Below are 115,343 nucleotides of genomic sequence, written 5' to 3'. Positions count from 1 at the left end.
AGCTTCTGCCGTCAACAAAAATTTGATGAATTTCATCCGTTGCGGCATACGCCGAGCCGATTGTAATGCCAAGCGGCAAATTGCGTTTGCATTTTGTAAAACAGACAGCCGAGCATGCAAAAAATCCGAGTGCCGCAAATTCCGTAAAGTGTGCGGCTTTGCGTACCATATGATCGGTAATTGCATCGGTGCCAAACAGCTTTTGCAAAAACAAAGTTACTGCTGAACTTTGACCCGCCGATTGAGTTGCCGGTCGTGATGAAAAATAAAATATCACTCCCATACACAGTGCCGTTAATATCCAAAATATAACAGCAAATACCATGTTGTATTTATTCTCTTGTTGCATTTACAAAGCTCACCCTTCCCGTTCCCGGGTGGAACTGAATGTTTTTCATTCCGTTTGCGGCGGCATAGTAACTGCTTTCGTATATCATCGGACAAACGGTGTAGGTGTTGATGATTGTTTGCTCCGCTTGCTTCAGGTATGCGGCGGCAGAATTCAAATTGCTTTGGTTTTGAGCCTTTTTAACAAGTGCGGCAACTTTGTTTGAATTTATATCCGTTATGTTGTCGCTTGCGATTTGATTCATAAATGATATTGCACTGTTGCCCGTTGCGGTAAACGGTAAAAACGCCACATCATATGTGTTTTTTGCAATTTCCGTTCTTATTTCGCTCTCGTCCATTGCCTGAACTTTCAGCGTGAGTGTGATTGCATCGCTGTCCGAGTTTGTAAGATATGAGCCCAATCCTGCCTGAACACCTTGTAAAAGCTGTTTTACGCAGTTTTCCATATATGACGGTGTAAGCACGGTTATGCTTATGTCTGTTGTGTCGAGTATGTCAAGTGCTTTTTTCCAATCGGCAACGCTTTTATTTTGATTTTGTGCTCCTGCGGTAGAGCCCATAGCTTTTACGGCATTGTTGCCGTTGATGACGCAGGATGACGGTGTGAAGTTTGTGGCAGGGGAAAGATAATCTTTGTCGTATTTCGTCGGCCTGCTGAATCCTTCGCAAAAAGCCTTACGCATGGTTTTGGATTGAAAAACTTCGTCGTTTGTGTTAAATACAAAACCCCAGGTGGTATCTTGGTACGGAGTGTAAGTAACACCGCTGTCTTTGTTTATCTTGTCGCTGTTTTCGGCGGTGATGAACGCCGCATCGTAATATCCGCTTTCAAGTTTTGAAACAAGGTCATCGTCAGTGTTCGAGCTTTTGTCAAGGATTTTCAGAGTGAGTTCCTTTGCTTTTGACGGTGACGGTCCTGTGTATTTATCGTTGTTCTTTAACAAATACGAAGCGTCGAGAATTTGGCTTACATAAAACTGCCCGTTAAACAGTGTGTACTTGCCCTCTAAACCGTATCTGCCTTTTGTTGCAACAAAAAATTGCTCGTTGCACGGCATTGCAACAGCAGATGCAAGTGTTTGCATAAAGGTGTCATCCCTGTGTTCAAGCGTGATGGTAAGATTGTAATCATCGTTTGCGACCACTCCAAGCTCTGTGGGAAGCACAGCACCCGTGTGAATTCTGTTTGCGTTTTTTATGCACGAAATGAGAGAAAATTGCGGACAGTCCGTAACATAATAAGCTGCTCTTCTGAGTGCGAAAACAAAGTCGTTTGCCGTGATGTCAGGATTGAATTCGTATCCGAGCATTTGCAGACGGCTGTCTTTAAATTTGCCTTTGTTTTCGCCCGAAGTGTATTTTTCCGTGTTTATATCCCACTTCATACCCTCACGGATGTGAAATTTGTATGTGAGCCCGTCATCGCTGATTTCCCACTTGTCCGACATACCGGGCACAACCGTACCGTCGTCGTTTATTCTTATCAAGCCTTCAAATGTGTTTTCGATAATCAAAAATTCGTCGGATGTGGAGGCAACCTGCGGGTCATAGCTGTTAACATTTGCACTGAAGGGGTAGATGAAATTTATCGAAGCCTCTTTGCCCCCGCAACCCGAAAACAGTGCGGCAATCAGTATTGCCGATATAACTATAGATAAAATCTTTTTCATTATTTATATATCCTTAAAAAGAGTATATATATTATAGCAGATTAATTACCTATATTCAATACAAAATCGAGCGGTAAAAAGCAAATTTTTTATTTGGGCAAAACTCACGATTTTTGTAGAGCTATTTTGGCTATTGCTACAAAACACACGGCGCAGTTGATAAAAAATATACAAAAATTCTCAAGAACCGCTTTATTGCTGAATCTGCAAAAAAATTATAATATTTTAAAAAATCACTTGACTTTAAAAGAATAATAGTGTAGAATGTCACCACGATTATATACTGGCAGTATGCGTCTTTTTATCTTGCTATTAAATAAGCTATATATTAAAGACAGGCGGCGATTTTTTGTCAAGCAATGCCGGTTTATGTATTGCAAATAAGAAACGAATGGAGTGAATACCTTTATGGTAAATGTGAAGGATGTACGACTCGGTACAACTACACGAAAGAGCTTTGCTAAAATCAACGAAGTTATGCAAATGCCTAACTTGATTGAAGTGCAAAAAAAGTCTTACCAATGGTTCCTTGACGAAGGTCTTAAGGAGGTATTTAGGGACATCGGTTCAATCACCGACAATTCCGAAAAGCTTGTTCTCGACTTTATCGATTACAGCATGGATGACGAACCTAAGTACAGCATTGCCGAATGTAAGGCGAGAGATACCACATATTCAAAGGCTCTCAAGGTGCAGGCTCGCCTCAGAAACACAGAAACAGGCGAAGTTAAGGACAGCACCATCTATTGCGGTGACCTTCCTCTTATGACGGATTCCGGTACTTTTGTTATCAACGGTGCGGAGAGATGTATTGTATCTCAGTTGGTTCGTTCACCGGGTGTATATTACAATATGGACCACGACAAGACAGGTAAGGAACTTTTCACTAATACGGTAATTCCTAACCGTGGTGCTTGGCTTGAATATGAAACCGACGCAAACGATTTGTTTTATGTTCGTATAGACAAAAACAGAAAGATTTATATCACAACTTTCCTTCGCTCGTTGGGTCTTGGTTCGGACGAGCAGCTTCGTGACTATTTCGGCGAAGACGAAATGCTTGAAGCTACCATCGAAAAGGACATTACAAAGAACGAGGAAGAGGCTCTTCTTGAAGTTTACAAGAAGCTTCGTCCGGGCGAACCTCCTACGGTTGATACCGCAAGAGCACACCTCGACGGATTGTTCTTTGACGCAAGAAGATATGACCTTTCAAGAGTCGGCAGATACAAGTACAATAAGAAGCTCGGTTTGGTTGAAAGAATTACAGACCAAGTTTTGGCTGAGCCGGTTATTTCTCCTGCCGGTGAATTCCTTGCAGACGCAGGCGAAAAGATTACCAAGGACAAGGCAGTTGAAATTGAGAATGCAGGTGTTATGTCTGTTTCTCTCGAACTTGAGTCGGGTAAGGTAATCAAGGTTCTTTCAAACGGTATGGTTGATATTGACAAGTATGTAACCGTTGACAAGAAAGAACTTGCCATCAACGAAAAAGTATCTTATCGTGTACTTTCCGAAATTATGGAAAAGGTCGGCGATGACCAAGAGGCACTTGAAGCCGAAATTAAACTTCGCCACGATGACCTTATCCCTAACCACATCATCATTGATGATATTTTTGCAACAGTTTCTTACCTTCTCAACCTTGCAAACGGCGTAGGTAAGACAGACGATATCGACCACCTCGGCAACCGTAGAATTCGTGCCGTAGGCGAGTTGCTCCAAAACCAATTCCGTATCGGCTTTACCCGTATGGAAAGAGTTATCAGAGAGCGTATGAATGTTCAGTCGCAGGATGACAGTGACGCTATCACTCCACAGGCTATTATCAATACCCGTCCTGTAAATGCGGCAATCCGTGAGTTCTTCGGTTCATCACCGTTGTCACAATTTATGGATCAAAATAACCCTCTTGCAGAACTTACTCACAAGAGAAGACTTTCGGCTCTCGGTCCGGGCGGTTTGTCAAGAGACCGTGCAGGCTTTGAGGTTCGTGACGTACACTATACACACTACGGCCGTATGTGCCCTATCGAAACTCCTGAAGGTCCAAACATCGGTTTGATTTCGTATCTTGCTTGTTACAGCCGCCTTAACGAATACGGATTTATTGAAGCTCCGTACCGTAAGGTAAACAAAGAAACCGGCGTTGTAACCGATGAAGTTGAATATATGACAGCCGATGTCGAAGATAATTATGTTGTTGCTCAGGCAAACGAACCGCTTGATGAAAACGGCAGATTTACAAATACAAGAGTTACATGCCGTTGCAGAGATGAGTTTATTACAGTTCCTCCTGAAAAGGTTGACTACATGGATGTATCGCCTAAGATGGTTGTATCTGTTGCTACAGCAATGATTCCGTTCCTTGAAAACGATGACGCAAACCGTGCTCTTATGGGTGCCAACATGCAGCGTCAGGCAGTTCCGCTCCTTAAAACAGAAGCTCCTGTTGTAGGTACCGGTATGGAATACAAGGCAGCTTACGACTCGGGCGTAGTTGTTATTGCAAAGCGTGGCGGTACGGTTGTATCTCTCGACGCACGCACTATTGAAATTAAGACAAAAGACGGCAGCATCGATAAGTACGAGCTTACAAAGTTCGCAGGCTCAAACCAAGGTACCTGCATTAACCAAAGACCTATTGTTTCGCTTCATCAGGAAGTTGAGGACGGTCAGGTAATCGCCGACGGTCCTGCAACCTGCAACGGTGAAATCTCAATCGGTAAAAATGCTCTTATCGGCTTTATGACTTGGGAAGGTTATAACTACGAGGACGCCGTTCTTATCAATGAAAAAATTGTTCGTGACGATGTATATACATCTATTCATATTGTAGAACACGAGGTTGAAGCCCGTGATACAAAACTCGGTCCGGAGGATATTACAAGAGATATTCCTAATGTCGGTGACGACGCTCTTAAAGATTTGGACGAGGACGGTATCATTCGTGTAGGTGCAGAGGTTCACTCGGGCGATATTCTTGTAGGTAAGGTAACACCTAAGGGTGAAACAGAACTTACAAGCGAAGAAAGACTTTTGCGTGCTATCTTCGGCGAAAAGGCAAGAGAAGTTCGTGATACTTCTATGAAAGTGCCTCACGGCGAATACGGTATCGTAGTTGATGTTAAGGTATTTACAAGAGCAAACCACGATGAGCTCAATCCGGGTGTAAACAAGGTTGTTCGTGTTTATATCGCACAAAAGAGAAAGATTCAAGCCGGTGACAAGATGGCAGGTCGTCACGGTAACAAGGGTGTAGTTTCCCGTGTACTTCCGCAGGAAGATATGCCGTTCCTTCCGGACGGTCGTCCGCTTGACATTGTGCTTAACCCTTTGGGCGTACCTTCTCGTATGAACATCGGTCAGGTACTTGAAGTTCACCTTGGCTATGCCGCTATGGCTCTCGGATGGAAGATGATGACACCTGTATTTGACGGTGCCCATGAAGATGACATCAGAGATTGTCTTGAACTTGCCGATATCGGTTATTATGTTGATGAAAACGGCAATAAAGTTTATGACGGTAAGGTTCAACTTACAGACGGCAGAACCGGTGAGAAGTTTGATAACCGTGTAACCGTAGGTTATATGTACTACCTCAAGCTCCACCACCTTGTAGACGATAAGATTCACGCTCGTTCAACAGGTCCTTACAGCCTTGTTACTCAACAGCCTTTGGGCGGTAAAGCTCAATTCGGCGGTCAGAGATTCGGTGAAATGGAAGTTTGGGCACTTGAAGCTTACGGTGCCGCATATACACTTCAGGAAATCATCACCGTTAAGTCGGACGATGTTGTAGGCCGTGTAAAGACTTACGAGGCAATTGTTAAGGGCGAAAACATTCCGCCGGCAGGCACACCTGAAGCATTTAAGGTTCTTTATAAGGAACTTCAGGCTCTTGCTCTTGATACAAGACTTTACGACAAGGACGGCAATGAGGTTATCCTTAAGCAAGACCTTGACGATGACGGAATTCCAACCGTTTCGGACGATCAGGCATTTACAGAGGTTAATGACTTTGACGGTCAGGAAGGCTACGGTATGCTTGATGAAAACGGTGAGGAAATCGAGGAAGCAAATCAGGATGAAGAAGTTGATTTGTTCGCTGCATTCGACAGTTTGGGCGACAGCGATGATTATGATGAAGAATAATCATTATAATAATTAATTTTCGATTTTTGATTAACTTTCCAATATATTATAGAAAAGGAGTGCTTCCATATGGATAATACAGCTAATTCAACAAATGAATTCAGTTCAATTAAAATCGGGCTTGCTTCTCCGGAGTCCATTCGTGAATGGTCTTACGGTGAGGTAACCAAGCCTGAAACTATAAATTACAGAACCTTAAAGCCTGAAACCGGCGGCTTGTTCTGCGAAAGAATTTTTGGCCCTATGAAGGACTGGGAATGTCATTGCGGTAAATACAAAAGAGTTCGCTATAAGGGAAAGGTTTGTGAGCGTTGCGGCGTAGAAATCACACGCGCAAAGGTTCGTAGAGAGCGTATGGGCCACATCGAGCTTGCTGCCCCTGTATCGCACATTTGGTACTTTAAGGGTATTCCGAGCCGTATCGGTCAGGTTCTCGACATTAACCAAAGAAATCTTGAAAAAGTCCTTTACTTCGGACTTTATATCGTAACTGATCCGGGTGATACTCCGCTTCAAAAGAAGCAAACTCTTACAGAAAAAGAGTATCAGGATATGCGTGAGAGATACGAAGATGACTTTAAGGCAGGTATGGGTGCAGAAGCTATTAAAGAGCTTCTTGCAGAAATTGATGCCAAAGAACTTCGTGACGAACTCACTGCAGAACTTGAAGGTGCAACAGGTCAAAAGAGAGCAAAACTCCTTAAAAGACTTGATGTTGTTGACGCTTTCGTAAACAGCGGTAACAAACTTGAATGGATGATTCTTGATGTTATCCCTGTTATTCCTCCGGATATTCGTCCTATGGTACAGCTTGACGGCGGCAGATTTGCAACTTCCGACCTCAACGATTTGTACAGACGAGTAATCAACAGAAACAACCGTCTTAAAAGACTTATGGAGCTTCACGCACCTGATATTATTATCAGAAACGAAAAGAGAATGCTCCAAGAGTCCGTTGACGCCCTTATTGATAACGGCAGAAGAGGCAGACCTGTAACAGGCCCTAACAACAGACCTCTCAAGTCACTTTCGGATATGCTTAAGGGTAAGCAGGGTCGTTTCCGTCAAAACCTCCTCGGTAAGCGTGTTGACTATTCGGGTCGTTCGGTTATCGTAGTAGGTCCTGAACTTAAGATGTACCAGTGCGGTCTTCCAAAGGAAATGGCTATTGAACTTTTCAAGCCTTTTGTTATGAAGCGTTTGGTTCAAACAAATGTTGCTTCAAACATCAAACAAGCCCGTAAGATGGTAGAAAAAGCAAACCGCTCTGAGGTTTGGGATGCTCTTGAAGTTGTAATCAAGGATCACCCTGTTATGCTTAACCGTGCTCCTACACTTCACAGACTCGGTATTCAGGCATTTGAGCCTGTACTTGTTGAAGGCAGAGCAATCAAACTTCATCCGCTTGCATGTACAGCATTCAACGCCGACTTCGACGGTGACCAAATGGCTGTCCATGTACCGCTTTCGGCTGAAGCTCAGGCAGAAGCAAGAATGTTGATGCTTGCATCAAACAACCTCTTGAAGCCGTCAGACGGTAAGCCTGTTGCGGTTCCTTCACAGGATATGGTTATCGGTTCTTACTACCTCACAATGATTAAAGAGGGCGAACCGGGTTGTCCTTACAAGGAAGTTATTGACGGTGAAGAAATAACAAGATACAGAATTTTCCGTGATGTTGATGAAGCTATGATGGCTTATCAGGAAGGCTCACTCGGCCTCCATTCGGAATGTAAAATTAGATTTACAGGCGAAATTAACGGCGAGATGAAATCGGGCGTTGTTACAACAACAATCGGTCGTGTAATCTTCAACAGACCTGTTCCTCAGGATCTCGGCTTTGTTGACAGAAGCATTCCGGGTAACGAATTTGTTCCTGAAGTAAGCTTTGTTGTTAAGAAAGGCGGTCTCGGTAAAATTGCCGACGCTTGTATCAGAACCCACGGTGTTGCAATCGCTTCAAGAGTGCTTGATGATATTAAAAACCAGGGTTACAAATATTCAACAGTTTCAGGTACAACCGTTGCCGTTATCGACGCACTTATTCCTGCAAAGAAAAAGGAATTCCTTGCCGAAGCAGAAGCAAAGGTTGACGAAATTACAACAAACTACAACTACGGTTTGATTACAAATGAAGAGCGTTACTCACAGGTTGTAAAGACTTGGGAAACTTGCACAAACAAGGTATCCGATGAACTTACAAATAACTTTGACGGTACGCATAATCCAATTCACATGATGGTAGACTCGGGTGCTCGTGGTAGTACATCACAGCTTCGTCAGCTTGCCGGTATGAGAGGTCTTATCGCCAACACATCGGGTGCTACAATCGAAATTCCTATCAAGGCTAACTACCGTGAAGGCCTTAACATTTTGGAATACTTCATTTCTTCCCGTGGTGCTCGTAAAGGTCTTACCGATACTGCACTTCGTACAGCCGACTCAGGTTACCTTACAAGGCGTCTTGTTGACGTTTCGCAGGATGTTATCATTCGTGATGATGATTGCGGATGCCATGACGGTATTGAAGTTTATGCTATTATGGATGGCAACCGTGTTCTTGAATCACTTGAAGAAAGACTTGTCGGCAGATTTGCCGCAGAACCTATCGTTCATCCTGAAACAGGTGAGGTTCTTATGGATACCGACAGAATTATGAACGAAGAAGATGCCGCAAGAATTACTGCAGCAGGTATTACAAAAGTTAAGATTCGTTCACTTATCACATGTAAGTCACGCCACGGTGTTTGCCGCAAGTGTTACGGTTCAAACCTTGCATTCAACGAACCTGTTCAGGTCGGTGAAGCAGTTGGTATCATCGCAGCTCAGTCAATCGGTGAGCCGGGTACACAGCTTACAATGAGAACCTTCCACACCGGCGGTGTTGCAGGCGGTGAAGACATCACACAGGGTCTTCCGAGAGTTGAAGAATTGTTTGAGGCTCGTAAGCCGAAACAGCTTGCAATTCTTTCGGAAATCAGCGGTACTGTAAGATTTGAAGAAATCAAAAAGACTCGCCATGTTGTTGTATTTAACAAGGAAACAGGCGAAGAAAAGAAGTATCTCATTCCTTACGGTTACAGACTTTGCGAAAACATCGTTGAAGGTGCATATATCGAAAAGGGTACAGAGCTTACTCTCGGTTCAAAGAATCCGCACGATGTACTTGCTATCCTCGGTGAAGAAGCTGTATATAACTACCTTATCAAGGAAGTTCAGTACGCTTACCGTACACAGGGTGTTGACATCAACGATAAGCACATCGAGGTTATCGTTCGTCAGATGCTCAAGAAGTGCATTGTTGATGATGCAGGTGACACAGATCTTATTTCGGGCACAAATGTTGATGTATCCGCAGTTGCCGAAGCAAACGATAAGATTGATGCAAGAATTGCCGCAGGCGAAGAAAACCTCAAGAAGGCAACATATATTCCTCTTCTTTTGGGTATCACAAAGGCTTCTCTTGCAACAGATTCGTTCTTGTCAGCCGCTTCATTCCAGGAAACAACAAGAGTTCTTACCGATGCTGCTATCCGCGGCAAGTCAGACCCGCTTATCGGTCTTAAAGAAAATGTTCTTATCGGTAAGTTGGTTCCTGCCGGTACAGGTATGAGCGTGTTCAGAGATGTAGATATTGTTCCGAGCTATTTTTCATCCGAAAGCGGAATGGAAATAAAAGATTTGGAACAGTTACAACAACTATTGACAAATAGCAACAACTAAGTTATAATACTTATCTGTGTGCTGATAAACTTGTGCAATCTCAACAAGATTTATCGCTTTAATTTGTTAAATTCGTCTATCGGGGCATAAGTAATTATGCCTCGGTAGATAATGTAATATGTACATCCGATGCCTTATATATAAGGTATATAAGGTATGAAATGTGTATATTGCAAATTTATGCACAAATAATCAGAAAGGAGAATAAACTATTGCCTACCTTTAACCAATTAGTTAAGACCGGTCGTAAGTCACTTGAAAAGAAGTCAAAGACTCCTGCTCTTATCAAGGGTCTTAACACAAAGAAGAATGTTATGACAAACAACGCTTCTCCACAAAAGCGTGGCGTTTGCACAGCAGTTAAGACAGCAACACCTAAGAAGCCTAACTCAGCTCTCCGTAAGATTGCCAGAGTTCGTCTTACAAACGGAATGGAAGTTTCTGCTTACATCCCTGGTGTAGGTCATAACTTGCAAGAGCACTCTGTTGTTATGGTTCGTGGCGGCCGTGTTAAGGATTTACCTGGTGTTCGTTACCACATCATCCGCGGCACACTCGATACACAGGGTGTAACAGGCAGAATGCAGAGCCGTTCAAAGTACGGTGCAAAGAAGCCAAAGGCTAAGAAGTAATCGGATTTTTTAGCTAAAATTTAACGAGGAAACCCGACAATAGTTTATTTATTCATATAAAGGGCTTATTGTTGGCTCCACGGAAAAACCGAGTACCTATGAACTCATATTATAATTTAATGAAGGAGGGAAGCGAAGATGCCAAGAAGAGGCCAGATCGCTAAGCGTGATGTACTTCCAGATCCTATGTACAACTCAAAGGTTGTAACAAGACTTATCAATAACATCATGCTTGATGGAAAGAAGGGTGTCGCACAAAAAATCGTTTACGGTGCGTTCGACATCATCCAAGAAAAGACAGGCAACGATCCGTTGGAAACTTTTGAAGCTGCAATGGAAAATGTTATGCCGGTTCTCGAAGTAAAGGCTCGCCGTGTCGGCGGTGCAACATATCAAGTTCCTTTGGAGGTTCGTCCTGAAAGAAGACAAACATTGGGTCTTAGATGGATTACACTTTATGCTCGTCAGAGAAGTGAAAGAACTATGAAGGAGCGTCTTGCAGCAGAACTTATGGACGCTGCAAACCAAACAGGCGGTGCAGTTAAGAAGTGTGAAGATACACACAAGATGGCAGAAGCAAACAAGGCTTTTGCTCATTTCAGATACTAATCAGCCGGACAGGAGGATATTATGCCAAGAAAAGTTGCTCTTGAAGAAACAAGAAATATTGGTATTATGGCGCATATCGATGCCGGTAAGACTACTACAACAGAGCGTATTCTTTACTACACCGGTATCAACCACAAGATTGGTGAAACCCATGAGGGTGGCGCTACAATGGACTGGATGGAGCAAGAGCAGGAAAGAGGTATCACAATTACTTCTGCTGCTACAACATGCTTCTGGAAAGGCCACAGAATTAATATCATCGATACACCGGGTCACGTTGACTTTACAGTAGAAGTACAGCGTTCACTCCGTGTACTTGACGGTTCGGTTACCGTTCTTTGTGCAAAGGGCGGTGTTGAGCCACAGTCTGAAACCGTATGGCGTCAGGCTGACGAATACAATGTACCTCGTATGATTTTCGTTAACAAGATGGATATCATGGGTGCAGACTTCTACAATGTTCTCAATATGGTATTGGAGCGTTTTAAGTGTAATGCACTTCCTATCCAGCTTCCTATCGGCAGCGAGGATACATTTGAAGGTATCGTTGACCTTGTAAACAACAAGGAAATCGTATATATCGACCCGGGTAAGAACTTGGGTACAGTTTTTGAAGAAAGAGAAATTCGTCCTGAACTTCAGGAAAAGGCTGCTAAGTACAGAACAGAACTCATCGAGTTCATTGCCGAGCAGGACGAAGAACTTATGGAAAAGTACTTTGAAGAAGGCGAAGACGCTATTGATGTTGACACCATGAAGAAGTACATCCGTAAGTGCACAATCTCCGGTGACATGGTTCCTGTATGCTGCGGTACAGCTTACAGAGATATGGGTGTTCAGCCGCTCCTCGACGCTATCGTTGATTATATGCCGGCTCCAACCGATATCGAATCAATCAAGGGTGTTAACCCTGAAACCGAAGAAGAAGAATATCGTCATTCATCTGATGACGAGCCATTTGCTGCTCTTGCATTTAAGATTGCAACAGACCCGTTTGTAGGTAAGATTTGCTACTTCAGAGTATATTCGGGTACTATTGAAGCAGGTACACCTTGCTACAACTCTGTAAAGGGCAACAAAGAAAGAATGGGTAGAATTCTTCAGATGCACGCAAACCACAGAGAAGATATTCCTGTATGTTATGCAGGTGATATTGCTGCGGCTGTAGGTCTTAAGAATACTACAACAGGTGATACACTTTGTGATGAAAATCACCCAATCGTTCTTGAATCAATGAATTTCCCTGACCCTGTAATTCGTGTAGCTATCGAGCCAAAGACTAAGGCAGGTCAGGAAAAGATGGGTATTGCTCTTGCAAAGCTTGCAGAAGAAGACCCAACATTTAAGGCTTATACCGATGAAGAAACAGGACAAACCATCATCGCTGGTATGGGTGAACTTCACCTTGAAATCATCGTTGACCGTTTGCTCCGTGAATTTAAGGTAGAGGCAAATGTAGGTGCACCTCAGGTTGCATACAAAGAAACAATTACTCAGGACTCTATGTCCGATACAAAGTATAAGAAGCAATCCGGTGGTAGCGGTCAGTACGGTCACTGTAAGATTCGTATGTTCCCTAACCTTGACGAAAACGGCGTAGGTAAGGGCTATGAATTCGACAATCAGATTGTCGGCGGTTCTATTCCTAAGGAATATATCCCTGCAGTTGACGCAGGTATCCAGGCTGCTATGAAGAGCGGTATTTTGGCAGGTTATCCTGTAGTTGATGTTCGTGTAGAACTTTATGATGGTTCTTACCATGAAGTCGACTCTTCTGAAATGGCATTTAAGATTGCCGGTTCTATGGCATTCAAGGATGCTGCAAAGAAGGCTCATCCTGTAATTCTCGAACCTATGATGAAGGTTACTGTTATCGTTCCTGAAGAATACATGGGCGATGTAATCGGCGACCTTAACTCACGCCGTGGTCAAATCCAGGGTATGGAAGACAGAACAGGTGCTAAGCAAATCAATGCGAGAGTTCCGCTTTCAGAGATGTTCGGTTATGTAAACGACCTTCGTTCAAAGACACAGGGTCGTGGACAGTACACAATGGAACCTGACGGTTACGACCAAGTTCCAAAGTCAATCTCCGAATCAATCATCAGCGAACGCGCAAAGAAAGACTAATATAAAAAAACACTTGATATTTACCAACCTTTTTGGTAGAATATTAGTAACAAATTTTTTAAGAAATTTTTAGGGAGGAAATTCCAATGGCAAAAGAACATTTTAATCGTACCAAGCCACATGTAAACATTGGTACAATCGGTCACGTTGACCACGGTAAGACAACTCTTACAGCTGCTATCACAAAGTATCTTGCAAACAAGGGCTTCGCTAAGTTTGAAGACTATGCTGATATCGATAAGGCTCCTGAAGAAAGAGAACGTGGTATCACAATCAACACAGCTCACGTTGAGTATGAAACAGAAAAGCGTCACTACGCTCACGTTGACTGCCCGGGACACGCTGACTATATCAAGAACATGATCACAGGTGCTGCACAGATGGACGGTGCTATCCTTGTAATCGCTTCAACAGACGGTCCTATGGCTCAGACTAAGGAGCACTTGCTTCTTGCTCGTCAGGTAGGCGTTCCTGCAATCGTTGTATTCATGAACAAGACTGACCAAGTTGACGACCCTGAACTCCTTGAACTCGTTGAAATGGAAATCAGAGAAACACTTGCTGAGTATGACTTTGATGAGAACTGCCCAATCATTAAGGGTTCAGCTCTTAAGGCTCTTGAAGCTTCATCAAACGATGACCCTGCTTGCGCTTGCATTCAGGAACTCATGGATGCAGTTGATGACTATATCCCAACTCCTGACCGTAAGGCAGACCTTCCTTTCCTTATGCCTGTAGAAGACGTATTCACAATCACAGGTCGTGGTACAGTTGCAACAGGTAGAGTTGAAAGAGGTCAGCTTAAGACAAACGATACAGTAGAAATGGTTGGTCTTGAGGACGAAATCAAGTCAACAGTTTGCACAGGTATCGAAATGTTCCGTAAGATCCTCGACTATGCTGAGGCTGGTGACAACATCGGTTGTCTTCTTCGTGGTGTTCAGAGAACAGATATCAAGAGAGGTCAAGTACTTGCAGCTCCTGGTTCTATTCACCCACACACAAAGTTCACAGGTCAAGTTTATGTTCTTTCAAAGGACGAAGGTGGCCGTCATACTCCATTCTTCAACAACTATCGTCCACAGTTCTATTTCAGAACAACTGACGTAACAGGTGTTATCACACTTCCTGAAGGTGTTGAAATGTGTATGCCTGGCGATAACGTTGATATGAACGTTGAACTCATCACTCCTATCGCTATCGAAGAAGGTCTTCGTTTCGCTATCCGTGAAGGCGGTAGAACAGTAGGTTCAGGCGTTGTTACAAAGATCAACGAGTAATCACCTGATTTACTAAATCTATTAGAGCAAAGCTTCGGCTTTGCTCTTTTTTCTTGTTTTATATTTTCAAATTTGTTTGGTATAGGCTTGCCTATACCGCTTTTTGTTGCTATAATAGAAGCAGATTTTGAGGTACGGATATGGAAAACGAAGTTCAGGACATTTTAATAGGAACGGTTGAGGACATCTCGTTTTACAATGATACCACAGGCTTTTGCGTTGCCGAGGTAAACACCGGTGAAGAAGGCGTTACGGTTGTCGGCACAGTCGGAGAACTCGCCATAGGCGCTGAGATTGAATGCAGAGGCGTGTGGTCTTTTCACCCGTCTTTCGGCAGACAGTTTAAGGCTGAAACGGCTGTTCAAACTCTCCCTGCGGATGCAGGCGGAATATTAAAGTATCTTTCGTCGGGAATTATCAGAGGAATCGGACCCGCAACGGCAACCAAAATTGTTGAAAAATTCGGCACACAAACTTTTGATGTGCTTGAAAATGACCCTGCACGACTTGCAACAATCAAAGGAATTTCAAGTGCAAAAGCAAGAGAAATTTGCAAAAACTTTAAATCTCAATTTGCCGCAAGAGAAACACTTATGGGGCTTACAAACCTCGGACTTTCTCAAAACGAAGCCATCAAAACCTATAATTTGCTTAAAGGCGAGGCAATGGACTTCATCACGGCAAATCCGTATGCACTCATAGGTGCCGAGACGGGAATAACCTTTGATAAGGCAGAGCAAATTGCAGATAATTTGCAGGATAAACCGCCGTTTACCTACCGTGCTCAAGCCGCCGTTTGTTATGTTCTTCACCACAATCTCGGCAACGGTCACACCTGCATACCCCGTGATAAGATTATTGAACCGGCAAAGGAATTGCTTTGCTGTGATGATGACGCTGTTGAAATTTCGATTGATAATGCCATTGAATCTAAAGCCGTTATTCAGCGTAAAGTATATGACAGAGATTTTTTGTTTTTGCCCGAAATTTATCATGCGGAACGAGGCATTGCCGACCGTATAAAAATTATGGTTGAATATCCGCCGAGCGAAAATGAAATTCATCCGAGCGAGATTTATGCTTTTGAAGAAAGCAGTAAGATAAAATTTGACGAAAAGCAGAGGACGGCTATCGAATATGCCGTATCAAAGGGACTTCTTATACTTACGGGCGGTCCCGGTACGGGTAAAACCACTACGGTTAAAGGCATAATTCAGCTTATGAAAAACCGCAATCTCAAGGTTGCACTTGCCGCTCCTACCGGCAGAGCCGCTCAGCGAATGGAAGAACTTACGGGAAGCGAAGCAAAAACAATCCATAGGCTTCTTGAAGTGGAATACAAAGAGGGAGAAAACACCCAAAGCTTTGTTCATGATTTGAAAAATCCGCTTGATTATGATGCGGTGATTATCGATGAACTTTCCATGGTGGATGTTACTCTTTTTGCGGCACTTCTCGATGCTTTGCCGCTTCATTGCCGATTGATTATGGTGGGCGACCAAGATCAGCTTCCGCCTGTCGGTGCCGGCAATGTTCTCCGAGATATGATAGACAGCGGAGTTTTGCCCGTGGTAACGCTTGACAAGGTTTTCCGTCAGGCTATGAAAAGCAAAATTGTTACAAATGCTCACCGAGTTGTTAAGGGTGAGATGCCGGAGTTTGACAATTCCGCAGAAAGCGATTTCTTTTTGCTTAGAGAAAACTCACGATATAATGCACAGAAAAAAATCCTTGACCTTGTAACTCAAAGACTTCCGGCAGGATACGGATTTGACCCCATGGGTGACATTCAGGTGCTTTGCCCGAGCAGAATGGGCGAGGTGGGCACGCAAAATATCAATGCGATTTTGCAGGCGAAAATTAATCCTCCGTCAAAGGATAAGCACGAAATCCGTTACAAAGGTTACACCCTTCGTGAGGGCGACCGTGTTATGCAGATTAAAAACAATTACGATGTTCCGTGGTTTAAAATCGGAGAAACGGGAACCGGTGTTTTTAACGGCGATATAGGAATTTTGACAAGAATTGACAAGGCAAATGACATTATCAATGTTCGGTACGATGACAAAGAGGCTATGTACAGCGTTGAAAATGTTAAGGAACTTGAGCTTGCGTACGCAATGACGGTGCATAAATCGCAGGGCAGTGAGTTTAACGCTGTGGTTATGCCTGTACTGTCCGTTCCGCCAAAACTTGCTTACAGAAATTTGTTTTATACCGCACTTACAAGGGCAAAAAAGCTCCTTGTTCTTGTCGGCAACGAGCAGGGCGTAAAGCAGATGGTGCAAAATGACAAAAAGTCACGCCGATTCAGTGCACTCAAATATTTTATTGAGAGCAATGATAATGATGATTTGTTGACTTTTTAGTTATGCTATTGTAAAATGTTTAATAGTGTTGAAAAAATAAGATATATAAATGGTGTAAATTATGTTTGGTTATGACCTTGGAATAGATATGGGCACAAGCAATGTCGTTATAACCGTGCCGGGTAAAGGCGTTGTTATCAATGAACCGAGTTATGTTGCCTATGATACCGAAACAGAGAAAATTTTATATGCGGGCAGAAGAGCCTATCATCTCGAGGGCAGAGAGCCAAACGGAATTACCGTTTTACAGCCGCTGAAAAACGGCGTTATCGGCTCATACAATATGACTGCACAGATGATAAAATACTTTATCGGCAGAGTTATAAAAAAGAGTATATTCAAACCGAGAGTTGTTGCGTCTATGCCGGCACTTGCAACCGATGTTGAAAAAAGAACGATTATCTCGGTTATTATTTCTGCAGGTGCACGCTCCGTGTGCCTTGTGGAAGAACCGCTTTGTGCCGCTTTCGGTGCAGGTGTTGAGCCTCAACAGCCCAACGGTGCATTTGTTATCAATATCGGCGGCGGTACAACGGATATGGCGGTTGTCAGCCAAGGCTCAATGAGCCAATGCGAAACCGTTAAGGTTGCCGGCAACGCTTTTGATGACGAAATTGTAAGGCACTTAAAGGACAACCACTCCGTGTTAATCGGTGTACGCACGGCGGAAGAAATCAAAAAGCAAATCGGCGGTGCCATTCCGCGTGAAACTCAGGTTACTATGAATGTAAACGGCAGAAGTTCCGTTACCGGATTGCCGAGAACCGTTGAGGTTACAAGCGAGGAAATTTATAATTGCCTAAAGCCTCTTCTTGCGGAAATTACTGCGGCGGCACAAATTATGTTTGAACGCACATCACCTCAGCTTATTGCGGATATTACTGTGTCAAAGGTTATTTTGACAGGCGGTTCGGCACAGCTTTACGGTATGGACGAGCTGTTTAAAAGAGCACTCGGGCTTGATGTTGAGGTTTATCCTATGCCTGATTTGTGCGTTGGCAAGGGTGCAACCGTTGCACTTAACAATATGCACATTCTTGATAATTACGGTTACAGATACAAGACAAAAGAAGAAGTAAGAATAAAATGATTCATTATTATTACGGTTACGGCAAGGGCAAAACCAGTTCTGCCGTCGGTGCGGCAATGCGTGCTTACGGTGCCGGAATGAGTGTGCTGTTTGTTCAGTTTTTTAAAAATGACCAAAGCAGTGAGTTGTCGGCTTTGCCGTTTGAGGTTTATCCGTCACCCCATAATTTGGGATTTAACCCGGGTGATGAATATAAGGCGTGGGTTGACGGTGCACTTGATTATATAAAAAATTCATCTGCCGATGTTGTGGTGCTTGATGAATTTTCGGATTTGATACCGAAGTTTTTGACGGTTGACGGTATGAAAGAACTGCTTTCATCGGACAGAGAATATATTATAACCGGGCATAATAAGGTGAGCGAATTATATGACATTGCCGATTATGCAACTTTTTTTCAAAAAGAAAAACACCCTTATGATAAGGGTGTTGCCGCACGGCACGGTATAGAATATTAGAGAGGATTATATATGGACAGATTCAGCAAATTTCATCCGATATTTCATTTTTTGTATTTTATCGGAATGTTTGCATTGATTGTGTCGGTGTATAATCCTTTTTTTGTTTTGCCCTCCCTTGTCGGTGCTCTGCTTTATGAGGTAAAAATCAGAGGCAAGGAAGCTTTGTCATCGCTCAGGTTTTCCATGGTGATGATATTGGTTATAGGGCTTTTTAATATGTTTTTTGCACATTACGGCATAAGCGTGCTTTTTACAATCGGCGATACCGAATTTACGCTTGAAGCATTGTTTTACGGCATAAATCAAGGCTTTGTCGTGGCGGCTATGATGCTGTGGTTTGGCATTTTCGGCAGAGTTGTTGACAGCGAAAAAGTTATATATGCTTTTCGCTTTGCACCAAAAATCGCATTGCTTTTTTCCATGGTGCTCGGCTTTATCCCGAGATTTACAAAAAAACTCGGTGATATAGAAACTGCCGCTATTGCTCTTAACGGAGGCAAAAAGCCTAAAAACAAGTTGAAAGCGGCACTGAATAATCTGTCTGCACTTGTGACCTACAGCCTTGAAAGCAGTATAATTACTGCCGATTCCATGACGGCGAGGGGATACAATCCCAAGGCGGTCAGATATTCGAGATACAAGTTTAAGCTTGCCGACGGTGTGCTTATTGCTTTGTCGGCAGTCTGCCTTTTTTATGTGATTTTTGCAAAGGCAAGCGACAGGATAACCTTTGTTTTTGACCCGAGGATATATTCAAAAACATTTGATATTTCGGCATTTTTGTTGTTTTTGCTGTTGTCGTTTTTGCCGCTTATAACAGATTTGACGGAGGAGTTTTTATGGAAAATATCATATGCGAAAAATTGAATTTTTCTTACCCCACATCGGCTCATTCCGTGCTTAATGATGTTGATTTTAAAGTTTCGGGCGGCGAATTTTGCCTTGTTATCGGTCGCTCTGGTGCAGGCAAATCCACTCTTTTGAAGTTGATGAAAAAAGAAATTGCACCTCACGGTACACTTAGAGGAAGTATAAAAATCAACGGCAGTGTCGGTTATGTTGCACAAAATGTAGAAGAAAATATTGTCACCGATAAGGTGAGGAGCGAACTTTCGTTTGGGCTTACAAATATGGGCTTGAGCAGGGAAGCTATCGAACTTTCGGTTGCCGAAACGGCGAGCTACTTCAATCTTTCGGATAAACTCGACAATGATATTTCAACCCTTTCGGGCGGTGAAAAACAGCTGCTTAATCTTGCTTCGGTAATGATAACAAAACCCGAGATTTTGGTGCTTGATGAGCCGACTTGTCAGCTTGACCCGGTGTCTGCACAGCGATTTGTTGCCGTGGTTAAAAGGCTCAACCGTGACTTTGGCACAACCGTTGTTATTTCCGAGCACTTAACCGAGGAACTTTTGCCGTATGCCGACAGCGTGATGATAATCGAAAACGGCGAGGTTTTACTTAAAGATACGCCGCAAAATGCGGTCTTGTTTTTGAAGCAAAACCACAATTCTCTTTTGGGTGAAATTCCTCTTTTTATGCGACTTTTTGACGATGCAAACAGCGTGCCGCAATGTCGTGAGATTTTGAAGAACAAAAATTTGCCATCACTTCATACGGAGTCTGAAGATGTTAAAACCGCTTTGCGACTCAAAAATATTTCTTTTGCCTATATCAAAAATCACGATGTGCTTAAAAGTCTTGATTTGCGGGTTTATAAGGGCAAAATCAATGTGCTTTTGGGTGCCAATTCAAGCGGTAAAACCACTGTACTCAAAGTTGCGGCAGGAGTTTTAAAGGCACATCACGGTAAGGTTAAAACCGACGGTAAGGTTTCTATGCTGTGCCAAAATCCGTTTGATTTGTTTACAAAAGAGCGTTGCGAGGATGAAATTAAATTCGGAAGAATAACCGATTTTTTGCAAATTGACGATATAAAAAAGCAACATCCGTATGACATTTCGGGAGGTCAGGCACAAAGGCTTGCACTTGCAAAGGTGCTTGAAAAGAATGCCGATATTGTCCTTTTTGATGAGCCTACAAAGGCACTTGATTACGAACTTAAAGTTAGGCTTGCCGATATTTTGTACCGCCTTTGCGATGAGGGCAAAACCGTTGTTATTGCCACTCACGATATAGATTTTGCCGGTGAATATGGCGATTATATCTCGTTTTTGTCAAACGGCGAAATTGTTACAACTATGCCGAGGAGAGAGTTTTTCACTTCACTCAATTTTTACACAACATGCACGGCAAAAATAACAAACGGCATCGCAACAGGCTATGTGGGCGAAAAAGATTTGAACGACGGAGGCATACTATGAAAAAAGTCGTTTTGCCTCTTGTGATTGTTATAAGTCTTGCATTTATTTTGCTTTGGCAGTTTTTGTTTGCCGACAGCATAAATTATTACATTGTGTCGGTTGTGATATTGATTATCTCAATGCTGCCGTTTTTTGCGTCATACGAAAAGAAAAAAGTCACCGCAAGAGATATAACTCTCACGGCAACCTTGATTGCACTTGCTGTTGTCAGCCGTGCGGCATTTTATCTTATTCCGCAGGTAAAACCGATTGCGGCTGTTGTTATAGTGTCGGCTGTATGCCTCGGAGCACACAGGGGATATATTGTGGGTGCGTTTTCCGCCTTTGTGTCAAATTTTATTTTCGGTCAGGGAATGTGGACCCCGTTCCAAATGGTGGCACTCGGCACGGTCGGTTTGTTAGCGGGTTTGATATTTCAAAAACTTAAAGTTAACAGATACACTTTGTCGGTTGTAGGCTTTGTGCTTGCAACGGTTGTTTACGGCGTAATTGTTGATATGTCAACGATTTTGTCGGCATACGGCAACAGGGTAACTCTTGCCGGTGCGTTGTCAATTTATGCAAGCGGTGCTGTGTTCAGCCTTGTTTTCGGTGCGGCAACGGCGGTGTTTCTTTTCCTTTTCGGTATGCCGTTCATCACCAAAATTGACAGAATTAACAAAAAATACGGATTGATATAAATAATAAAAAGCCTCCCCTGATTGTTAGGGGAGGTGCCGAATGTAATGAGGCGGAAGGGTTAAACTCTTTCGTTTTTTATTTTCTCACTTCATCATATTTCGCATCGGGGTCAAAATCTATTTTCTTGCCCTTGAAGTAAACTTCCTTGTCACGCTCGTCAATTTTACGCATAACCTTGCATGGATTGCCCACTGCAACAACATTTGCGGGTATGTCCTTTACAACAATCGAACCTGCTCCTATAACCGTGTTGTCGCCGATTGTAACGCCCGGGCAGATTACCGAGTCTGCACCTATCCAAACATTTCTGCCGATATGCACATCTGCGTTGTATTGCAGCATTTGCTCACGAAGCGGCGGATAAATCGGATGACCTGCCGTTGCAATTGTAACATTAGGCGCAATCATAACATAGTCGCCGATGTAGATGTTGCCGTCATCAACAAAGGTTGTGCCGAAATTTGCAAAAACAAATTTGCCCAGATGCACATGGTGACCGCCCCAGTTTGCATAAAACGGCGGCTGAATGTATGTGCCCTTGCCGACCTCGGCAAACATAATTTTGAGCAATTCTTCCATTCTCTTTTCGTGACCCAAGCCGAGAGTATTGTATTCCTGCATATGCTGAACATATTGCGTTTGCGTGCCCATAATTTCTTCTTTTGAGCAGTCATAAAGCAGACCTGCATTCATTCTTTCGGTTTCCGTCATTATTCGTTCTCCTTTGCCGTTGTGGTTATAAGTTCCAATTTTGTGTATGAATTTCCGTCTTTTCTCAACACTTCGTCACCGTCAAACGAAATGTAATATTCGCCCTTTGTGTCAAAGGTGTATGTTGCCTGACCGTCATCGCTTTTGTGCTCTTTTTTGATTGCGGCGATAACCTGAATGTAGCTTTTGCCGTTAATTTCCTCGCCGTCGGATGCCACCATAAATGAACATTTTGCTCTGTCATTTTCTGTCAATCCGAGTTGTTTGCTTGAATAACTTTCAATATAGTTGATTGCGTCTGCGTCCTTGATTTTTGCTTTTTCTGTTGCCACGGCTGATGTCGTTTCTGTCTTGCTTTCCTGTTTCGAGCAAGATGCAAATGCAACCGAGCAGATAATTATAAATGCACATAATATGATTGATGTTGCTTTTTTATTCATATAGGTACCTCAGTTTTTCTGTTTGGCTTTCGCCGAAAATCTGTATTTCGTTGTCAAAAAGGAGTTGTGCCGTTATGCCGTTGCCGTCAATCTTGTTGCCCGAAAATGTGCCGTCGTAGATTTTTCCGAAACCGCAAGACGGCGAATTCTCTTTGAGTACGGCACACGGTGCGTTTGCTTCTTTTGCAATGTAAAGTGTTTGCTCGGCACCGGACATAAACGCTTCTGTCAAATCCTCACCGTTTTTTGAATAAACTCTGCCGTCTTTGATTTCGCTCGGTACTCTCGGAATTGGCAGACCGCCAAAGCATTCCGGGCAGACGGGAATAATCTCAAATTTATCCGACAAAGCAATGACTTTTTCGTTTTTGTTGTTGCCGCCGCTGTACTTGCAGTTTTCACCGAGCAAGCAGGCAGACACGAGAATTTTTGTTTTCACAATTTCACCAACTTTTATTTGATGACACAATTATAACATAAATGTTTGACTTTTGCCATATCTCTATGTTATTTTATGTTTATAGGATAGGTTAAAATTTTTGCGGATAAAAGGGGTAAATATTATGGACGCAAAAACTTATGTTCCTAAAAAGGAATGGCTTGCCTACTGTGTGGGCGCACTCGGTCAAGGTATGGTGTACGCTATTATGAGTTCGTACATCTCCGATTTTTATCTTAATGTATTAAAGGTTACGCCGATTTTCGTGCTTCTTTTGATGCTTTTTGCCAGAATTTGGGATGCAATCAACGACCCGATTATGGGTTATATTGTTGACCATACACATCTCAAAAAGGGCAAGATGAGACCGTATCTTCTTTACACGCCTGTTCCGGTGGCAATTCTCACAATGCTTCTTTTTTACGCACCGAATTTGGCAGACAGTCAAAAGATGATTTATGCCGCAATTACTTATGTTGCGTGGGGTATGATTTATACCAGCAGCGATGTTCCGTTTTGGAGTTTGCCTAACGCTCTCACGCCTAATGCGGATGAGCGTGGCTCGATTATTTCAAAGGCAAGAACTTTCAACGGCGTCGGCTCTGCCGTGCCTATGGCTCTGTTTATGATTTTGGGTTTTGTGCTTCCTAAGTTTAATCTTTCGGGCACGGAACTTGAAAAAACAAAGTATGTTGTTATGGCACTTGTTTGCTCAATTATCGGCAATGTTTTGTTTGTAAGAGTGTATTTTAAAACAAAAGAGCGTGTAAACATTCCTATTCCGCCGAAAAAGGATAAGTCACAGCCTAATTCGTTAAAACTTATTTTCACTTGTAAACCGCTTATGCTTACTGCCGCTATGGGTATTTTGTCTGCCGCAAGATATATGTTTCAGGCAGGTGCGGTGCATGTTGCAAGATATTCGTTTTATATCGGCAAAGATTTAACGGGACTTACCGGTGCCGAGCTTGAAAGTGCACTTCAGGCAAATATTTCAAAGGTGTCAACCGTTATGGCGGCGGCTTCGGCAATCGGTATGTTCGGTGCCATGATAGCCGTAACTCCGCTTATCAAAAAATTCAGCTACAAGCAGATTGTTATCGTTTCTGCACTTTTGGGTGCGGCATCCTCGCTTGCTATGTGGTTTATAGGATATGAGCATTTCTGGGCATGCGTTCCGCTGCTTGTTATCAGTGCAATTCCTTGCGGCACAATCAATGTTTGTGCATTTGCAATGGTGGGCGACTGCCTTGATTATATGGAACTCAAAACAGGCGTTCGCCTCACGGGTATGGGCTCCGCAATTCAAAGCTTTGTTACAAAGTTCGGCAACGCCATTGCAACTTCGTTTATTATTCTTATGTATATCATTGCCGACCTTGATGTTTCAAGTATTTCCGCTTCAATCACGGCAAATCCGCTTGAAATGACACACGGCGTACGCAACGGCATTTTCAGTATTATTTCGATTATCCCGGCAATTTCGCTTTTTGTTTGTATTATTCCTATGTTCTTCTACAACCTCACGGGTGAGTATCGTGATAATATGGAAAAAGAACTCGCCGAGCAAAGAAAACGCAGAGGCATTGAAATTGATTAATTTATTTGGACAAAATTAACATTTACTATTGCAATTTTTCAAAAGTTTTTGTAAAATATATTTGACAATATTTTAAGGAGGAAAGAAAATGCTCTGGACTTTAAAGAAAATTTGGTACAGAATTTACCAAAATGTATTTAAGGTTGCTATGTGCTTTATGGATTGGTCCGAGCCGGAGCTTCTTGAGGGTGCGGGTTCTGTTCTCAGATTGCCTGAATTCATCAAGAGCAAGGGACTCAGCAAGGTTCTTGTTGTAACCGATAAGGGACTTATGGGACTTCATCTTCTTGACCCGCTTTTTGCAAAGCTTGAAGAAGTCGGCGTTGATTATGTCGTTTATGACGGCGTTCAGCCAAACCCTACAATCCCTAACATTGAGGACTGCAAGGATATGTATATCCAAAACGGTTGCCAAGGCATTATCGCATTCGGCGGCGGTTCATCAATGGACTGTGCAAAGGCTGCCGGTGCAAGAGTTGTAAAGCCTAATCAATCGGTTAGAGATATGCGCGGCCAGCTTAAAGTACATAAAAAGCTTCCACCATTTTTCGCAGTACCTACTACTGCAGGTACAGGCTCAGAAACAACAGTTGCTGCTGTTGTAACCGATCCCGAAACTCATGAGAAAAATGCCATCAACGATACTTGTCTTCGTCCTAAGTATGCTGTGCTTGACCCGGAACTTACCGTAGGTCTGCCACCACACATCACTTCGACAACAGGTATGGATGCAATGACTCATGCTGTTGAGGCATATATCGGCCACAGCAACACAAAGGACACTATCAGAGAGGCAGAGATTGCTACAAAGCTTATTCATGAAAATCTTGAAAAGGCTTACAACGACGGTAAGAATCTTGAAGCAAGACAAAATATGCTCAAGGGCTCTTATTATGCGGGTCGTGCATTCACTCACGCTTATGTAGGCTATGTTCATGCTATTGCACACAACCTCGGCGGTTTGTACGGCACACCTCACGGTTTGGCAAACGCTGTTATCTTGCCTTATGTTCTTGATTATTATGCAGATTCTGCATATCCTCAGCTTGCAAAGCTTGCCGATATTATCGGAATTACAACTCCGTCTATGTCGGTTGAGGAAAAGGGCAAGGCATTTATTGCCGAAATCCGCAGAATGAATGCTGCCATGAACATCCCTGAAAAGTTCGATATGATTAAGGAGGAGGATATGCCTACTCTCGTTAAGCGTGCGCTTAAAGAAGGTAATCCGCTTTATCCTGTTCCAAAGATTATGGACGCAAAGGATTGCGAGGCTGTTATTCGCAGCTTTATGGCATAATCGCTTTAAATAAAAATCAATAAGCCGTGGTTAATTCCGCGGCTTGTTTTTTTAGGAGATAATGATGACTCAAAAAGATTATTTGCTTCAAATTGATTCTGTTATTGCAAACGGAAAATTTAAGGACAACAACGCTTCTCTCTGCACTCACACACCGCCCAAATGGTATAAAAATGCAAAGTTCGGCATTTTCATTCATTGGGGCGTTTACAGCGTTCCGGGCTATTCAAACGAATGGTACAGCAGGGAAATGTATGACAAAACCAAGCCGTCATACCGCCACCATATCAAAACCTACGGCAAACAAAAGGATTTCGGCTATAAGGATTTTATTCCTATGTTTAAGGGCGAAAACTTTTCTGCCGACAAATGGGTGAATTTGTTTAATGAAAGCGGAGCAAAATATGTTATGCCCGTTGCGGAACATCATGACGGATTTGCTATGTACGGCACTGAGTTCAACAGATGGAATGCTGTTAATATGGGTGTTAAGCGTGATGTTGTCGGTGAAATAAAAGCGTCTTGTGAACAGCAGGGATTGGAGTTTTGTGCTTCAAATCACAGAGCCGAGCATTTCTTTTTTATGAATATGGGCAGAACGATTGACAGCGATGTAAACGATGAAAATTACGCCGATTTTTACGGTCCGGCTTATTATTGTGATGAACTCGGAGCGTTAAAAATGGGTCAAACCACAAACGATGTAAGGGGCACTGCACCTACCGAGGAGTTTTTGCAGGATTGGTTGGTGCGAAATTGCGAGTTTGTGGATAAATATCAACCGTCAGTTGTGTATTTTGATTGGTGGATTCATAACAAGGCGTTTAAGCCGTACCTCAAAAAATTTGCCGCTTATTATTACAATCGTGCTTTGGAGTGGGGCAAAGATGTTTCGATAAATTACAAGTGCAACGCATTTGCACCGGGAATTGCAACTCGAGATGTTGAGCGTGGAGCACTCACCGATATTTCTCCCGAGCATTGGCAAACCTGCACGGCAATAGGCAAAAATTCGTGGGGTTATACAAAAACAAACAACTTCAAAACGCCGTATCATATTGTTACAGATCTTATTGATATTGTCAGCAAAAACGGCAATATGCTTCTTAATGTCGGCCCTAAGCCTGACGGAACGATTACAAAAGAAGAAACTCAAATTCTCCGTTCAATCGGCAAATGGTTGCAGAAAAACGGTGACGGAATTTATGACACAACTGCTTGGAAAACATTTGGCGAGGGCAAGGTTAATGCCAAGGACGGATTTTTCCAAGACAACAAAACAAAGCCGTACAAAAGCAGAGATTTTCGCTTTACATACAAAAACGGCTCTGTATATGCTTTTTGGATGAAACCCAAAGCGTCAAAGCCTGTTAGAATAAAAACATTCAAAAAGATTAATCAAGACTTGATTGTTAAGCGTGTTACACAACTTGACTCGGGCGAAGAACTTTCTTTTGTCAGAGGCAAAAAGTATATGGAATTTATGCCGAACGGCAATGCGGATTATTCAATGCCGCTTTGCTTTAAAATAGAATTGGAGTAAATCAAGGTCAAATACATATTTGACTATGGCTTGCAAATAGAATATAATACACCTATGAAAAGTGTAACAGTTAATTCAAATGATGCGGGACAGAGAGTTGATAAGTTTTTGCAAAAGCACTTTGCAACCCTCCCCAAGTCGATGATGTTTAAGCAAATCAGAAAAAAGAATATCAAGGTTAATCGCAAGCGTTGCACACCCGAACAGGTGCTTCTTAACGGCGATGTGATTGACCTTTATCTGCCCGATGATATGCTTGCGGAAAAGAAAAAGCATTATGATTTTCTTTCTGCTCCAAAAGAACTGTCTATTATCTATGAGGACGAAAATGTTATTCTTATGGATAAAAAACAGGGCGAGCTTTGTCATCCCGACGGCAAGGAATATGTCAACACTCTTGTTGCCTCGATGAAACGCTATCTTTATGACAAGGGCGAGTATAAGCCTGAGGAAGAAAATAGCTTCACTCCGTCACTTGCCAACAGAATTGACCGAAACACGGGCGGCATTGTTATCGGTGCAAAGAACTATCAATCGCTCAAAATTCTCAATCAAAAGATTAAGGACAGGGAAATTGATAAGCTTTATTTAACCGTTACAGAGGGCGTTTTTGACAAAAAAAGCGATGTGCTGACAGGCTGGCTCATTAAGGACACCAAGAAAAATATGGTTAAGGTTACTCAAACCGAAACAGACGGTGCAAAGCTTTGCAGAACAAAATACACCGTGCTTGACAGCTACAATGATTTGTCGCTTGTTGAGGTGGAACTGCTTACCGGCAGAACGCATCAAATCAGGGCACACCTTGCTTCAATCGGTCATCCGCTCCTCAATGACGGCAAGTACGGCTCACATCACGGCAGATTTAAGCAGGAACTTTATTCATATAAGTTGAAGTTTAATTTCACTACCGATGCAGGAATTTTGGATTATCTCAACGGCAGAGAATTTGAATCTTCTAATTGTCCGATTTTGGAAAAATTCAGGAAAAGGGTTTATTGATGAAAGATAGATTTGTTATGTGCCTGTCGCCGATTACGGCGGCGGTGACACTTGCCATGGCTGTTGCCGTGGCGGTTAATGCGTATTTTTGCGGCACAAAGGTTGTTGAGGGCTTCGATTGGAAAGTCGGCGTTTATGTTTTGGTGGAAGTTGTTGCCGCCGTTATCGTTGTGCTTATGGCTAAAGAAGTGCTCAAAACAGGTGTTCGCTTCACCTCCGATAAGGTGGAATTTACAGGCGTTGACGAAAACAATGTGTTTGAATATTCGCATATTAAAAAAGTTCAAACCGGCAGAGATACCAAAGCAAGCCTAAAAAAGAATTTTGTTGACCGCTATTCGCACATTATTATTTTTCTTGATGACGACAGCGTGGTGACGATTGAACTCGGTCTTACCACAAAGCACACGCTCAAAGCCATTGATGACGAATTCAAGGCTCGAATTAAGTAAATAAAGTCCTCCGTGATTTCAGGAGGACTTTTTTATATTTGTTAAAAATTTACAAAAAAATGATTAATTTATTGAAATTTTTATTTTATTATGTTGAATTTGACGACGCAGAGTGTTATAATTACATAGAAAACTTGGGTAAATTATACCCAAATTGCTATTTTGAATTTTTTATATGGAGGGAATTTCCAATGGCAAGAGCTAAAAAAACCATGGATGGTAACAGTGCAGCCGCTCATGTAAGCTATGCGTTTACCGAAGTTGCAGCTATCTATCCTATTACACCTTCTTCACCAATGGCAGAAGAAACCGATGCTATGGCAGCAAAGGGTGTAAAGAATTTATTCGGTCAAACCGTAAAGGTTGCCGAGCTTGAATCCGAGGCAGGTGCAGCAGGTGCTGTTCACGGCTCACTTTCGGCAGGTGCATTGACCACTACTTACACAGCATCACAGGGTCTTCTTTTGATGATTCCTAATATGTACAAGATTGCCGGCGAACTTATTCCGAGCGTAATTCATGTTTCTGCTCGTTGCGTATCAACTCACGCACTTAACATTTTCGGCGATCATTCCGACGTTATGGCATGCCGTCAAACAGGTTATGCTATGCTTTGTTCAGCAAATGTTCAAGAGGTTATGGACCTTGGCGCAGTTGCTCACCTTGCAACTCTCAAGAGCCGTGTTCCTTATCTTCATTTCTTTGACGGTTTCCGTACTTCTCACGAAGTTCAGAAGATTGAAACTTGGGATTATGAAGACCTCAGAGATATGCTTGACCCGCAGGATGTTGCGGATTTCAGAGCAAGAGCATTGAATCCGGAGCACCCTGTTCTTCGCGGCTCGGCAGAAAATTCGGATATTTTCTTCCAGCACAGAGAAGCTTGTAACAAGTATTATGCAGATGCTGTTGCCGCAACAGAAGCATATATGAACAAGGTTAATGAAAAAATCGGTACAAATTATCAACTCTTTAACTATTACGGTGCACCTGACGCAGAGCGTGTTATCATCGCTATGGGTTCTGTTTGCGACACTATTAAGGAAACAGTTGACTTCCTCAACGCAAGAGGTGAAAAGGTTGGTATGGTATGTGTTCACCTTTACAGACCATTTTCCGCAAAGCACCTTATCGGTGTGTTGCCTGAAACCGTAAAGCACATTTCGGTTATCGACAGAACTAAGGAACCGGGCTCACTCGGCGAACCTCTTTATCTTGATGTTGTTGCCGCTCTTAAAGGCTCAAAGTTCGATGCAGTTCCTGTTTACGGCGGTCGTTACGGCTTGGGTTCAAAGGATACACTTCCTGCTCATGTTATTGCAGTATTTGCAAATATGTCTGCACCTGAACCAAAGCAGCAATTTGTTCTTTCTATTGACGATGATGTTACAAATCTTTCGTTGCCTATCACAGAAACTCCTGATACAACTCCTGCCGGAACAACATCTTGTAAGTTCTGGGGTCTTGGCTCAGACGGTACTGTAGGTGCAAACAAAGACTCTATCAAGATTATCGGCGACCATACGGATATGTATGCTCAGGGTTACTTCTTCTATGACTCAAAGAAGTCGGGCGGTATCACCGTATCTCATCTTCGTTTCGGTTCATCACCGATTACATCAACATATTTGATTAACAAGGCAAACTTTGTTGCTTGCCACAACCCTTCATATGTAACAAAATATGATATGGTTCAGGACCTTGTACCGGGCGGTACATTCCTCCTCAACTGCATTTGGACTCCGGAAGAGCTTGACAAAGAACTTCCTGCATCTATGAAGAGATATATTGCAGAAAACAATATCAACTTCTACACAATCAACGGTATCAAGATTGCCGAAGAAGTCGGTCTTCCGGGCAGAGCTTCAACAATTCTTCAGTCGGCATTCTTCACAATCAGCGGTATTCTCCCTGTTGACGAAGCAATCGGATATATGAAGGAAAAGGTTGTTGCAAAGTTCTCAAAGAAGGGCGAAGCTGTTGTAAACTCAAACTGCAACGGTATCGACAGAGGCTCAAAGGAAGTTGTTAAGATTGATGTTCCTGCTTCTTGGAAGGATGCTGTTGACGAAAAGGCAGAAATGCATGTTGACACAGACAGACCTGAAATGAAGAAGTTTGTTAAGGATATTCTTGACCCTGTAGGCAGACTCCACGGTGACGACCTTCCTGTATCTGCATTTGTTGACAGTGCCGACGGTGTATATCCTCAAGGTTCTGCCGCATTTGAAAAGAGAGGTATCGCTATCTCTGTTCCTGAATGGGACCCTACAAAGTGCGCACAATGTAACCTTTGTTCAATGGTTTGCCCTCACGCTGTTATCAGACCTATCGTTATGAACGAAGAAGAGGCAAAGGCAGCTCCTGAAGGCACAACAATGATTAAGCATAAGAGAACAGATTATCAATATGCACTTATTGTTTCTGCTCTTGACTGTACAGGTTGCGGCTCTTGTGCAAATGTTTGCCCTACAAAGTCGCTCACTATGAAGCCTATTGCTTCTCAGCTTCATGTACAAAAGTCTTTCGACGCTCTTGTAGATACTCCTGCAAAGCCGGAAGTTCTTACTCCTAATACAATCGGCGTTCAGTTCAGAAAGCCTTATCTTGAATTCTCGGGTGCTTGCGCAGGCTGCGGTGAAACACCTTATGCAAAGCTTGTTACACAGCTTTACGGTGACAAAATGTACATCGCAAACGCAACGGGTTGTTCATCAATCTGGGGCGGTTCAGCACCTTCAACTCCTTATACGGTTGACAAGAACGGTCACGGTCCTGCTTGGTCAAACTCACTCTTTGAGGATAACGCAGAGTTCGGTTACGGTATGTACCTTGCTCAAAAGCAAATCAGAGAAAGACTTGCCGCAGACGCAGAAGTTCTTTCTAAGGCAGGCGTTAAGGAAGCAGACGCATGGCTTTCAACTTATGATGACGCCGCAAAGAACGATGTTGACGCAGATGCTCTTATTGCAGCTCTCAAGGGTGCAAACCTTTCGGGCGAAGCAGCAGATGCCGCAGCAGACTTCCTTAAGGATTCGGATTATGCCGCTAAGAAGTATCAGTTCATCTTCGGCGGTGACGGTTGGGCTTATGATATCGGTTTCGGCGGTCTTGACCATGTAATCGCTTCTAACGAAGATGTAAACATCGTTGTATTCGATACAGAAGTTTATTCTAACACAGGCGGACAGGCTTCAAAGTCAACACCTACGGGTGCTGTTGCCAAGTTTGCCGCTTCGGGTAAGATTGTCAAGAAAAAGGATTTGGCTCAAATTGCTATGTCTTACGGCTATGTATATGTAGCACAGGTTGCTATGGGTGCAAATGCCAACCAATGCTTAAAGGCATTCCAGGAAGCTGCCGCTTACCATGGTCCTTCACTTGTTATCTGCTATGCACCTTGTATCAATCACGGTATCAAGATGCCGTTTAACCAGATGGAACAAAAGAAGGCTGTTGCAGCAGGTTATTGGAACCTCTTCCGTTACAATCCTGCTCTTATTCCTGAAGGCAAGAATCCGTTCAGCCTTGACTCTAAGGCTCCTACAGCCGACTATGTAGAATTTATCGAAGGTGAAACAAGATATTCTGCTCTTAAGAGATCCTTCCCTGGCAAGGCAGAACAACTCTTCTCAATCGCTGCCGATAATTCTATTGAAAAGTACAACAAACTTGCAAAGCTTGTTGATTTCTACGCTCCTGATGCAGAATAATCGGTAAACAAATAAAAGTGCCCCCCAATCGAGGGCACTTTTTTCTTGTCTTTTTTCGATTAATAATATATAATTGGTTTAGTATTATACAGGTGGAGGCGATATTGTGAATGATTTAAAATCTTCGTATATAAAAAGGGCGGTTATTTACCCGCTTTTGGTTTTGGCGGTTTTAATAATTACGGCAACCGTTGTTGTTCCAAAATTTATAGACTCGCTCCCTGTTGCCACAGATAAGGTGCACGCAGTTACACAATATAATGTTAAAGATTATGATATGTTTCCTACAAAGTACAATAAATTTTCCGAGCTTAATCACAATAGATTTATAGGTTGGCTCAGTTCGGAAAATGTTGCACTCGGATGTGCCGTTACCTTTGATTCGGAAAATGAAAATTCCAATGCCGCTTCTCTTTTAAAAGACTCAAAGGAGCCGTGGAATAACGGTTGTGTTATGATTATCGGCAAAAACTCCGATGCAGAGTTCAGAAATCTTCATAAAGCCGAAATCGGTGATAAAATAGATGTTGAATTTTACAAAAACGGCACTTATCATTATCAAATAAGCAAAATCGAATATGCCGTTGCCCGTGATGAAATATCCGATTTTAAAAAGAAAAACACATTGATAATGTGCGTACCTTTTAAAGATTTTGAGGCAAGCAACGGATTTTTTTATACCGTTTATATAGCGGATGAAATTAAGGAATGAGGTGCACAGTATGAAAAAGAAATCGGCAAAGACTGCACTTAATTTAAAAAATGCCTTGTGCTATTTTCTTGCCCTCATTATGGCGGCAAGTGTTACATTGTTTATAGCGGTCGGAATAACGGCATCTCTTCTTCGCACAAACACCTTTGTTCAGCATAGGTACGAAAAATATAATTCGCAAATGCTCAGAGAAGTGTATGATGAGCTCGGCAAGGTTGCAGATATAACCGGAGTGCCGAAAAAAGCATACACCTCGGCTTTTTCAAGCAAGCATATGGACAGCATTTTGCATATTGCATCAAACAATATCGTAAAGGGCTACAAAACCGATTATTCCGAATCTAAATTTTTGTATGATTATTGCAAAAATGCCCTTGTTAAATACTGTAATAAAAATGATGTTTCTTTAACCGATGACCAAATAAATCGCTATTCGTGCCTTGCCGCGAATGCGTTTAACAATGTTGTCGGTGACGAAAGTACAAGCAACATCATTATTATAGCACTTACATATACAAACCGTCCGATTATAGCAATGCTTGTGTCTGCAATAGCGTTTGCATTGTGTATAATAATCATAGATTTTATATCGCTTCGCCGTCACAAAAAGCATGAATATATCGGTATAAGCTTTATTATTTCGGGAGAGGTTCTGTTTGTTTTGCCTTTCTTTGCAATAATAATGAAGTATGCAAACGATTTGCATTTTACGGATGTTGATGTGTATAATATGGCTCTTGCCGATACGCTGAATGATATATTAAAAATTATTATGGCTGTTGGCGTATTTGTGCTTTCGGTCGGAATATATATGGTTGTAAAGAATTACAGGTATTATCTTCACAAAGCCAAATCAATGAGCACCGAAAAGGAAATTGTTGAAAAAATAAAAAGTGAGCAGTCTTGATAATACATTTTTTTAAGCAAAATAAAATCCGATGATAATTCAAATCATCGGATTTTTTATACAAAAGTTATATTAAATTGTCTGTTACACACGATGCACACAGTGTTTTCTATGATGTTGCAAAGCTGCTATGTCAAACATCAAAAAGATTATATGTGTGATTGTATGTACTTTTTGATTCTTCCGGAAATAAGCAAAATACCTTCAAGTATCAAACTTACCGAGCAAGGAACAAAAAGAAATTGAATATTAAAATAAAAAGACACCGTAATTAATATTAAAATAACCGTTAAGATTATTCGTGTTATAGGTTTGAAGCGGTCAAACTCTTTTTTGCTGAGCGGCTTTTCGGGTGTGTCAAGCGGTGCCGATGTAATTATAACAACAGCACAGATTAATGCCGCACATAACAAAATTGTGAACAGGTTATAGCTTTTTGATATTTTTATAAGCCATATGCAACCCGCTATGGAAAGAGCAGACAAAATCTCGCATCTTGTTTCGGTTTTGGCGTGATAGCCGCCTGCGTATTTTCTTATGAACATAAAGGCTGTAAAGAAAATGAGGCTTTCGCCAAAACAACCGAAGATTATACCAAAAAAACAAGCGAGAGCTAAATACAAGGTTTGAGTCAATAAAATAAAAAAGGAATAAATGTACAGCTCTCGCTCATTTTCGGTAATGCTTCCGTTAGACAGAAGCTTTTCGGCAAGTCGAAATGAAATTTTATTTATCATTTTCGATCTTGCTGAAGTTTTTGAGTGCTTCAGGTGCCTTCGGCTGGTAATAAATCATGCACGAAGTACTGTTGGCACTGTCTGAAAGTGTCTTTTCAGCAACTTTTTTAAGAATGTTTAAGCAAAAATTTCTTTCGCTTTTCATATTAATCGTCCCCCAACTGATTTTTATATTTTTATTCTATTTCAATCCTTTTTTTAAATCAATAAGTTTGGCTAATTTATCAATATTTTGGTCTTTTTGATAGAATTTGCACATTTTGTTAGATTTTTCTAATTATATTGTTGACTTTTGCGGTAAAATTAAGTTATTCTTATATTATATAGTTCCTGTGTGGGGTGGATTTTGTGAGTAATGTGATTTTTATGAGAGAAGTCGGCGACAGACTTAAAAAAAGAAGAAAAGAACTCGGTTTAACGCAGGCAGAATTGACGGAGCTTTTAAACAAATCCGAATATTCCGATGACATTTTGTCATACAAGCAGGTTTCAAGAGTTGAAAGCGGGCATAATTGCACAAGACTCGACAAGTTTGTGCATTGGTGTTTGTCGCTTGGTAAAACGCCGGATTATTTTTTGCTTGGTATAGACAACGGCATAGAAGAAAAGCAAAATAAAATCGACAAAATATGCGAATATCTAAAAATGTGCGATGAGTGTGATGTTGACAATACATTGGTGTTTGTAAAAGCAATGTATGACAAAAAGCATTGACGGAGGACGGATTTATGAATGTTGCTGTATGTGATGACGAGCGTGATTTCAGGCTTATAACACAAAAACATTTAAAAAACTATTTTGACGAAAAAGGAATATCGGTGAATTTTTTTGAATTTTCCTGCGGCGAAGATTTGATAGACAGCCAAGAACGGTTTGATTTGATATTTATTGATGTCGAAATGGGCAGAGTTAACGGAATAGATGCGGGAAAAGAACTTAAAGCAAAAAATCCGCATTGCATTGTTATTGTTATAACCGCTCACGATGGGTATCTTGATGACGCTTTCAAAATCAACGCGTTCAGATATTTGCAAAAGCCGTTGAATGTTGTAAGACTTTATAAGGCTCTTGATGATGCCGAAGAATTGATGAAAAATGATGTTATCGCTTTTTATGATACAAATTCTTTATCAAATGTAAGGATTTATGCAAACGATGTTATTTGCGTGGAAATTGAAAAGAAGAAAACAAAAATCATAACCGTTGACGGTACATATTATTCAAACGAAAAAATTTCCGCTTGGAGGGACAAACTGAATTCGTCGGTTTTTGTTTGCCCTCATTCGAGCTATATAGTAAATCTTGATTACTCAATAAAACACACAAGGACCATGCTTGTCCTTGCAAAAAAGGACAAAAACGGAAATGTTATTGACAGGTATGAAGTCAGTATAGCACCTAAAAAACAGGCAGAAATTCGAAAAAAATTCTTTTATGTGATGGAAAGGAGATAAAATGGCATCTTCATTATTTTTGGCAACCTCTTATTTTATCGGAGGGCTTATTGTATTTTTTTACTGCAAATCCATATACGAAGTTAAAAAAACCGCCGTATTTTCGTTTTTTGTAACGATTGCTTTGTATGAATCGTTGACGGCACTGAAAATTATTTTTGACAATGAGGTTTTAAATATTACGGCAATACTTGTGTTTAATATATTGATAGCATATTTTCTGTTTAAAAGCTCGGTTAAATCTTCGATATTTCACGGAGCTGTTCTTGTAATACTTCAGCTTGTGGCAGAATTTGTAACATCAAGTACGGTAGCGTTGATTTTGAATGTGTCACCGAAAGAAAGCGTAAAAAATCATTTTGAAATCGGTATGGTTTTAAGCCTTATGATGTATTTTTTGCTCAGCCGATTGCTTACTGCTTTTTCGGTAAAAGAAAACAAGTCACGCTCGTGGGGCAAATGGTTTGGCTTGGCACTCCTTCCCGTCAGCAGTATTGTTATTATAATCGCATTCAGAATAATAATTAACGATATGGTGCTTACATCAGTTGAAAATTCATTTATGATTATTTCAATTTCGTTTCTGCTTCTGGTTAACATATTTGTATATTTTATGTATGAGCAGGCTGAAAAGAATAACCAAAAGCTTATTGAACTTGAGCTTGTTAATCAGAAAAATGACATTGATATGCAATATCTTGACTTGCTTGAAAAGAAAAACGAAACTATGAACATTATGGCTCACGATTACAAAAATAATGTGCTTGCCATTGCCGATATGTCGGATTCGCCGGAGATAAAAAAATATGTTGACGATATGGTGGGAGAAATATCAAAATATAATCGAGTGGCAAAAACCAAAAATCGATTGCTCGATGTCATTATAAATAAGTATATTGATATATGTGACGATAAAAATATTAAATTTGAAATAACAAGCGTGTCGGATAATTTCGGATTTATGAGCGGGTATGATTTGTCATCTTTGTTTAATAATGTTTTGGACAATGCTGTTGAAGCGGCATCGGAATCCGAAAATAAATACATACACGCCGATATCTCAAACAGCATAGGCTCGTATCACAAGCTTTGTGTTGTGAATAGCTGTGAAACCGCACCGAATGTAAAAAACGGTACTTTGCTGACTACAAAGAGCAATAGGGAAATGCACGGCTTCGGTACAAAGAGCATACGAAAAACCGTTAACAAATATGACGGCGAAATGCAATGGGATTATGACGATAATCTCAAAGAGTTCAAACTTACCGTTATATTTCCGCAGGAAGCGTAAAATCAAAAATTTATATAAAAGCATTGCACTGTATATATTTGCAGTGCTTTTTTGTTTGTTTTAACCTTTTTTAATCATATTCGTATAATAAAATAGAGTTATTTTGTTGATTTTGCCTATGAATATAATCTTGAATTTATATGGCAAATATGGTATATTTATATTATAAATGTTAAGGTAATGTTATAATATTATTTAAACTGTGTTAATTTGGGGGAATTATACAGTTGCGAAGGGTGTATGTTTTATGAAAAAAGCATTTGCTGTAATTTTATCTTTAACTCTTTTCATCGGCAGTTTTGCACCGATGAGCAGTATTGTTGCGTCTGCATCCGAAAATGTTGTGCTGTCGCAGGTTACACGCGATTTGGCTGAGATGTATAAAAATGACGGCGATTATAAGGAAGAATTGGCGTCTGAAAAAACAACAAGCGTTACTGTTGAAAACAGAATTATTATTAAATGTGATGAAGAAACAAATACTTACGATTCTGTAAGCAGCACATATGCTTACGGTTATCGGTATATTCAGTATTCTGATGAAAAAGATGCCGCCGAGGCATTTAAAAAGTTTGAACAGGCGGGACTTGAACCTGTGTATGACGGTATTTCAACGGTTGATGATGTTAAGTATGAAGAAGTTGTTAAAACGCCCGAGCTTGACGGTATGTATTCGTCTACGGTTGTCAGAAATGAAAAATACGAGTGGGCATACGGTGCCTGTGATATTGATGAAACGCTTAATTACTATAAGTACAGAACAGGCAGAGAAGTTGTTGTCGGCGTTATAGACAGCGGAATACAGTATAATATTAAGACTCTGAAAAATAGGGTAATAAGGACAAACGCCGATTTTTCGGGTATGGCAACCGATGACGAAATGGACCGCTTCGGTCACGGCACTCAGGTTGCAACTACAGTTGCCATGTGTTCTCCGAGCAATGTAAAAATTGAGGGCTTTAAGGTTACAAATAACAATAACATTATGGATTCAAGCGTTTTGCTTGCACTTTCTTATATTAAAGAAATGAATAAAAAGCCCGATATAATCAATATGTCGTTCAGCGGTACAAGTATGGACAGTCATATTGAGGATGTTATTGATGAACTTACGGATATGGGCATTGTTTTTGTCAGCTCGGCAGGTAATGACGGCAGAGAAGTAAAAACCTATCCTGCAGCATATGAAAATGTTATTGCCGTTGCCGCAACGGATAAAAACAATAATCCGTGTACTTTTTCAAACAGCAGCAATTATGTTGATATTTCCGCGCCGGGTTATTTTACTTCCTACAAGGCAACATATCAAAGCAATGCACCGAGTTATGTTTATTCACAGGGTACTTCTTTTTCCGCCCCGATTGTGTCTGCCGCAGCCGCAATTATTGCTTCGGAACACAGTTCTTTTACGCCAAAGCAGATAAAGAACAGTTTGATTGACGGAGCAATTCCGTTTGCGGAAAAGGATTGTAATAAAAAATACGGTAAAGGCGTTGTTAATTTTTCAAATCTTGTTAATATTTCAAGATGCAAGGATGTTAAGGCAAGCATTCCGTCAGGTGTTTATAACGGCAATGTTACGGCAGAACTTAGCTGTGACAATACCTTGGTTAATATAATTTATACAACAGACGGAACCTTGCCGTCACCTAAAAACGGTAATATTTATTCTTCGCCGATTAATTTGACGCAGAGTACAAGAATTATTGCCGCCGCTTATGAAAAAACCGACTCTGTTTTTCATGGCAGATTCTTCTGTGCCGATTATTATATCGATGAGCTTTCCGAATTTGTTGTTGATGACAACGGTATGGTAAAAGCATATTTGGGTGCTTCAAAAACCGTTACCGTTCCGGAAGAAATCGGCGGAATCAAGCTTGTCGGTATCGATGAAAACTGTTTTAGATATACAGATATAAAAGAAATATCGTTGCCTAATTCGGTTTGTAAAATCGGAGATTTTGCTTTTTATCTTTGTAATGATTTAAAATGCAATTTGCTTTCGGAAGGTATAACGGATGTAGGTTCTTATGCTTTCGCTTATTCGGGTATTAATTCGGCGGTTTTTGAAAACTGTAAAAATGCAGATGAGAGTGCTTTTGAAGGCTCTGATGTAAAAACAGTTAAACTCGGATTGATTAAAGAAATTAAAAACGCAATGTTTAAAAATTGCTCAAGCCTTAAAACATTGTGCTGTCCAAATGTTGCCGACTGCAAAAACAATGCTCAAAATGTGTTTGAAAACTGCGGGTCGCTTAAAACTCTGTTTTTGCCTAAGGCAAGGTCACTGTATCTTGATATTCCGAGCAATGTAAATCTTTTTGTAAGCAACAAATTGTCTTTTGACGCTTCAAACAATACAGGTTTTAAATACACCTTTATTGCACAACTTGAAAAAGGTATAAGTGCACTTAAAGAGTTAATTGAGAAAAAAACCACAAGTATGTCAACAAATATGTATGAGTTCAAAGACACCGGCGGATTTGCAAATTCAAAAGGTGCTCAAATCAGAGTGTCGGATTACGGACTTCGTTTTGGCTTCAGCTGGAAAGAAATTGAAGGATTGGAAGACCTTTCGGATTCTGTTGAATATGGATTTTTGCTTAATTACGGCGATACGGATGTGCTTGATGCAGACAATGCGTATAAAAAAATCAAAGCCGCAAATGTTTCTAAAAATGCCGATGTTACCGATTTTAATCTTGTAATCACAAAAATACCTCAAAATCAAAGGGAACTCACATTGTCGGTGCGTGCGTATGTAAATATCGACGGATGGTACTTTTATTCTCCGATTGTAAAACGCTCGTTTTACGGTGTTGCCGGCGAAGTCGTTGATGATGAGGATGTTGAAGTAACCGTTAGGGAATCTGTGTTTGATATGATCAGAAACGGAGGAACACAATAATGAAAAGGGCAGTAACGCTTGTGTTGGCTTTTATGGTGATTGTAAGCGTATGTGCCGCTTGTTCGTCCGTTAAAACCCAAACAGGGGCAACGGTTGACAATAAGATTGAAAACAAAAACACATCGGTGCTGTTTGAATCTGCTTCGGATGTTGAAAAAACATCGTCAAAAAAAGCAACCGTTACCGCAAAAAGTGGTGCTTCAACCGAAGAAAAGCCTAATAACGGTTCAAACAACGAGGTTGAGTTTTCAAAAGGCTCGGCTCCCGTTTTGAACGAAACGACAAGTGCTTTGCAAAACACAACTTTAAATTCTGATTACAGGGGAACAACGCAGGAGTCAACAGAAAAAACCAATGACGGCGGCGTAAAGGAAACATCTACAAAAATATCAACTGACAAAGACGGTTGGATTAACAAGTGGTATTGATGTGTTGTTATATAAACCTTTTTAATAAGTTTTGGTATGGCGAAATCTAAATTTTGCATCGATTAAGAGCCGTGGGTTTAAAACCCACGGCACAGACTGTCGATAAAGCCCCTGAACCACGCCAAAATTATATTAACACACATTAAGTAGGGTATAGGCTTGCCTATACCGGAATACTATTAATTTAATAATACTATTTAAAGAAAAGTGCCGCAAACATTGAGTTTACGGCACTTTTGGCGTTTTTCGTTTTTTGCTCAGTCGAAAGAAGAAGGATTCCAAAAAATCATTTGATTTTTTGGAAAGAGGAAAAACATATGTAGTATAATTACAAAACTTTGTTTTGTCCTATACGGAATATGTTTTGACGAGGTACATCTTCCTTCGCAAGAAAACGAAATTCAGAAACTTTCTCAACAGCCTATAGCGTGTCGAAAACACTTTTTGCCTTGCTTAAATTTTTGGTATATGGTATAGTATAAACATAACATTATAAAGGGGAATTTTAATGAAAGATTCGCTTGAAACTGCCAAAAAGCAAAGAATCGAATACATAGATGTGCTTAAAGGAATAGGCATTTTGTCCGTGGTTTTGCTCCATACTTATTCCGGATATGAAATCAGCGGCAAGCCTATTGAATATGTGCTCAAATATTTTACATCATTTCATATGGCTTTGTTCTTCTTTTTGTCCGGGCTTCTTTTCAATCCAGTTATATCGGATTACAAAGAAAGAATAGTCAGAAAAATCAAAACATTGTTTTTGCCGTTTCTTTTGTGGGACGGCGTTATTGCAATTGCGGTTGAAGCAATGCGATATGCACTCGGCTCCGAGGGCTTTGCCAATTATGATTTAAAAGGGCAGGTAATTGACTTTTTGCTCGGTAAATCGTCATATACGGGCTCTTGGTTTATATTTACGCTGTTTATGGCTTATATGCTTGAATATCTGATTACATTTGTTTGCCAAAAAACAAAGATAAATTACAAAAGCGTTCCTGTTGCCGTGCTCCATATTTTGTTTGTACCTGTCGGCATTTTGCTTTCTTCCGTTCCTTTGGGTGAGTATTACAGATTAAAGTATGTTTTTATGGCGGCTGTATTCTTTTATATAGGCTATTTGTTCGGTCAAATTCAAAAAGAGAGAAAAGAAAATGTTGTCATCGATATAGCTTTGTTTATTGTGGGTATGGTACTTTGTTTCATTAACTCAAGGGTGTCTTTTGCCGAATATAAGTTTGGAAACATTGCTTTTATGTTTGCGTCGGCTATATGCACTGTTTGCTCGCTTTGCGGCTTGACAAAACTTTTGACGAAAAAAATCAAGTTTAGATTTTTACCGTTTATGGGCAAAAATACGATTATTATCTTTTATACACATTTGATTTTTATGTATATCGTTATTCGTATGCTCGAAAAATTGCTTCATATGCAGATACACACATTCCCGGCAATTTTGGCATTTGTGATTATCATTGCAATAGAGTGGGTTATGATAAAAATTATGCCGCCGTTTTTCAAAAGGTTTTTCGGTATATACGAAAGCAAAAAAAGCAAATAAAAAGCGACCGCCGCAGGCTTTTACACCTGCGACGGTCTTTTGATTGTTTATTTGTAAGAGGAGAAAACAATTGCTTAATTAATCGAGTTCGATATATTTTGTTGTATCAATCTCTTTTTTAGGCTGTTCCTTAGGAATTGTCAATTTAAGGATACCGTGCTTAAATTCGCCCTTGATGTCTGCTTCGTTAATATCGCCTACATAAAAGCTTCTTTCGCAAGCACCCGCATAACGCTCCCTGCGGATATATTTTGCGGTCTTTTTGTCTTTTTCTTCTTCGTCAAGACCCTTTTCAGCCCTGATTGTAAGGTATCCGTCTTTAAGAGAAACCTTGACTTCGTCTTTTGAGAATCCCGGCAAATCCATTTCCATAACATAATCATTGTCGGTTTCCTGAACATCGGTCTTCATGAGGTTTTTACCTCTGTGACCGTACAGCTTTTTTTCAAGCTTATCCGTTGCTCCGTCATCGTAAAACGGAAAATCAAAAAAGTCATCGAACAAATCTTTACCAAATACACTAGGCATCAACATAAGTCATCGCTCCTTTCATAAAAAACACCATATTGAAACCTGTTTTTTATGAACTCGGGATGAGGAAACAAAGCGGAGTTTCTTGAGGCTGTTGCCTCATTTTCTTCTCCTTGACTTCCTTTCCTTTCGTTCTGTCTACAATATATCACAACTTTTTAGCACTGTCAAGGGTAGAGTGCTAATATTAATAAAATGTTCACTATCCAACTAAAAATACATTTTTTGTACACACTAATCAACATTTAGCATAGATTTAAACGATTTGATAAATGCTTCGTCATTTTGTGTCGAACGCTTTTTCGGCCCTTTTAGGTGTGCACCCGACATTCTTGCCTTTTTGGATTCGTATCTTGTTGTCAGCAGAAGCCCGAGATTGCTGTCGGATATTATCATTCCGTTTTGCGTAATCGCTCTGCCGCCTTTTGACAGTACCATTGCCGCCAGTCCGTAATCTTGAGTAATTACTATATCTCCGCTCTTCACTTTGTTTACAAGAGCAAAATCAACGCTTTCTGCACCTTTTGAAACCGTGACAACTTCGGCATAGCCGCTGTTTATTATATGACTTGTGTCGCAAAAAATCACAACCTCAATGTTGTTTTCTTTTGCAATTTGCGTTGCCTGCTTAACCACAGGGCAACCGTCCGCGTCAATTAAAATTTTCATATTTCACCTCGCTTGCATTATGCAATTACTATATCAAATTTGTACTTTTCTGTAAATATGTTGTTTGTTTTTAGTTATTGATGTATAATTTGAATTATAAAACACGGCAAAGCAGGTGAATTATGACCTTACATACAATAGCTCCGGTGTGGGATGAAAATTCAAAAGTGCTGATTTTAGGCTCGTTCCCGTCTGTTAAATCAAGGGAAGAAGGCTTCTTTTACGGGCATAAGCAAAACAGATTTTGGAGGGTGCTGGCAAGTGTTTGCGATTGCCCCGTGCCTCAAAATATCGATGAGAAAAAATCAATGCTCCTTGCCAATGGAATAGCCGTATGGGATGTTATTCATTCCTGCGACATTGTCGGTTCAAGCGACAGCAGTATAAAAAATGTTGTGCCGAATGATATTGCCGATATTGTTCAAAAATCTCATATTGAGCGAATATTTACAAACGGCAAAAAGGCGGATGAGCTTTACAAAAAATACATTGAGCAAACCGTTGGCATTTCAGCCGAATGTCTGCCGTCCACAAGCCCGGCAAACGCTGTTTGGACGCTTGAAAAACTGTGCGTAGAATGGAAAAAAAGACTTCTCTGATTGAGAAGCCTTTTTATTTTATTCCGATTTTTTCTTTCTGCCGGTAAGGAATACTATGCCGAATATCACAACCATAAGGATAACGGCGAATGCCATCCAACCGTATCTTTGTGCAGGTTCGTGATTTGCAAAGAAATCGTAATAGCCTTTGAGGTAAACAAACACAACGATAATCGGCAAAATGTATTGCATGTAAACTCTCGCCCATTTAGGGAATTTAAGTCCCTCGCCTGTGTTGGCTTCTTTAAGGAAGTTTTCAAATCCCCATCCGTTCTTTCTGACGCAGAACATAACAAATACCAAGCTGCCGAGCGGAAGCAGATTGTATGAAACAATGAAGTCCTCAACATCCATAATGCCTGTGCCCTCGCCGAGAAGCTGAACTTTTGACCAAAGGTTGAAACCGAGAATGGCAGGTACGCTGATGGCGGTTACAATCACAAAGTTAACCGCAACGGATTTTGAACGCTTCCAGCCTTTCATATCCATAAATGCGGCAATGAGGTTTTCAAATACTGCAATTATTGTTGAAAGAGCCGCAAATGACATAAAGATGAAGAATAATGTTCCCCAAATTCTGCCGCTTGCCATTTGATTGAATACATTAGGCAGAGTGATGAAAAGAAGCGACGGACCGCTGCCGGGTTCAACACCGAATGCAAAGCATGCCGGAATGATGATAAATCCTGCCATAAGGGCAACAAAAGTATCAAGTACCATAACGCTTACGGCTTCACCGCCGAGGCGTTTTTTCCTGTCAAGATAACTGCCGAATATTTCCATTGCACCGATACCGAGGCTAAGCGTAAAGAATGCGTGCGACATTGCGGCAAATACAGCCGTGCCGAAGCCTGTTTCTTTTACCACCTTAAAGTTTGGCACAAGGTAAAATTTGATGCCTTCGCTTGCGTTAGGGAGCGTTGCCGAGTTGATTGCAAGTGCCACCATAAGAACGATAAGAAGTGACATCATAACTTTTGTGATTTTTTCAACACCGTTTTTAACGCCGAGCGCACAAACCGCAAATGATAAAATAATTGCGACAAATGCCCACAGCCCCATCGTTTGCGGTTGTGACAGCATTGCTGAAAATGCGTTGCCGACTCCGTCAACATCAAGACCCGACAGCTTGCCGGTCATTTCAAGATAAGCGTAGTACAGCATCCAGCCGCCTACCATCGTGTAAAATGACATAAGCATATAACATCCGATAATGCTGATCCACTTTAGGCTGTGCCATTTTGTGCCTTTTGGTTCAAGTTTTTCAAATGCTTTGCCCATACCCATCTGACTTCCGCGGCCTACTGCAAATTCGGCAACTAAAATAGGGAAGCCGAGCAAAATCAAAAACAGCAGATACATAACGATAAATGCCGCTCCGCCGTACATTCCGCAGATGTATGGGAATTTCCATACATTGCCTATTCCGACAGCACATCCTGCGGAAACCAAGATGAAACCGAGTCGGGAGGCAAAATGTTCTCTTTTTTCCATTAATAAACCCTCTCTTGCATTTTATATTTTGTTATGAAATGTAAGTACATTAATTTTAACATAGAAACTTTTTATGTCAAGGATAAAAAGTGCTTATCGTGACGAATAATATTAATAGTAACAAATTTGTGTATTTGATTTTTTTATGGACTATGATATAATCAAAATATACACGGAGGTTTCGGTATGAAAATTAATGATATTATGAACGGATTTAAAATCCTTGAAGTAAAAGATGTTGCCGAGCTTAAAGGCAAAATCGTTGAAATGAAGCACGAAAAATCGGGTGCAAGGCTTTTGTGGCTTGACAGACCCGATAATAACAAGACTTTTTCTATCGCATTCAGAACAGTTCCGAGTGACGATACCGGAATTTTCCACATTTTGGAGCACAGCGTTTTGTGCGGCTCAAAAAAGTTCCCGGTTAAGGAGCCGTTTGTCGAGCTTATCAAAAACAGTATGAATACATTTTTAAACGCTATGACCTTCAGCGACAAAACAATGTATCCTATTTCAAGCAAAAATGACAAGGATTTCTTCAATCTTATGGAAGTCTATCTTGATGCGGTATTTTACCCGTCAATTTATACCAAGCCGGAGATTTTTTATCAAGAGGGTTGGCATTACGAATTTGACGAAAACGGTGATATTTCATATAAGGGTGTTGTTTTCAACGAAATGAAGGGCGTGTATGCCGATGCCGATTCCGTAAAGGAAAATGCACTTTGCCGTGCTTTGTTTCCGGATAATTGCTATGGCAAGGAGTCGGGCGGACATCCGAGTAAAATCCCGTCGCTCACTTATGAGCAGTTTATCAACGGACACAAAAAGTACTATCATCCGTCAAACAGCTATATTATTCTTGACGGTGATTTGGATATTGAAAAAGTGACAGAATTCATTGACAGAGAGTACCTTTGCAATTTTGACGCCATTGAGCCGAGCGAACTTCCTAATGTTCAAGAGCCTGTTGATGCCGGTAAGGTTGAAGTGATGTTTGAGCAGTCAAATGATATGCCGCTTGAAAATCAAAGTTCACTCCAAATGGGTTATGTTATCGGTAAGTTTGACGAAAAAGAAAAAATTTACGCAACCCATATTCTTTCCCGTTATCTTTGCGAAAACAATCAGTCTTATCTTACATCCGCACTTCTTGAAAAAGGCTATGCCGAAGATGCCGTTATTCATGTGATTGACGGAATACTTCAGCCGTATATTGCACTTGATTTGAAAAACATCAATGAAAACAAAGCCGATGAAATATACGATTTTGTAAACCAAAAACTTCGTGAACTTCAGTCAAACGGATTTGACAGGAAACAGCTTGAAGCCGCAATATCAAATCTTGAATTTGAACTTAAAGAAAAGGATTTCGGCTATCCTCGCGGACTTATGTATGCTATGCTTTCGCTTGAAACTTGGCTTTATGACGGTGAGCCGACTATGAATGTACTTGTCGGCGATATATTTGAAAATCTGCGTAAAAAAGCCGAAAACGGATATTTTGAAAATCTTATTTCAGAGCTTTTCTTTGATAATGAGCACCGTTGCGTTCTTCTTGCAAAGCCGTCATATACTGTCGGCGACAGTGACAGAGAAGATGAAAAATCAAGACTTGAAGCTGTTAAGGCATCTTGGGGCGATGCCGATGTTGAATATTACAAAAACGAACAGAAAAAGCTTGACGAATGGCAGTCGAGCGTTGATTCTCCCGAGGATTTGGCAAAAATGCCGATGATAACTCTTGAGGATATTGAGGTTAAACCCGAGCCGCTTCCTACCGTTGTTGACGGCAATTTGCTTAAGCATTCAATTCAAACCGACGGAATTGCATATATAAATATGTACTTTGATATTACGGGTGTCGGTGAGGAGAATTTGCCTAAGTTGTCGCTTCTTTCAAATCTTTTGGGCGAGCTTGACACCGCAAAGCATACTGCGGCAGAACTTAAAACCGAGCTTATGACAAAGTGCGGCAGTATTGCATTTGTTGTTTCACCGTTTTCGGATTACAATTCAACAAAAAGCGGAAGCATAAAATTTGTTGTATCATTAAGTGCACTCAACAGATATGTTGATGACGCACTATCTCTTGTGCAGGAAATTTTGACATCTACAAAATTTGATAATACATCTCAAATTGTTGACATCATCAAGCAATCAAGACAAAACAAGTATCAATCAATTGTTATGTCGGGCTCTGTTTTGGCGGCAAAGAGAAGTGCAACGGCATTTTCCTATGATGCTGTAGTTGACGAACTTACAAACGGCTATTCGTTCTATCAATGGCTTAAGGAACAGGAAAATGAGCCTACCGTTATCGGTGAACTTGAGGAACTTGCAGGCAGAATTTTCGGAAGCAATAATGTTCTTATAGGTGTCGGTGCAGATGATGCAAATGCGTTTGACGGCAGTATCAAAGCATTTTCCGCTTCGCTCGGCACTTCGGATATTTTGCACGAATTGCAGATTAAACCGTGGAAGAAGTCAAATGACGCCGTGCTTATCCCGGGCGATATTTCGTTTTCGGGTATGTCTGTTGATTTTGACGGATTGTATGATGGCACAACATTTTTAATGACGCATATTGTGTCGCTTGATTATTTGTGGAACGAGGTTCGTGTAAAAGGCGGTGCCTACGGTACCGGGCTTAAACCTGTTGCCAACGGCTCACTGTTTGCCTATTCATACCGTGACCCTAACGCAAAAGCATCGGTGGAAACTTATCAAAAAATCGGCGATTATGTTCGTGATTTTGCAAATTCCGACCGAAGTCTTGTAGGCTTCATTATCGGTGCAATGTCAAGTGCTTCGCCTCTTTTGACTCCTCGCCTTATTACCTCCGGTGCGGACGGCAATTATATCAGAGGCATATCGGAAGAAAGCAGACTTGCTCTTCGCCGTCAAATCGTAAACACTCAAAAAAGCGATTTTTTAGTGCTTGCCGATAAACTTCAAAATGTATTTTGCAGTGCTTCTTTCTGCGTTATCGGCTCGAAAAAGCAGGTTGATTTGTTCAAAAATCTTGATAACAAACTTTCATTATAACTGTAAATATTCGTCATAATGTATAAAAAAGCATAAAAATACTGTTTATTTTTCCTATTTTGCTGTCTTGTAAAATTCTGTGAGTATTGACAAGGCAGCAAAAAATTATTATAATAAACCTTAATATATCCTAAACGGATTTAATTAATCATTTGAAAGGAAAATGAAAATGAAAAAGACAATGAAGAGAGTATTGGCTCTTGTTCTTGCAGCACTTACAGTAGTATTTGCATTTGCAGGATGCTCAAACAACTCAAATGATGACAAAAATAATGATGCAAAAACAGATGCTTCCGCAAAGAAGTATGTTATTGCAACCGATACAGTATTCAAACCGTTTGAATACACAGACGCTTCGGGTAATTTTGTAGGTATTGATGTGGATATTCTTGCAGCTATTGCAGAAGATCAGGGCTTTGAGTATGAACTTAAATCACTCGGTTTTGACGCATCAATCGCAGCTTGCAAGTCAGGTCAGGCTGACGCTATGATTGCAGGTGCATCAATCACCGACCAAAGACAAAAAGAAGGTTGGATTTTCTCTGACGCATACTACACAGCAACACAAAGCGTTGCAGTAAAGAAGGGTTCAAGCATTAAATCACTTGACGACCTCAAGGGTGCAACAGTAGCTGTTAAGACAGGTACAAAGGGTGCCGATTATGCAGAAGAACTCAAGGATAAGTACAGCCTTAAACTTACATATTTTGAGGACAGCCCAACAATGTATCAATCTGTTACAGGCGGTCAGTGTGTTGCTTGCTTCGAGGATACTCCTATTATGGCTGCTTCTATTAAAGACGGTAATCTTGATATGGAAATCGTAGAAGGCTCCGAAAATGAAGGTGCCGGTTACGGTATGGCTACTTTCTCAGCTGATAAGCAGGAACTTCTTGACAAGTTCAACGCAGGTCTTGCAAACATCAAGGCTAACGGAAAGTATGACGAGATTATCGCAAAGTATCTTGGCTAATATCGGCAAAAATTAAAGTAATTCTGTTTAGGAAAGTTTGCCACCTGCCCGTATTTTTCCGCGGGCAACGGTGGCTTTCTTGCTGAATGATGTCGACATATTTTTACATCATTCTACTATGAGAGGAGTTTTTCACCCAATGCAACAAATTATTGAAACATACGGACAATTGCTTCTTGCGGCTATGGGCAAAACGCTTACCCTGGCATTGTGCGGATTGTTCTTTGCTTGCTTAATCGGTTTGCTTTTCGGCATATTGTCTGTGCTTAAAAACAAGGTTTGCAACGCAATTTACAGAGTATTCGTTGATGTTATTCGTGGCGTTCCGATGATTGTACTTGCGTATTTTGTTTATTTCGGCGTTCCGTATATCATCAACAAATCATCAAGCGCATCGTTTACACTTTCTGCTTTGCAGGCGGGTACTGTCTGCCTTTCGCTTAACTGCGGCGCATATATGGCAGAAATTATTCGTGCCGGTATTCAATCGGTTGATATCGGTCAGATGGAAGCATCCCGTTCACTCGGTATGAGCTATTCACAGGCTATGCGTAAGGTTGTTCTTCCGCAGGCTATCAGAACAATGATTCCGTCAATTATCAATCAGTTCATCATCACACTTAAGGATACATCAATCCTTTCTGTTATCGGTTTTCCGGAACTTGTTAACACCTCAAAAAATGTTGTTGCCAATACAGGCAGCGTATTTGAGGTTTGGGGTGTTGTAGCCGTTATGTATTTGATTATTATTACTTTGCTTTCGTATGCAGCAAAAATGCTTGAGAGGAGATTGAACCGTGGCCGTAAATTATAATAATGTAAAAATTCATGCTTCACATCTCCAAAAGAATTTTGGAAAGCTCGAAGTTTTAAAGGATATTACAACCGATATTTATGAGGGCGAAGTTGTTGTTGTTCTCGGTCCGTCGGGTTGCGGCAAGTCAACATTTCTCCGCTGTATCAACCGCCTTGAAGATATTACAGCAGGCGATATGGTTGTTGACGGCAATCATATGGATGACAAAAAAATCAACATCAACAAGGCAAGAGAAAATGTAGGAATGGTATTCCAGCATTTCAATCTTTTCAATAACCTTAATGTTATAGACAATCTTACTCTTGCACCTATTCAGGTTAAGAAGATGAAAAAGGACGAGGCAAAGCAACTTGCCATGAAAATGCTCGGCAAAGTAGGTCTTGAAGACAAGGCGGAGGCGTATCCGTCTATGCTTTCGGGCGGTCAAAAACAACGTGTTGCCATTGCAAGAGCGCTTTGTATGAATCCTGATATTATGCTTTTTGATGAGCCGACTTCTGCACTCGACCCTGAAATGGTAGGCGAAGTTCTCAATGTTATGCGTGAACTTGCCGAGGAGGGTATGACAATGGTTATCGTTACCCACGAAATCGGCTTTGCCCGTGAGGTTGCCAACAGAGTTTTGTTTATCTATGACGGCAAAATTCTTGAAGAAGGCACACCTCAAGAAGTTATTTATAACCCTCAAACAGAGCGAGCAAAGGAATTCTTCAATAAGGTATTATAAATTAGATTTTTTTGTCAGGCTGTTGAGAAAGTTTCTGAATTTCGTTTTCTTGCGAAGGAAGATGTATATAAATACCTCGACTGAGCAAAAAACGAAAAACGCCAAAAATGCTGTAAGTTCGATACTTACAGCATTTTTAAAACCCCACCGTCAACACTTCGTGTTGCCACCTCCCCTTGCTTCAAGTGGAGGCAATTTGGTTGAATATTTTGGCGTGTTTCAGGTGCTTTATCGACAGTCTGAGCCGAGGTTTTCCCTCGGTTTTTTTGGAGTATATTATGAAATCAAAAAAGATTATTTCATCCTTTTTGCTGATATTGATTTCTGTTGCGTGGGGCGGCTCATTTGTTGCACAAAGCAAGGGCGGAGATCTTGTCGGACCGTTTACATTCGGCTTTTTTCGCTTTCTCGTTGCAGGAGTTGCCATTTTGCCGATAATCGCTTTTCTCGATTCAAGGGATAAAAAGAGAGACAAGCCAAAACCGGATTACAGTACAAAGGAACTTATCCGTGACGGCTTTGTGTGCGGCTTTTTCCTTGCGGGCACATCTGCGTTTCAACAACTCGGACTGTTTGCGGGCACACCGTCGGGCAAGGCGGGATTTTTGACCTCGTGCAATGTGATTTTTGTGCCGATTATCTGCTTGTTTTTTAAGGATAAAATCAAATGGAATGTGTGGCTGTCAATCGTTGTGACTGTTTGCGGACTTTATTTGCTGTGCGTAAATGACGGCTTCAGCGTGCAGATGTCCGATGTGCTTGTGCTCATTTGCTCGGTTATGAATGCGGCGAGAATCATTGCCGTTGACCGCTTCAAACACAAAACGGATATTATCAAACTTGCGTGTGTGCAGTTCTTTTCGGCATCGCTGTTTTTGACTGTGCCGATGGCTATATCCGAAATGAGGGATTTTTCGCAGTGGTGTGCAAGCGTAAATCAATCTGCGTTGTGGATGTCGTTGCTTTATGCAGGCGTGATTGCCGGAACATTTGCCTTTACGGTGCAAAATGTTGCTCAAAAATATGTTGACCCAACGGTTTCGTCATTGCTTATGAGCACCGAATCGGTGTTTGCGGTGCTTGCAGGTTGGCTCATTGTGGGCGACAAATTAACCGTTAAAGAACTTCTTGGTTGTGCAATTATTTTTGTTGCGCTTATTATAGCTCAATTACCGAATAAAAAAAGAACGGAAAGTACAACCTGAGGGGCACTTTCCGTTTTTCTTATACCTTGTTTAGCGGAATGTAGCCGAAACTTTCGCCCAGTTTTCCGCCGTTAATCATATATTCCTTTGCACCTTTTTGAAGAGATGTTGCGTCTGCGTACCGCTTTTTGTTGAACTGTTTTTTGCCGAAAATTCGTTCTATTGCATAACTGTCCGTATGGTCTGTAAAAGCAATTTCAAACAGCGTTTGGAATTGCAAAATGTTGCTTGACGGCTTCATAAATCGGCAATTATCTTTGTATAAAAGCCAGCTTTTGCACACGAAGTAATCAAATCTGTACACGGGGAGATGCTTTGCAAAAAACTCCTTTGCCATTTTCAGCGACTCGATACATTCCGATTTTATAAGAGGAGCACCCTGCGGAATGTGAATAAATACGGTCTGTTCACCCTTTTTGAACGGCAGTTTTGAATAGTCAAAAGTGATATAATTGCAGTCAAAAAGCTGATACTGAAGTCTGCCGATTTTGAACAATTCTGCTTTAAGGTGATTTTTTATCCAAGGGTAATTTTTCAGCCCCTTGTTATCGTTGTTTCTGCACCAAATTCCGATGTCGGACATAGTGTTTTTCAGTATGCTCTCGTCTATTCCGAGCCATTTGTAGTCCTCTTCGGTATATTTGATGTATGCAATGCAAACGGCGAGCCTCATCATATCACTGCGTCTTGCAAGGCACGAAAAGCCGTGTTTTTTGCACTTCTCTGCAAGTGAATTTATCTTTTTTTCGTGACTGCTTATGTATTCAATCAATCGTTTTTCAAGGTCAGAGTCAAGACCTGCAAATTTAATATATCTTTCCATAAATTGAGTGTATCATTAAAAGTATAGGCTTGTCAACGGTATTAATCATTTCTTTTCGTCATAGTATGTATTGTGATTTGATAAGGAGAGGATTTTATGTTTTCTGCACTGCTCACCGCAATCGGTTCAAGCCTGTTGTTTTTGCTGTTACATATCCAAAACGGATCGGGCTTTCCAAAGCCGCTCACCGCAAAGGAGGAGCGGGAACAGCTTGAAAAAATGGCAAACGGCGACCTTAACGCACGGGCGGTTTTGATTGAACGCAATCTCCGCCTTGTAAGCCATATTTGCAAAAAGTATTATTCAAAAACAAACGACAATGACGATTTGATTTCTATCGGAACAATCGGATTGATTAAAGCGGTGGATTCGTTTGATTATTCAAAGGGTACACGGCTTTCAACCTATGCTTCACGCTGTGTTGAAAACGAAATTCTTATGTACTTTCGTTCTCTTAAAAAGCAGAGCGGCGAGGTGTTTATGGGCGATGCAATCGATACCGACAAGGACGGCAATCCGCTTACCATTGAGGATGTCATCAGTGATGACAGGGATATTGTGGAGGAAATCGAAACAAAACGCCGTTGGCTTGAAGTGAAAAATATTATTGAAAATATGGAAGATGAGCGAGAAAAAGAGATTATAATTCTTCGTTACGGACTGAATAACGCAAAGCCGCTGACTCAAAGAGAGGTTGCACAGAGGCTTAACATTTCACGCTCGTATGTGTCGAGAATAGAAAAGAAAATTCTTCAGGATTTAAAGAAAAAAGTTAACTGAAAAAATAACCGCAACATAAGGAATTCCCCATGTTGCGGTTTGGTTTGTTTATTGATATTCGCACACATATTCAAAAATTATATTGTCTTTGTCTTTGACGGTTAAATTTCCGCAGGATGTGTTTGGAAATTGACCGTTAACGCTGTACATCCAGCCGCTTTGGTCACCGCAATCAAACTCGTCAAGATTATTTATGCCCGAAACATAGGTTCCGTATAAAGTGCTCTTTGCCGTGAGCTTGATGTCGCTTTTCTTGCATGCGTCTTTCAGTGCGTCATATGCCGTGTAGCCTTTTTTTGCTTTGTAGGTGTAGTCTTTGATTATATAGCCGTCATCGGGTACAAATTCTTCGTGACCTTCCTTTAAATCATTCATATGGCTTAAAATTGATTTGCATTCAACCGTAACGGTGCAGGTTACCGTGTCGGTTTTCTTTTTTTTCCTGACCTTTGTTACAGTAACCTTTTTCTTTTTTGTTGTAGCTTCTGTTGTAGCTTTTGTTGTGGTTTGTGTTTTTGTTGTTGAAGGCTTTGCCGTTGTTTCTTTTGTTGTGGTTTCGGCAACTGTTGTTGAGGTTGTCGCCTGCGTTGTGGTTGTTGCGGTTACGGCTGTGCTTTGCTCTTTTTGTGTGTTGTTTGAACATGCACTGAAGCAAAAGCACATTGCCGCCGACAGCAACAATGCGCATATTTTTTTATTCAAAATCGGATAACTCCTTTTTCATAGCGTTGTATGAACAATCCACGGCTTCGTCAGAGATGTTGCAACCAAGTTCGTAAATCGGAACTTTTTTGAAAATAACATTAAGGTTATCCATAAGTTTGTTCATTCTTGTTTCACCCAAACGGCGAACTGTTTGGCTGAAGATATTGAATATTGCCTTGTTTGTGTTTGCAGGTTTAATCCAATTATCCTCGCTTCTTTCAAGGAAGCAGATTCCGGCAAGCGGAACGACGGCAGGTGTTGAGTAATCGTACTTGCCGCTCCAAGGCGTGCCGCAGGCATATACCGTGTCACCGATAAGTCTGATTGCCGGTTTGTCATCGTTGAGCATATATGCTCTGTCGCCGAATTTTTTGAGCCAAAGCTGGGTGTGTGTTGATTTGCCTGTGCCGCTGTCGGCGGAAAAGGCGTAAGCCACACCGTCTACAACTATGCAGGATGAGTGCAATAGTATTCCGTCAAAATCAATAAGTGCGTTGTAAAAATCCGAGCCCGTAAGCATATATTCCCAGTCGCCCTGCGAAAGTTCCGGGTGGTCGGCTATTGCCTCCTCCACTCTTTTGTCGTCAACAAAGATGTCGATGTCGGCTTTTAAATCGCTTGATTGATTGTCTGCAAGGTACGGCACAGCCTGTTTTTCGGTTCTGCCGCCTACATTGTTTATCTTTACTCTTAATCCTGCAATGTCATAATATGGCATAAAATCTAATCCTTTGCATAAGTTTCTACTGTTATTGTCTATTATAAAGCAAAAGTTAGCAGTAGTCAACATAATATAAAATTTTTAAATAAAGTATTGAAATTTTTCTTAATATAATGTATATTATATAAAAATAATAAATATCATTGGTGATTTTATTTAAACGAAACGCTACAAGCAAATTTTTTTGGCACGCTACGGAGATGTGTATGGAAAAAATCACGAGTAAAAATAATAGTATAGTTAAGGACACAAAAAAGCTTTTTACCTCTTCAAAGGCAAGATATGAAAATCATCTTTTTGCACTTGAAGGAGCAAGGCTATGTTTTGATGTCCTTAATTCCGTTTATGAGCCCGACACATTGTTTTTTACCGAGGATATATATGCAAAGTATCAAGATGAAATTGATGCTTTGAGCATTAAAGCCAAACGAACATTTTTGATTGACGGACCGGTGTCCGAAAAACTGTCGGAAACAAAATCACCGCAGGGTGTTTTTCTCACCGTTAAGATGAAAGACCGCAATGAAATGTTTGCTTGCGGTAAAATTGTTGCTCTTGATAATGTGCAGGACCCGGCAAATGTCGGTGCGATTATTCGTTCGGCAGAGGCACTCGGAATTGACGGCGTTGTAACTTATAATTGTTGCGATGTGTTTAATTCAAAGGCTGTAAGGGCTTCGATGGGTTCAATACTTCGTATGAACATTGTTGACAGCGATAATTTGGAGCAAACGCTCATTCAAATGAAAACTCAGGGCTTTAAGGTGTATTCAACCGTTCCGAGTTCTTCGGCGGTTAAGATTACCGAGGCTGACTTTACGGGTAATGCGGTATCGGTTATCGGCAACGAGGCCAACGGTGTTGAAGAAAACATCAAGGCTGTCAGCGACGATTTGATTACAATACCTATGCTCGGCAGGGCGGAAAGCCTCAACGCAGGCGTTGCCGCGGCAATAACCATGTGGGAGATGCTCAGATGAAAAACGCAAGGTATCTCATATGGTTTCAAATTACCGTAGGCACGGGCAAACCTGTTAAGCCTATACTTGATTATTTCGGTTCAGCCGAAAATTTATACAACAGCAATTATCTTCAACGCAAGGTTTGTCCTAACATCACAGACAAAATGCTTGATATTATGGAGAAAACTCCGATTGAAAAAGCTGATGAAATAATTGAAATTTGTAAAAAACACAAATGGGATATAATAACTTTTGATGATGAAAGTTATCCCAAAAAGCTCAAAGAGATTTATGACCCGCCTGCGGTTTTGTATGTTGACGGCAAAATGCCGGATATAGATAATATGCTCAGCATAAGCGTTGTGGGTACACGCAAGCCGTCAAATTATGCCAAAAGCGTTGCAAGGGTGATATCAAAAGGTCTTGCAAGGTGCAATGCCGTTATTGTAAGCGGCGGCGCACTCGGTATAGATACTTCGGCACATATCGGTGCTATGGAATGCGGCGGCATAACGGTTGCCGTTATGGGTTGCGGGCTCGGTTCAAATTACCTTGCTTCAAACGAGGATTTAAGACGAAGAGTTACCGAAAAAGGTGCGGTCATTTCCGAATTTCCGCCGTTCACTCCGGCAAGCAGATTTACTTTTCCGATGCGAAATCGAATTATCAGCGGTCTTGCAGACGGCGTGTTTGTTGCCGAGGCAGGTACAAAAAGCGGTTCGCTCATTACGGCAAACTTTGCCGTGTCGCAAAACAGGGATATGTTTGCAACCGCCGCTTCGATTTTTGACCAAAGGTTTAACGGCACAAACAAACTTATATCCGACGGTGCCGTGCCCGTTGTGGGAGTCGAATCCATCGTTTCGAACTACACCGAAAAGTACAAAACTCTTGATATGTCAAAACTTGCGAGTATTGACGAACTCTTGAGAGATGAATACAAAAAGCGTGATTTGACACCCGAACAGGATGAAGAAATCACATTTGAAAATATTGAAAAACATCGCATAAACCGTACTCAAATAGATGAGAAGTCACGACAGCTTGTCGGTGACGAAAAGGCGGTGTTTGACGCTATGGACGATGATTTTAAGGATGTTGAAAGCATTGCAAATGTTGCACGGCTTGATATAAATTCCGTTCTTGTCGCCCTGACAATGCTTGAACTTGACGGACTTTGCGAATCCGGCATGGGCAAGCGATACAGAAGAAAACAATCTTGAATTTAACCGAAAGGACAAAATATATATGTCAAAGTTAGTAATCGTGGAGTCACCTGCCAAGGCTAAAAATATTAAAGGCTATCTTGGTAAGGGATATGAAGTTATTGCGTCAATGGGTCATGTTCGTGACCTGCCTGCCGCAAGACTCAGTGTTGATATTGAACACAATTTTGAGCCTAAGTACGCCGTTATCAAGGGCAAAGAAGCACTTGTTGACGAGCTTAAAACAAAGGCACACAAAGCCGATTGTGTTTATCTCGCAACCGACCCCGACCGTGAGGGAGAAGCAATTTCGTGGCACCTTGCAAATTTGCTCGGCTTGGAACTTGATGACAAGAACAGAGTTACATTTAACGAGATTACAAAAACCGGCGTAAAAAACGGTATGGAACATCCTCGTCAAATTGATATAGACCTTGTAAACGCTCAGCAGGCAAGAAGAATTCTTGACCGTCTTATCGGCTACAAGCTTTCTCCGTTTGTAAGCCAAAAAATCAGAAGAGGTCTTTCCGCAGGTCGTGTGCAGAGCGTTGCACTTCGCCTTGTTGTTGACAGAGAAAACGAAATTCGTGCATTTAAGCCGGAAGAGTATTGGACAATCGATGCAAAGTTTACAAATCCACCGGACAGAAAAAGTTTTGCCGCAACCATGGTTCAGGACAAGGACGGCAATAAGGTAGGCACGGATAAAAACAAAATTCCGTCAAAAGAAGAATCGGACAAAATGCTTGCCGATTTGGAAAATGCCGAATATGTTGTAACCGGAGTTAAAAAGGGTACGAGAAAGAAAAATCCTGCTCCGCCGTTTATCACATCAACCTTGCAGCAGGAAGCATCACGCAGATTGTCATTCCAGGCAAGAAGAACCATGAAAGCCGCACAGGAACTTTATGAAGGCGTTGATGTTAAGAACCTCGGCACAGTCGGTCTTATCACATATATGAGAACCGACTCCCTTCGTATTTCTGACGAGGCTCGCAGTGCCGGTAATGATTTTATCAAGCAAACCTATGGTGAAAAGTATCTTCCGTCAACTCCGAGATTTTACAAAACAAGAGGTAATGCACAGGACGGACACGAAGCTATTCGTCCGTCAATGCCGGGAGTAACTCCGGAATCGGTTAAAGAATCGCTCACTTCCGACCAGTATAAAATTTACAAGCTTGTATGGGAACGCTTTATTGCATCTCTTATGGCCTCTTGCCAGCAAGAAACCATGAAGGTTGAAATCAAGGCTAACGGATATGTTTTCACGGCAAGCGGATACACAGTTAAGTTTGACGGCTTCACCGCTTTGTATGAAGAAAAGACAGACGATTCACAAAAGAAAGACAGCGAATCTCCGCTCCCTCCTGTTGCAGAGGGCGATGTGCTCAAACTTAAGAGTATTCTCGGCAATCAGCACTTTACACAGCCGCCTGCAAGATATACCGAAGCTTCTCTTACAAAGGCACTTGAAGAAAACGGCGTTGGTCGTCCGTCAACATATGTAACTATTACTTCAACCATTCTTTCAAAGGAATATGTTGTTCGTGAGGGCAAACAGTTTGTACCTACCGAACTCGGCGAGGCAGTTACAAATCTTCTTAAAGAGAGAATACCAAATATTGTAAATGTTAAGTACACCTCAAAGATGGAAGATGACCTCGATAAAATCGACTCGGGCGAAAAAGATTACATTGATATGATTCGCCTTTACTATGATGATTTTATTGAGCCGCTCGAAAAAGCAAAGAAAGATATGCAGGGCGTTAAGATTAAACTTAAGGAAGAAGAAACCGATGTCGTATGTGAAAAGTGCGGCAGAAAAATGGTTGTTAAAGTCGGCAGATTCGGCAAATTCCTTGCTTGTCCGGGATTCCCCGAGTGTAAAAACGCAAAGCCACTCATTACAAAGACAAAGGCAAAATGTCCACTTTGCGGCGGTGATGTTATTGAAAAGAAAACAAAGAGAGGCACACCGTTTTACGGTTGCTCAAATTATCCTGAATGTAACTTTATGACCTGGGACGCACCTACCGATGAGGTTTGTCCAAAGTGTAATAAGTCGCTGTTCAGAAGAAAGGGCAATGTGCTTTATTGCCCTGATACAGAGGGATGCGGATTTACAAAACCGGCCCCTAAGAAAAAGTGATTATGAAAAAATTTACAGTTATCGGTGCCGGACTTGCGGGTTGTGAGGCGGCGTGGCAAATAGCCGAGGCAGGTTATGAAGTCACTCTGCTTGAAATGAAACCCGAAAAGTTTTCGCCGGCACATAAAAATAAAAATTTTGCAGAGCTTGTTTGTTCAAATTCGCTCAAGGCATCAAGAATTGACAGTGCGGCAGGACTTCTTAAAGAAGAAATGGCTCGCCTCGGCTCGCTCACCGTTCCCGTTGCAAGGAATTGTGCGGTTCCTGCCGGCGGTGCTCTTGCCGTTGATCGAAATGAGTTTTCTCAAACCGTAACGGATATGATTAATTCGCATCCGAACATCACGGTTGAAAATAAACTTGTCGAGGAAATTTCACCTGATGATGACGAAATTTTGATTATTGCAACAGGACCTCTTACCGAGGGCAAACTCGGTGAAGAAATACAAAAGCTGTGCGGAGATTACCTTTCGTTTTATGATGCCGCCGCTCCGATTGTTACGGCAGACAGCGTTGATATGCAAAAAGCTTTCGGTGCTTCAAGATATGACAGAGGCGGAGATGACGATTATATCAACTGCCCGTTCAACAAGGCAGAATATGAGGCATTTATTGATGAACTCATCAATGCCGAGGGTGCGGTTGTGCACGATTTTGATGTGTACGAGGGTTGTATGCCGATTGAAAAGCTTGCAAAAAGAGGACTTGACGCTCCTCGCTTCGGACCGATGAAACCGGTCGGACTTGTTGATCCAAACACAGGGCACAGACCGTGGGCGTGCGTTCAGCTTCGCAGAGAAAACAGCAAGGGTACAATGTTTAACCTTGTAGGCTTTCAGACAAATTTAAAATTCGGCGAGCAAAAGCGTGTATTCTCTATGATTCCGGGGCTTGAAAATGCGGAGTTTGTGCGTTACGGCGTAATGCACAGAAATTCGTTTCTTAATTCGCCAAAACTCTTGAACGCCGATTTTAGTTTGAGAAGCAATCCCAACATCTTTTTTGCAGGTCAAATCACAGGTGTTGAGGGATATATGGAATCTGCGGCTTCGGGCATTATGGCAGGAATAAATGCCGTCAGACGGGCTGAGGGCGAAGAGCCGCTTGTTTTGTCGGAATACAATATGATTGGTGCTTTGTCGCAATATATCAGCGATGAGAGCGTAACAAATTTTCAGCCGATGGGTGCTAATTTTGGCATATTACCGCCGATTGAACCGAAAATCAGAGATAAGAGAGAACGATATATGGCTCTTGCAAACAGAGCTTTGGAGCAATTATGAAAATTATAGTTGACGCAATGGGCGGAGATAACGCACCGCTTGAAATAATTAAAGGCACAATGCTTGCCGTGGATGAGTTTGACATTGATGAGGCTATTCTTCTCGGTGATGAAAATGCCATAAATTCTTGCGTTAAAGAAAACAATATAGCCTTGAAAAAAACGAAAGTAATTAACTGCACACAGGTTATAGATAACTGCGATGATGCAAAAGTTGTGCTTCGCGGCAAGCCTGACAGTTCTATGGCTGTCGGCTTCAAACTCCTCAATGACGGCGAGGGTGACGCTTTTGTCAGTGCCGGCAACACAGGTGCAATTACAGTAGGTGCAACTCTTATAACAAAGCGAATTAAGGGCGTCAAGCGTCCTGCAATCGCTTCGGTTATGCCGAGTGTAAGCAAACCGTTTGTGCTTATGGACTGCGGTGCAAACGCAGAGTGCAAAAGCGAATATCTTTATCAATTTGGGCTTTTAGGCTCAATATATATGCAAAATATTTTCGGCGTTGCAAATCCGACCGTTGCACTTGCAAACAATGGCACGGAGGAAACAAAAGGCACTCCGGTTGTTAAGGAAGCATATCAGATGATGAAGTCGGCTGCGTATAATTTTATCGGCAACATTGAGGGCAGACAAATTCCGTTCGGCGATGCTGATGTTGTTGTTGCGGACGGCTTTACGGGCAATCTGATACTCAAAACCTACGAGGGCGTTGCAAAGGCTCTTATGCAGGGAATTAAAAACGCTTTTTATAAAAATACATTAAGCAAACTTTCGTATCTCGGTGTTCGTTCGGGCATAAATGATATGAAAACACAGTTTGACTACAAAGAATACGGCGGAGCGGTTATGCTCGGAGTGAAAAAGCCGGTTATCAAAGCTCACGGTTCGGCAGATGCCCGTTGTTTTAAAAATGCAATCAAACAGGCGGTTATGTTTTTGCAAACCGATTTGATAGATAAAATAGAAAAAGAATTGCAAAGTGAAGAATAAAATGGATGTTTCAACTTTAGAAGAAAAAATAGGATACACTTTTAAGAAAAAAATATATTTGGAGGAAGCACTTACTCACTCCTCTTATGCAAACGATAATCAAAAAAAATTCAATAACGAGAGGATGGAATTTTTGGGCGACGCCGTTTTGAGCGTTGTGTCGGCAGAGTATTTGTACCATAAATTTCCGGATATGGCAGAAGGTGAGTTGTCAAAACTTCGTTCGTCGCTTGTTTGCACTCAGTCGCTTTCAAATTTTGCAAGAGAAATTGACCTCGGCGATTATCTTCTGCTCGGCAGAGGCGAGGAAAAAATGGGCGGCAAGGACAGGGATTCAAACCTTGAAAACGCCTTTGAGGCACTCATTGCCGCAATTTATCTTGACGGCGGTATGGAACCGGCAAAAAAACACATTCTTCACTTTTTGGCAAGAGATATAAACACTCATCACATTTTGTTTAAGGATTACAAAACCACCTTGCAGGAGGTTATTCAGCAAAATAAGGATGAAACACTCAATTATGTTATTGTCGGCGAAAAAGGTCCCGATCACGACAAGGTTTTTGAAGCGGAGGTTCACCTCAATTCAAATGTTGTCGGCAGGGGAGTCGGCAGAAGCAAAAAACAGGCGGAGCAGGAGGCGGCGAAAGAGGCACTTTCGTTGATGGGAATTATATGAAAAAAGGTAATATCAGCATTTTTATTCCGCATCTCGGTTGTCCTCAGCAGTGCTCGTTTTGCAATCAAAAAACAATCACGGGCAATGTAAATCAGCCAACGGCGGATGATGTTAAGACTGCTGTTGAAACTGCACTTTGCAAAAAAGGATATGAATACGAAATTGCATTTTTCGGCGGCTCTTTTACGGCGATTGACAGGGAATATATGCTCACTCTTTTGCAGGCGGCTTATCCATATGTTAAAAACGGCGATGTAAAGGGAATAAGAATCAGTACCCGTCCCGATTTTATAGATGACGAGGTGCTCACTGTTTTAAAGCAATACGGCGTTACTTCAATCGAACTCGGTGCTCAAAGTATGGATGACGAGGTGCTCAAGGCAAATCTTCGCGGACATACGGCACAGGATGTTGTAAACGCTTCAAATCTTATTAAGTCCTATGGTTTTGAACTCGGACTTCAAATGATGACGGGGCTTTATCTTGACACAGACGAAAAGGCAATAGAAACCGCAAAGAAAATCATTGCACTTCAGCCGGCAACCGTGCGTATTTATCCAACGGTTGTGCTAAAAGGCACAATGCTTGCAAAACTGTACGAGGACGAAGTGTTCAAGCCGCAAACGGTTGACGATGCGGCAAATCTTTGCACAAAACTTGTCCCTATGTTTGAAGAAGCGGGGATAAAGATTATAAGGCTCGGGCTTCACGCTTCAAACGATATAAAGAAAAATGCCGTGGCAGGTGCTTATCACGAGTCGTTCGGCGAGATAGTTAAGAGCAGATTTATGCTCAATAAGATACTTAAATTAAGACCCGGAGATTACGAGATTATGGTTAATCCTCGCTCGGTATCTCAACTGAAGGGTCAGCAAAAACGCAATATATACTTCCTTATGGAAGAGGGATATAACATAAAAGTTACTGTGACCGACAAGGTTGCAAAAGACGATTTAAAGATTATAAGACGGTAAAAAATATGTTACTACGATCACTTGAAATGCAGGGGTTCAAATCGTTCCCCGATAAAACAGAATTAAATTTCGGCAAAGGTATTACCGCTGTTGTCGGACCTAACGGTTCGGGCAAAAGTAATATTTCCGACGCCGTTCGTTGGGTTCTCGGCGAAACGAGTACAAAGTCGCTTCGTGGTTCAAAGATGGAAGATGTCATTTTCGGCGGAACATCAAAGCGTAAGGCTCTCGGCTTTGCACAGGTTATGCTCACTTTGGATAATTCGGACGGTACTCTCAAAGACCACGGCGAAATTGTCACCGTAACCCGTCGCTACTATCGTTCGGGCGAAAGTGAATACAAAATCGACGGCGAGAGCGTAAGACGAAAAGATATTCACGAATTATTTATGGATACGGGCCTCGGCTCGGACGGATATTCCATGGTAGGTCAGGGTAAAATCGATTCTATCATTTCTGCCAAAAACGAGGACAGACGAGAACTGTTTGAAGAAGCGGCAGGTATTTCTCGCTTCCGCCATAAGAGAAAGGATGCGGAACGCAGACTTGACCAGGCACAGGAAAATCTTGTGCGACTTCTTGATATCCTCGGCGAACTTGAAAGCCGTGTGGGACCTCTTAAAAAGCAGAGCGAAAAGGCACAAAAATTCCTTGAATACAGCGAAGAGAAAAAGACTCTTGAAATCGGCGTTTGGCTCAACAAAATCAACAGATTTACTGTTGAATTGAGGGAGCAGGAACACAAAATTGACGCTGTTAAGGCTTCCTATGAAGTTTCTGAAAATGACCTTGCCGCTATTGAAAAAGAACTTGAAGAGGTTGCAGAAAAGGTTACTTCAATCAATTTGGCTATTGAACAAAGCAGGCTCGGTGCTTCCGGATATGAGGAAGAAGCGCTCCGCAAAGACGGCGAAATCAGCGTTCTTAATGCAACGCTTGAACATAATAACGAAACCATTGCAAGACTTACGGCAGATATAAGTGATGCAGACGGTACAGGTGCAACTCTTGATGAACAGATAGAAGCGAAAAATGCCGTTATCGCTCAAAACGAAAAACTGATTGCCGATAAAAAAGCGGAACTTGAAAATGTGGCGAATGAACTCAGCAAAGTCCAAAATGACAATATGGAGTTTTCTGATAAAACGGTTGAGCTTAATCAAATGCTCACCTCGCTTACCGTTAAGCTTTCGGACAGCAAGGTTAAAATGTCACAGGCGACTTCGTCTATTGACGAAATTAATTCTCGCAAAGATACCATTGCATCGCAAATCGAAGCAACCCAAAAGGATATTGAATATACACAAAGTCAGGCGGACGAGGGCAACAAAAATCTTGAATTTTTGAAAGAGCGAATTGACGAATACCAAAACTCTCTCGGCGGTTATCAAATGAAAGTTGACGCCAAGAAACAAAAGGCTGAGAAAATTAAGCAGGATGCCGAAAGGCTTGCACGCCAAATGGCGGAAAAGAGCGATCGTGCCCGTGTTCTTGAAGATTTGGAAAAGAATATGGAGGGCTTCTCCGGTGCTGTAAAGGCGGTGCTCAAGCAAAGCCAAAACAAGGCACTTCCGGGTATTCACGGTACATTGTCACAGCTTATTACCGTTGACAACGAAAATTCAACCGCTATTGAAATTGCACTCGGTGCGGCAATGCAAAATGTGGTTGTGTCAACCGAAAGTGACGCAAAGCGTGCAATCAACTACTTGAAGCAGAACAATATCGGCAGAGCAACATTCCTCCCGATTTCTGCAATCAAGCCGAGATATATTGAAGAAAAAAATCTTGATGACAATTTCGGTTTTGTTGATGTCGCTTCAAATCTTGTGGATTGTGACGGGCAGTACAGAGATATTGTTGAAAATCTGCTCGGCAGAGTTATGGTTGCTGAGGATATAGACTGTGCCATTGCAATTTCAAAGAGATATAAAAACAGATATAAGATTGTAACCCTTGACGGTCAGGTGATGAATCCGGGCGGTTCAATGTCGGGCGGCTCAAAGGGTAAGGGAAGCGGTGTTCTTTCCCGTGCAAATCTTATTGAAGAATTAAAGAGCGAGGCTCAAAAAATCGGCGATGAACTCAAAGATGTTCAGGCAGAGCTCAAAAAAGCGGTTGAGGATGCAAATCTTGCGGCAGCCGATTTGCAAGGTGCGGATGCGGATTTACGCAACGCAAAGGAAGAGTACATTCGTGCCGAGGGTGACGCAAAGCTTATTTCGGACAAGCTTCAATCGTTCATCAATCAGCGTGATATGATGAAAAGAGAGCAGGAAAACAGCGAGGGCAGAATACTTCTGTTAAGTCAGGCTGTTGAAAATGCAAAGCAAGAGGCTGTTGAAATCGAAAAGCAGATGGCAGATACCGAAGCCGAACTTAACAGCGTTTCGGCAGGTGCAAAGGAACTTACTTCAAAGCGTGAAGAAATCAGAAAAATAACAGAACAAATTAACCTTGAACTTGTAACTTTAGCCAAAGACAGCGAGGCGGCAAGACTTTCGGTTGAAGAATTGGAACTTCGCAAGTCAACACAGTCCGACAGGGTTAAGAACATCACAGATGAAATAAACGAGATTAAAGCCAAAAACGAAAATCTTTTGCTTTCTATCAATGATGTTAAGGCACAGGCTGATGAACTTCGCCAAAAGGCAAGCGAAAGCAACGATGCCGTAACGCAAAAAATCGGGGACAGAAACGAGCTTGAAAAGCGTTCAAACGAACTTCGTGCAAAAGAAAAGGCAACTCTTACCGACAAGGAAAAATTGTCGGGTGATATTGTCAGACTTGAAGAACGCAAGGCTAATATGAAAAAAGAATATGACGAACTCGGCGATATGCTGTTTGAACAGTATGAGCTTACAAAACCCGAGGCACAGGCACTCGGAATTGTAATCGACGATATGGCAGAGGCTAAAAAACGACTTCACGAAATCAAGGTGGCAATCAGAGGGCTCGGCTCAATCAATGTCGGTGCTATTGAAGAATATAAGGAAGTATCGGAGCGATACACTTTCCTTAAAGAACAGATAGACGATATTGAGCAAAGCAAAAAGGAACTTGCAAAGATAATTGATGACTTAACCTCATCTATGAGCGAAAAGTTTATGACGCAGTTCAACAAGATTAATACCGAGTTTAAGACCTGCTTTGCCGATTTCTTCGGCGGCGGCAACGGAGAGATTATTCTTGAAGAACCGGATAATTGCCTTGAATCGGCTATTGAAATTAAAATTCAGCCTCCGGGCAAATCTGTACAAAACATCAATCTTTTCTCCGGCGGTGAAAAGTCACTTGCCGCAATGGCGTTGCTGTTCAGCGTGCTTAAGGTTCAACCGTCACCGTTTTGTATTTATGACGAGGTTGAGGCGGCACTTGATGATGTCAATGTTGAACGATTTGCAAAATATATGCGTCGTATGACAGACAAAACACAGTTTATTTCCATCACTCACCGTAGAGGCACAATGGAAGAAGCGGATGTTTTGTACGGCGTTACAATGCAGGAAAAGGGCGTTTCAAAGCTTCTTGAACTGCAATCGGCAGAACTTGCCCAGCAAATGGGCTTGGAAGCGTAGATTGACGATAACGCATTTAAAACGCACCTTAAAATAATTAAACCGATTTTTTAATACAAAAAAATAAATTAACATATTTCAGCGAGGAATTAACATATGGGTTTGTTTGATAAATTCAGAAAAGGTCTTAGAAAAACTCGTGATGAGGGTATGGTTAAGCAGATTAACGAAACTATCGAATCTCACGAAAAAATAACCGATGAACTTTTTGAAGAACTTGAAGAAGTTTTGATTATGGGTGATGTCGGTTTTCCGACAGCAGAGCGAGTAATCAATGACCTTAAAGAAAAAATTGCCAACGATAATATTACAAGCGTTGCTCAGGTAAGAGAAACGCTCAAGGATATTGTTGCCGGTGTTGTATGGGGCGGTAGCTATCTTGCACTTCGCACCAAGCCGTCAATCATTCTTGTAATCGGTGTAAACGGCGTTGGCAAAACCACCACAATCGGCAAACTTGCCATGAGATTAAAATCTATGGGCAGAAGCGTTGTTTTGGGTGCGGCAGATACTTTCCGTGCAGGTGCTATCGAGCAGTTGCAGGTTTGGGCAGACAGAGCAGGCGTTCCGCTTGTAAAGCACGGTGAGGGTGCAGACCCGGCCGCCGTTGTTTATGACACAATTCAGTCGGGCAAGGCAAAAAATGCGGATGTCATTATTATTGACACAGCCGGCAGACTTCACAACAAGAAAAATCTTATGGATGAACTTAATAAAATCAGCCGTGTAATTGACAGAGAACTTCCAAACGCAAGCCGTGAAACTCTCCTTGTGCTTGATGCAACAACAGGTCAAAACGCCGTTAATCAGGCAAAAGATTTTAAGGAAGCGGCAGGCATTACGGGCATCATTCTCACAAAACTTGACGGCACGGCTCGTGGCGGCGTTGTTCTTGCAATCAATAATGAGCTTGATGTTCCGGTTAAGTTTATCGGTGTGGGTGAGCAAATTGACGATTTGCAACCGTTTGACGCAGAGGCTTTTGCGTCTGCAATGTTTGACATAAAGCCTACTCACGATGATGACGACACCATTGCCGATTTCATCAATGAAAATGTAAAGGTTGATGAACCTGAGAGCGAGGAGGATAAAAAGTAATGGATTTTATTCTTGCTACAAATAATATGAAAAAACTTGCGGAAATGCAGAGAATTCTTTCTCCGCTCGGCATAAATGTCGTAACCGCAAAAATGCTCGGAATCACACTTCCCGAAGTTGTTGAGGACGGTGACACATTTGAGGCTAATGCAAAAATCAAGGCAGAATCGGCTTGCAAGATTACAGGACTTCCTGCCATTGCAGACGACAGCGGCCTTTGTGTTGATTATCTTGACGGTGCACCGGGCATTTACTCCGCAAGATTTGCAAATATTGAAGTTCACAACGGTGTGAATGTTGACAACGAAAAGAATGCCGATGATGAGGAAAACAACAATCTTCTTCTCAAAAAACTTGAGGGCGTTGAGGAGTCGGAGCGTACAGCGTATTATGTTTGTGCCATTTGTTGCATTTTCCCCGATGGCAGAGAAATTACCGTAAGAGGCGAGTGCCACGGAACAATCGGCTTTGAGCGTGACGGCAACGCAGGTTTCGGTTATGACCCGTTGTTCATCATCAACGGCAAGTCGTTTGGTAAATATGAGGGAGAAGAAAAAGACAAGATTTCTCACAGAGGCAACGCATTAAGAAAGTTAACTAAGGAATTGGAGAATATTTTATGACATCAAAAGAAAGAGCGGCTTGGAGAGCAAAGGCAAATTCTCTTGAGCCTATTATACAAATCGGCAAAGAGGGTATCACCGACAATCTTATTACACAGATTGACGACACCCTTGATGTAAGGGAACTTATCAAAATCCGTGTTCACCTTGAAACCGCACCGCAAACACCAAAAGAGTTTGCACCGCAACTTGCAGAAAGACTTGATGCCGAGGTTATTCAGGTTATCGGCGGAATTATCGTTCTTTACAGAAAAGCCGATCCGGATAAAATTCAGGCAAAGAAAAAAGCAAGAGGTCAGGGTACGGCAAAAGCAAAGGCAAAGAAAAAGGTTAAGATTAAAGGCCTTCGCCAAAGACAGAGAGAAAAGGAAGCAAAAAATCCTTATGCTGTTTATGACCGCCCTCGTTATCGCAACGACCGTGACAAAAAGCAGGGTAACAGCCGATGAAAACAGGCATATTCGGCGGAGCGTTCAACCCTGTTCACAACGGGCATTTGGCTCTTGCCGAGCAATACAAAAAAGCACTTTCGCTTGACAGGATTATATTTATCCCGACTGCCAATCCGCCGCATAAATCGTCCGACGGATTAATTGACGGAAAGCACAGAATTAATATGCTGGGGCTTTGCGTAGGTGAAAATGAACTCGTCAGCGATATTGAATTTATGCGTGACGGCAAAAGCTACACATATCTCACGATTTGCGAGCTGAAAGAGAAGTATCCCGATGATGAATTTTACCTGATTGTCGGAGCGGACCAATTTTTCTATTTTGAAAAGTGGTATAAGTTTGAGGAAATACTTTCTGCTTGCACGGTTGTCACTGCGGCACGAGAAAAAAATCAGTATGTTGAAATGTTGGACTTCAAGGCGGAACATCCAAAATTAAAAGATGTTATCGTGTCGGAATTTGATGTGATCGACATTTCTTCATCACGGATCAGGGATATGATAAAAAACGGTGAGGATGTGTCGGATTATATCCCCGAAAGTGTAAATATATATATAAAGGAGCACAGGCTCTATGTATGATTTTGAAAAATACGAAAGTATTATTAAAGAAAGATTGTCCGAATATCGCTATACCCACAGTATGAATGTGGCAAAGCGGGCAAGGGAACTTGCAAAGATTTATTCTCTTGATGAGGACAAGGCGTATCTTGCGGGAATTCTGCACGACATCACCAAAGAAACGGATTATGCCGAGCAGGAAAAATATATGGATAATTTAGGTATTATCCCAACAGAACTTGAAAAAAGTAACAAATTGGTGTATCATCAAATTTCAGGGTCTTGTTATGTCAGGAGTGTTCTCGGCATTGATGATGAGGAGATTTTGAATGCAATCCGTTATCACACAACGGGTCACGCAGAAATGACAGATTTTGAAATGGTGATTTATCTTGCGGATTTAACAAGTGCGGAGCGTAGTTATCCGGATGTTGAAAGTGTTAGGAAACTTGCAGACAATTCGCTTACAGACGCAATGCTTTGTGCTACTCGATTTACAATAACCGATTTGGTAAACAAAAATAAACTGATTCATCCCGACACTCTTTATTGTTATAATTGGGTGCTCCAAAAGGCAATAATCAAACAGACGGATTAAATAAAATACAGCAGGGCAGAGCCTTGCCTAAACAATATATAATGTTTATAATAAAGGAATGACTATGGACAAGGAAAACTATTTGGAAATTGCAAAGATAGCCGTAAAGGCAATCGACAGCAAGCGTGGTGACGATATCGAGGTTATCAAGGTATCGGATATTACCGTTCTTACCGATTATTTTGTTATCGCAACAGCAAATTCAAACACACAGCTCAAGGCTATTGCCGATGAGGTTGAATATAAACTTTCCGAGGCAGGCTATGAGCCGCACCACATTGAGGGTGAACGCAGTGAGTGGGTTTGCCTTGATTATGCGGGCTGTGTAATTCATATTCTACTCAAACAACAGCGTGGTTTTTATCAAATCGAGCGTTTGTGGGAGGACGGCGAAAAGATTAATATCGATGATATTATCGTTAAAGACTGAACAGTAAATATTTCCTATGGAGGACTGACATAATGGAATATAATTTTAAACAAATCGAATCAAAGTGGCAAAATGTTTGGTACACCCAAAACACATTTGCCGCAAAGCAGGATTTCTCCTTGCCTAAGTATTATTGCTTGGTAGAATTCCCTTATCCGAGCGGACAGGGCTTGCATGTAGGTCACCCTCGTTCGTACACGGCTCTTGATATTGTTGCCCGTAAAAAAAGACTTGAGGGCTACAATGTTCTTTATCCGATGGGTTGGGATGCTTTCGGACTTCCTACCGAAAATTTCGCTATCAAGAATCACATTCATCCGGCAGAGGTAACAAAAAACAATGTTGCTCATTTCAAACAGCAACTTCAATCTCTCGGTTTCTCATTTGACTGGACAAGAGAGATTAATACCACAGACCCGTCTTATTACAAATGGACACAGTGGATTTTCCTCCAGCTTTTCAAAAAAGGCTTGGCGTATAAAAAGGAAATGGCAGTAAACTGGTGTACATCTTGCAAGTGTGTTCTTGCAAATGAAGAAGTTGTAAACGGTGTTTGCGAGCGTTGCGGCAGCGAAGTTATCCGTAAAAATCAAAGCCAGTGGATGCTCAAAATTACAGAATATGCAGACCGTCTTGTAAAAGACCTTGACGATGTTGATTTCATCGACAGAGTAAAGACTCAGCAACGCAACTGGATCGGTCGCTCAACAGGTGCAGAAGTTGATTTCGGCACAACTCTCGGCGACACTCTTACCGTATATACAACCCGTCCGGACACACTTTTCGGTGCAACATATATGGTTATTTCACCTGAACACCCTTATATTGAAAAGTGGGCAGACAAGCTCAACAATCTTGACGAGGTTCGTAAGTATCAGGATGAAGCCGCTCATAAGTCTGATTTTGAAAGAACAGAGCTTAATAAGGATAAGACCGGCGTAAGACTTGACGGCGTTATGGGTATCAATCCTGTTAATAACAAGGAAATTCCTATTTTCATTTCAGATTATGTACTTGTTTCTTACGGTACGGGTGCTATTATGGCAGTTCCTGCTCACGATACCCGTGACTGGGAATTTGCAAAGAAGTTTGATTTGCCTATTATCGAGGTTGTTGCAGGTTCAAAGGTCGGCGTTGAAAACGAAGCGTTTACCGATTGTGCAACAGGCGTTATGACAAATTCCGACTTCCTCACAGGTATGTCTGTTGAAGATGCTAAAAAATCTATTACCGAATGGCTTACAAAAGAGGGCAAGGGTCACCAAAAGGTTAACTTTAAACTCCGTGACTGGGTATTCTCCCGTCAAAGATATTGGGGCGAGCCGATTCCTATCGTTAAGTGCGAAAAGTGCGGCTATGTGCCTCTTGATGAAAGTCAGCTTCCGCTTACACTTCCAAATGTAGAATCATATGAACCAACCGACACAGGCGAATCACCGCTTGCAAAGATGACCGATTGGGTAAATACAACCTGTCCTTGCTGCGGCGGTCCCGCAAAGAGAGAAACCGACACAATGCCTCAGTGGGCAGGTTCGTCATGGTATTTCCTCAGATATTGCGATCCACACAACGACAAGGAACTTATTTCCAAGGAAGCCGCTGAATATTGGACACCTGTTGATTGGTACAACGGCGGTATGGAGCACACAACCCTCCACCTTCTTTATTCAAGATTTTGGCACAAGTTCCTTTACGACATCGGCGTTGTTCCTACTTCCGAACCGTATAAAAAGAGAACTTCTCACGGTATGATTTTGGGCGAAAACGGCGAAAAGATGTCAAAGTCCAGAGGAAATGTTGTTAACCCTGATGAAATCGTAGACTCCTACGGTGCAGATACAATGCGTCTTTATGAAATGTTTATCGGCGATTTTGAAAAAGCCGCTCCGTGGAACTCGGATTCTATTAAGGGATGCAAGAGATTTATCGAAAAATTCTGGAATCTTCAGGAAAAGGTTGTTGACGGTGACGAGTATACTCCTCAGATGGAAGCACTTATGCACAAAACAATCAAGAAGGTTACTTATGATATTGACAACCTCAAGGCAAACACAGCTATTGCGGCTATGATGACCTTGGTAAACGAGCTTTCTGCAAAGGGTTGTAATAAGGCAGAACTCAAAACTCTTACAATTTTACTTAATCCGTTTGCACCTCATGTTACAGAGGAAATGTGGGATGTAATGAACTTCGGCGGAATGGTTAATCAAGCTAAGTGGCCGGAGTATGATGAAGAAAAAACAAAGGAAAACGATGTTGAAATCGTTATTCAGATTATGGGCAAGGTTCGTGCAAAGATTACCGTACCTGTTGATATGGCAAAGGATGATGTTTTGGCACTCGCAAAGGCTGAGCCAAAGATTGCCGAGCTCCTTGAAGGTAAGGAAATCAAAAAAGAGATTTATGTTCCGGGCAAGCTTGTAAACTTTGTTGCTATGTAATAATTTTTTGCGATTATTATGTGACTTCACGGTCAGATTGTGTTGAAAAAGCCTCTGTTTTGGGGGCTTTTTTCAAAAAATATATTGATTTGAAAATTTTTTGATTTTTTTTGCAACACTTTTGAAGTTTTTTTGTACTATTATTATGAGAGAGATCTCAAAGAGGTGAATTTATGGCAGATCTTAGCTTGGTAGCAAGATCTCAACAGGGTGACAGGGAGGCTTTTTCTCAGCTTTACCTTGAATATAAAGACGCTCTTTACCGCTATGCGTGGTATAAGATCGGCGACCCTGATTATGCTATGGATGCAGTGTCCGACACTATGTTGGCGGCTCTTGAACAAATCGGAAAATTAAAGAATGAAAAGGCATTTTCCACATATTTGTTTCGTATTCATGCCGCCAGTTGTTCTCACTATGTTAAGGATGTTATCCGAGCAAAAGAAAGTGACGATCTGTCTGATGTCGAAAGCGGTCTTTCGGCGAATGACGGTGACTTTAAAGCACTTGAATTGCGTGAAGCGTTAGCCATACTGAATGATGTCGAAAAAGACATAGTTCTTCTTTCAGTATCCGGATTTAACAGCAAGGAAATTGCCAAAGTCACCGGCTATACCTCTGGGGCAGTAAGGTCAAAGCTCTCAAGAGCATTGTCCAAGATGCGTGATTTCTTGGAGGGTAAGTATGAAAAATAATGATTTTGACTTCATCAAGTCGCAATTTGATGAAGCACGGGTTGATATACCCGATGAACTCGACAAAAGAGTGCAATCAAAACTCAATAATGTACGCCCGGTTAAAATTAAGTTTAGGCAAAAACCTGCTTTTAAGGCAGGAATGAGTATAGCGGCGTGCATTGCCGTTTTTGTTATGGTTGTAACAACCGTGAATGTGTCGGATATAGATTACAGAATAAAATCCGATGACGCAACTTCCGTTACACAACTGCAAAACTTTGAAAACTACGATAAAGTAGAAAAATATATTGAAAAAAGCAAAAAGCAAGAAAAAAAGCGAGCAAGAAAAAACAGATTAAAAAAATCCGATAAGGCATCTCCGGAACTCATAGAGTATATGGATGCTCCGGCAACGGCAAAAGCAAATAATTCCGACAGCGCAGAAACCTATGTTCAGGAAAAAGGCGTTGATGAAGCCGATATTATCAAAACAAACGGCAGCGATATTTATTATCTCAATCAATCATTTGATGAAAAAAGCGGCGTTGACAAACGCGTTGTCAATGTGATTGAAACCAAAAAAGGCAAATCAACCGTTGCAAATACTATTGAACTTGATGATGTCAACAGCGTTATTGAGGATATGTTTGTATCCGATGACAAGCTTGTGGTAAATTGTACAAGCTTTTCTGGTGCAACCGTTGAGGAAATGGTTGCAGGTGCACACTGTGCAACACAGGCAATGGTTTATGACATAAGCGATATAGACAATCCTACTCAAATCAATTCGTTTGAGCAGTCGGGTTCTTATATTTCTTCAAGGCTTGTAGGCGATGTTTTTTATATTGTTTCAAATTACAATATCAGCGGTCCCGTAAAAGCCAAGGACCATATTCCGTCTACATGTTCGGGCGAGGGCGACAGTGAAAAACTGAACGCCAAGGATATTTATTATGCAAAAAACGGAGTGGGTACAAACTATGTTGTTGTTACCGCTCTCGATGTTAATACTTGCGAAACAATCGGCACAACAAAGGCGGTTCTCGGTTGCGGCGATGATGTTTACAGTAACAAGGATTATCTTTATGTTTACGGCAGCGATTATACCGATAGCGAGCCTAATACCACCATCGCAAAAATTTCGCTCAAAGACGGTGTAAAATTCTGCGATTATGTAAAAATCAAAGGTCGAGTAGACAGCCAATATTCGTTCAGCGAAAAAGACGGACATCTTTGCGTTTTCACAACTCAGGCTGTAAACAATAAGGAATGTAACTATTTTTATGTTTTTGATTCAAATCTCAAGCAAATTTACAAATCAAGTGCTTTTGCAAAGGGCGAAACCATAAGGGCGGTTAAATATGTTGATGATTACGCATATGTAATCACATATGAGCAAACCGATCCGTTGATTGTTATAAATCTTTCAAATGTTAAAAAACCGCAGTTTATGGGCAGTGTGGAAATAGACGGATTTTCGTCTATGCTTGTAAATGTAGGCAACAATCAGCTTCTCGGGGTGGGTTACAACACATATTTTGAAAATGATATGGAAATAAACGACGGACTTAAATTTGTGCTTTTTGATGTTTCAAACCCGCTTGAGCCTAAAATACTTGATGAAAAGGTGTACCGTACCGTGTCGAGCGAGGCACAGTACAATCCAAAGGCACTCGTTGAAAACAAGGAAAAAGGTTATTATGCCGTTCCTGTTGTAAATGACGATAATTCACAAAAGGGTGCAATAGTTGTATCTGTAGAAAAAGGCAAAATTATCGAAAAAGAGAATTACAAAGCAAAACTCGGTGAAAGTTCATACGGCGGTATGAACACAAGAGTAACATATGTTGACGATTACTATTATGTTGTTGACAATAATTTGGATGTATCTTCTTTTGAATTGAAGTAATAATTTAGGCAGGTTTGAGTTCGCTCATACCTGCCTTTTTTCGTCAAAATTTGACCTTTGATTAAATTTGTGCTATAATATTTTGGATTTTCAGATAGGAGGAAGCGATATAGGTATGAAAAAAGTAATATCTGTTCTTTTATCAATGGTAATTGCGGTCACAACATTGTTCGGTGCAACAAGCGTTTATGCAAACGGTACTGCCACGGACAAGCTTGAACAAATAGAAACAATAAGCGGATATATTCCGGGTCAAACGGCGGTGTCGTCAAACTGCTACACATTTGTGTCAAAGGTTTGCCAGTATCTTTACGGCGTTCCGTATGCCGAAGGTCTTTACAATAACTATCATGTAAAGCATAATTCGGGCAATTATGAAACAACCGGTATATATACTTCACCTAAAACCGTTCCGGATTCGCAGTTTGTCGAGGATATAATCAATTTCTTTGTAAGCAATGCCTCGGCGGGCGATATTGTTCATTACGGCGCACTTAACAGTAACGCAAGAAAAACGCATACTGTTATGATTCAATACATTGATTCGCAGAAAATGGAAATATTCCATTCAAATTATGCAACCGCCGGTTACAGCTCAAGTGCATGCCATATAGACACGATTTATTGGCAGAGCATGAGGGAAAACCCTACCCGCACAATTTATGACGAAGACGGCTCGATTTATTCTATGAACGCAATTTTTTACAGCACAATGAAGGTTGCAAATTCAGGCGGCATAGGCATAAGCATAAGCCATTTTAAGAATTATGACAATCTTTATACTGCAGGCGTAAATCCCGCACCCGCCGAGGATGAAACAACTACTGTTCCGGCAGGCGAGCTTGATGTAACGGGATTGACCGTTACAAGTCAGGGATGCAGTAAAATTGATTTTGAGTGGGACGAAGTTAATGACGCTACAAAGTATTATGTGGATGTTAATAACAAAACAAAAGGTACAAACTTTAACAAAACCGTTACCACAGCAGACACAAATATTTCCGGCCTTGACCCGGGCAATGTGTACGAAATTAAGGTTTGTGCATATTCGGGAAATGTAAAGGGTGATTATTCAACTCCGGTTGTAACTGCTTCAAAGCCAAAAAAGGAAGCAGTCAGGTCGGCTTACTCATCCGGTTCAAAAAAGATTGTTACAAGGTGGAAAAAACTTTCAGGCTCTTGCTCGGGTTATCAACTTCAGCTTTCAACAAGCAAAAACTTTAAGTCCGGTGTAATTACAAAGACAATTACAAACAAAAACAAGCTCTCTTATACCCGTAAAAATCTTAAAAAAGGTAAGTATTATTACATAAGAGTAAGAGGATACACCTCATACGACGATGAAAAAATTTACGGCACTTGGAGCAGTACAAAGTCAGTTAAATGCCGCTAAAACACCGATATTTTAGCAATATGTGACAAAATTTTATTTTTTCGAATTTAATTTTACAAAATGCTTGACAATGCGGTATTTATCTATTATAATCTTTGCGATATATAAATTTTATCAAATAACCCCCGATGGTCGGAGGGAGGGAATACAGTGAGTCAGGTAAAAGTTAAGGAAAATGAATCTCTTGACAGCGCACTTCGCAGATTTAAGCGCCAGACTTCTCGTGATGGCATCATCCAAGAAGTAAGAAAGAGAGAGCATTACGAAAAGCCTTCAGTAGCTCGTAAGAAGAAGAGCGAAGCTGCTCGTAAGAGAAAGTACAAATAAGAGTACATAAAAAGAGTGACAGCAGTCACTCTTTTTTTAACAATTGATTCAGGAGCATAATATGAAAATTTTGGTTATGAACGGGCCTAATCTCAATATGACAGGAATAAGAAAAAAGAATGTGTACGGAGCCGAAACTCTTGCCGATATAAATGCCGAACTTAAAGCTTACGGTGAAGGTAAGGGCTGCGAAATGTCTTTTTATCAGTCAAATCACGAGGGAGCACTCATTGATGTGATTCACGAAAGTAAGGATAAATATGACGGTGTAGTCCTTAATGCGGGTGCTTATACGCATTACTCTTATGCCATTCGTGACGCTATCGAAGCTGTTGCCGATTACACTCCTTTTGTTGAAGTTCATATGAGCGATATTCATAAAAGAGAGGATTTTCGCAAAATTTCCGTTATAACTGATGTTTGCGTAAAACAAATTTCGGGTTTTGGCAAAGATAGTTACAAAATGGGTATTGATTTATTGTGCGAAATATTATAAAATAAAAAAGTAAAACTATATACGGAGGTATAAATTAATGATTAGTGCAGGCGATTTCCGAAACGGAGTTACCTTTGAAGAAGACGGCAATGTGTTGCAGGTTGTAGAATTCCAGCATGTAAAGCCGGGTAAAGGTGCCGCTTTTGTCAGAACAAAGACAAAAAATGTTATTACAGGTTCGGTAGTTGAAAAGTCTTACAACCCAACTGCCAAGTTCCCTACAGCTTATATCGAAAGAAAGGATATGGCATATTCATACAGCGACGACGGACTTTATTATTTTATGGACAATGAAACTTTTGATATGGTCCCTGTATCAGAGGCTGATTTGCCGGATTCTTTCCGCTTTGTTAAAGAAAACGATGTATGCAAAATTTTGTCTTATAAGGGCAAGGTTTTCGGCGTAGAACCACCTACATTTGTTACTCTTCAGGTTACAGCTACAGAGCCGGGCGTAAAGGGCAACACAGCTACAAATACTCTCAAGCCTGCAACTGTTGAAACAGGTGCAGAAATCAGAGTTCCGCTTTTCATCAACGAAGGCGATATGATCAGAATTGACACAAGAACATGTGAATACATGGAAAGAGCATAATTATTGATTGAAATTTTATTTGCATAAATAATAATTCAACATTACGAAAGGAATTAATTATGGAAACATCAGAAAGCTTGGGCTACCTCAAGGGCCTCATTGACGGTCTTGATTTGGACCCTAATAAAAAAGAAACAAAGGTATTCAATGCCATCATCGATGTTCTTGAAAATCTTACAGAAGATATGGAAGATATGACAGAAGGTCTTGAACTTGTAGGCGAGCAAATCGACGCTGTTGATGAAGATTTGGCAGACCTCGAAGAATTTGTTTATGATGACGATGACTGCGATTGCGGTTGCTGTGATGATGACGAAGAGTATGAGGTTGAATGCCCTACATGCCACGAAAAGATTATGGTTGATATGGATACTATCGAAGAGGGCAAGTTTGAGTGCCCTAACTGCGGCGAAGTTTTGGAATTCGATGTTGAATTTGATGACGATGACGAATGCGGCTGCGGTTGCTGTGACCACGATCACGAATAATTAAAACTTAAAAGGCGTATGGGTAGGAATATCCTGTCCTGCGTCTTTTTATTTGTCTGTGCGTATTGGTATTGTAAAAGAATTGTATTTTGGTATGTATTATATGGGTGTTTGGGTAATATTATAATATGTACTATATTTTGGATTAGGGATTATTAGGAGAAAATATGGAATTTTTGTCGAATTTTTTTGAGACGGCAAATATAGGCATTGTTGTTGCTTTGTTTGTTGTAGGGCTTATCTTTATTATTAAGGGCGGCGACTGGTTTGTAGACAGTGCAAGCTGGATTGCAGAAGTGCTCGGTGTGCCTAAGTTTATTATCGGTGCAACTATTGTATCTGTTGCCACAACTCTTCCCGAGATGATTGTATCAATCGTTGCAACTGTTGACGGCAAGGTTGATATGGCGTCGGGTAATGCAGTAGGTTCCGTAACTGCCAACACGGCTATGATTATGGGTATATTTATTGTGTGTATGCCTTTTGCCGTAAAGAGAAAAGAGTTTGCCCCTAAAGGTCTTATGATGCTCGCGGCGGCTGTTGCTCTTACTCTCGGTTCGGGTCTTACAGGTATTGTTGAGGTTCCGGGTCTTGAGGGTAAGTATCACACACTTTCAACTGTCGGTGTTGTTGTGCTTTTTGCAATTTTCATTGCTTTCTTTATCGAAAACTTTATTTCTATGAAAAACAGTTCGGTTCAGATTGAGCCGGACCCTCACGGTATCGGTTTGCAGGAAGAGGACGATGTTGTTCCTACAAAGGCAACCGCAACCGCAGGCGACTGGGTTAAAAATATTGTTATGTTTGTTTTGGGTGCGGTTTGCATTGTTGTAGGCGCACAGCTTCTCATCAACGGCGGCACAAGAATTGCTAAGGAAATGCACATCAGCGAAAGAGTAATCGGCGTTATCGCAGTTGCTATCGGTACTTCGCTTCCCGAGCTTGTTACAACAATCACCGCTCTTCGTAAAAAGGAGGGTGCTCTTTCTGTAGGTAACATCCTCGGTGCAAACATTATCGACCTTGCACTTATTCTTCCTATCTGCTCATTTGTTTCTATGGGCAAGGGTCAGGGTGCACTTGCTGTATCAACAGGTTCCGTATTCGATATGATTATTTGTGTTGTAGCCGTTATTATTGCGGTTATTCCTACAATATTTACAAAAAAACTTCAGCGTTGGCAGGGTGTTGTATCTCTTTTGGGATACCTTGCATATGTAATTTACACCTTTGTTGCTGCGTAAAAACTTTTGATTATCGATATTAATCGATGTATTAAGGTGATTAATTATGGCTAAAGAGAAAAAACAATCAAACACTAATCTTTTGGCAATTATAATTCCCGTTTGCATTGCCGTTGCCGTTCTTATCGGTCTTGTGATAAGCGGCAGGGTAACGGCAAACAGGGACAAAACAAATCCTACGGTAACCGCTACAAAGGCGGCAGTCACCGAAAGTCAAACTCAATCTCAGGATACAAAGGTTACCTTGGTGGCTGTGGGTGACAATCTTATTCACAACACTTTGATTGACGCAGGCAAGCAGGATGACGGAAGCCTTGATTATTCTTCATTTTATGAGAATATTTCGGGATATATCAAATCTGCCGATATTGCGTGCATAAATCAGGAAACTATGCTTGGCGGTTCGGATTTTGATTATCAGGGCTATCCGCTTTTCAATACTCCTTGGGAGGTTGGCGAGGCGGCTATCAATGCCGGCTTTGATGTGTTTACCTGTGCTACCAATCACTCTCTTGATGTGCAAAAATTTGCCGGCATAGAAAAGGAATGTGAATTTTTTGAAAAGCATCCCGAGGTTGTTCACATCGGTACAAACAAAACCGAGGAAGAGTATAATACAATTACATATTATGAGAAAAACGGCATTAAGTTTGCACTTCTCAATTACACCTATGGCACAAACGGTATTTCTGTTCCCGAGGATAAGCCGTGGTGCGTTAATATGCTTGACGAGGATAAAGTTAAGGCAGACCTCAAAAAAGCCCGTGCAAATGCCGACTGCGTGATTGTGTTCCCTCATTGGGGCACCGAAAACAGCCACGAGATTAACGACCTTCAAAAGAAGTATGTAAAAATCTTTTCCGACGGCGGAGCGGATATCGTCATCGGCACGCATCCTCATGTTCTTCAACCTGTTGAATGGGTTACAAATGAGGCTACGGGCAAAAAGATGATTGTTTATTACTCAATCGGTAACTTTATTTCACATCAAACAAACCTCAACCAAATGTGCGGCGGTATGGCAGAACTTACGGTTGAAAGAGTTGACGGCAAGGTTCAGGTAACTTCCGCAAAGCTTGCACCTGTTGTTGATTTTTATCACAACACCGGCAACGGATACAGATTTTCGGTTTACAGATTGTCCGATTACACAGATGATATTGCGTCCGATCAAGCAAAGGACGGTGCAAGTGTAAAGTACTTTACTGACCTTTCAAAGAAAATTATCGGCGAAGAGTTTTTGGACTTGAATTGATTGTTGTATAATTTTCACAAAGAGAACGGTTGAAAATTAAATGTCGACCGTTGAATTTTACAAAGTTGAATAAATATTCCGTATTTTGTTGACAACAGCAGATTGCAGGGATATAATGACATTGTAGTTAGAACAAAGGCGTTCCGATTTTTCGGGACGCCTTGTCTTTTTATATTATAGAGAAGGGAGTATTTATGATGAGTAAATACACAAAAGAGGACATCCTCAAAGAAGCAAAAGAAAACGGCGTACAGTTTATAAGACTTCAGTTTACCGACCTTTTCGGTATTATGAAGAATGTTGCCATCACATTATCACAGCTTGAAAAAGCACTTAACAATGATTGTATGTTCGACGGCTCATCAATCGACGGTTTCGTAAGAATTGATGAATCCGATATGTACTTACATCCTGATTTTGATACATGGGCAGTTTTCCCTTGGAGAAAACACCTTAACGCACAGACAGCAAGACTTATCTGTTCTGTATACAAAGCAGACAATGTTACACCTTTTGAGGGTGACCCGAGAAATGTTCTCCAAAAGGTTATTGATGAAGCGGCAGAAATGGGCTACGGCTTCAATGTAGGTCCTGAATGTGAATTCTTCCTCTTCAAACTTGACGAAAACGGTCTTCCTACTCTTGAAACAGGCGACGAAGCAGGTTACTTTGACCTCAACCCTATCGACCATGGCGAAAACTGCCGTCGTGATATTTGCCTTGCTCTTGAAGAAATGGGCTACACCATTGAGGCATCTCACCACGAGGTTGCTCAGGGCCAGCACGAAATTGACTTCCAGTTCGGCGATGTTATGACAACAGCCGACAGAGTTATGACATTTAAGCATGTTGTAAAGACTTATGCTACAAAGCACGGTCTTCATGCAACATTTATGCCAAAGCCTGTTGAAGGTATCAACGGTTCGGGTATGCACACCAATATGTCACTTTATGATTTAAAGACAGGCGAAAATGTATTCTATGATCCAAACGGTGATCTTGAACTCAGCGATACAGCTTATTCATTCATCGCAGGTATTATGGCTCACATCAAAGCTATTGCGGCTATTTCAAACCCAACAGTAAACTCATACAAAAGACTTGTACCGGGCTACGAAGCTCCGTCATATCTTGTATGGTCAACATCAAACCGTTCTGTACTTGTTCGTATTCCTGCCGCTCGCGGTAAGGGCACAAGAGTTGAACTTCGTTGTCCTGACCCAACCTGCAACCCATACCTTGAAATGGCTCTTTGCCTTGCAGCAGGTCTTGACGGTATCAAAAAAGGTTTGAAGCCGGCTCCTGCATTTGATGAAAATGTATTTGAACTTTCTGATGAAGAAAAAGAAGCAGCAGGCATTGATTGTCTTCCCGGTTCTCTTGAAGAAGCTATCAAGGCAGCAGAGGAAGATCCGTTCATTAAGGAAACTCTCGGTGACCATGTATTTAATAACTACATTGAAGGTAAAAAGGCAGAATGGAGTTCTTATAAGACTGCCGTATCTCAATGGGAAATCAACAGATATATGATTAACTATTAATCATACCAAAATGTTTTATAGGTAAGACAGGTTACCTGTAAATTGCGGCTTGTCCGGTAGAAATATCGGGCAAGGTTCGCTTAGCGAACCCTCTCTTATGGCATTTATATGCTGTACGGTCAATGCCGCAGTCTTAATCGGCTGTGGCATTGGCACTAATCTTTAGCACAACGGAGTGCAAAACACCTTGCGGCAAACGGTGTTTTCGCACTTCGTTTTTATTATTTCTGTTTATAACAAAATATAGGAGGAGAGAAATATGACAGATTCAATAATGACAGCCATATCCGATAATGTTTATGGGGTGTGGTATATGATAGGTGCGGCATTGGTATTCTTTATGCAATGCGGCTTTGCAATGGTAGAAAGCGGCTTTACCCGTGCTAAAAACGCAGGTAACATTATTATGAAAAACCTGATGGATTTTTGTATCGGTGCGGTTGCATTCATTGTTTTAGGCTTCGGTCTTATGATGGGCGAGGAATACATCGGCGGTTTGTTTGGACTTCCTACCCTCGGTTTGTTCACCGATTATGCAGGTAATTCAGGTAATTGGCCTGTATTTGTATTCAACCTTGTATTTTGTGCTACTGCGGCTACAATCGTTTCGGGTGCAATGGCAGAGCGTACAAAGTTCATTTCGTATTGTATTTATTCGGGCGTTATCTCGGCAGTTATTTATCCGATTGAGGCAGGTTGGATTTGGAATTCACAGGGCTGGCTTGCACAAATGGGCTTCCACGATTACGCAGGCTCAACCGCAATTCATATGGTAGGCGGTATTTCAGCTCTTATCGGTGCGGCTTTCCTCGGTCCTCGTATCGGCAAGTATGTAAAGGATAAAAAGACAGGCAAACTCAAAGCAAAGGCTATTCCGGGTCACTCGTTGACTCTCGGTGCTCTCGGTGTGTTCATCCTTTGGTTCGGATGGTACGGCTTTAACGGTGCTGCCGCAACTGATACCGAAACACTCGCTTCAATCTTCCTTACCACAACAATGGCTCCTGCCGTTGCCACATGTGTAACAATGATTTTCACATGGATTAAGGATGGTGCTCCTGATGTTTCAATGTCGCTCAACGGCTCTCTTGCGGGTCTTGTAGCAATTACCGCTCCTTGCGACTGCGTTGATGCCACGGGTTCTATTGTAATCGGTGCTGTATCGGGTATTCTTGTAGTTTTGGTTGTAGAACTTCTTGATAAAAAGCTTCATATTGATGACCCTGTAGGTGCTGTTGCCGTTCACTGTGCAAACGGTGTTTGGGGTACAATCGCAGTAGGTTTGTTCTCAACAGGTGCCGACGGTGTAGGCAAGGGTCTTTTCTACGGCGGCGGATTTAAGCAACTCGGTATTCAGCTTTTAGGTTTTGTTGCCGTTGCTGCTTGGACTGCGGTAACAATCACAATCACATTCCTTATTATCAAAAAGACTGTCGGCCTTCGTGTTGATGCAGAAGAGGAAATCAAGGGTCTTGACTCAACAGAACACAATCTTCCGTCGGCTTATGCAGACTTTATGCCGGCTGTAAGCTATGCTTCGGGTTCTGCCGTATCGGCTATTCCGGCTATGGATGTAATGCCTCCGTCTGCTCCGGTTGAAAAGGCAGTTCCGGTTGAAACATATACAACAGAAAAAAATCCGACCCTCAGCAAGGTATGTATGATATTCAATCCTGCAAAGTTTGAGGAAATCAAAGAGGCTATGAACGCTATCGGCGTAACGGGTATGACCGTTACAAATGTTATGGGATGCGGCGTTCAAAAGGGTCATATTCGTAAATATCGTGGTGTCGAGATTGAAGAAATGAATCTTAACCCTAAGATGAAGCTTGAAATGGTTATTTCGGCTGTTCCCGTAGAAACCGTTATTGAAGCGGCAAGAAAGGTTCTTTACACCGGCAATATCGGCGACGGCAAAATCTTTGTTTACGATGTTGAGGATGTTGTAAAGGTTCGTACCGGAGAAAGAGGATACGACGCTTTACAAGGAGAATAATTTGGCATAAAAAATCGGCAGGAACAGTCTTTGATAGAAATACACATCTGTTTTTGACTGCTCCTGCTTGTAATTTTTTGTCAAATCGTTTGTATAATTTCATAAAAACGAAGGTGGAAAATATTTAATTTTTTTCGGATTTTACAAAATTTTTTTATACTGTTGAACAATAAAATTCATAGTAGTATTATAAAAATATCCTTAGATATATAAATGCTTTTAGGAGGGAAATGTATGCTGAAGGAAGGACAGGTAAGAATTCCGAGCGGTTGTGCCATTGCGGCTATCATTGATAAAAAAGGCAATCCGATTAACGGCTCGGAAATTATCAAGTCAATAGCATTAATGCACGACCGTTCAAACGGTCTCGGCGGCGGATTTGCCGCTTACGGAATTTACCCCGACCACAAGGACGATTACGCATTTCATGTGTTTTATGACACAAAGGATGCCCGTCAAAAGTGCGAGGAGTATCTCTTTAAACACTTTAATGTGGATGTTGCGGAAAGAATTCCTACAAAAAAGGTGGAATCTATAGAAAACGGACCTGATATTTGGCGTTATTTCGGCAAGCCGAACAGAGTTCGTATGCGTGATGCCCGTATGGATGAGCAGGAATATGTTGTTCAGTGCGTTACAAAGGTAAACGCAAGCTTTGACGGTGCCTACATCTTTTCGTCGGGTAAAAATATGGGATGCTTCAAAGCGGTAGGTTATCCCGAAGATGTCGGCGAGTTCTTTATGCTCGACCATTACGATGCCTATTTGTGGACGGCTCACGGCAGATTTCCAACCAATACACCGGGCTGGTGGGGCGGTGCTCATCCGTTCAATATTCTTGATTGGTCAATCGTTCACAACGGTGAAATCTCGTCTTATGACGCAAACAGAAGATACATTGAGCAGTTCGGTTATAAGTGTACAATGCAAACCGATACAGAGGTTATTACATATCTGTTTGACCATTTGCTTCGTCATCACGAGCTTCCTATTGATGTTGCGGCTGATGTTCTTACGGCTCCGGAATGGGACGAAATAGACCGTATGGACGACGAGAGAAAAAAATATTTTACAAATCTTCGTGCAATTTACAGCGGCGCACTTGTTAACGGACCGTTTTCGGTTATCCTCGGTTCAAATAAGGGACTTTTGGCTATTAACGACAGACTTAAACTTCGTTCGTTAACGGCGGCAACAAAGGGCGACAGAGCGTATTTTGCTTCCGAGGAATCGGCTATTCGTGTTGTATGTCCCGACCCTGAAAAGGTTTGGTCAATCAGCGGTGCACAGCCTGTTTTTGTTCCTCTTGAAATAGATGAAAAGGAGGAATACTGATATGGCAATCAATTATATTCCTCGTCGTTTTAATATTATTCGTGACAAGGCACTTTGTACAAATTGCGGACTTTGTGTTACACAGTGTTCAAACGAATGTCACTTTTTTGCAGATGACAAAAAGACGGTTATATCAAATTCAAACGGTTGCGTTGCCTGCCACAGATGTGTTGATTTGTGCCCGGTGGGTGCACTTCGCATAGAAAAATATGTTTGCGATTATCGTGACAATGCAAACTGGACTCCTCGCTATCAGCAGGAGATTTGCCGTCAGGCAAGTACGGGCTCAACTCTCTTGTCTGCAATGGGCAATCCGCAGGATTATCCGATTTATTGGGATAAAATTTTGCTTAACGCTTCCCAGGTTACAAACCCGTCAATCGACCCGCTTCGTGAACCTATGGAAATCCGTGCAATTTTGGGCAGAAAGCCAAAGAAATTAGAAGTTGAAAAAAAGGGCAAATCAATTACAGAAATGCCGCCTCAGGTTGTTCTTGAAACACCTATTATGTTTTCGGCAATGTCGTTTGGCTCAATCAGTCTTAATGCACAAAAATCTCTTGCCATGGCTGCAAAGGAAATCGGAAGCCTTTTCAACACAGGTGAGGGCGGTTTGCATCCGGCACTTGAAGATTTTACGGATTATGCCGTTGTTCAGGTTGCATCGGGCAGATTCGGTGTTCACAAGGACTATCTTAACAATTCAAAGTTTATAGAAATAAAAATCGGTCAGGGTGCAAAGCCGGGTATCGGCGGACACCTTCCGGGCGAAAAGGTAACCGTTGAGGTTTCAAATGCTCGTATGATTCCTGAGGGCAGTGACGCTATTTCTCCTGCTCCTCACCACGATATTTATTCTATCGAGGACTTGCGTCAGCTTATTTGGTCGCTCAAACAAGCTACAAACAATCAAAAACCCGTTGCCGTTAAAATTGCGGCTGTTCATAACATTGCGGCTATCGCTTCGGGTGTTGCAAGAGCCGGTGCCGATATTGTTGTTATTGACGGTTTCAGAGGCGGTACAGGTGCCGCTCCTACCCGTATTCGTGACAATGTTGGTATTCCGCTTGAACTTGCACTTGCGGCGGCAGATCAAAGACTTCGTGATGAGGGTATTCGTTCAGAAGTTTCTCTTGTAGCTTCGGGTTCGTTCCGTTGTTCAAGCGATATTGTTAAGGCTATCGCTCTCGGTGCGGACGCTTGCTATATCGCTTCGGCGGCTCTTATTGCAATGGGTTGTCATATGTGCCAAACCTGTAACACAGGTAAGTGTAATTGGGGTATCGCAACTCAGCGTCCCGAACTTACAAAGCGTCTTGACCCAAAGGTTGCAAGCAAGAGAGTAGTAAATCTTATCAATGCTTGGAATCACGAAATCAAGGAAATTATGGGCGGTATGGGTATCAACTCTATCGACTCTCTCCGTGGCAACAGACTTATGCTCAGAGGTATCGGACTTTCGGATAAAGAATTGGAAATTCTCGGTATCAAGCATGCAGGCGAATAAGGAGGGATTGCAATGATAGAAGCAGGACTTCGCCGTTATGAAGATGTTAACGACGAAATTAAAAAGGAATTAGAAAAGAAAAATAAGGCAACCGTTAAAGATGTTAACGGTCAAAGATATATCGGTTGTGCTCTTGATGAGGGCAAAACCATTGAGGTTTACGGCACACCGGGCAATGATATGGCTTGTTATCTCAACGGCGGCAAAATCGTTGTTTACGGCAACTGTCAGGATGCTGTTGGCAATACGATGGGCGGCGGTGAAATTGTTGTTCACGGTCACAGCGGTGATGCTATGGGTTACGGTATGCGTGACGGTCAGATTTATATCAAGGACAATGTTGCGTGCCGTGGCGGTATTCATATGAAAGAGTTTAGGCAGATGCGACCGGTTCTTGTTATCGGCGAAAATGCAGGCTCGTTTCTCGGTGAGTATATGGCAGGGGGGACAATCGTTCTCCTCGGTCTTAATATGAAAAGGGGAGAAAAGTTGTTCGGCACTCACTGTGCATCGGGTATGCACGGCGGCAAGATTTTTGTTAGAGGCAAATTTCCAAAGGAAAATCTTGCACCTAACATTAATGCGGAATCGCTTACAAAGGATGACGAAAAAGAACTTAAAACATATGTAAAAAAGTATTGCAAGTATTTTGATAAGGACTATGATGAGATTATGTCAAAGCCTTTCAAAAAGCTTGTTCCGGCATCTTCCCGACCGTATGCAAACCTTTATACGCCTAATTAATTTGAATTCGTATTTGTAAAATACATCGTAGGGGCGAACTGCGTTCGCCTTAAAAATTATGTTTGTATAAAAATAACCGTAAGGATTATCTGTCCTTACGGTTTTAGCGTGTCGAAAAAGTGTTTTCGACACGCTGTAGGCTGTTGAGAAAGGTCCTGAATTTCGTTTTCTTGCGAAGGAAGATGTACGATGGTACCTCGACTGAGCAAAAAACGAAAAACGCCAAAAATACCGCAAACTCGATGTTTGCGGTATTTTTACAATCCCTCCTTCAACACTTCGTGTTGCCACCTCCCTTTACACAAGGGAGGCATTAAGCGGTTGGTTTATTTTATTGGCGTGCTTCAGGAGCTTTATCGACAGTCTGTAACCGTAAGGATTGTATCTGTCCTTACGGTTATTTGTTATCTTATAAGGCTTTTTAATGCTTTCAGCACGCCTTGATTGTTGTTGGTGTCGGTGATTATATCTGCTTGGGCTTTTACGCTGTCGGTTGCGTTGCCCATTGCAACTGCTGTGCCGGCTTTGTTCAAAAATTGCAAATCATTTTCGCCGTCGCCAAATGCGATTACTTTGTCGAGCTCGATTTTCAGATGATTACAAAGCAGTTCAAGAGCGGTGCCTTTGTCAGTTCCGTTTTTGGTGATTTCCAAAAATCTGTCGGCAAGCATACAATACTGAATACCGCTTATTTTGTCGGTCTGTGCTTTTATAATTTCTCTGTCGTCACTGTCTTTGCAGATTATAAAAACTTCGTCAGCTTCTGCGTTTTTGTCATCAAACAAGGTCATAAGATTGTCAACTTGTTTTCGTGATGAAAAAATATAGTCGCCAAGCACAGTGCCCGTGTAAACCTTTTTGTAGTGGTCAAAAACAAATTTTTCACAGTAGCCGTAGTGATTTAAAAACACTTCAAAAATCGCACCTGTTTGTTTAACGGCTTCAATAACCCTTTTGCTTGTTGCGTTGTCCATTGCAAGTGAAAAGAGAGTTTCGTTTGTAGAATTCAAAACGGTTTTTGAGCCGTTGTTTGATATGATGTAGTCAACGCCTTTGATGTTCCTTACACAGTCGGGTACTCCGCTGAGCGGTCTGCCTGTAATCGGCACGATGTGTACGCCGTTTGCAGAAAGTGTTTCGAGATATTCTTTTGTTTTTGCGTCTATGGATTTGTCGTCTTTGAGCAAAGTGCCGTCCAAATCCAAACCTATCATTTTATATTCCATATGTTCATTATACAAAGTTTTTATTAATTTGTCTATTTCAATTGACATTTTATTATGTAAAAATTATACTGTCTTTGTAATTATATTGTTTTTGCGGCAAAGGAGATAATATGGAAATAAATTTTAAAGATGCTGAAAAATGTCATACCTTAAAAGGCTGGGGAACTTCTGCCTGCTGGTGGAGTCAGGCTTGCCCAAAAGGCGAAACTGCGGATAAAATCGCACACTTGCTTTACGGAAGTGATGGGCTTAATCTTAATATATATCGCTACAATATCGGCGGCGGTACCGATATGAATAATTACAGAGTTGAAAATCCTTGGAGAATTACAGAGAGTTTTTTGCAATATGACAGAGAAACCGAAGAACTCAGCTGGGATTTTTCAAAAGATTCAAACGCTGTTAATATGATGAAAAAGTCGCTTGAACTCGGTAATATCGACACTTTGATTTTGTTTGCAAACTCACCGCACTATTCGCAGTGTTCAACGGGTCAGGCTTCGGGAAGTTTTCTTTACAGCACCTGCAATATACCTAAAATGAACTACAAAAAGTTTGTTAATTATATTCTTGATGTTGCACAGCATTTTCTTGATGAGGGCTATCCCGTAAAGTACATCAGTCCGATTAACGAGCCGCAATGGAAATGGGGCGGTTCTTTTGTTTGGCAGGAGGGTTGCCATTATGAAACCGAGGAGCTTGTTGAGATTTTTCGTATGTTTGCCGAGGAGATAATTTTGAGGAATATGCCCGTTAAACTTTACGGACCCGAAAGCGGACAGTATCTCGGCAAAACTTTTGAATATCTTGCAGCACTCACCGCTGATGAGATGATAATGAGAGTGCTTGATGTTTTTGCCGTTCATTCTTATCACAGCGATAACCGACCGGAAGAAAGATATGAATTTAAGGAACTGTGCGTAGATACTCATCCGTCACTTCGCTTTGATATGAGCGAATGGTGTGAACTTCCCAACAAAAGCCATACAAAGGATTTTAAGGGAGCACTTATAACGGCAAGAATTATCGGTCAGGATATTGTTTATTCCGGTTGCGTCAGCTGGACCTCTTGGGTGGCTGTTAATAATTTCTCGATTAAAGAGGACGGATTTGATTATTCGGACGCTATGATTACCGCCGAATTTGATTTTTCCGATTGGTATGTGGCAAAAAGATATTACGGTTTTGCCCATTTTTCAAAATTTGTTCCCGTTGGTTCCGTTGTGCTTGATTTCGGCTTCAGACCGAGTGAGGATAACAACGATTTTAATGTGTTTGCGTTTTTGACTCCCGACAACAAAACCGTGCTTGTTGCCGTAAACGAGGGCGAAAGTCAAAGCATTACCGTTGACGGCGATTTTGATAAAATGCAAATCGTTACTTCTGTGCAAGACGATGAACTTAAAGAAGTATACAACGGCAAATTTAAAAATCAAATAGAAATCGGCTCAAATTCTATTGTCACGGTGGTTATTGAATAATGAAGAAAAATATTGATATGATGCACGGAAGTGTTACAAAATCAATTTTGCTTTTTGCACTCCCTATATTTTTAGGTAACATCTTTCAGCAGGCATACAATCTTGCCGACACGGCAATAGCAGGATATTTCTTGGGCGATGACGCATTGTCTGCAATCGGTGCAAGCAGTTCGTTGTTTTCGCTTTTGATGTATTTTATCGGCGGGCTTAACGGTGGATTTTCGCTGATAATTGCACGCTTTTTCGGTGAAAAGGATGATGAAAAACTAAAAAACAGCATAGCCGCAACCGTTGTGATGAATACTATGTTGTCGGTTGTCGCCGTTCTTTTGTCGTTTGTGTTGCTCAAGCCGGCACTGGTGCTCCTTAAAACGCCTGATGAAATTATGACGGATGCGTTTTCTTATATATTTACGGTTTATCTCGGTGCAGGTGTTATGGCTTGCTACAATGCACAGGCAAATCTTCTCCGTGCACTTGGCAACAGCGTTACGCCTATTGTGTTTTTGGTGGTGTCAAGCGTTTGCAATATCGGTCTTGATGTGCTGTTTATAAAGGCGTTTGGAATGGGCGTAAAGGGAACTGCGTTGGCAACTGTTGTCAGTCAGCTTATATCTTGCGTTTTGTGCCAAATCTCCATTGTAAAGTCTTATAAAAAGTACAAAACTTCCAAAGAAAACTATGCCTTTAATCCGCCTCTTTACAAAGAAATGTTTTCGGCAGGTATTACAATGGCTATGATGAACTGTATTTTTGCAATCGGTTCGCTTATTTTGCAAAGTGCAATCAACGGATTGGGCAAAACGGTTATTGCAGGTCATCTTGCCGCACGCAAAATCGTTGAATTGTTTATGCAACCTATGATTACCGTTTCAACTGCATGCTCAACTTTTGTCAGCCAAAATTTTGGTGCAGGCAAAACAGACAGAATAAAAAAAGCCGTCACATCGTCAATTGTGTCGGAGTTTGTAATGTCGGGCATATTTATTGTTTTGGTCTATGCTTTTTGCACGCAGATGATTAACTTTGTCACTTCCACGCAAAATAGGGAGATTGTCAACACGGCAAAAACATATCTATACATCAATATGCCGTTTTTTCCGGCTCTCGGAGTGTTGTATGTTATGCGTACGGCAATTCAGGGCATAGGCAAAAGGATTGCACCGCTTGTGTCGAGTTCAATAGAATTGCTCTCAAAAGTGTTTGCGGCATTTTTCATTGCAAAACCGTTTGGCTATAAGGGTATAGCTTGTGCCGAGCCTATAAGCTGGCTTCTTTGTGCAATATTTATAACAACAACTTTTGTTTCGGCATTTAAAGATTTATCAAATAAAAGAAAATCGTGACTGCTTAAACGCAATCACGATTTTTTGTTATACAAAGTGTCTTAAAGCGTTGTCTAAACTTAAATCGTCCATTTCTTCAAGTTCTGTTTTACCGTCATAAACCTTGTTATTTTTGATGTCAAAGGTGAAAGAAGAAATAGGGAATTCGTCAGGCAGATCCTTGATTGTTACTTTGCCGTCGGAATATGAATAAACGCTGTAGCCTTTTGTGTATTCCGCATCAAGTCCCTTGATGGTTTCGCTTCCGAAATATGCAAGGTTAACCTGATTGTTTTTGTCAAATTCAAAAGCATAAACGGTGAGCTTGTCGTCATCGTAAAGGTACCAATATTTGCCTTGAATTGCTTTTGGCAATTCGGCAACTGACGGCTCTGCGTTTTTGGTTGTGCTTTGAATTTGTGTTGCCCCGGCTGTCGGTGAGGTTGCAGGCACTGTGGTTTCAACCGAAACGGTTTCGGTTGCTTCGGTCGGCTTTTTGTTTGAGCCGGATTTTACTGCCAAAACAATTACAACAACAGCCGCGATTATCACGATTATTGCAAGTATAATTTGCAGTACTTTTTTATTTTTCATCGTTTTCTTTATTAGCCAGGTAATCCTGAATATCCTTCAAAACTTTGTCGGAATCAAGACCGTGTACCTGACAAGCCTCCTCAAGTGATTCTCCGATTGATGCAGGGCAGCCTACGCAGTGCATACCCGCTTCCATAAGAATAACGGCGATTCCTCTGTCAAATTCGATCATATCGCCCATTGTTGTTTGCTTTGTTATTTCCATATTAAAAACTTCCTTTCGATATTTTATTATTAGTCTTTCGACTTAGTTGTATACTATCATAACTTTAAAAGTTAGTCAACAGAATTATTCAACTGTGTCATCGTCTTCTTTAGGCGGTGCAACAGGGTATGCAAGGTCGTCCTTTGTCCAATCTTTGATTACATTCAAAAAGTGCTTTGCTTCTTCCTTGGCTTGCGGAAGATTGTGTTCAAGGCAGTTGCCGCATTCGTTAGGTGATGCTTTAGGTATTCTGCCCCAAAATTCGATAACATAGTTAAACGCATTTTTGATAAGTTCGATTGAATACTTGTCGCTGAGATTTTTTGTAAGCAGGTAAAATCCCGTTCTGCTTCCCATAGGACCGAAGAAAATAATGTTGTCGGCAAATTCAACCGTTTCAAGATAGGTGTTGATTATATGCTCTATGGTATGAAGAGCGGAATTTGTGAGCACCTGTTCTTTGTTCGGTGCTTTCATTCTTATGTCATATGTTGTGATATCGTCATTTATTTTGTAAAGGTAAATGCCTTCCTCTAAAATATTGTAATCAATATCTGCACTTGGATTGATTTTCATACTTATCCCTCCGTATATATTTAAATTAATGCTATTTTACCACATTTTGTATGCTTTTTCTATATTGAATTAAAAATTATACAAGATTTTTTATGTCGTACGGCAATTCACACGATATGAACATCGGATTTTCACTGATCGGATGTGTAAAGTAAATGTCTTTACAGTGTAAAGCTTGCCTGCTTATGTTTGAACAGTCGCCACCGTATAAGCTGTCACCGAGCAGGCTGTGTCCTATATGCTCCATATGCACTCTGATTTGGTGTGTTCTGCCTGTTTTGAGATTAAATCTTACAAGTGTACATTTGCTGTTTGATTTTACAGGGAAGTATTCGGTTATTGCAGTTTCTCCGTTTTCATCCACCTTGCGTTTTATTATGCTGTTGCCGCATCGTGCAATCGGAGCATTTACAATTCCGTCGTTTTTTATAATTCCGCCTACAACGGCATAGTAATCTTTTTTGATTTTGCCCGCAAGCTTTGCCGCCGCAAGTTCGTTTTTTGCAACAAGCACAAGTCCGCTTGTGTCACGGTCGAGTCGGTATACCGCCCTGAAAGCCATATCTTCTCCGCAATGATATGCCACAAAGTTTGACAGCGTGTCGCCGATATGATTTCTGCTTTCGTGCACGGGCATAAGCGGAGGCTTGTTTAGCACTATTATGTCCTCATCCTCGTACGGAATTTCTATATCCGCCGCCATAGGTCGGGCAATATGACCCGAATTTTCAATTTTGATTGTTAACACATCTCCGGTTACAAGTCCTTCAATCGTTTTTGCAAAAACACCGTTTTTTGTTATTCCGTTTTCGGTATGCTTCAGTTTTGTCAAAAGCGATGACGAAACTCCGAATTCCCTTAAAAAAGTTTTTATTTGCTTGCCGCTGTCTTTTTCAGTTATGTTAAAGTCAATTATTCTCATAGTTAAAAATATCCCTGCCGAACAGACGACAGGGGATTTTGTTTATTTTGTGAATGATACGAGAAGTCCGCCGTTTGCGGCATATGTTGAATTGAGCCCGCTTGCCTTAACGATTTCAATCGAGCCGAAGCCTACATCCTTGAGTTTGTCGGCAACAAGTTTTGCTTTGTCCTCACAACAAACATGGGAAAGTATGATTCTTTGCTCGCTCGGGTTTTTATCCTTAACTTCACCTGCTATGATGCTTGCCATTTTAATAAGTGCTCTGTTTGAGCTGAATTCCTGACCTGCAAGTTTTACAGAACCCTCTTGTGTTCTTTCGCAGATTAACTTGAGCTTGATTTTTTTGAGGATTGTTGCAGCCATAGCGTAAAGTCTGCCGTTTTGGTTGAGAACATCGAATGTTTCAAGGCAAAAATAAAGTGCTGTGTGGTTAACAATAAAATCTTCAACAGTGGAAACTATTGTTTCAAAATCTGCACCGTTGTCGCCGAGTTCTTTAATTTTTTCTGCAATCAGGCTTTCAAGTCCTGATGTTGCAAGAGAATTGAATACATGAACATTTTTGCCCGGATGTTCTTCTTCAAAAAGCATTTTGCCTTGAAGAGCACTGTTGTATGTGCCCGAAAGTTTGTCTGTAATTGTCAAAACATAGATGTCGTCCTCGTCACAATCCATTGCACTTGCAAATGCTTCCGGTGACGGACATGCTGTTTTTGGAACATTTTTTGATTCAAGGGTTCTTCTGATAAAATCGTCTTGGTCAAAATTTTCGTCATCTTGTATAGTATAGTTGTCAATGCTAAGTGTGAGCGGAACAAAGGTGATATTGTTCCAATTTTTCATTCTCTCTGTTTTGTCACAACAGCTGTCTGCAATAATTCTAAAACTCATTAGGTTATCTGCCTTTATAATTATTTTGTGGATTTTATTATATTAAAAATTGTTTGAGTTGTCAATATTTGTTAAAAGCTTATCCGCTTTAATTTTGAAACAGCAAGGGTAAATATGCCCCATACCGCCTGACTGATAATGATTGCCGTGTCGGTGATTTGGCTGTACCATCCGATAATTCCGAGAAATGCTACGGTTGCAAAACCGAGAGCACAACCGAATGATGTCAAAAAAGCAACGATTTTTTTTGAAGCAATGACATTGAGTGCTCCTCGCATTGATGAAATAAGACCTTTTGCCGTGCCGTTGTGTACAACATATGCCGGAGACTTTTCTACTTGCATATCCGAATATTTTTCAAACACTCTTGCCGCCTGACGGTTCATAACCCTGATGTAGCCTTTAGGCAGGTCAAACAGATTTGCAAGGCTTTCTTCATTGATGTAAGGGTCGCTGCTCTTTACTATCAGTGTAATGCCTGTTTTTTCAAGTTTTGTAAGCTCTCTTTTCAGGTCCGGATCGGCACTGTATGACACAACAAACATTGCCAAAATTTTGCCGTCAACCGCAAGATAAAGTGCCTTCCTGTTTCGTCGGGTGTATTTTTGTTCAAAACTCATTTTAGGCACATTAACACCGTGATTAATGAGTAGGTTCCTGTTGCCTACAAGTACCTTTTTGTGATATACCCACGCAGATGTGCCCATTTGTTCTTCGTATTGTACGCTGTCAACCTTTGGCAAAATCGATTGCTTGCCTATGATAACATCGTCAAAAACATGTGCAAGCGGACTCTTTGTTTTGATGATAACAGCCGCCGCATAAATGATTGCATCGTCGATTTTTGTGTTGTTAAACACTTTGATTCCGTGCAAATCACATCCGTGGGTGCCAAAAAGATTTGCCGCTTCAAGCACAACCGCATCAGTGGAAGCCGCCATTTGTGCACCCTCAAAGCCGCACACTCTTGCACCGTATTTGTCAAGCTCTGCCGATATGTCGGTTAGGATTCCGTTCATAATGTATAAAAGCGAAATCGGGGTCGAAATTGTCAAAGCACAAGCGGCAATGTTTATTCCTGTTGCAAAATTGTCCTTTAATCCGATAACAACAAGCAAAAGCCCGCTTAATAAAATCGTTATCGGTGTAATAACTCGTGCCGTTTTGTCCGACGGTTCGCTTTTGCAACTTATTTCCATAAAATTTGTAGGCAAATCGGTTTTAACGCTTGTTTTGATTATTGCGTCTTCCTCATCGATGTTGCCTCGGCAAAGAACCTTTACATCAAGCACATTTGCAATGTTTTCAAGGCAATAGGTTTCTCCGCTGTTGATGATAAAATCAAAATTGTCAATTATTCTTATAAGTATCTGTCTTTTTCCAAGTAATGCCAAAACATAGGCAAATGCAAGTGCCGAACCGAGAAAAATTCCGTTGTTCAGCCATAAATCCTCGTGAAATGCAAATGCTACGGTTTGTGCCGCTACGGCTAAGCTGAGAACTGAAACCGCAAAATCGGTGTTGATTCCTTTTTTAAAATTGAAGCCGTGCAAAAAAATATTAAAGTTTGCCGCTACGGTTAAAAGTGTCAGCACCGATGCGGTAATAAAATATTTTTCGTTTTCTGCAATGATTTGCGGCAAATATTCGGTGTCTTTGAATACCGTCATCAAAAGAAGCAATACAAAAATCACAACGGAAATAATTGTTTGTATGCCGACTGTGGTTTTTTTCTTTAACAGGGAGGTAAGGATTGCCTGCCTGTCGTCTTTTGTTTTGTAGTCTTTTTCTTCAAATTCTTTGTCGCCGAGTTCGGTGTCCGTTTCGTCCGGACCGAAAAGTCTGAATTTGTTTACTTTTTCTTTTCTTTGCTCAATCAGGATTTTTTCGGCAACTTCTTCATCTATCGTAGGCACTTCTTCCGTTTCGTCATCAAAGCCCTCAAAACATATCTGTATGCCGGTTTCCTCGTTATCGTCATCCGTGCCTTCAAGATATTTGCCGAGGTTTTCTCTTGCTACGATTGTAGGAACCTCTTGCAATCTGTCCGGACTTTTTTCTTCACTTTTAGGCGTGAGAATAACAGGACGCGTTTTGTCACTTGGAATAATCGGTTTTTCAAAAATGTCTTCTTCCTCGCAGCCTATAACGATGGTTTTGTCGATAATCTTGATATTTTCTGCATTATGTTCTTTTATGTCGTTATCGGAATTGTCCTGCTTTTTCTTGTTGAACTTTGGAAAAGCTATTGTTTTGTCCGATGTCTTTTTTGATTTGGACGGAATGAATTCTTTGACATCCGCTTCTTCGTCGCTGAGTTCCTCAACCTTTTTCATAACTGCTTCGCTGTCAACCGTAACCTCGTCAATAGCCGAACGAGCCATTTCGTCCAAATTCTTTTGGGCGTCCTTTAACTGCTGTTCAGCCTGTGCTTTGATTATTTCCGCTCTTTTGATGATTTCGTCAATCGAAAGGTTGCTGTCGCTCATTGTTTCTCCTACTTATCAAGTCGTTGTCTTGCAATTTCGTACATTAATATGCCTGCCGCAACCGATGCGTTCAGGCTGTTTACTTTGCCGAGCATAGGCAAGCTGACGGTAACATCACATTTTTCTTTGATGAGTCTGCCTACTCCGTCACCCTCGTTGCCCACAACAAGGCATGCACCGCCCGAAAAATCGGTCTTGTCCCAACGCTGACCGTCCATATCTGCGGCATAAACCCAAATGTTTTTCTTTTTCAGTTCGTCAATGGTTGATGCAAGGTTTGTAACTCTTGCAACTTTCATATATTCAAGTGCTCCGCAGCTTGTTTTTGCAACGATAAAGTTAAGACCTACATTCCGCCTTTTAGGAATGATTATACCGTGTGCACCGCAAGCTTCGGCTGTTCTGATGATTGCGCCGAGGTTGTGGCTGTCCTCAATTTCGTCGCACATTATGATAAACGGTGCTTCGCCTTTTTCTTCTGCGTATGCAAGTATTTCGTCAACAGTTGAATACTCGTGTGCCGGCACATTTGCAACAACACCCTGATGGTTGCCGCCCGGAGCTAAAAAGTCAAGTTTTTTTCTGTCAACATTTTTGATAACGATTTTCTTTTCTTTGCAAAGAGCGATTATTCTGTTGATTGAACCTTCATGTTCGCCCTTGGCTATAAGTACGTTTTCAACCTCTCTGTTGCTTTTGAGAAGCTCTGTTACGGCATTTCTGCCGATAACGAGGTTGTCATTTGTTTTGTAATCTCTGTCTTTTTCTTTTTCGTTTTCGTATTTCATTTTTTCCACCGATTTTTGTTTTATTGTAGATATTATAACATTTTTCTGCCGTTTACACAACAATAAAAAATACCGACCTGTGCAAAGTCGGTATTTATGTATTATGTTTTATGTTTTATGAATTTTTCTTTAATTGTTTTTTGCCGATGTCGATAACTCTTACAATAACAGAAGCCAAAACCATATTGATGCCGAGTTCAACGGCGAAGTTAACTGACACAAGACCGGTTACAACGGTTGCAAAACCTGTTGTGCCGAATACAGAAACCAACCATTCTTGGAAGAAGAGATAGCAACCTGCAAGGAATATGCCTGTGTTGACTATCGGGCAGGCAATACCTGCCAAAACAACCGCGAAGGTTTTGTTCTTCTTTTCAAGTGCTTTGTAAATCAATCCTGCAACAAGACCTGCAAGCAAGCCTTTGAGCAATACGGTAACCACTGTGCCTGCCGGGTTGATGGTCATAAATGCTGCCGCATCACCACTGATAAGAACGCTTACGCCAAATGCAGCACCGAGCCATGCTCCCGCGCCAATGCCGTAAAGAGCAGAGCCGATAACGATAGGTGCAAGCACCAATGTGATTGAAAACGGTCCGAATTTGATAGATGCCGCAAGAAGCTGGAGGGCAACTATGATAGCGGTGAAAAGACCTATGCCCACTATCTTTTGTGTTTTTGTGTTTTTCATATTCAATTTTCCTTTCTGCTACTGTTCCAAAGCCCTGCGAATAACACATAAAATCGCTTTAGCCGAGAAAGATATTTTTCTCTTCGGATACAGTGCGGTGCTATTATAGTACTTCAAATATCAAAAATCAATATGTAAATTGTAAATAATGAAAAATACGGTTGATTTTTGTCAAGCGTGCAGTTATAATTAAAACGGTAAAAATAATTTTATGTCTAATTATATATTTTAATGGTGGATGTATGAAACGATTACAAAAAATTATATCTGTTTTGCTTGTTGCGGTTTTGATGTTCGGTGCCGTGCCGGTAAACACTTATGCCGCATCTGTGAGTGATATGCAAAGCGAAGTGCTTGATGTTGCCAATGGTGAGGTTGGGTATACAGGTACAAGTTCATATTGTAAGTACGGCGAATGGTACGGCTATCAAGGCGGATGGTGTACAACCTTTGTGCTTTGGTGCTTTAACAAAGCCGGCAATAACCTTGATGTTGCAATGTATAAAAGTATTGTTCCGAGCGGCGGCAACTGCAATTCTATGATCAGTTGGTATAAAAACCGTGACAGATACCACACTCGTGAGTCCGGATACACTCCGAAAAAAGGCGACTTGATATTTTTTGACTGGTCGGGTAACGGCTCAAGTCAGCATGTCGGATTGGTTGATTATATCGACGGAAGCACTGTTTATACCGTAGAGGGTAACTGTTCGGGTAAGGTTAAGGCAAGAAAGTATACAACAACCGGTTCAAAGCCGTATAACAATATTTCCGCCATTATGGGCTACGGAAATCCCGATTATACTTCTTTGGCAAAAAACGGTACGGTTAAACAGACTACTACAAAAAAGGCAACAACCACAAAAAAAGTTACCACAACAAAAAAGGCTGTAACCACGAAGAAACCGACAACCACTAAAAAGGCTGTGACAGCAACGAAGAAAGTCACAACTGCCAAAACAACTGCAACAACAAAGCAAAAAACCACCAAAAAAAAGGTGACGACAACTCAGGCAACCACAACAGCAACAACAACCGCCAAGCCTGAAACAACCACAAAGCAAAAGACAACAAAGTCCAAGAATGTTCCTGCACAGGATATGGAAATTTACGCTTCAACAACAAATCTTGAGGTTGGCGACAGTGTAGAACTCGGATACACTCTTGAACCGCTTAACGCAACTGCCGTTGTGGGATATTTTTGTGACGAAGAGGGCGTTATTCAAATAGAAAAAGGCGGCGAAATTAAAGCTATAGGCGAAGGCACGGCAACCGTTGTTGTTTGTGCAAACGATGAAATTTACAAGCAATGCGATTTTACCGTTTCGTCAACTTCAGCCGAGGTAACAAGGCAAAAAACGGCAAACGATTATGTTGAAGAAATTACAACATCAACTTCTAATATTGAAAAAACAAACGAGCAAAAGCTCAATGAAATTGGCATTAATATTCAAAAGTTGAAAAATAATAACGAGTATTATTTTGTACCGCTTGCGATTGGGGGCGCAACGGTAGTTCTTGGCCTTTTGGCATTTGTAATCAGAAAATGTGTACAAAAGAAAAAGCAAGATAAAGACGATGAAAATAAGTGATTTTTGTCAGACTAAAATCGGGAGGAGAAACTGAATGTCGGAGAAAAGGTTTATAGAGCAAAGATTTGCGGCGTTGATAAGAAAGATAATTATTGCTTTTCTTGATGTTACTTTGCTCATTTCATCAAACTATCTGGCTTGCTACATAACTATGAACGGCACAGTTGCAAACAGTTCGTATTCAAGTATTGTAATGTCTGCTTGGCATATAGTGATATTGGCGTTTGTGTGTATTGTTTCAAATTTTGCATTTGGGCTTTACAACAGCGTGTGGAGTTTTGCCGGCGTAGACGAAATCATACGCAGTTTTGGCAGTGCCACGGTGATTGATTTGGTACTCATATTTGTTGATAGGGTTCTGTTTGAAGACATCATCGGAATTGATGGCAGAATGCCGATATATTCGTATATGCTTTGCTGGCTTCTCTTTGTTTTTTGCATAGCAGGTATACGCATAGCTTACAGAATTTTGCGTGTTGTTCCGTCACAGATTATTGCCAGAAGTTCAAAAAATGAGCGAGTAATGATTGTCGGTGCCGGATTTATGGGCAATTTTGTAATTGAAATGCTCAGAAATGATAATTACGAAAAGGGCAGACCGATAATTGCCGTTGATGACAATCCTGCAAAGCTTCGCAAAAAAATCAGCGGCGTTAAGGTTGTGGGTAATTGTGAGTCAATTCCCGAAATAGCGGAGAAATACAGAATAGACACGATTATTCTTTGCTTGCCGTCTGCTTCAAAAGCAAGACAAAAAGAAATCCTGTCTATTGCGATGAAAACCAAATGCAATGTAAAAACCAGCCCGTCGCAGGAGGAAATGTTTGATGCCGGCAACCCTAAAAAAATCCGTAATGTTGATATTGCCGACCTTTTGTCCCGCCCTGAAATTACGCTTGATAAAAAAGCCTGCCGTTATCTTGTAGGTGCAACGGTATTGGTAACGGGCGGTGGCGGCTCAATAGGTTCGGAAATTTGCAATCAGGTTGCAAGATACACTCCGAAAAGGATTGCTATTTTTGATATTTATGAAAATTGTGCGTTTGAGCTTGCAAATCAGCTTAACGAAAAGTACGGCGATTTGATAGACATTGATGTTCGTATAGGCTCTGTCAGAGATATAGACAGACTTCGTGAAATTATGGAGGAATTCCATCCGGATGTTGTGTTCCACGCGGCGGCTCACAAGCATGTTCCGCTTATGGAGGACAGCCCTTGCGAGGCAGTAAAAAACAATGTTTTCGGCACTTACAATGTTGCTGTTGTTGCCGATGAATACAAGGTTAATAAAATGGTAATTCTTTCCACCGACAAGGCGGTTAATCCTACAAATGTTATGGGTTGCACCAAAAGAATTACCGAAATTATCGTTCAGTACATGAACGATAAAAGCAAAAATACAAAGTATGCCGCAGTTCGTTTCGGCAATGTGCTCGGCTCTCACGGCTCGGTTGTTCCGATTTTTAAGGAACAAATAGCACACGGCGGACCGGTTAAGGTTACGCATCCCGATATTACCCGTTATTTTATGACCATTCCGGAGGCGGCACAGCTTGTTTGTCAGGCAGGCGGAATTGCCGAGGGCGGCGAAGTTTTCGTTCTTGATATGGGCGAACCTGTTAAAATTATGGACCTTGCAAAAAATCTTATCCGTCTTTCGGGCTTTACCGAAAACGAAATTCCTATTGAGATTATGGGTCTTCGTCCGGGTGAAAAGTTATATGAGGAACTTTCATTGTCTGAAGAAATGGAAACGAGAAAGCGTACCGCCAACGAAAAGATTTTTGTAAATCAGCCTATGGAATTTGATTCTGCTCATTTTGAAAAGTGGCTTGAATCACTTAAACACATTAACGAGGAAAATGTTCGTGAAAAGCTTATGGCAATAGTGCCAAATTATCATCCTGCCGCAAATTAACAAATCGAATAAATTTCTGTAATTATCCTTTACATATTGCATTTTATGTGGTACGATAAAAATTGCGGGCCGAAGCTCTGCAATAAAAAGGGGAGAGGCGAAAGTATGGTTTCGCCAAGTTGAAAAAATGTATGTTAATTTAGGCAAGGTGTCAACAAATGACGAGGTTATAGTTAATACCGAAAACATCAGTAGAATTTATAAAAAAGGTGTAAATCTCAACAATATGATGTCGCATCCGTATAAGTATTCCATTTATATGAATGACGGTAAAAATCTCGAAATCAGCCTTACACCGTCGGATAACAAGGTGTTCCTTGAACTGCTTGACGAAATTGATTATAAGGAAATCGACCTCAACAACGCACAAATTAAATTATTCTGAGAATTTATGAAAACGAGTCCGTATGGGCTCGTTTTTTTATGTTTGAACGGATTGAACCGAAAGTAGATTTACAGTTTATAGATTGTTTAGCAGATTGTTATTGATTTTAGACTGCTTATTTGGTAATGTAAGGGTGGGAGGTGACGAAATGGATAATTTTGAATTTGCAAACAGAATTGTTGAATTAAGAAAGCAAAAAGGACTGTCACAAAAAGAACTCGGAGATCTGCTCGGAGTGTCCAACAAAGCCGTTTCAAAATGGGAAAACGGCGAATCGATGCCAAAACTTTCAACCATGCTTAAACTTGCCGAAATAATGGGGATTGACGGCAACGAGCTTATCGGACTTCAGTCCGGGCATAATGATTCACTTGCTGTTGACAAATCGGAACTTGACCGATTGAAAAGTGAAAATGCTTCGTTGTCATCTCAACTCGGCAAAATGAATAAAAAGCGTAAAAGATTTTTTATTGTCGCTCTTTTGTTGTGTGCGGTGGGGATTGTTGTTTGTTCGATAGTTGCATTTGGTTTTAATGCCGATGAAAAAATAAATAATAAGGTGACGGACGCAGGATGTGAAGGTACAAAAATCGAATTTGCCGATTTAACTTTTGTTGTGCCTGACGAATATCAAAGATATTCCTTGCTGTCCGGCAAAGACGCCGATTGTTATCCGGACACCAAGTATGCCGATTATTATGACAAAAACGGCAAAAAGGAAAAGGTTGTAATTAAGTGCAACGAGTTTTCCGACAGCGTGCTACTTGAGGTTCGCCGCCAAAAATATTTTTATGTTAATACCGCCGTTGATAAGGATAATATTAAATATGACAATATTGAATGTATAAGCCTTGAAAACCGAACTATAGCATATTCGGATTATATTTCAAATTCGGAGTTTTCCGATAAGGAATTTAATAAGCAAAACGGCTCCGGGTTTATAAAGGAATTTTGCCTTTTCTATCAAAACAAAGGCTATCCTGTTGATAAGAAGCAGACTTCTGCATTTTTGGGGCACAATCCGTATGTTGTAACGGTTAATTTTGAATATGACGGCTCAAAGCAATACCAAGAACCGTTCATAGAACTTGGCGAATTTTTTACCGATAATGAAGATAATTTGTATTTTTATGATTATGTAACGGCTGAATCCTACAGCGTCGGAAAGGAGCTGAAGCAATATGTCATCAAAGATTGATAAACTTAACAAACTCATTGACGACCAGCAGGCAATACTCGATTCGGTAAAGGCGGAGGCTCGCTCAATCTCTGCCGATGATGTGTATCGTGAAAATGAAGAACTTAAAAGTAAAATAGATATACTTGCAAAATCCGAAAGCAATTTGAAAGCTGAAAACGACAGCCTTAAGAAGTCGCTTGACAATACAAAGGCGGCACTTTTCAGCAAGGCGGCAGATGAAAAACTGTCTGCGTTTTCTTCGGTTCAAAATCGTATTGAAAAAGTGTATTACAAAAAAGAGTTGGGTATAGGCAGTGTGCTTGATGATTATGAGCGTAATTGTATTAAAAGTATTGATGATACCGTAAAGGTGATTGAGGGTTACGGCAGTTCGCAGTTTGATGATATTCTTGCAAATCTAAAAGCACTCAGGGCAGAAACACAGGCTCGCCGTGCAAGGCTTGAGGAATACAAAAACACAGAATTTAACAATGCCGTGCAAACAAATTTTGCAGTCGGTGAATCGTATAAAAATGCTCCGCTTACGGAAGCCGAAAAACAGGCGGCAACAAAACAGCGAAGCATTGAAAGTTTTATCGGCCTCAATGTCCTCGGCAAAGCCGGTATCCTGTTATTTATAATAGGTATAATTATGCTTGGCAGATTTGCTTATGTGCATATGTCGGATGTTTTCAAAGGCGGACTTATTTACCTGCTCGGAATAGTTCTGGTTGCTGTCGGCGAATTGTTTTATAAAAAAGAAAAAACCGTTTTTTCCACAACGCTCATCAGCGGCGGTGTTGCAACATTATATGCCGCGGCGGCAACGTGTTTTTTTGCATTTGAGCTTTACAATGCAAAGGTAACATTTATAATATGTGTGCTGATTACTGCGGCAGCGGTTATTCTTTCAAATCAGGTTAAAAGTCAGGTTGTCTGTGCTTTCGGTGCAGTCGGTGGATATTTGCCCGTTGTTGCGATTTATATGATGGGGTTTGGCAAAGCCGCCGCAGATGTAACATTTTTGCCTGTATCAAGCGTGTATTTTTGCCTTTTGGCAATTATATTGTTTGCAATGACCTACAATAAAAAATGGTATGTTGCACAGTTTATAGGTTACGGACTCCATTTGATTGCAATCGGCGGTATTGCAAAATGTGCATATTCGCTTCGCAACCTTACGGGTTACGGTTATGCTTTGCCGCTTGCGGTTGCGTTTGCCGTTGTGTCTTTTGTGATTTATTTGATGATGCCGGGTGCAAAAATCGTCAAAGGCAAGCCGTTCCTTGTTAAAGACGGCGTGCTTCTCGGACTTAATACAGTCAGCGGTGCTGTTTCGGTAAGTGTTACCGTGCATAATTTGATTTCAAACAGCACAAAGGCGGACAGAACCGTCGGCTTCGTATTCCTTGTATTTACACTTATTTATGCCTTTTTGTCGGCGTTTGCCGTTAAGGAAAAAAGAGAAAGTTCTGCCGTTGCAACCGCAATAACTTCAATCAGCGGTTTGGCTTTTTCAATGTTTATTGTTCCGTTTATATTCGGTGCGGAATATGCAAGCATCGGTTGGGCGGCTGAGGGCATCATTATTGCTCTTATCGGTATTCAAAAGAAAATCGATGTTATCGAATATGCAGGGCTTGGTTGTATGATAATGTCTGTTGCCGCAAGAATTTTCGGTTCGTCAGAAATGTCAAAAGAACTTGCCGCAGTAAGTTTTGCCGTGATTGTTTGTGCATTTTGGATATATACGGTTCGTGGCTTTGTTCAGGTTGAACAAAGAAGTTACAAAACCGTTATATATACCGCCGTGGAAATTGTTTCCGCCTATTCGTCCGTAGGTTTGGTAAAATATTTGTACGACAATGTGATGAGCGGACCGTCGGTTAAGGTAAACAGCGTATTTAACGATTATGCGGTTGTGATTGCGTCACTTCTTGTGTTCAGTATAATTATCCGTCACGGCTTGTTTAAAAACAGGGCTTCAATGCTTGTGAGTGATTTGGTTTCGTTTGGCGTGTTCCTTACAACCTTTGTCGGTATGGATATACATAACAAGTATAATGAGATATTTTCGTATTTCGGTGAGATTGTTGAACATAATGCCCTCATGGTGATTAATGTTGTGCTCCTTTTTGCTGTTAATATAGGCGTAATTTTGTTCTTGGCAAGTGCGGTTTTGGATATTATCAATCGCTTTGCCGCACCAGCTTGGTTGTTTACAATGGCAATTTCACTGTCATCGCTTATGTTGATTACCGCAATTGCAATGGGGCAGTTTGAGGTTAAATTCTCAAATGTTATTATCAGTGCACTGTACATTGCGGCATCGTGCATTATGTTGTTTGTCGGATTTAAACGCAGATATACCGTTGTTCGTTCCGGCGGCTTGGTGCTCATACTTTGTGCATTTGCAAAGTTGTGCTTTGTTGACACTTCGCACCTTGATTCGGGATGGAAAATAGCATCATATTTCGCTTTCGGTGCAATACTTATTTTGATTTCGTATTTCTATCAACGCTTCAGTAAAAAGGCAGGAAGCGAAGTTGAAAATATTAACAAATAAAAATAACGGTTGGTTCACAAAAAAGTGAATCAACCGTTTGTTGTATTATTCGATTTTATTATTCACCGAAGTATCTCTTGAGGAGACCTTCAAATGCCTTGCCGTGACGAGCCTCATCACGAGCCATCTCATGAACTGTGTCGTGGATAGCGTCAAGGTTTGCTTTCTTTGCAAGAAGAGCGAGTTGAGTCTTACCTTCTGTTGCACCTCTTTCAGCGGCAACTCTCATCTCAAGGTTTTTCTTTGTTGAGTCTGTTACAACTTCGCCGAGCATTTCTGCAAACTTTGCTGCGTGCTCTGCTTCTTCATAAGCAGCCTTTTCCCAATAAAGACCGATTTCAGGATAACCTTCACGGTGTGCAACTCTTGCCATTGCAAGATACATACCAACTTCTGAACATTCGCCGTTGAAGTTATCACGAAGACCCTTTACGATTTCTTCGTCAACACCGTCAATGATGCCAACCTTGTGTTCTGCTGCCCAGTCGTTGCTTGCACCTTCTTCTCTTACAGCCATTTTAGCACCGCAGAGAGGGCAGATGTCAATAGGTTCGTCGCTTTCGTAGCCGCATACAGGGCAATAATACTTTTTGTTCATTTCAAATACTCCTTTATTTTAAAAAATTATTTTTGTTTACATTCGGGGCATAAGCCGCTGAAATATACATCTTTTGTTTTGGTTTCAAAATCATCAATGCCTGTGCATTTGATGTCGTCAATCAAAAAATCAAAGATTTTGTTGCATCCGTCACACTTAAAGTGGCCGTGCAATTTTGTGTCTGCATCGTAATGAATACGATCGCTGTCAATCTTAATTGCCAAAATCAATCCCTCTTTTTCAAGTGACTGCAATACATTGTATATTGTAGTTCTTGATGTGTTAGGGTTGTCCGTCAGCATAAATCGGTACACTTCTTCAACATCGGGATGAGTGGGATGCTCACACAGATATTTGTATATCGCAATTCGCTGTGGGGTGGCTCTGTAAGAATGACTTTTGAATACCTTTTGAATTTCCGCTTCAGTCATCTCTGTCACCTACATTGTAATGATTACAATCTAACTATACACAATTTGCGTTCTCTTGTCAACACTTTTTTAAAATTTATTTTTAAATTGTGACAAATTGCGGTAATTGTTATAATTTTGACACGATATTGATAAAAAAATCACAATGTATTGTGAAAAATGACAAAGTTTGCAGATAAACATTGACAAAAAGTTAAATATCTATATAATGTAATACAGACGCTGTTAAATCAGCAGTTGATTTTACTATTACATTTATAAGAGAGGTAAACAAAAATGTCAAGAGTATATAACTTCAGTGCCGGACCTTCAACTCTTCCGGAAAGCGTTTTGCAAAAAGCAGGCGCAGAAATTATGGATTATCACGGAAGCGGTCAGTCCGTTATGGAAATGAGCCACCGTTCAAAATGGTTCGACGATATTATTAAAGAAGCAGAAAAGCTTATGAGAGAACTTTACAAAGTTCCGGATAACTACAAGGTATTGTTCTTGCAGGGCGGTGCTTCTGCACAGTTCTCTGCCATTCCGCTCAATTTTATGAACGGTTCGGGCAAGGCAGATTACATCATTACAGGTCAATGGGCTAAAAAGGCTTTTCAGGAGGCTCAAAAGTACGGCGATGTTGTTGCCGCCGCTTCTTCAGCCGATAAGACTTTTACATATATTCCAAAGACAAAGCCTGAAGATTTCAGAGATGATGCAGACTATGTATATATTTGTATGAACAATACAATTTACGGTACTGTATATAAGGAATTGCCTCCGGTTGGTGATAAGGTGCTTATTGCAGATGTTTCGTCATGTGCTCTTTCCGAGCCGCTCGACATCAGCAAATTCGGCGTTGTATACTTCGGTGCTCAAAAGAATGTTGCTCCTGCCGGTTTGGTTGTTGTTATCGTTCGTGAGGATTTGCTCGGCAACGCAAGAGATATTTGCCCTGTTATGATGGACTACAAGGTTCAGGCAGACGCAGATTCACTTTACAACACTCCTCCATGCTGGACAATTTACATTTGCAAGCTTGTACTTGATTGGATTAAGGAAGAATTCGGCTCACTTGAAGCTATGAAAGCTCATAATGAAAAGAAAGCCGCTATTCTTTACAACTTCCTTGACAATTCAAAGATGTTCCACGGTACAGTTGTTCCTGAGGACAGAAGCCTTATGAACGTTCCGTTTGTAACCGACAGCGATGAGCTTAACGCTAAGTTTATCAAGGAAGCAACAGAAGCAGGCTTTGTAAACCTTAAAGGTCACAGAACCGTTGGCGGTATGAGAGCTTCCATCTACAATGCAATGCCGATTGAGGGCGTAGAAAAGCTTGTAGAATTTATGGCTGAATTTGAAAAAGAGAATATGTAATTGAGGTATATATAATATGTATAATATTAAATTGTTAAATAAGATTTCAAATGTCGGTCTTGCAAAGTTTGATACAAAAGAATTTGCATATGCCGACGATATGGAAAATCCAGATGCAATTATGGTGCGTTCGGCATCAATGCACGATATGGAAATGCCAAAGTCACTCCTTGCAATCGCAAGAGCCGGTGCAGGCACAAACAACATTCCTGTTGCGGATTGTGCAAATCAGGGCATAGTTGTTTTCAATACACCGGGTGCAAATGCAAACGCAGTTAAGGAACTTGTTGTTTTGGGTATGCTTTTGTCATCAAGAAAGGTAACAAAGGCTATTGATTGGTGCAAAACAATCAAAGATGAAGGCGACAATGTAGGCAAAACCGTAGAAAAGGGTAAGTCTGCATTTGCAGGTCCGGAACTCAAGGGCAAAACCCTCGGCGTTATCGGACTCGGTGCTATCGGCAGACTTGTTGCCGAGGTTGCGGTTGACCTTGGTATGGATGTTATCGGTTACGACCCGTATTTGCCTGAGGACGCTGTTCTCAAAAAGGGAATTACTGTTAATAATAATTTGGACGAGATTTTCCCTGTTGCCGATTATATCACGGTTCATGTTCCGCTTACACCGGACACAAAGCATATGATTAACCGTGAGTCAATCGAAAAGATGAAAGACACCGTTCGTATTATGAACTTTGCCCGTGGCGACCTTGCAGACAGCGACGCTGTTATCGAGGCTCTCGATGAGGGCAAGATGGCTTGCTATGTTACAGATTTTCCTGATGCAAAACTTATCGGTGTTGACGGAGTAATTGCCATTCCTCACCTCGGTGCATCAACTCCCGAAAGTGAAGAAAACTGTGCCGCTATGGGTGCACAGGAACTTATTGATTATCTTAAGGACGGCAACATCAAGAATTCCGTTAATATGCCTGCCGTATTTATGGCAAGAGGCGGAGTTGCCCGTGTAACCGTTATTCATAAGAATCAGCCGAATATGATTGCAACGATCACCGACACAATTTCAAAGGACGGCGTAAACATTGCATCGTTTGAGGATAAGAGCAGGGGCGAAATTGCTTACTCGATTATCGATTGCGACAGCGAAGTTTCCGATGCTGTGGCAAAGGATATTGAAAATCTTGACGGCGTTATCCGTGTTCGTGTAATAAAGTAATTATTGTATAATTTATAAAGCACCTTGAACAATTTAAGTTCAGGGTGCTTTTAATGTTATTGATTATCTTTTCTTTGGCGTTCTTTGTGCTTTTCAGCAAGTTCGTCAAGGTGTTCTTTTCTCTTTTCAACGATTTCTTCGTGGTAATCGTGGAGTTTGCGGTAAAGTTCGGGCTGTCTGTCACGAAGCAGGTGCATATGTTCATGACGGCGGTCGCGGAAGTTTTTGAACGCTTCCTCGTCCTCTTTCTTTACATATTGGTACAGAGTTTCTCGACGCTCTTCAATTTGTTTTGCAAGTTTGTCTTCGTTGATTCCTGTTGATTTTGAAAGTTCACTTAAATGTAATTCAAGCGATTCAAGAAGAATGTCTTCATCAAACGAGCCGAGTCCGGACCATAGGTCTGTTAGTTCAAGCAGGCTTTTTTCATCAAGGTTTGCATTTCTTGCATTTTTGAGAATATCCTCGGTGTAGGCTTCGATTCGTTCCTCAGCCGAGTCGCCGAAAGCCCATTCAAATTCGTGCAGTAACTGCTCTTTAAAGTTCGGAGCAACGGTCGTTTCGCTGTCGTTTTCGCCGAGTTCAAGTTCATACGGCTTTTGAATACCCTGTGCACGAAGTGCCGCCGATATTGTTCGCCTTACTCCGCCCTCTTCTATTATGTGGCCCAAGTCAAGCTGTCTGAGTTCGTCATTGAGAGCGTGCGAATGCTCCGTTAAGTAAAAACGAATTCCGTTTTGCTTTAGCTTTGTATATATTCCCTCAAGTGTTGCCGCACCCGTTGTGTCAATGCTTCCGATACTGCTCGCATCAACTATTATGCATTTGGTGTCGGGCTTTACGGCATTTTCAATATCTTCTCTGAATTCTTTAACATTTGCAAAAAACAGATTTGCCCTGAAGCGGTATATAACAACATTTTTAATCGGTCTTGCATTTTCATTCGTGTTCAAATCAAAGAAGCCGCCTCTGTTCGGTACAACTCCCAAAAATGAGCGTGGCGGATTGCTTTCACGAATTACAACATTTACAAAAGAAAGAATAACACCGATGATAACGCCGTAGATTGTGCCGAAAATCAGCACTCCGAAAAATGCGGCAAGGAAGATGAAAAATTCTTTTTTGTTGATTTTACGCAATTTTTTGGCAAGGTCAAATTCTATTGCACCCAGCAAAGCCGATATAACGATTGCCGTCAATACGGGCACGGGCAAATACTGAATAAATCCTGTGCAAAATGTTACGATAGCAAGCATAATAACGGCGGCGGTAATTGATGTTACCTGACTTTTGCCGCCGAATTGGTTGTTCATTGAACTCCTTGAAACACTGCCGTTAACAGGGCAACAGCCGACTGCCGAAGCCGAAATGTTGCACAGTGCAAATGTGAGCACCTCGTTGTTGTCGTTGATTTTGTAATCGTTTCTTATTGCAAAATTGTTTTCCGACAGCAGGGTTTCTGCCATAATAACAACGGCTATTGTGAGCGACAGCCCCATGCCTTTTATCGGACTGACAGCCGAAAAATCAAGCAGGCTGAAGTTATCAAGGCTGTTTGTAACCTTGGGCAGAGTGCTGATTTCAAACGGTGTGCAGTAGTTAAAGAAGTGCTGAAGTACACCTGCCGCAATCATGATGAGCACCGGCATAGGAAACTTAGGTGCGAATTTTTTGCATATCAAAATCAAAGCAAGCGTTGTAAGTCCGAGTATAAGCGACGGCAAGCTGAAATTGAGCTTGGACTGTTTAACTATGTGAACAGCAAGCTCGTGGATTTCACCCGTGCCGGATACGCCGCCGAAAAGTTTTGGTATCTGCATAAGTATGATTGTTGTGCAAATTCCGCTGATAAATCCGCCCATAACAGGAGTGGATACATATTCGGTCAGCCGTCCTGCTTTGAATATGTAAAACAGAAACAGCCATACGCCCGTATAAAATGCAAGAAGCGGTACAACTTTTTGTGCATCTTCGCTGCCTGCCGATATGCCGAGAGTTGCAAGCACTCCGCCTACCAATGCCGCAGGTGCCGCATCAACACCGAATATAAATTGCGGCGATGACGAAAACAACGCAAATATTATCACCGGCAGTATTGAGCCATATAGTCCATATATTGGCGGCAGTCCCGCAATTTGTGCATATCCCATTGATATAGGAATAGACACAAGTGCAATGATTATGCCGCTTATTATGTCATTTGGCAAGGTTTTGAGCCTTGCTTTTTTCAGTCCGCCAAACATTATAACATCATCTCGTTTATTTTTTTAGTCTTGCTTCAACTCTGTAAATAGGGAAGCCTTGTGATGAAAATCTTGCTTCGTATTCCGTTACAATATTGCCCTCAAAATCGCTGTTGTGCAAATCCAAACTGATGTTTGACAGCTCAAATCCGTTTTTGCTGAAGCTTTCAAGCGAAAATTCAAAGAAGTGCATATTGTCGGTTTTTTGAAAAATTGCCGCATCGTCGGTCATAAGTTCCTTGTATATGCCCAAAAATCTGTCTGCCGTCAGTCTGTGGCAGGCGTGGCTCTTTTTTGGATAAGGGCACGAGAAGTTTAGGAATATAAGACCTATGCTGTGTGCCGGCAGGTAAGACGGAAGGTATTCCGCCGCACAGTCTAAAAATTTGATGTTTGTAAGCCCTTCTGCTTTCGCTTTTTCACAAGCCGTGCAAATGACATCCCTTACTTTTTCAACGCAGATAAGATTGATGTTTGGGTTTTGCTTTGCGTATGTAACGCCGAATGTGCCCATACCGCAGCCGACTTCAAGATATACTGGGTTGTCGTTGCCGAAAAGTTCTTTCAAGTCAAGCAAATGTTTTTCGTTTTGTACATCGTTGAAGTTCAAACTGTCGTTTCTGAGAGTTATAAGATAATCCTGTACTTTTTCAAGTCGCTCTTCAAGATTTTTTTTGTGTCGCATTCTCATATTTTTTACCGTTCCTTAATTAACTTAATTTTATTTTGTAATATATTTTCATCGCTTCCAAAAAAGCATACAGCAGGGCATACAGCACAACCTGATGTCCGAGATAAAACCAAAGGCTGTTTCGTCCCACAAAGGCAAAGATTTTTGAGTGCTTTTTGTATGTCCAAGCCGGAAATTCGCCGTTTTTTGCGTATTTGCCCAAAAATGCTCCTGCCAAAAACATAAACAGCCACGGGAATATCGAAAAATAGTCCGCACTTTCAAATTTGCCGTTGAATATGCCGAGCGGCATAAGTATGTTTGTTGACGGCGTAGGCAGTTTGACAAGTCCAAAAATAAGTTCGCCCGAGTTTATTCCGTATGTTGCCGCAAACAAAACGGTTGATATAAGCATACCGATTTTGGGATTGATTTTTTCAATCAACGGCATTGCCAATCCTGTGATTATCATACAAACACCCAAGCAGTGAAGTATGCCGAAATATATTTCCGCTCCGTATATTCCCATAAGTTTCGGCATAACAAACGCCGTTACAAATGTTACGATTAAGCCTGCACCGAGCACGATTGCACCACGCTTTGCCGTGTTCCTTGACAGCCGTGAGCATATACCCGAAATGATGATGAATATTGCCCAAAATATCGGCTGAACTTTGCACAGTGCATTAAATACGGTGTAACCCCAATCAAGGCTGAGCACATCGCCC

General features: G+C 41.3%; 98 protein-coding genes (2 of these 98 only partly in view). 71 read left to right on the top strand and 27 right to left on the bottom strand.

Features of this window, described 5'->3' with window-relative positions; translation table 11 throughout:
• Together Q0E08_RS04495 and Q0E08_RS04490 are read right to left on the bottom strand one after the other, a co-directional pair.
• Positions 1 to 349 carry the 5' portion of a VanZ family protein gene (locus tag Q0E08_RS04495; protein ID WP_294777410.1) on the bottom strand. It extends 128 nt beyond the left edge of the window, so only the first 349 of its 477 coding nucleotides appear in the window; it begins with the start codon at positions 347 to 349; its stop codon lies beyond the left edge, outside the window.
• Positions 333 to 2,021, bottom strand: coding sequence for an ABC transporter substrate-binding protein (locus Q0E08_RS04490; protein WP_294777408.1), 1,689 nt, complete (start codon positions 2,019 to 2,021; stop codon positions 333 to 335). The genes Q0E08_RS04495 and Q0E08_RS04490 overlap by 17 nt, the downstream gene beginning before the upstream one ends.
• A gap of 408 nt (positions 2,022 to 2,429) precedes the next feature.
• Between Q0E08_RS04490 and rpoB the strand changes: the two genes are divergently transcribed.
• The 12 genes from rpoB (at position 2,430) to Q0E08_RS04430 (ending at position 21,477) form a co-directional block, all read left to right on the top strand.
• The gene (gene rpoB / locus Q0E08_RS04485; protein WP_294777406.1) at positions 2,430 to 6,176 is read left to right on the top strand and encodes a DNA-directed RNA polymerase subunit beta; all 3,747 of its coding nucleotides are present in this window, start codon (positions 2,430 to 2,432) and stop codon (positions 6,174 to 6,176) included.
• Between the two features lie 69 nt (positions 6,177 to 6,245).
• Complete coding sequence (rpoC, locus tag Q0E08_RS04480; protein WP_294777404.1) at positions 6,246 to 9,899, top strand: DNA-directed RNA polymerase subunit beta'; 3,654 nt, start codon at positions 6,246 to 6,248, stop codon at positions 9,897 to 9,899.
• Positions 9,900 to 10,111: 212 nt separating this feature from the next.
• Positions 10,112 to 10,531, top strand: coding sequence for a 30S ribosomal protein S12 (gene rpsL, locus Q0E08_RS04475; RefSeq protein ID WP_078768318.1), 420 nt, complete (start codon positions 10,112 to 10,114; stop codon positions 10,529 to 10,531).
• 138 nt (positions 10,532 to 10,669) lie between these two features.
• Positions 10,670 to 11,140 (top strand): 30S ribosomal protein S7, encoded by a 471-nt coding sequence (gene rpsG, locus Q0E08_RS04470; RefSeq protein WP_078768319.1) that lies wholly within the window; start codon positions 10,670 to 10,672, stop codon positions 11,138 to 11,140.
• Between the two features lie 21 nt (positions 11,141 to 11,161).
• Complete coding sequence (gene fusA, locus Q0E08_RS04465; RefSeq protein ID WP_294777401.1) at positions 11,162 to 13,270, top strand: elongation factor G; 2,109 nt, start codon at positions 11,162 to 11,164, stop codon at positions 13,268 to 13,270.
• An 86-nt stretch (positions 13,271 to 13,356) separates the two neighbouring features.
• Positions 13,357 to 14,550: an elongation factor Tu gene (gene tuf, locus Q0E08_RS04460; protein ID WP_294777399.1), complete on the top strand. Its 1,194-nt coding sequence runs from the start codon at positions 13,357 to 13,359 to the stop codon at positions 14,548 to 14,550.
• A 140-nt stretch (positions 14,551 to 14,690) separates the two neighbouring features.
• Positions 14,691 to 16,919, top strand: coding sequence for an ATP-dependent RecD-like DNA helicase (locus Q0E08_RS04455; protein ID WP_294777397.1), 2,229 nt, complete (start codon positions 14,691 to 14,693; stop codon positions 16,917 to 16,919).
• Between the two features lie 61 nt (positions 16,920 to 16,980).
• On the top strand, positions 16,981 to 18,009 hold the full coding sequence (locus tag Q0E08_RS04450) for a rod shape-determining protein (protein ID WP_294777395.1): 1,029 nt from the start codon (positions 16,981 to 16,983) through the stop codon (positions 18,007 to 18,009).
• Complete coding sequence (locus tag Q0E08_RS04445) at positions 18,006 to 18,467, top strand: cob(I)yrinic acid a,c-diamide adenosyltransferase (RefSeq protein ID WP_294777393.1); 462 nt, start codon at positions 18,006 to 18,008, stop codon at positions 18,465 to 18,467. Before Q0E08_RS04450 ends, Q0E08_RS04445 begins: the two co-directional genes overlap by 4 nt.
• Positions 18,468 to 18,479: 12 nt before the next feature.
• Positions 18,480 to 19,337 carry an energy-coupling factor transporter transmembrane component T gene (locus Q0E08_RS04440; RefSeq protein WP_294777391.1) on the top strand — a complete coding sequence of 286 codons (858 nt, stop codon included), beginning with the start codon at positions 18,480 to 18,482 and terminating at the stop codon, positions 19,335 to 19,337.
• Positions 19,310 to 20,797 carry an ABC transporter ATP-binding protein gene (locus Q0E08_RS04435; protein ID WP_294777389.1) on the top strand — a complete coding sequence of 496 codons (1,488 nt, stop codon included), beginning with the start codon at positions 19,310 to 19,312 and terminating at the stop codon, positions 20,795 to 20,797. The genes Q0E08_RS04440 and Q0E08_RS04435 overlap by 28 nt, the downstream gene beginning before the upstream one ends.
• Positions 20,794 to 21,477 (top strand): ECF transporter S component, encoded by a 684-nt coding sequence (locus Q0E08_RS04430; RefSeq protein ID WP_294777387.1) that lies wholly within the window; start codon positions 20,794 to 20,796, stop codon positions 21,475 to 21,477. Before Q0E08_RS04435 ends, Q0E08_RS04430 begins: the two co-directional genes overlap by 4 nt.
• Positions 21,478 to 21,553: 76 nt before the next feature.
• Here the strand turns inward: Q0E08_RS04430 and Q0E08_RS04425 are convergent, their stop codons facing one another.
• From Q0E08_RS04425 to Q0E08_RS04415, 3 genes are read right to left on the bottom strand one after another with little or no spacing between them, the layout of a single operon-like run.
• Positions 21,554 to 22,189, bottom strand: coding sequence for a sugar O-acetyltransferase (locus Q0E08_RS04425; RefSeq protein WP_294777385.1), 636 nt, complete (start codon positions 22,187 to 22,189; stop codon positions 21,554 to 21,556).
• Positions 22,189 to 22,629 carry a hypothetical protein gene (locus tag Q0E08_RS04420; protein WP_294777383.1) on the bottom strand — a complete coding sequence of 147 codons (441 nt, stop codon included), beginning with the start codon at positions 22,627 to 22,629 and terminating at the stop codon, positions 22,189 to 22,191. The genes Q0E08_RS04425 and Q0E08_RS04420 overlap by 1 nt, the downstream gene beginning before the upstream one ends.
• The gene (locus Q0E08_RS04415; RefSeq protein WP_294777505.1) at positions 22,622 to 23,071 is read right to left on the bottom strand and encodes a DUF523 domain-containing protein; all 450 of its coding nucleotides are present in this window, start codon (positions 23,069 to 23,071) and stop codon (positions 22,622 to 22,624) included. Before Q0E08_RS04415 ends, Q0E08_RS04420 begins: the two co-directional genes overlap by 8 nt.
• A 121-nt stretch (positions 23,072 to 23,192) precedes the next feature.
• Here Q0E08_RS04415 and Q0E08_RS04410 point away from each other — a divergent pair, with 121 nt between their 5' ends.
• The 8 genes from Q0E08_RS04410 (at position 23,193) to Q0E08_RS04375 (ending at position 34,297) form a co-directional block, all read left to right on the top strand.
• The gene (locus tag Q0E08_RS04410) at positions 23,193 to 24,668 is read left to right on the top strand and encodes an MFS transporter (RefSeq protein ID WP_294777381.1); all 1,476 of its coding nucleotides are present in this window, start codon (positions 23,193 to 23,195) and stop codon (positions 24,666 to 24,668) included.
• Positions 24,669 to 24,756: 88 nt separating this feature from the next.
• A complete protein-coding gene (locus Q0E08_RS04405; protein WP_294777379.1) occupies positions 24,757 to 25,968 on the top strand; it encodes an iron-containing alcohol dehydrogenase in 1,212 nt (403 codons plus the stop codon).
• A 61-nt stretch (positions 25,969 to 26,029) separates the two neighbouring features.
• On the top strand, positions 26,030 to 27,511 hold the full coding sequence (locus Q0E08_RS04400) for an alpha-L-fucosidase (protein WP_294777377.1): 1,482 nt from the start codon (positions 26,030 to 26,032) through the stop codon (positions 27,509 to 27,511).
• 54 nt (positions 27,512 to 27,565) lie between these two features.
• Positions 27,566 to 28,513 carry an RluA family pseudouridine synthase gene (locus tag Q0E08_RS04395; protein WP_294777376.1) on the top strand — a complete coding sequence of 316 codons (948 nt, stop codon included), beginning with the start codon at positions 27,566 to 27,568 and terminating at the stop codon, positions 28,511 to 28,513.
• Positions 28,513 to 28,965, top strand: a complete 453-nt coding sequence (locus Q0E08_RS04390; RefSeq protein WP_294777374.1) for a hypothetical protein — start codon at positions 28,513 to 28,515, stop codon at positions 28,963 to 28,965. The genes Q0E08_RS04395 and Q0E08_RS04390 overlap by 1 nt, the downstream gene beginning before the upstream one ends.
• Positions 28,966 to 29,156: 191 nt before the next feature.
• Positions 29,157 to 32,678, top strand: coding sequence for a pyruvate:ferredoxin (flavodoxin) oxidoreductase (gene nifJ, locus Q0E08_RS04385; protein WP_294777372.1), 3,522 nt, complete (start codon positions 29,157 to 29,159; stop codon positions 32,676 to 32,678).
• A 106-nt stretch (positions 32,679 to 32,784) separates the two neighbouring features.
• On the top strand, positions 32,785 to 33,390 hold the full coding sequence (locus tag Q0E08_RS04380) for a sortase domain-bontaining protein (RefSeq protein WP_294777370.1): 606 nt from the start codon (positions 32,785 to 32,787) through the stop codon (positions 33,388 to 33,390).
• A gap of 10 nt (positions 33,391 to 33,400) precedes the next feature.
• Positions 33,401 to 34,297, top strand: a complete 897-nt coding sequence (locus tag Q0E08_RS04375; RefSeq protein ID WP_294777368.1) for a hypothetical protein — start codon at positions 33,401 to 33,403, stop codon at positions 34,295 to 34,297.
• Between the two features lie 149 nt (positions 34,298 to 34,446).
• Here the strand turns inward: Q0E08_RS04375 and Q0E08_RS04370 are convergent, their stop codons facing one another.
• Together Q0E08_RS04370 and Q0E08_RS04365 are read right to left on the bottom strand one after the other, a co-directional pair.
• Positions 34,447 to 35,034, bottom strand: coding sequence for an accessory gene regulator ArgB-like protein (locus Q0E08_RS04370; RefSeq protein WP_294777366.1), 588 nt, complete (start codon positions 35,032 to 35,034; stop codon positions 34,447 to 34,449).
• On the bottom strand, positions 35,024 to 35,179 hold the full coding sequence (locus Q0E08_RS04365) for a cyclic lactone autoinducer peptide (protein WP_294777364.1): 156 nt from the start codon (positions 35,177 to 35,179) through the stop codon (positions 35,024 to 35,026). The genes Q0E08_RS04370 and Q0E08_RS04365 overlap by 11 nt, the downstream gene beginning before the upstream one ends.
• A gap of 203 nt (positions 35,180 to 35,382) precedes the next feature.
• On the opposite strand from Q0E08_RS04365, the gene Q0E08_RS04360 reads away from it, so the two are divergent.
• The 6 genes from Q0E08_RS04360 to Q0E08_RS04335 all read left to right on the top strand — a co-directional run bounded on the left by Q0E08_RS04360 (position 35,383) and on the right by Q0E08_RS04335 (position 42,676).
• Positions 35,383 to 35,748, top strand: coding sequence for a helix-turn-helix domain-containing protein (locus Q0E08_RS04360; protein ID WP_294777363.1), 366 nt, complete (start codon positions 35,383 to 35,385; stop codon positions 35,746 to 35,748).
• Between the two features lie 14 nt (positions 35,749 to 35,762).
• Positions 35,763 to 36,488 carry a LytTR family DNA-binding domain-containing protein gene (locus tag Q0E08_RS04355; RefSeq protein WP_294777360.1) on the top strand — a complete coding sequence of 242 codons (726 nt, stop codon included), beginning with the start codon at positions 35,763 to 35,765 and terminating at the stop codon, positions 36,486 to 36,488.
• Between the two features lies 1 nt (position 36,489).
• A complete protein-coding gene (locus tag Q0E08_RS04350; protein ID WP_294777358.1) occupies positions 36,490 to 37,779 on the top strand; it encodes an ATP-binding protein in 1,290 nt (429 codons plus the stop codon).
• A 247-nt stretch (positions 37,780 to 38,026) separates the two neighbouring features.
• Complete coding sequence (locus Q0E08_RS04345) at positions 38,027 to 40,687, top strand: S8 family serine peptidase (protein WP_294777356.1); 2,661 nt, start codon at positions 38,027 to 38,029, stop codon at positions 40,685 to 40,687.
• Complete coding sequence (locus Q0E08_RS04340; protein WP_294777354.1) at positions 40,687 to 41,115, top strand: hypothetical protein; 429 nt, start codon at positions 40,687 to 40,689, stop codon at positions 41,113 to 41,115. Before Q0E08_RS04345 ends, Q0E08_RS04340 begins: the two co-directional genes overlap by 1 nt.
• Positions 41,116 to 41,623: 508 nt before the next feature.
• Entirely contained in the window at positions 41,624 to 42,676 is a 1,053-nt protein-coding gene (locus Q0E08_RS04335; RefSeq protein WP_294777352.1) for an acyltransferase family protein, read from the top strand.
• 78 nt (positions 42,677 to 42,754) lie between these two features.
• Here Q0E08_RS04335 and Q0E08_RS04330 read toward each other — a convergent pair whose 3' ends face one another.
• Both Q0E08_RS04330 and Q0E08_RS04325 read right to left on the bottom strand, forming a co-directional pair.
• Positions 42,755 to 43,210, bottom strand: coding sequence for an Hsp20/alpha crystallin family protein (locus Q0E08_RS04330; RefSeq protein WP_294777350.1), 456 nt, complete (start codon positions 43,208 to 43,210; stop codon positions 42,755 to 42,757).
• A 231-nt stretch (positions 43,211 to 43,441) separates the two neighbouring features.
• Positions 43,442 to 43,876, bottom strand: a complete 435-nt coding sequence (locus Q0E08_RS04325; RefSeq protein WP_294777348.1) for a DUF188 domain-containing protein — start codon at positions 43,874 to 43,876, stop codon at positions 43,442 to 43,444.
• A 122-nt stretch (positions 43,877 to 43,998) separates the two neighbouring features.
• Between Q0E08_RS04325 and Q0E08_RS04320 the strand changes: the two genes are divergently transcribed.
• Positions 43,999 to 44,475 carry a DNA-deoxyinosine glycosylase gene (locus Q0E08_RS04320; protein ID WP_294777346.1) on the top strand — a complete coding sequence of 159 codons (477 nt, stop codon included), beginning with the start codon at positions 43,999 to 44,001 and terminating at the stop codon, positions 44,473 to 44,475.
• 18 nt (positions 44,476 to 44,493) lie between these two features.
• Here the strand turns inward: Q0E08_RS04320 and Q0E08_RS04315 are convergent, their stop codons facing one another.
• Entirely contained in the window at positions 44,494 to 45,969 is a 1,476-nt protein-coding gene (locus tag Q0E08_RS04315) for a sodium-dependent transporter (protein WP_294777344.1), read from the bottom strand.
• 186 nt (positions 45,970 to 46,155) lie between these two features.
• Here Q0E08_RS04315 and Q0E08_RS04310 point away from each other — a divergent pair, with 186 nt between their 5' ends.
• The 5 genes from Q0E08_RS04310 (at position 46,156) to Q0E08_RS04290 (ending at position 52,739) form a co-directional block, all read left to right on the top strand.
• Complete coding sequence (locus Q0E08_RS04310; protein WP_294777343.1) at positions 46,156 to 49,017, top strand: insulinase family protein; 2,862 nt, start codon at positions 46,156 to 46,158, stop codon at positions 49,015 to 49,017.
• A 169-nt stretch (positions 49,018 to 49,186) separates the two neighbouring features.
• A complete protein-coding gene (locus Q0E08_RS04305; protein WP_294777341.1) occupies positions 49,187 to 49,990 on the top strand; it encodes a transporter substrate-binding domain-containing protein in 804 nt (267 codons plus the stop codon).
• Positions 49,991 to 50,129: 139 nt separating this feature from the next.
• Positions 50,130 to 50,804, top strand: coding sequence for an amino acid ABC transporter permease (locus Q0E08_RS04300; RefSeq protein ID WP_294777339.1), 675 nt, complete (start codon positions 50,130 to 50,132; stop codon positions 50,802 to 50,804).
• Complete coding sequence (locus Q0E08_RS04295) at positions 50,788 to 51,534, top strand: amino acid ABC transporter ATP-binding protein (RefSeq protein WP_294777337.1); 747 nt, start codon at positions 50,788 to 50,790, stop codon at positions 51,532 to 51,534. Before Q0E08_RS04300 ends, Q0E08_RS04295 begins: the two co-directional genes overlap by 17 nt.
• Positions 51,535 to 51,812: 278 nt before the next feature.
• On the top strand, positions 51,813 to 52,739 hold the full coding sequence (locus Q0E08_RS04290; protein WP_294777335.1) for a DMT family transporter: 927 nt from the start codon (positions 51,813 to 51,815) through the stop codon (positions 52,737 to 52,739).
• Between the two features lie 19 nt (positions 52,740 to 52,758).
• Here Q0E08_RS04290 and Q0E08_RS04285 read toward each other — a convergent pair whose 3' ends face one another.
• Entirely contained in the window at positions 52,759 to 53,562 is an 804-nt protein-coding gene (locus tag Q0E08_RS04285; RefSeq protein ID WP_294777333.1) for an acyltransferase domain-containing protein, read from the bottom strand.
• Between the two features lie 96 nt (positions 53,563 to 53,658).
• Between Q0E08_RS04285 and sigK the strand changes: the two genes are divergently transcribed.
• Positions 53,659 to 54,342, top strand: coding sequence for an RNA polymerase sporulation sigma factor SigK (gene sigK, locus Q0E08_RS04280; RefSeq protein ID WP_294777331.1), 684 nt, complete (start codon positions 53,659 to 53,661; stop codon positions 54,340 to 54,342).
• A 48-nt stretch (positions 54,343 to 54,390) separates the two neighbouring features.
• Here sigK and Q0E08_RS04275 read toward each other — a convergent pair whose 3' ends face one another.
• Positions 54,391 to 55,044, bottom strand: a complete 654-nt coding sequence (locus Q0E08_RS04275; RefSeq protein ID WP_294777329.1) for a DUF4430 domain-containing protein — start codon at positions 55,042 to 55,044, stop codon at positions 54,391 to 54,393.
• Positions 55,037 to 55,765, bottom strand: a complete 729-nt coding sequence (locus Q0E08_RS04270; protein ID WP_294777327.1) for a hypothetical protein — start codon at positions 55,763 to 55,765, stop codon at positions 55,037 to 55,039. Before Q0E08_RS04270 ends, Q0E08_RS04275 begins: the two co-directional genes overlap by 8 nt.
• A gap of 209 nt (positions 55,766 to 55,974) precedes the next feature.
• Between Q0E08_RS04270 and Q0E08_RS04265 the strand changes: the two genes are divergently transcribed.
• From Q0E08_RS04265 to Q0E08_RS04125, 29 genes are all read left to right on the top strand, one after another.
• Positions 55,975 to 56,748, top strand: a complete 774-nt coding sequence (locus tag Q0E08_RS04265) for an RNA methyltransferase (RefSeq protein ID WP_294777325.1) — start codon at positions 55,975 to 55,977, stop codon at positions 56,746 to 56,748.
• The gene (gene dprA / locus Q0E08_RS04260; RefSeq protein ID WP_294777323.1) at positions 56,745 to 57,953 is read left to right on the top strand and encodes a DNA-processing protein DprA; all 1,209 of its coding nucleotides are present in this window, start codon (positions 56,745 to 56,747) and stop codon (positions 57,951 to 57,953) included. Before Q0E08_RS04265 ends, dprA begins: the two co-directional genes overlap by 4 nt.
• A 25-nt stretch (positions 57,954 to 57,978) precedes the next feature.
• A complete protein-coding gene (topA, locus tag Q0E08_RS04255) occupies positions 57,979 to 60,087 on the top strand; it encodes a type I DNA topoisomerase (RefSeq protein WP_294777321.1) in 2,109 nt (702 codons plus the stop codon).
• Positions 60,088 to 60,089: 2 nt separating this feature from the next.
• On the top strand, positions 60,090 to 61,370 hold the full coding sequence (gene trmFO, locus Q0E08_RS04250; protein ID WP_294777320.1) for a methylenetetrahydrofolate--tRNA-(uracil(54)-C(5))-methyltransferase (FADH(2)-oxidizing) TrmFO: 1,281 nt from the start codon (positions 60,090 to 60,092) through the stop codon (positions 61,368 to 61,370).
• The gene (gene plsX / locus Q0E08_RS04245; protein ID WP_294777318.1) at positions 61,367 to 62,362 is read left to right on the top strand and encodes a phosphate acyltransferase PlsX; all 996 of its coding nucleotides are present in this window, start codon (positions 61,367 to 61,369) and stop codon (positions 62,360 to 62,362) included. Before trmFO ends, plsX begins: the two co-directional genes overlap by 4 nt.
• 1 nt (position 62,363) lies before the next feature.
• The gene (rnc, locus tag Q0E08_RS04240; RefSeq protein WP_294777316.1) at positions 62,364 to 63,041 is read left to right on the top strand and encodes a ribonuclease III; all 678 of its coding nucleotides are present in this window, start codon (positions 62,364 to 62,366) and stop codon (positions 63,039 to 63,041) included.
• Positions 63,038 to 64,015, top strand: coding sequence for an elongator complex protein 3 (locus Q0E08_RS04235; protein ID WP_294777314.1), 978 nt, complete (start codon positions 63,038 to 63,040; stop codon positions 64,013 to 64,015). The genes rnc and Q0E08_RS04235 overlap by 4 nt, the downstream gene beginning before the upstream one ends.
• Positions 64,016 to 64,020: 5 nt before the next feature.
• Positions 64,021 to 67,593, top strand: a complete 3,573-nt coding sequence (gene smc / locus Q0E08_RS04230; RefSeq protein WP_294777312.1) for a chromosome segregation protein SMC — start codon at positions 64,021 to 64,023, stop codon at positions 67,591 to 67,593.
• A gap of 96 nt (positions 67,594 to 67,689) precedes the next feature.
• On the top strand, positions 67,690 to 68,691 hold the full coding sequence (gene ftsY, locus Q0E08_RS04225) for a signal recognition particle-docking protein FtsY (RefSeq protein ID WP_294777310.1): 1,002 nt from the start codon (positions 67,690 to 67,692) through the stop codon (positions 68,689 to 68,691).
• Positions 68,691 to 69,314, top strand: coding sequence for an RdgB/HAM1 family non-canonical purine NTP pyrophosphatase (gene rdgB / locus Q0E08_RS04220; RefSeq protein WP_294777309.1), 624 nt, complete (start codon positions 68,691 to 68,693; stop codon positions 69,312 to 69,314). The genes ftsY and rdgB overlap by 1 nt, the downstream gene beginning before the upstream one ends.
• On the top strand, positions 69,311 to 69,763 hold the full coding sequence (locus tag Q0E08_RS04215) for a YhbY family RNA-binding protein (RefSeq protein WP_294777307.1): 453 nt from the start codon (positions 69,311 to 69,313) through the stop codon (positions 69,761 to 69,763). The genes rdgB and Q0E08_RS04215 overlap by 4 nt, the downstream gene beginning before the upstream one ends.
• Positions 69,760 to 70,347 (top strand): nicotinate (nicotinamide) nucleotide adenylyltransferase, encoded by a 588-nt coding sequence (nadD, locus tag Q0E08_RS04210; RefSeq protein ID WP_294777305.1) that lies wholly within the window; start codon positions 69,760 to 69,762, stop codon positions 70,345 to 70,347. The genes Q0E08_RS04215 and nadD overlap by 4 nt, the downstream gene beginning before the upstream one ends.
• Positions 70,340 to 70,924: a bis(5'-nucleosyl)-tetraphosphatase (symmetrical) YqeK gene (gene yqeK / locus Q0E08_RS04205; RefSeq protein WP_294777303.1), complete on the top strand. Its 585-nt coding sequence runs from the start codon at positions 70,340 to 70,342 to the stop codon at positions 70,922 to 70,924. Before nadD ends, yqeK begins: the two co-directional genes overlap by 8 nt.
• Positions 70,925 to 70,988: 64 nt before the next feature.
• Entirely contained in the window at positions 70,989 to 71,354 is a 366-nt protein-coding gene (gene rsfS / locus Q0E08_RS04200) for a ribosome silencing factor (protein WP_294777301.1), read from the top strand.
• 32 nt (positions 71,355 to 71,386) lie between these two features.
• Entirely contained in the window at positions 71,387 to 73,795 is a 2,409-nt protein-coding gene (leuS, locus tag Q0E08_RS04195; RefSeq protein WP_294777299.1) for a leucine--tRNA ligase, read from the top strand.
• A 173-nt stretch (positions 73,796 to 73,968) separates the two neighbouring features.
• Positions 73,969 to 74,490, top strand: coding sequence for an RNA polymerase sigma factor (locus tag Q0E08_RS04190; RefSeq protein ID WP_294777297.1), 522 nt, complete (start codon positions 73,969 to 73,971; stop codon positions 74,488 to 74,490).
• Positions 74,480 to 76,381, top strand: coding sequence for a beta-propeller domain-containing protein (locus Q0E08_RS04185; RefSeq protein WP_294777295.1), 1,902 nt, complete (start codon positions 74,480 to 74,482; stop codon positions 76,379 to 76,381). The genes Q0E08_RS04190 and Q0E08_RS04185 overlap by 11 nt, the downstream gene beginning before the upstream one ends.
• Positions 76,382 to 76,496: 115 nt before the next feature.
• Positions 76,497 to 77,774, top strand: coding sequence for a fibronectin type III domain-containing protein (locus tag Q0E08_RS04180; RefSeq protein ID WP_294777293.1), 1,278 nt, complete (start codon positions 76,497 to 76,499; stop codon positions 77,772 to 77,774).
• Between the two features lie 150 nt (positions 77,775 to 77,924).
• On the top strand, positions 77,925 to 78,101 hold the full coding sequence (gene rpsU, locus Q0E08_RS04175; RefSeq protein ID WP_022258953.1) for a 30S ribosomal protein S21: 177 nt from the start codon (positions 77,925 to 77,927) through the stop codon (positions 78,099 to 78,101).
• 61 nt (positions 78,102 to 78,162) lie between these two features.
• Entirely contained in the window at positions 78,163 to 78,597 is a 435-nt protein-coding gene (gene aroQ, locus Q0E08_RS04170; protein ID WP_294777292.1) for a type II 3-dehydroquinate dehydratase, read from the top strand.
• Positions 78,598 to 78,634: 37 nt separating this feature from the next.
• Positions 78,635 to 79,192 (top strand): elongation factor P, encoded by a 558-nt coding sequence (gene efp / locus Q0E08_RS04165; RefSeq protein WP_294777291.1) that lies wholly within the window; start codon positions 78,635 to 78,637, stop codon positions 79,190 to 79,192.
• 59 nt (positions 79,193 to 79,251) lie between these two features.
• On the top strand, positions 79,252 to 79,680 hold the full coding sequence (locus Q0E08_RS04160; RefSeq protein WP_294777290.1) for a CD1247 N-terminal domain-containing protein: 429 nt from the start codon (positions 79,252 to 79,254) through the stop codon (positions 79,678 to 79,680).
• A 167-nt stretch (positions 79,681 to 79,847) separates the two neighbouring features.
• Positions 79,848 to 80,924: a calcium/sodium antiporter gene (locus Q0E08_RS04155; RefSeq protein ID WP_294777289.1), complete on the top strand. Its 1,077-nt coding sequence runs from the start codon at positions 79,848 to 79,850 to the stop codon at positions 80,922 to 80,924.
• Between the two features lie 46 nt (positions 80,925 to 80,970).
• Positions 80,971 to 82,179 (top strand): CapA family protein, encoded by a 1,209-nt coding sequence (locus tag Q0E08_RS04150; RefSeq protein ID WP_294777288.1) that lies wholly within the window; start codon positions 80,971 to 80,973, stop codon positions 82,177 to 82,179.
• A gap of 197 nt (positions 82,180 to 82,376) precedes the next feature.
• Positions 82,377 to 83,720: a type I glutamate--ammonia ligase gene (gene glnA, locus Q0E08_RS04145; RefSeq protein ID WP_294777503.1), complete on the top strand. Its 1,344-nt coding sequence runs from the start codon at positions 82,377 to 82,379 to the stop codon at positions 83,718 to 83,720.
• A 259-nt stretch (positions 83,721 to 83,979) separates the two neighbouring features.
• Positions 83,980 to 85,716, top strand: coding sequence for an ammonium transporter (locus tag Q0E08_RS04140; protein ID WP_294777287.1), 1,737 nt, complete (start codon positions 83,980 to 83,982; stop codon positions 85,714 to 85,716).
• A gap of 234 nt (positions 85,717 to 85,950) precedes the next feature.
• Complete coding sequence (locus Q0E08_RS04135) at positions 85,951 to 87,051, top strand: glutamine amidotransferase family protein (protein ID WP_294777286.1); 1,101 nt, start codon at positions 85,951 to 85,953, stop codon at positions 87,049 to 87,051.
• A gap of 1 nt (position 87,052) precedes the next feature.
• Positions 87,053 to 88,558 carry a glutamate synthase-related protein gene (locus Q0E08_RS04130; protein ID WP_177665772.1) on the top strand — a complete coding sequence of 502 codons (1,506 nt, stop codon included), beginning with the start codon at positions 87,053 to 87,055 and terminating at the stop codon, positions 88,556 to 88,558.
• Positions 88,559 to 88,570: 12 nt separating this feature from the next.
• The gene (locus tag Q0E08_RS04125; protein ID WP_294777285.1) at positions 88,571 to 89,302 is read left to right on the top strand and encodes a glutamate synthase; all 732 of its coding nucleotides are present in this window, start codon (positions 88,571 to 88,573) and stop codon (positions 89,300 to 89,302) included.
• A gap of 404 nt (positions 89,303 to 89,706) precedes the next feature.
• Here Q0E08_RS04125 and Q0E08_RS04120 read toward each other — a convergent pair whose 3' ends face one another.
• Positions 89,707 to 90,516 carry a Cof-type HAD-IIB family hydrolase gene (locus tag Q0E08_RS04120; protein WP_294777284.1) on the bottom strand — a complete coding sequence of 270 codons (810 nt, stop codon included), beginning with the start codon at positions 90,514 to 90,516 and terminating at the stop codon, positions 89,707 to 89,709.
• Positions 90,517 to 90,638: 122 nt separating this feature from the next.
• Between Q0E08_RS04120 and Q0E08_RS04115 the strand changes: the two genes are divergently transcribed.
• On the top strand, positions 90,639 to 92,009 hold the full coding sequence (locus Q0E08_RS04115; RefSeq protein ID WP_294777283.1) for a glycoside hydrolase: 1,371 nt from the start codon (positions 90,639 to 90,641) through the stop codon (positions 92,007 to 92,009).
• Positions 92,009 to 93,355: an MATE family efflux transporter gene (locus Q0E08_RS04110; protein WP_294777282.1), complete on the top strand. Its 1,347-nt coding sequence runs from the start codon at positions 92,009 to 92,011 to the stop codon at positions 93,353 to 93,355. The genes Q0E08_RS04115 and Q0E08_RS04110 overlap by 1 nt, the downstream gene beginning before the upstream one ends.
• Positions 93,356 to 93,382: 27 nt before the next feature.
• Here Q0E08_RS04110 and Q0E08_RS04105 read toward each other — a convergent pair whose 3' ends face one another.
• The 8 genes from Q0E08_RS04105 to Q0E08_RS04070 form a co-directional block, all read right to left on the bottom strand.
• Entirely contained in the window at positions 93,383 to 93,928 is a 546-nt protein-coding gene (locus Q0E08_RS04105; protein ID WP_294777281.1) for a hypothetical protein, read from the bottom strand.
• A complete protein-coding gene (locus Q0E08_RS04100; protein ID WP_294777280.1) occupies positions 93,918 to 94,133 on the bottom strand; it encodes a DUF1858 domain-containing protein in 216 nt (71 codons plus the stop codon). Before Q0E08_RS04100 ends, Q0E08_RS04105 begins: the two co-directional genes overlap by 11 nt.
• 84 nt (positions 94,134 to 94,217) lie before the next feature.
• The gene (locus tag Q0E08_RS04095) at positions 94,218 to 94,709 is read right to left on the bottom strand and encodes an S-ribosylhomocysteine lyase (RefSeq protein WP_294777279.1); all 492 of its coding nucleotides are present in this window, start codon (positions 94,707 to 94,709) and stop codon (positions 94,218 to 94,220) included.
• A 76-nt stretch (positions 94,710 to 94,785) separates the two neighbouring features.
• Positions 94,786 to 95,631, bottom strand: a complete 846-nt coding sequence (locus Q0E08_RS04090; RefSeq protein ID WP_294777277.1) for an RluA family pseudouridine synthase — start codon at positions 95,629 to 95,631, stop codon at positions 94,786 to 94,788.
• Positions 95,632 to 95,673: 42 nt separating this feature from the next.
• Positions 95,674 to 96,525, bottom strand: coding sequence for a DegV family protein (locus Q0E08_RS04085; protein ID WP_294777275.1), 852 nt, complete (start codon positions 96,523 to 96,525; stop codon positions 95,674 to 95,676).
• Positions 96,526 to 96,596: 71 nt separating this feature from the next.
• Entirely contained in the window at positions 96,597 to 99,014 is a 2,418-nt protein-coding gene (locus Q0E08_RS04080) for a hypothetical protein (RefSeq protein ID WP_294777273.1), read from the bottom strand.
• A gap of 8 nt (positions 99,015 to 99,022) precedes the next feature.
• Positions 99,023 to 99,802 carry a 23S rRNA (guanosine(2251)-2'-O)-methyltransferase RlmB gene (gene rlmB / locus Q0E08_RS04075; RefSeq protein ID WP_294777271.1) on the bottom strand — a complete coding sequence of 260 codons (780 nt, stop codon included), beginning with the start codon at positions 99,800 to 99,802 and terminating at the stop codon, positions 99,023 to 99,025.
• A gap of 115 nt (positions 99,803 to 99,917) precedes the next feature.
• On the bottom strand, positions 99,918 to 100,493 hold the full coding sequence (locus Q0E08_RS04070; RefSeq protein ID WP_294777269.1) for an ECF transporter S component: 576 nt from the start codon (positions 100,491 to 100,493) through the stop codon (positions 99,918 to 99,920).
• A 242-nt stretch (positions 100,494 to 100,735) separates the two neighbouring features.
• On the opposite strand from Q0E08_RS04070, the gene Q0E08_RS04065 reads away from it, so the two are divergent.
• From Q0E08_RS04065 to Q0E08_RS04045, 5 genes are all read left to right on the top strand, one after another.
• On the top strand, positions 100,736 to 102,085 hold the full coding sequence (locus Q0E08_RS04065) for a CHAP domain-containing protein (RefSeq protein WP_294777267.1): 1,350 nt from the start codon (positions 100,736 to 100,738) through the stop codon (positions 102,083 to 102,085).
• Between the two features lie 34 nt (positions 102,086 to 102,119).
• Entirely contained in the window at positions 102,120 to 104,003 is a 1,884-nt protein-coding gene (locus Q0E08_RS04060) for a nucleoside-diphosphate sugar epimerase/dehydratase (RefSeq protein WP_294777265.1), read from the top strand.
• Positions 104,004 to 104,130: 127 nt separating this feature from the next.
• Positions 104,131 to 104,388 carry a hypothetical protein gene (locus tag Q0E08_RS04055; protein ID WP_294777263.1) on the top strand — a complete coding sequence of 86 codons (258 nt, stop codon included), beginning with the start codon at positions 104,131 to 104,133 and terminating at the stop codon, positions 104,386 to 104,388.
• 148 nt (positions 104,389 to 104,536) lie between these two features.
• Positions 104,537 to 105,586: a helix-turn-helix domain-containing protein gene (locus Q0E08_RS04050; protein ID WP_294777261.1), complete on the top strand. Its 1,050-nt coding sequence runs from the start codon at positions 104,537 to 104,539 to the stop codon at positions 105,584 to 105,586.
• Positions 105,570 to 108,134 carry a DUF2339 domain-containing protein gene (locus Q0E08_RS04045; protein ID WP_294777259.1) on the top strand — a complete coding sequence of 855 codons (2,565 nt, stop codon included), beginning with the start codon at positions 105,570 to 105,572 and terminating at the stop codon, positions 108,132 to 108,134. The genes Q0E08_RS04050 and Q0E08_RS04045 overlap by 17 nt, the downstream gene beginning before the upstream one ends.
• Before the next feature lie 58 nt (positions 108,135 to 108,192).
• On the opposite strand, the gene Q0E08_RS04040 is transcribed toward Q0E08_RS04045, so the two are convergent.
• Entirely contained in the window at positions 108,193 to 108,732 is a 540-nt protein-coding gene (locus Q0E08_RS04040; RefSeq protein ID WP_294777257.1) for a ferritin family protein, read from the bottom strand.
• 26 nt (positions 108,733 to 108,758) lie between these two features.
• Positions 108,759 to 109,163, bottom strand: coding sequence for a Fur family transcriptional regulator (locus tag Q0E08_RS04035; protein ID WP_294777255.1), 405 nt, complete (start codon positions 109,161 to 109,163; stop codon positions 108,759 to 108,761).
• 276 nt (positions 109,164 to 109,439) lie between these two features.
• Here Q0E08_RS04035 and serC point away from each other — a divergent pair, with 276 nt between their 5' ends.
• Both serC and Q0E08_RS04025 read left to right on the top strand, forming a co-directional pair.
• Positions 109,440 to 110,525: a 3-phosphoserine/phosphohydroxythreonine transaminase gene (gene serC, locus Q0E08_RS04030; protein ID WP_294777253.1), complete on the top strand. Its 1,086-nt coding sequence runs from the start codon at positions 109,440 to 109,442 to the stop codon at positions 110,523 to 110,525.
• A 16-nt stretch (positions 110,526 to 110,541) separates the two neighbouring features.
• Positions 110,542 to 111,702, top strand: a complete 1,161-nt coding sequence (locus Q0E08_RS04025) for a phosphoglycerate dehydrogenase (RefSeq protein WP_294777252.1) — start codon at positions 110,542 to 110,544, stop codon at positions 111,700 to 111,702.
• A 56-nt stretch (positions 111,703 to 111,758) separates the two neighbouring features.
• On the opposite strand, the gene Q0E08_RS04020 is transcribed toward Q0E08_RS04025, so the two are convergent.
• The 3 genes in view from Q0E08_RS04020 to Q0E08_RS04010 are tightly spaced (at most 19 nt apart) and all read right to left on the bottom strand, a layout consistent with a single transcriptional unit that may run on beyond the window.
• Complete coding sequence (locus Q0E08_RS04020; protein ID WP_294777250.1) at positions 111,759 to 113,945, bottom strand: SulP family inorganic anion transporter; 2,187 nt, start codon at positions 113,943 to 113,945, stop codon at positions 111,759 to 111,761.
• Positions 113,946 to 113,961: 16 nt separating this feature from the next.
• Entirely contained in the window at positions 113,962 to 114,636 is a 675-nt protein-coding gene (gene trmB, locus Q0E08_RS04015; protein WP_294777248.1) for a tRNA (guanosine(46)-N7)-methyltransferase TrmB, read from the bottom strand.
• Positions 114,637 to 114,655: 19 nt separating this feature from the next.
• On the bottom strand, positions 114,656 to 115,343 hold the 3' portion of the coding sequence (locus Q0E08_RS04010; protein WP_294777246.1) for a heparan-alpha-glucosaminide N-acetyltransferase. The gene runs 92 nt beyond the window's last position; only the last 688 of its 780 coding nucleotides appear in the window; the start codon falls outside the window, past its right edge — the gene reads right to left on this strand; it ends in the stop codon at positions 114,656 to 114,658.

The sequence above is a fragment of the uncultured Eubacterium sp. genome (genome assembly GCF_934561735.1).
Lineage (GTDB): Bacteria > Bacillota > Clostridia > Oscillospirales > Acutalibacteraceae > Eubacterium_R.
The sequence above is the reverse complement of the archived record's forward strand: the minus strand, read 5'-3'. Positions and strand labels throughout refer to the sequence as shown.

What these genes read in the sequence shown, in the direction of transcription:
- Q0E08_RS04350 (WP_294777358.1), top strand. Translation starts at nt 36,490, where the DNA reads ATGGCATCTTCATTATTTTTGGCAACCTCTTATTTTATCGGAGGGCTT.
- Q0E08_RS04455 (WP_294777397.1), top strand. Translation starts at nt 14,691, where the DNA reads ATGGAAAACGAAGTTCAGGACATTTTAATAGGAACGGTTGAGGACATC.
- Q0E08_RS04395 (WP_294777376.1), top strand. Translation starts at nt 27,566, where the DNA reads ATGAAAAGTGTAACAGTTAATTCAAATGATGCGGGACAGAGAGTTGAT.
- Q0E08_RS04400 (WP_294777377.1), top strand. Translation starts at nt 26,030, where the DNA reads ATGATGACTCAAAAAGATTATTTGCTTCAAATTGATTCTGTTATTGCA.
- Q0E08_RS04065 (WP_294777267.1), top strand. Translation starts at nt 100,736, where the DNA reads ATGAAACGATTACAAAAAATTATATCTGTTTTGCTTGTTGCGGTTTTG.
- nifJ (WP_294777372.1), top strand. Translation starts at nt 29,157, where the DNA reads ATGGCAAGAGCTAAAAAAACCATGGATGGTAACAGTGCAGCCGCTCAT.
- Q0E08_RS04440 (WP_294777391.1), top strand. Translation starts at nt 18,480, where the DNA reads ATGGACAGATTCAGCAAATTTCATCCGATATTTCATTTTTTGTATTTT.
- Q0E08_RS04235 (WP_294777314.1), top strand. Translation starts at nt 63,038, where the DNA reads ATGAAAAAAGGTAATATCAGCATTTTTATTCCGCATCTCGGTTGTCCT.
- Q0E08_RS04445 (WP_294777393.1), top strand. Translation starts at nt 18,006, where the DNA reads ATGATTCATTATTATTACGGTTACGGCAAGGGCAAAACCAGTTCTGCC.
- Q0E08_RS04425 (WP_294777385.1), bottom strand. Translation starts at nt 22,189, where the DNA reads ATGACGGAAACCGAAAGAATGAATGCAGGTCTGCTTTATGACTGCTCA.
- fusA (WP_294777401.1), top strand. Translation starts at nt 11,162, where the DNA reads ATGCCAAGAAAAGTTGCTCTTGAAGAAACAAGAAATATTGGTATTATG.
- Q0E08_RS04080 (WP_294777273.1), bottom strand. Translation starts at nt 99,014, where the DNA reads ATGAGCGACAGCAACCTTTCGATTGACGAAATCATCAAAAGAGCGGAA.
- Q0E08_RS04490 (WP_294777408.1), bottom strand. Translation starts at nt 2,021, where the DNA reads ATGAAAAAGATTTTATCTATAGTTATATCGGCAATACTGATTGCCGCA.
- Q0E08_RS04450 (WP_294777395.1), top strand. Translation starts at nt 16,981, where the DNA reads ATGTTTGGTTATGACCTTGGAATAGATATGGGCACAAGCAATGTCGTT.
- Q0E08_RS04315 (WP_294777344.1), bottom strand. Translation starts at nt 45,969, where the DNA reads ATGGAAAAAAGAGAACATTTTGCCTCCCGACTCGGTTTCATCTTGGTT.
- Q0E08_RS04110 (WP_294777282.1), top strand. Translation starts at nt 92,009, where the DNA reads ATGAAGAAAAATATTGATATGATGCACGGAAGTGTTACAAAATCAATT.
- Q0E08_RS04180 (WP_294777293.1), top strand. Translation starts at nt 76,497, where the DNA reads ATGAAAAAAGTAATATCTGTTCTTTTATCAATGGTAATTGCGGTCACA.
- Q0E08_RS04320 (WP_294777346.1), top strand. Translation starts at nt 43,999, where the DNA reads ATGACCTTACATACAATAGCTCCGGTGTGGGATGAAAATTCAAAAGTG.
- Q0E08_RS04405 (WP_294777379.1), top strand. Translation starts at nt 24,757, where the DNA reads ATGCTCTGGACTTTAAAGAAAATTTGGTACAGAATTTACCAAAATGTA.
- Q0E08_RS04435 (WP_294777389.1), top strand. Translation starts at nt 19,310, where the DNA reads ATGGAAAATATCATATGCGAAAAATTGAATTTTTCTTACCCCACATCG.
- Q0E08_RS04365 (WP_294777364.1), bottom strand. Translation starts at nt 35,179, where the DNA reads ATGAAAAGCGAAAGAAATTTTTGCTTAAACATTCTTAAAAAAGTTGCT.
- Q0E08_RS04370 (WP_294777366.1), bottom strand. Translation starts at nt 35,034, where the DNA reads ATGATAAATAAAATTTCATTTCGACTTGCCGAAAAGCTTCTGTCTAAC.
- smc (WP_294777312.1), top strand. Translation starts at nt 64,021, where the DNA reads ATGTTACTACGATCACTTGAAATGCAGGGGTTCAAATCGTTCCCCGAT.
- Q0E08_RS04095 (WP_294777279.1), bottom strand. Translation starts at nt 94,709, where the DNA reads ATGAAAATCAATCCAAGTGCAGATATTGATTACAATATTTTAGAGGAA.
- ftsY (WP_294777310.1), top strand. Translation starts at nt 67,690, where the DNA reads ATGGGTTTGTTTGATAAATTCAGAAAAGGTCTTAGAAAAACTCGTGAT.
- rsfS (WP_294777301.1), top strand. Translation starts at nt 70,989, where the DNA reads ATGGACAAGGAAAACTATTTGGAAATTGCAAAGATAGCCGTAAAGGCA.
- Q0E08_RS04355 (WP_294777360.1), top strand. Translation starts at nt 35,763, where the DNA reads ATGAATGTTGCTGTATGTGATGACGAGCGTGATTTCAGGCTTATAACA.
- Q0E08_RS04310 (WP_294777343.1), top strand. Translation starts at nt 46,156, where the DNA reads ATGAAAATTAATGATATTATGAACGGATTTAAAATCCTTGAAGTAAAA.
- Q0E08_RS04325 (WP_294777348.1), bottom strand. Translation starts at nt 43,876, where the DNA reads ATGAAAATTTTAATTGACGCGGACGGTTGCCCTGTGGTTAAGCAGGCA.
- Q0E08_RS04265 (WP_294777325.1), top strand. Translation starts at nt 55,975, where the DNA reads ATGGAAAAAATCACGAGTAAAAATAATAGTATAGTTAAGGACACAAAA.
- Q0E08_RS04025 (WP_294777252.1), top strand. Translation starts at nt 110,542, where the DNA reads ATGTATAATATTAAATTGTTAAATAAGATTTCAAATGTCGGTCTTGCA.
- leuS (WP_294777299.1), top strand. Translation starts at nt 71,387, where the DNA reads ATGGAATATAATTTTAAACAAATCGAATCAAAGTGGCAAAATGTTTGG.
- Q0E08_RS04345 (WP_294777356.1), top strand. Translation starts at nt 38,027, where the DNA reads ATGAAAAAAGCATTTGCTGTAATTTTATCTTTAACTCTTTTCATCGGC.
- Q0E08_RS04085 (WP_294777275.1), bottom strand. Translation starts at nt 96,525, where the DNA reads ATGAGTTTTAGAATTATTGCAGACAGCTGTTGTGACAAAACAGAGAGA.
- Q0E08_RS04335 (WP_294777352.1), top strand. Translation starts at nt 41,624, where the DNA reads ATGAAAGATTCGCTTGAAACTGCCAAAAAGCAAAGAATCGAATACATA.
- Q0E08_RS04045 (WP_294777259.1), top strand. Translation starts at nt 105,570, where the DNA reads ATGTCATCAAAGATTGATAAACTTAACAAACTCATTGACGACCAGCAG.
- Q0E08_RS04375 (WP_294777368.1), top strand. Translation starts at nt 33,401, where the DNA reads ATGAAAAAGAAATCGGCAAAGACTGCACTTAATTTAAAAAATGCCTTG.
- Q0E08_RS04390 (WP_294777374.1), top strand. Translation starts at nt 28,513, where the DNA reads ATGAAAGATAGATTTGTTATGTGCCTGTCGCCGATTACGGCGGCGGTG.
- Q0E08_RS04155 (WP_294777289.1), top strand. Translation starts at nt 79,848, where the DNA reads ATGGAATTTTTGTCGAATTTTTTTGAGACGGCAAATATAGGCATTGTT.
- Q0E08_RS04290 (WP_294777335.1), top strand. Translation starts at nt 51,813, where the DNA reads ATGAAATCAAAAAAGATTATTTCATCCTTTTTGCTGATATTGATTTCT.
- sigK (WP_294777331.1), top strand. Translation starts at nt 53,659, where the DNA reads ATGTTTTCTGCACTGCTCACCGCAATCGGTTCAAGCCTGTTGTTTTTG.
- glnA (WP_294777503.1), top strand. Translation starts at nt 82,377, where the DNA reads ATGAGTAAATACACAAAAGAGGACATCCTCAAAGAAGCAAAAGAAAAC.
- Q0E08_RS04420 (WP_294777383.1), bottom strand. Translation starts at nt 22,629, where the DNA reads ATGAATAAAAAAGCAACATCAATCATATTATGTGCATTTATAATTATC.
- Q0E08_RS04305 (WP_294777341.1), top strand. Translation starts at nt 49,187, where the DNA reads ATGAAAAAGACAATGAAGAGAGTATTGGCTCTTGTTCTTGCAGCACTT.
- Q0E08_RS04185 (WP_294777295.1), top strand. Translation starts at nt 74,480, where the DNA reads ATGAAAAATAATGATTTTGACTTCATCAAGTCGCAATTTGATGAAGCA.
- Q0E08_RS04055 (WP_294777263.1), top strand. Translation starts at nt 104,131, where the DNA reads ATGTATGTTAATTTAGGCAAGGTGTCAACAAATGACGAGGTTATAGTT.
- Q0E08_RS04020 (WP_294777250.1), bottom strand. Translation starts at nt 113,945, where the DNA reads ATGTTTGGCGGACTGAAAAAAGCAAGGCTCAAAACCTTGCCAAATGAC.
- Q0E08_RS04140 (WP_294777287.1), top strand. Translation starts at nt 83,980, where the DNA reads ATGACAGATTCAATAATGACAGCCATATCCGATAATGTTTATGGGGTG.
- yqeK (WP_294777303.1), top strand. Translation starts at nt 70,340, where the DNA reads ATGTATGATTTTGAAAAATACGAAAGTATTATTAAAGAAAGATTGTCC.
- Q0E08_RS04120 (WP_294777284.1), bottom strand. Translation starts at nt 90,516, where the DNA reads ATGATAGGTTTGGATTTGGACGGCACTTTGCTCAAAGACGACAAATCC.
- Q0E08_RS04040 (WP_294777257.1), bottom strand. Translation starts at nt 108,732, where the DNA reads ATGAACAAAAAGTATTATTGCCCTGTATGCGGCTACGAAAGCGACGAA.
- rpoB (WP_294777406.1), top strand. Translation starts at nt 2,430, where the DNA reads ATGGTAAATGTGAAGGATGTACGACTCGGTACAACTACACGAAAGAGC.
- dprA (WP_294777323.1), top strand. Translation starts at nt 56,745, where the DNA reads ATGAAAAACGCAAGGTATCTCATATGGTTTCAAATTACCGTAGGCACG.
- Q0E08_RS04100 (WP_294777280.1), bottom strand. Translation starts at nt 94,133, where the DNA reads ATGGAAATAACAAAGCAAACAACAATGGGCGATATGATCGAATTTGAC.
- Q0E08_RS04285 (WP_294777333.1), bottom strand. Translation starts at nt 53,562, where the DNA reads ATGGAAAGATATATTAAATTTGCAGGTCTTGACTCTGACCTTGAAAAA.
- serC (WP_294777253.1), top strand. Translation starts at nt 109,440, where the DNA reads ATGTCAAGAGTATATAACTTCAGTGCCGGACCTTCAACTCTTCCGGAA.
- Q0E08_RS04060 (WP_294777265.1), top strand. Translation starts at nt 102,120, where the DNA reads ATGTCGGAGAAAAGGTTTATAGAGCAAAGATTTGCGGCGTTGATAAGA.
- Q0E08_RS04330 (WP_294777350.1), bottom strand. Translation starts at nt 43,210, where the DNA reads ATGTTGATGCCTAGTGTATTTGGTAAAGATTTGTTCGATGACTTTTTT.
- Q0E08_RS04215 (WP_294777307.1), top strand. Translation starts at nt 69,311, where the DNA reads ATGACATCAAAAGAAAGAGCGGCTTGGAGAGCAAAGGCAAATTCTCTT.
- plsX (WP_294777318.1), top strand. Translation starts at nt 61,367, where the DNA reads ATGAAAATTATAGTTGACGCAATGGGCGGAGATAACGCACCGCTTGAA.
- Q0E08_RS04135 (WP_294777286.1), top strand. Translation starts at nt 85,951, where the DNA reads ATGCTGAAGGAAGGACAGGTAAGAATTCCGAGCGGTTGTGCCATTGCG.
- Q0E08_RS04340 (WP_294777354.1), top strand. Translation starts at nt 40,687, where the DNA reads ATGAAAAGGGCAGTAACGCTTGTGTTGGCTTTTATGGTGATTGTAAGC.
- Q0E08_RS04270 (WP_294777327.1), bottom strand. Translation starts at nt 55,765, where the DNA reads ATGCCATATTATGACATTGCAGGATTAAGAGTAAAGATAAACAATGTA.
- tuf (WP_294777399.1), top strand. Translation starts at nt 13,357, where the DNA reads ATGGCAAAAGAACATTTTAATCGTACCAAGCCACATGTAAACATTGGT.
- trmB (WP_294777248.1), bottom strand. Translation starts at nt 114,636, where the DNA reads ATGAGAATGCGACACAAAAAAAATCTTGAAGAGCGACTTGAAAAAGTA.
- trmFO (WP_294777320.1), top strand. Translation starts at nt 60,090, where the DNA reads ATGAAAAAATTTACAGTTATCGGTGCCGGACTTGCGGGTTGTGAGGCG.
- rlmB (WP_294777271.1), bottom strand. Translation starts at nt 99,802, where the DNA reads ATGAAATACGAAAACGAAAAAGAAAAAGACAGAGATTACAAAACAAAT.
- Q0E08_RS04300 (WP_294777339.1), top strand. Translation starts at nt 50,130, where the DNA reads ATGCAACAAATTATTGAAACATACGGACAATTGCTTCTTGCGGCTATG.
- Q0E08_RS04430 (WP_294777387.1), top strand. Translation starts at nt 20,794, where the DNA reads ATGAAAAAAGTCGTTTTGCCTCTTGTGATTGTTATAAGTCTTGCATTT.
- Q0E08_RS04035 (WP_294777255.1), bottom strand. Translation starts at nt 109,163, where the DNA reads ATGACTGAAGCGGAAATTCAAAAGGTATTCAAAAGTCATTCTTACAGA.
- rdgB (WP_294777309.1), top strand. Translation starts at nt 68,691, where the DNA reads ATGGATTTTATTCTTGCTACAAATAATATGAAAAAACTTGCGGAAATG.
- efp (WP_294777291.1), top strand. Translation starts at nt 78,635, where the DNA reads ATGATTAGTGCAGGCGATTTCCGAAACGGAGTTACCTTTGAAGAAGAC.
- Q0E08_RS04130 (WP_177665772.1), top strand. Translation starts at nt 87,053, where the DNA reads ATGGCAATCAATTATATTCCTCGTCGTTTTAATATTATTCGTGACAAG.
- nadD (WP_294777305.1), top strand. Translation starts at nt 69,760, where the DNA reads ATGAAAACAGGCATATTCGGCGGAGCGTTCAACCCTGTTCACAACGGG.
- rpoC (WP_294777404.1), top strand. Translation starts at nt 6,246, where the DNA reads ATGGATAATACAGCTAATTCAACAAATGAATTCAGTTCAATTAAAATC.
- topA (WP_294777321.1), top strand. Translation starts at nt 57,979, where the DNA reads ATGTCAAAGTTAGTAATCGTGGAGTCACCTGCCAAGGCTAAAAATATT.
- rnc (WP_294777316.1), top strand. Translation starts at nt 62,364, where the DNA reads ATGGATGTTTCAACTTTAGAAGAAAAAATAGGATACACTTTTAAGAAA.
- Q0E08_RS04410 (WP_294777381.1), top strand. Translation starts at nt 23,193, where the DNA reads ATGGACGCAAAAACTTATGTTCCTAAAAAGGAATGGCTTGCCTACTGT.
- Q0E08_RS04105 (WP_294777281.1), bottom strand. Translation starts at nt 93,928, where the DNA reads ATGAAAAATAAAAAAGTACTGCAAATTATACTTGCAATAATCGTGATA.
- Q0E08_RS04190 (WP_294777297.1), top strand. Translation starts at nt 73,969, where the DNA reads ATGGCAGATCTTAGCTTGGTAGCAAGATCTCAACAGGGTGACAGGGAG.
- Q0E08_RS04160 (WP_294777290.1), top strand. Translation starts at nt 79,252, where the DNA reads ATGGAAACATCAGAAAGCTTGGGCTACCTCAAGGGCCTCATTGACGGT.
- Q0E08_RS04125 (WP_294777285.1), top strand. Translation starts at nt 88,571, where the DNA reads ATGATAGAAGCAGGACTTCGCCGTTATGAAGATGTTAACGACGAAATT.
- Q0E08_RS04115 (WP_294777283.1), top strand. Translation starts at nt 90,639, where the DNA reads ATGGAAATAAATTTTAAAGATGCTGAAAAATGTCATACCTTAAAAGGC.
- rpsG (WP_078768319.1), top strand. Translation starts at nt 10,670, where the DNA reads ATGCCAAGAAGAGGCCAGATCGCTAAGCGTGATGTACTTCCAGATCCT.
- Q0E08_RS04150 (WP_294777288.1), top strand. Translation starts at nt 80,971, where the DNA reads ATGGCTAAAGAGAAAAAACAATCAAACACTAATCTTTTGGCAATTATA.
- Q0E08_RS04050 (WP_294777261.1), top strand. Translation starts at nt 104,537, where the DNA reads ATGGATAATTTTGAATTTGCAAACAGAATTGTTGAATTAAGAAAGCAA.
- Q0E08_RS04070 (WP_294777269.1), bottom strand. Translation starts at nt 100,493, where the DNA reads ATGAAAAACACAAAAACACAAAAGATAGTGGGCATAGGTCTTTTCACC.
- aroQ (WP_294777292.1), top strand. Translation starts at nt 78,163, where the DNA reads ATGAAAATTTTGGTTATGAACGGGCCTAATCTCAATATGACAGGAATA.
- Q0E08_RS04090 (WP_294777277.1), bottom strand. Translation starts at nt 95,631, where the DNA reads ATGAGAATAATTGACTTTAACATAACTGAAAAAGACAGCGGCAAGCAA.